The 115,343-nt window shown below is 47.8% G+C and carries 91 protein-coding genes (2 of these 91 cut by a window edge); 36 read left to right on the plus strand and 55 right to left on the minus strand.

Features of this window, described 5'->3' with window-relative positions; all coding sequences use genetic code 11:
- From P0M28_RS07920 to P0M28_RS07940, 5 genes are all read right to left on the minus strand, one after another.
- Positions 1-609 carry the 5' portion of a DUF5712 family protein gene (locus tag P0M28_RS07920; RefSeq protein WP_302209210.1) on the minus strand. The gene continues 387 nt to the left of window position 1, outside the view, so 609 of the gene's 996 nt are visible here — the first part of the coding sequence; it begins with the start codon at positions 607-609; its stop codon lies off the left edge, out of view.
- 4 nt (positions 610-613) lie between these two features.
- On the minus strand, positions 614-1,024 hold the full coding sequence (locus P0M28_RS07925; protein ID WP_302209211.1) for a BfmA/BtgA family mobilization protein: 411 nt from the start codon (positions 1,022-1,024) through the stop codon (positions 614-616).
- A 150-nt stretch (positions 1,025-1,174) separates the two neighbouring features.
- Positions 1,175-1,822: a P-loop NTPase family protein gene (locus P0M28_RS07930; RefSeq protein ID WP_302209212.1), complete on the minus strand. Its 648-nt coding sequence runs from the start codon at positions 1,820-1,822 to the stop codon at positions 1,175-1,177.
- Positions 1,788-2,594, minus strand: a complete 807-nt coding sequence (locus P0M28_RS07935; protein ID WP_302209213.1) for a helix-turn-helix domain-containing protein — start codon at positions 2,592-2,594, stop codon at positions 1,788-1,790. Before P0M28_RS07935 ends, P0M28_RS07930 begins: the two co-directional genes overlap by 35 nt.
- A complete protein-coding gene (locus P0M28_RS07940) occupies positions 2,581-2,880 on the minus strand; it encodes a helix-turn-helix domain-containing protein (protein ID WP_302209215.1) in 300 nt (99 codons plus the stop codon). The genes P0M28_RS07935 and P0M28_RS07940 overlap by 14 nt, the downstream gene beginning before the upstream one ends.
- A 174-nt stretch (positions 2,881-3,054) precedes the next feature.
- On the opposite strand from P0M28_RS07940, the gene P0M28_RS07945 reads away from it, so the two are divergent.
- From P0M28_RS07945 to P0M28_RS07955, 3 genes are all read left to right on the plus strand, one after another.
- Positions 3,055-3,348 (plus strand): helix-turn-helix domain-containing protein, encoded by a 294-nt coding sequence (locus P0M28_RS07945; protein ID WP_302209216.1) that lies wholly within the window; start codon positions 3,055-3,057, stop codon positions 3,346-3,348.
- A gap of 234 nt (positions 3,349-3,582) precedes the next feature.
- Entirely contained in the window at positions 3,583-6,012 is a 2,430-nt protein-coding gene (locus P0M28_RS07950; protein ID WP_302209218.1) for a bifunctional aminotransferase class I/II-fold pyridoxal phosphate-dependent enzyme/GNAT family N-acetyltransferase, read from the plus strand.
- A gap of 33 nt (positions 6,013-6,045) precedes the next feature.
- Positions 6,046-7,560, plus strand: coding sequence for a hypothetical protein (locus P0M28_RS07955; RefSeq protein ID WP_302209219.1), 1,515 nt, complete (start codon positions 6,046-6,048; stop codon positions 7,558-7,560).
- Here the strand turns inward: P0M28_RS07955 and P0M28_RS07960 are convergent.
- Positions 7,557-7,784, minus strand: coding sequence for a hypothetical protein (locus P0M28_RS07960; RefSeq protein WP_302209221.1), 228 nt, complete (start codon positions 7,782-7,784; stop codon positions 7,557-7,559). The two genes, P0M28_RS07955 and P0M28_RS07960, sit on opposite strands and share 4 nt — an antisense overlap.
- 93 nt (positions 7,785-7,877) lie before the next feature.
- On the opposite strand from P0M28_RS07960, the gene P0M28_RS07965 reads away from it, so the two are divergent.
- Complete coding sequence (locus P0M28_RS07965; RefSeq protein WP_302209222.1) at positions 7,878-8,135, plus strand: helix-turn-helix domain-containing protein; 258 nt, start codon at positions 7,878-7,880, stop codon at positions 8,133-8,135.
- A 10-nt stretch (positions 8,136-8,145) separates the two neighbouring features.
- Here the strand turns inward: P0M28_RS07965 and P0M28_RS07970 are convergent, their stop codons facing one another.
- The 9 genes from P0M28_RS07970 to P0M28_RS08010 form a co-directional block, all read right to left on the minus strand.
- Positions 8,146-9,606: a Fic family protein gene (locus tag P0M28_RS07970; protein WP_302209224.1), complete on the minus strand. Its 1,461-nt coding sequence runs from the start codon at positions 9,604-9,606 to the stop codon at positions 8,146-8,148.
- A gap of 133 nt (positions 9,607-9,739) precedes the next feature.
- Positions 9,740-10,372, minus strand: a complete 633-nt coding sequence (locus P0M28_RS07975; RefSeq protein ID WP_302209226.1) for a type IV toxin-antitoxin system AbiEi family antitoxin domain-containing protein — start codon at positions 10,370-10,372, stop codon at positions 9,740-9,742.
- A 52-nt stretch (positions 10,373-10,424) separates the two neighbouring features.
- Positions 10,425-11,399, minus strand: coding sequence for a nucleotidyl transferase AbiEii/AbiGii toxin family protein (locus P0M28_RS07980; protein ID WP_302209228.1), 975 nt, complete (start codon positions 11,397-11,399; stop codon positions 10,425-10,427).
- A gap of 1 nt (position 11,400) precedes the next feature.
- Positions 11,401-12,141: a DUF6088 family protein gene (locus P0M28_RS07985; RefSeq protein WP_302209230.1), complete on the minus strand. Its 741-nt coding sequence runs from the start codon at positions 12,139-12,141 to the stop codon at positions 11,401-11,403.
- Positions 12,142-12,272: 131 nt separating this feature from the next.
- Positions 12,273-13,046, minus strand: a complete 774-nt coding sequence (locus P0M28_RS07990) for a hypothetical protein (protein WP_302209232.1) — start codon at positions 13,044-13,046, stop codon at positions 12,273-12,275.
- A 33-nt stretch (positions 13,047-13,079) separates the two neighbouring features.
- The gene (locus P0M28_RS07995; protein WP_302209234.1) at positions 13,080-13,787 is read right to left on the minus strand and encodes a PD-(D/E)XK nuclease-like domain-containing protein; all 708 of its coding nucleotides are present in this window, start codon (positions 13,785-13,787) and stop codon (positions 13,080-13,082) included.
- Positions 13,788-13,916: 129 nt separating this feature from the next.
- Positions 13,917-14,555: a hypothetical protein gene (locus P0M28_RS08000; protein WP_302209236.1), complete on the minus strand. Its 639-nt coding sequence runs from the start codon at positions 14,553-14,555 to the stop codon at positions 13,917-13,919.
- Positions 14,556-14,633: 78 nt separating this feature from the next.
- Positions 14,634-15,263: a hypothetical protein gene (locus P0M28_RS08005; RefSeq protein WP_302209238.1), complete on the minus strand. Its 630-nt coding sequence runs from the start codon at positions 15,261-15,263 to the stop codon at positions 14,634-14,636.
- A 570-nt stretch (positions 15,264-15,833) separates the two neighbouring features.
- Positions 15,834-16,211 (minus strand): helix-turn-helix domain-containing protein, encoded by a 378-nt coding sequence (locus P0M28_RS08010; RefSeq protein WP_302209239.1) that lies wholly within the window; start codon positions 16,209-16,211, stop codon positions 15,834-15,836.
- A 146-nt stretch (positions 16,212-16,357) separates the two neighbouring features.
- Here P0M28_RS08010 and P0M28_RS08015 point away from each other — a divergent pair, with 146 nt between their 5' ends.
- Positions 16,358-16,591 (plus strand): hypothetical protein, encoded by a 234-nt coding sequence (locus tag P0M28_RS08015; protein ID WP_302209240.1) that lies wholly within the window; start codon positions 16,358-16,360, stop codon positions 16,589-16,591.
- 161 nt (positions 16,592-16,752) lie between these two features.
- Here the strand turns inward: P0M28_RS08015 and P0M28_RS08020 are convergent, their stop codons facing one another.
- The gene (locus tag P0M28_RS08020; protein WP_302209241.1) at positions 16,753-17,556 is read right to left on the minus strand and encodes a DUF3560 domain-containing protein; all 804 of its coding nucleotides are present in this window, start codon (positions 17,554-17,556) and stop codon (positions 16,753-16,755) included.
- A gap of 316 nt (positions 17,557-17,872) precedes the next feature.
- Positions 17,873-18,340: a JAB domain-containing protein gene (locus P0M28_RS08025; protein WP_302209243.1), complete on the minus strand. Its 468-nt coding sequence runs from the start codon at positions 18,338-18,340 to the stop codon at positions 17,873-17,875.
- A gap of 524 nt (positions 18,341-18,864) precedes the next feature.
- Here P0M28_RS08025 and P0M28_RS08030 point away from each other — a divergent pair.
- From P0M28_RS08030 to P0M28_RS08050, 5 genes are read left to right on the plus strand one after another with little or no spacing between them, the layout of a single operon-like run.
- Positions 18,865-20,322: an SAVED domain-containing protein gene (locus P0M28_RS08030; RefSeq protein WP_302209244.1), complete on the plus strand. Its 1,458-nt coding sequence runs from the start codon at positions 18,865-18,867 to the stop codon at positions 20,320-20,322.
- Between the two features lie 11 nt (positions 20,323-20,333).
- Positions 20,334-21,491, plus strand: a complete 1,158-nt coding sequence (locus tag P0M28_RS08035) for an SMODS domain-containing nucleotidyltransferase (protein WP_302209246.1) — start codon at positions 20,334-20,336, stop codon at positions 21,489-21,491.
- An 8-nt stretch (positions 21,492-21,499) separates the two neighbouring features.
- On the plus strand, positions 21,500-23,314 hold the full coding sequence (locus P0M28_RS08040) for a ThiF family adenylyltransferase (RefSeq protein ID WP_302209248.1): 1,815 nt from the start codon (positions 21,500-21,502) through the stop codon (positions 23,312-23,314).
- Complete coding sequence (locus tag P0M28_RS08045) at positions 23,307-23,834, plus strand: Mov34/MPN/PAD-1 family protein (RefSeq protein WP_302209250.1); 528 nt, start codon at positions 23,307-23,309, stop codon at positions 23,832-23,834. The genes P0M28_RS08040 and P0M28_RS08045 overlap by 8 nt, the downstream gene beginning before the upstream one ends.
- Before the next feature lie 18 nt (positions 23,835-23,852).
- A complete protein-coding gene (locus P0M28_RS08050; RefSeq protein WP_302209252.1) occupies positions 23,853-28,112 on the plus strand; it encodes an NACHT domain-containing protein in 4,260 nt (1,419 codons plus the stop codon).
- On the opposite strand, the gene P0M28_RS08055 is transcribed toward P0M28_RS08050, so the two are convergent.
- The 3 genes from P0M28_RS08055 to P0M28_RS08065 all read right to left on the minus strand — a co-directional run bounded on the left by P0M28_RS08055 (position 28,109) and on the right by P0M28_RS08065 (position 30,113).
- Entirely contained in the window at positions 28,109-28,975 is an 867-nt protein-coding gene (locus tag P0M28_RS08055) for a nucleotidyl transferase AbiEii/AbiGii toxin family protein (protein WP_302209254.1), read from the minus strand. The genes P0M28_RS08050 and P0M28_RS08055 overlap by 4 nt on opposite strands.
- Positions 28,976-29,767 carry a type IV toxin-antitoxin system AbiEi family antitoxin domain-containing protein gene (locus P0M28_RS08060; protein ID WP_302209255.1) on the minus strand — a complete coding sequence of 264 codons (792 nt, stop codon included), beginning with the start codon at positions 29,765-29,767 and terminating at the stop codon, positions 28,976-28,978.
- A gap of 172 nt (positions 29,768-29,939) precedes the next feature.
- Positions 29,940-30,113 (minus strand): hypothetical protein, encoded by a 174-nt coding sequence (locus tag P0M28_RS08065; protein WP_302209257.1) that lies wholly within the window; start codon positions 30,111-30,113, stop codon positions 29,940-29,942.
- A 470-nt stretch (positions 30,114-30,583) separates the two neighbouring features.
- Here P0M28_RS08065 and P0M28_RS08070 point away from each other — a divergent pair, with 470 nt between their 5' ends.
- The 14 genes from P0M28_RS08070 to P0M28_RS08135 all read left to right on the plus strand — a co-directional run bounded on the left by P0M28_RS08070 (position 30,584) and on the right by P0M28_RS08135 (position 42,247).
- Positions 30,584-30,856, plus strand: coding sequence for a hypothetical protein (locus tag P0M28_RS08070; RefSeq protein ID WP_302209258.1), 273 nt, complete (start codon positions 30,584-30,586; stop codon positions 30,854-30,856).
- 79 nt (positions 30,857-30,935) lie between these two features.
- A complete protein-coding gene (locus tag P0M28_RS08075; RefSeq protein WP_302209260.1) occupies positions 30,936-31,277 on the plus strand; it encodes a hypothetical protein in 342 nt (113 codons plus the stop codon).
- A 3-nt stretch (positions 31,278-31,280) separates the two neighbouring features.
- Entirely contained in the window at positions 31,281-31,601 is a 321-nt protein-coding gene (locus P0M28_RS08080) for a hypothetical protein (protein ID WP_302209261.1), read from the plus strand.
- 29 nt (positions 31,602-31,630) lie between these two features.
- On the plus strand, positions 31,631-34,288 hold the full coding sequence (locus P0M28_RS08085) for a VirB4 family type IV secretion system protein (protein ID WP_302209262.1): 2,658 nt from the start codon (positions 31,631-31,633) through the stop codon (positions 34,286-34,288).
- Positions 34,281-35,273 carry a TraJ family protein gene (locus tag P0M28_RS08090; protein ID WP_302209264.1) on the plus strand — a complete coding sequence of 331 codons (993 nt, stop codon included), beginning with the start codon at positions 34,281-34,283 and terminating at the stop codon, positions 35,271-35,273. The genes P0M28_RS08085 and P0M28_RS08090 overlap by 8 nt, the downstream gene beginning before the upstream one ends.
- Before the next feature lie 43 nt (positions 35,274-35,316).
- On the plus strand, positions 35,317-35,925 hold the full coding sequence (locus P0M28_RS08095) for a conjugal transfer protein TraK (protein WP_302209265.1): 609 nt from the start codon (positions 35,317-35,319) through the stop codon (positions 35,923-35,925).
- Positions 35,922-36,716 (plus strand): hypothetical protein, encoded by a 795-nt coding sequence (locus tag P0M28_RS08100; protein WP_302209267.1) that lies wholly within the window; start codon positions 35,922-35,924, stop codon positions 36,714-36,716. Before P0M28_RS08095 ends, P0M28_RS08100 begins: the two co-directional genes overlap by 4 nt.
- 82 nt (positions 36,717-36,798) lie before the next feature.
- Positions 36,799-37,803, plus strand: a complete 1,005-nt coding sequence (traM, locus tag P0M28_RS08105) for a conjugative transposon protein TraM (RefSeq protein WP_302209269.1) — start codon at positions 36,799-36,801, stop codon at positions 37,801-37,803.
- A 3-nt stretch (positions 37,804-37,806) separates the two neighbouring features.
- On the plus strand, positions 37,807-38,631 hold the full coding sequence (locus P0M28_RS08110; RefSeq protein WP_302209270.1) for a hypothetical protein: 825 nt from the start codon (positions 37,807-37,809) through the stop codon (positions 38,629-38,631).
- 15 nt (positions 38,632-38,646) lie between these two features.
- A complete protein-coding gene (locus P0M28_RS08115; RefSeq protein ID WP_302209271.1) occupies positions 38,647-39,462 on the plus strand; it encodes a hypothetical protein in 816 nt (271 codons plus the stop codon).
- Between the two features lie 16 nt (positions 39,463-39,478).
- Entirely contained in the window at positions 39,479-40,273 is a 795-nt protein-coding gene (locus P0M28_RS08120; protein ID WP_302209272.1) for a hypothetical protein, read from the plus strand.
- A gap of 10 nt (positions 40,274-40,283) precedes the next feature.
- Positions 40,284-40,817 carry a hypothetical protein gene (locus P0M28_RS08125; protein ID WP_302209273.1) on the plus strand — a complete coding sequence of 178 codons (534 nt, stop codon included), beginning with the start codon at positions 40,284-40,286 and terminating at the stop codon, positions 40,815-40,817.
- 10 nt (positions 40,818-40,827) lie between these two features.
- Positions 40,828-41,229, plus strand: coding sequence for a PH domain-containing protein (locus tag P0M28_RS08130; RefSeq protein ID WP_302209275.1), 402 nt, complete (start codon positions 40,828-40,830; stop codon positions 41,227-41,229).
- Positions 41,230-41,263: 34 nt separating this feature from the next.
- Positions 41,264-42,247: a hypothetical protein gene (locus tag P0M28_RS08135; RefSeq protein ID WP_302209276.1), complete on the plus strand. Its 984-nt coding sequence runs from the start codon at positions 41,264-41,266 to the stop codon at positions 42,245-42,247.
- A 273-nt stretch (positions 42,248-42,520) separates the two neighbouring features.
- Here the strand turns inward: P0M28_RS08135 and P0M28_RS08140 are convergent, their stop codons facing one another.
- From P0M28_RS08140 to P0M28_RS08175, 8 genes are all read right to left on the minus strand, one after another.
- On the minus strand, positions 42,521-45,853 hold the full coding sequence (locus P0M28_RS08140; RefSeq protein WP_302209277.1) for a VCBS repeat-containing protein: 3,333 nt from the start codon (positions 45,851-45,853) through the stop codon (positions 42,521-42,523).
- Positions 45,854-45,855: 2 nt separating this feature from the next.
- A complete protein-coding gene (locus P0M28_RS08145; RefSeq protein WP_302209278.1) occupies positions 45,856-49,389 on the minus strand; it encodes a VCBS repeat-containing protein in 3,534 nt (1,177 codons plus the stop codon).
- A 91-nt stretch (positions 49,390-49,480) separates the two neighbouring features.
- Positions 49,481-50,956, minus strand: a complete 1,476-nt coding sequence (locus tag P0M28_RS08150) for a RagB/SusD family nutrient uptake outer membrane protein (protein WP_302209280.1) — start codon at positions 50,954-50,956, stop codon at positions 49,481-49,483.
- Positions 50,957-50,977: 21 nt separating this feature from the next.
- Positions 50,978-54,472, minus strand: a complete 3,495-nt coding sequence (locus P0M28_RS08155) for a SusC/RagA family TonB-linked outer membrane protein (protein WP_302209281.1) — start codon at positions 54,470-54,472, stop codon at positions 50,978-50,980.
- Between the two features lie 28 nt (positions 54,473-54,500).
- Positions 54,501-55,550, minus strand: a complete 1,050-nt coding sequence (locus P0M28_RS08160; RefSeq protein ID WP_302209282.1) for a FecR family protein — start codon at positions 55,548-55,550, stop codon at positions 54,501-54,503.
- A gap of 123 nt (positions 55,551-55,673) precedes the next feature.
- Positions 55,674-56,276, minus strand: coding sequence for an RNA polymerase sigma factor (locus tag P0M28_RS08165; RefSeq protein ID WP_302209283.1), 603 nt, complete (start codon positions 56,274-56,276; stop codon positions 55,674-55,676).
- A 324-nt stretch (positions 56,277-56,600) separates the two neighbouring features.
- Entirely contained in the window at positions 56,601-57,692 is a 1,092-nt protein-coding gene (locus tag P0M28_RS08170) for a class I mannose-6-phosphate isomerase (RefSeq protein WP_302209285.1), read from the minus strand.
- Complete coding sequence (locus tag P0M28_RS08175; protein WP_302209286.1) at positions 57,692-58,933, minus strand: Nramp family divalent metal transporter; 1,242 nt, start codon at positions 58,931-58,933, stop codon at positions 57,692-57,694. Before P0M28_RS08175 ends, P0M28_RS08170 begins: the two co-directional genes overlap by 1 nt.
- A gap of 194 nt (positions 58,934-59,127) precedes the next feature.
- Between P0M28_RS08175 and P0M28_RS08180 the strand changes: the two genes are divergently transcribed.
- Entirely contained in the window at positions 59,128-59,253 is a 126-nt protein-coding gene (locus P0M28_RS08180; RefSeq protein WP_302209287.1) for a hypothetical protein, read from the plus strand.
- Positions 59,254-59,258: 5 nt separating this feature from the next.
- Here the strand turns inward: P0M28_RS08180 and P0M28_RS08185 are convergent, their stop codons facing one another.
- The 4 genes from P0M28_RS08185 to P0M28_RS08200 all read right to left on the minus strand — a co-directional run bounded on the left by P0M28_RS08185 (position 59,259) and on the right by P0M28_RS08200 (position 63,971).
- Positions 59,259-60,200, minus strand: a complete 942-nt coding sequence (locus P0M28_RS08185) for an NAD(P)-dependent alcohol dehydrogenase (protein WP_302209288.1) — start codon at positions 60,198-60,200, stop codon at positions 59,259-59,261.
- Between the two features lie 54 nt (positions 60,201-60,254).
- Positions 60,255-61,001 carry a helix-turn-helix domain-containing protein gene (locus tag P0M28_RS08190; protein WP_302209289.1) on the minus strand — a complete coding sequence of 249 codons (747 nt, stop codon included), beginning with the start codon at positions 60,999-61,001 and terminating at the stop codon, positions 60,255-60,257.
- Between the two features lie 67 nt (positions 61,002-61,068).
- The gene (locus P0M28_RS08195) at positions 61,069-62,403 is read right to left on the minus strand and encodes an IS5 family transposase (protein WP_302206850.1); all 1,335 of its coding nucleotides are present in this window, start codon (positions 62,401-62,403) and stop codon (positions 61,069-61,071) included.
- A 251-nt stretch (positions 62,404-62,654) separates the two neighbouring features.
- Positions 62,655-63,971 (minus strand): chondroitinase-B domain-containing protein, encoded by a 1,317-nt coding sequence (locus tag P0M28_RS08200; protein WP_302209290.1) that lies wholly within the window; start codon positions 63,969-63,971, stop codon positions 62,655-62,657.
- Between the two features lie 102 nt (positions 63,972-64,073).
- On the opposite strand from P0M28_RS08200, the gene P0M28_RS08205 reads away from it, so the two are divergent.
- Positions 64,074-64,871, plus strand: coding sequence for a hypothetical protein (locus P0M28_RS08205; RefSeq protein WP_302209292.1), 798 nt, complete (start codon positions 64,074-64,076; stop codon positions 64,869-64,871).
- Between the two features lie 204 nt (positions 64,872-65,075).
- Here P0M28_RS08205 and P0M28_RS08210 read toward each other — a convergent pair whose 3' ends face one another.
- The 10 genes from P0M28_RS08210 to P0M28_RS08255 form a co-directional block, all read right to left on the minus strand.
- Positions 65,076-67,367, minus strand: a complete 2,292-nt coding sequence (locus tag P0M28_RS08210) for an RICIN domain-containing protein (RefSeq protein ID WP_302209293.1) — start codon at positions 67,365-67,367, stop codon at positions 65,076-65,078.
- Positions 67,368-67,506: 139 nt separating this feature from the next.
- Positions 67,507-70,461, minus strand: a complete 2,955-nt coding sequence (locus P0M28_RS08215; RefSeq protein WP_302209294.1) for a glycoside hydrolase family 9 protein — start codon at positions 70,459-70,461, stop codon at positions 67,507-67,509.
- 96 nt (positions 70,462-70,557) lie between these two features.
- On the minus strand, positions 70,558-70,695 hold the full coding sequence (locus P0M28_RS08220) for a hypothetical protein (protein WP_302209295.1): 138 nt from the start codon (positions 70,693-70,695) through the stop codon (positions 70,558-70,560).
- Between the two features lie 110 nt (positions 70,696-70,805).
- Positions 70,806-72,764 carry a heparin lyase I family protein gene (locus tag P0M28_RS08225; protein WP_302209296.1) on the minus strand — a complete coding sequence of 653 codons (1,959 nt, stop codon included), beginning with the start codon at positions 72,762-72,764 and terminating at the stop codon, positions 70,806-70,808.
- A gap of 174 nt (positions 72,765-72,938) precedes the next feature.
- Complete coding sequence (locus tag P0M28_RS08230; RefSeq protein WP_302209298.1) at positions 72,939-76,946, minus strand: hybrid sensor histidine kinase/response regulator transcription factor; 4,008 nt, start codon at positions 76,944-76,946, stop codon at positions 72,939-72,941.
- Positions 76,947-77,165: 219 nt separating this feature from the next.
- Entirely contained in the window at positions 77,166-78,779 is a 1,614-nt protein-coding gene (locus P0M28_RS08235) for a chondroitinase-B domain-containing protein (RefSeq protein ID WP_302209300.1), read from the minus strand.
- Between the two features lie 86 nt (positions 78,780-78,865).
- Positions 78,866-82,876 carry a chondroitinase-B domain-containing protein gene (locus tag P0M28_RS08240; protein ID WP_302209302.1) on the minus strand — a complete coding sequence of 1,337 codons (4,011 nt, stop codon included), beginning with the start codon at positions 82,874-82,876 and terminating at the stop codon, positions 78,866-78,868.
- Positions 82,877-82,970: 94 nt separating this feature from the next.
- The gene (locus tag P0M28_RS08245) at positions 82,971-84,506 is read right to left on the minus strand and encodes a RagB/SusD family nutrient uptake outer membrane protein (RefSeq protein WP_302209303.1); all 1,536 of its coding nucleotides are present in this window, start codon (positions 84,504-84,506) and stop codon (positions 82,971-82,973) included.
- A gap of 11 nt (positions 84,507-84,517) precedes the next feature.
- The gene (locus P0M28_RS08250) at positions 84,518-87,961 is read right to left on the minus strand and encodes a SusC/RagA family TonB-linked outer membrane protein (RefSeq protein ID WP_302209304.1); all 3,444 of its coding nucleotides are present in this window, start codon (positions 87,959-87,961) and stop codon (positions 84,518-84,520) included.
- A gap of 36 nt (positions 87,962-87,997) precedes the next feature.
- On the minus strand, positions 87,998-89,050 hold the full coding sequence (locus tag P0M28_RS08255) for a FecR family protein (RefSeq protein WP_302209306.1): 1,053 nt from the start codon (positions 89,048-89,050) through the stop codon (positions 87,998-88,000).
- 190 nt (positions 89,051-89,240) lie between these two features.
- Between P0M28_RS08255 and P0M28_RS08260 the strand changes: the two genes are divergently transcribed.
- Positions 89,241-90,743, plus strand: a complete 1,503-nt coding sequence (locus tag P0M28_RS08260; RefSeq protein ID WP_302209307.1) for a DUF1961 family protein — start codon at positions 89,241-89,243, stop codon at positions 90,741-90,743.
- Positions 90,744-90,764: 21 nt separating this feature from the next.
- Here P0M28_RS08260 and P0M28_RS08265 read toward each other — a convergent pair whose 3' ends face one another.
- Positions 90,765-92,465 (minus strand): alpha-L-fucosidase, encoded by a 1,701-nt coding sequence (locus P0M28_RS08265; protein ID WP_302209308.1) that lies wholly within the window; start codon positions 92,463-92,465, stop codon positions 90,765-90,767.
- Between the two features lie 112 nt (positions 92,466-92,577).
- Positions 92,578-93,225, minus strand: coding sequence for an RNA polymerase sigma factor (locus P0M28_RS08270; protein WP_302209309.1), 648 nt, complete (start codon positions 93,223-93,225; stop codon positions 92,578-92,580).
- Between the two features lie 157 nt (positions 93,226-93,382).
- On the opposite strand from P0M28_RS08270, the gene P0M28_RS31065 reads away from it, so the two are divergent.
- Positions 93,383-93,496 (plus strand): type IV toxin-antitoxin system AbiEi family antitoxin domain-containing protein, encoded by a 114-nt coding sequence (locus tag P0M28_RS31065; protein WP_367281903.1) that lies wholly within the window; start codon positions 93,383-93,385, stop codon positions 93,494-93,496.
- 131 nt (positions 93,497-93,627) lie between these two features.
- Here the strand turns inward: P0M28_RS31065 and P0M28_RS08275 are convergent, their stop codons facing one another.
- The 3 genes from P0M28_RS08275 to P0M28_RS08285 form a co-directional block, all read right to left on the minus strand.
- Positions 93,628-93,780 carry a hypothetical protein gene (locus P0M28_RS08275; RefSeq protein ID WP_302209310.1) on the minus strand — a complete coding sequence of 51 codons (153 nt, stop codon included), beginning with the start codon at positions 93,778-93,780 and terminating at the stop codon, positions 93,628-93,630.
- Between the two features lies 1 nt (position 93,781).
- Positions 93,782-93,961 (minus strand): hypothetical protein, encoded by a 180-nt coding sequence (locus P0M28_RS08280; protein ID WP_302209312.1) that lies wholly within the window; start codon positions 93,959-93,961, stop codon positions 93,782-93,784.
- A gap of 141 nt (positions 93,962-94,102) precedes the next feature.
- A complete protein-coding gene (locus P0M28_RS08285) occupies positions 94,103-95,386 on the minus strand; it encodes a site-specific integrase (protein ID WP_302209313.1) in 1,284 nt (427 codons plus the stop codon).
- Between the two features lie 749 nt (positions 95,387-96,135).
- Between P0M28_RS08285 and P0M28_RS08290 the strand changes: the two genes are divergently transcribed.
- The gene (locus tag P0M28_RS08290) at positions 96,136-98,193 is read left to right on the plus strand and encodes an IPT/TIG domain-containing protein (protein ID WP_302209314.1); all 2,058 of its coding nucleotides are present in this window, start codon (positions 96,136-96,138) and stop codon (positions 98,191-98,193) included.
- Positions 98,194-98,202: 9 nt separating this feature from the next.
- Positions 98,203-99,456: an FG-GAP repeat domain-containing protein gene (locus P0M28_RS08295; RefSeq protein WP_302209315.1), complete on the plus strand. Its 1,254-nt coding sequence runs from the start codon at positions 98,203-98,205 to the stop codon at positions 99,454-99,456.
- On the opposite strand, the gene tnpC is transcribed toward P0M28_RS08295, so the two are convergent.
- Genes tnpC through tnpA form a run of 3 tightly spaced genes read right to left on the minus strand, consistent with a single transcriptional unit; the run spans position 99,436 to position 101,595 of the window.
- Positions 99,436-100,917, minus strand: coding sequence for an IS66 family transposase (gene tnpC, locus P0M28_RS08300; protein WP_302209317.1), 1,482 nt, complete (start codon positions 100,915-100,917; stop codon positions 99,436-99,438). The genes P0M28_RS08295 and tnpC overlap by 21 nt on opposite strands.
- 39 nt (positions 100,918-100,956) lie before the next feature.
- Positions 100,957-101,301, minus strand: a complete 345-nt coding sequence (gene tnpB / locus P0M28_RS08305) for an IS66 family insertion sequence element accessory protein TnpB (RefSeq protein ID WP_302209318.1) — start codon at positions 101,299-101,301, stop codon at positions 100,957-100,959.
- Positions 101,302-101,595 carry an IS66 family insertion sequence element accessory protein TnpA gene (gene tnpA, locus P0M28_RS08310; RefSeq protein WP_302205096.1) on the minus strand — a complete coding sequence of 98 codons (294 nt, stop codon included), beginning with the start codon at positions 101,593-101,595 and terminating at the stop codon, positions 101,302-101,304.
- Between the two features lie 139 nt (positions 101,596-101,734).
- Here tnpA and P0M28_RS08315 point away from each other — a divergent pair, with 139 nt between their 5' ends.
- The gene (locus tag P0M28_RS08315; RefSeq protein WP_302209320.1) at positions 101,735-102,973 is read left to right on the plus strand and encodes an FG-GAP-like repeat-containing protein; all 1,239 of its coding nucleotides are present in this window, start codon (positions 101,735-101,737) and stop codon (positions 102,971-102,973) included.
- Between the two features lie 314 nt (positions 102,974-103,287).
- Here P0M28_RS08315 and P0M28_RS08320 read toward each other — a convergent pair whose 3' ends face one another.
- Both P0M28_RS08320 and P0M28_RS08325 read right to left on the minus strand, forming a co-directional pair.
- Entirely contained in the window at positions 103,288-105,567 is a 2,280-nt protein-coding gene (locus tag P0M28_RS08320) for a hypothetical protein (RefSeq protein ID WP_302209321.1), read from the minus strand.
- A 277-nt stretch (positions 105,568-105,844) separates the two neighbouring features.
- Positions 105,845-107,230 carry an RtcB family protein gene (locus tag P0M28_RS08325; RefSeq protein ID WP_302209323.1) on the minus strand — a complete coding sequence of 462 codons (1,386 nt, stop codon included), beginning with the start codon at positions 107,228-107,230 and terminating at the stop codon, positions 105,845-105,847.
- Positions 107,231-107,325: 95 nt separating this feature from the next.
- Here P0M28_RS08325 and P0M28_RS08330 point away from each other — a divergent pair, with 95 nt between their 5' ends.
- Positions 107,326-107,904, plus strand: coding sequence for a helix-turn-helix transcriptional regulator (locus P0M28_RS08330; protein ID WP_302209324.1), 579 nt, complete (start codon positions 107,326-107,328; stop codon positions 107,902-107,904).
- Here P0M28_RS08330 and P0M28_RS08335 read toward each other — a convergent pair.
- Positions 107,816-108,598 (minus strand): efflux RND transporter permease subunit, encoded by a 783-nt coding sequence (locus P0M28_RS08335; RefSeq protein WP_302209325.1) that lies wholly within the window; start codon positions 108,596-108,598, stop codon positions 107,816-107,818. The genes P0M28_RS08330 and P0M28_RS08335 overlap by 89 nt on opposite strands.
- On the opposite strand from P0M28_RS08335, the gene P0M28_RS08340 reads away from it, so the two are divergent.
- Positions 108,564-109,508: a glycoside hydrolase family 3 C-terminal domain-containing protein gene (locus tag P0M28_RS08340; protein WP_302209326.1), complete on the plus strand. Its 945-nt coding sequence runs from the start codon at positions 108,564-108,566 to the stop codon at positions 109,506-109,508. The genes P0M28_RS08335 and P0M28_RS08340 overlap by 35 nt on opposite strands.
- Before the next feature lie 318 nt (positions 109,509-109,826).
- Here P0M28_RS08340 and P0M28_RS08345 read toward each other — a convergent pair whose 3' ends face one another.
- Both P0M28_RS08345 and P0M28_RS08350 read right to left on the minus strand, forming a co-directional pair.
- The gene (locus P0M28_RS08345; RefSeq protein ID WP_302209328.1) at positions 109,827-110,639 is read right to left on the minus strand and encodes a DUF4249 domain-containing protein; all 813 of its coding nucleotides are present in this window, start codon (positions 110,637-110,639) and stop codon (positions 109,827-109,829) included.
- 4 nt (positions 110,640-110,643) lie between these two features.
- Positions 110,644-112,944, minus strand: a complete 2,301-nt coding sequence (locus tag P0M28_RS08350; protein WP_302209330.1) for a TonB-dependent receptor — start codon at positions 112,942-112,944, stop codon at positions 110,644-110,646.
- Between the two features lie 334 nt (positions 112,945-113,278).
- On the opposite strand from P0M28_RS08350, the gene P0M28_RS08355 reads away from it, so the two are divergent.
- The 3 genes from P0M28_RS08355 to P0M28_RS08365 all read left to right on the plus strand — a co-directional run.
- A complete protein-coding gene (locus tag P0M28_RS08355) occupies positions 113,279-113,836 on the plus strand; it encodes an RNA polymerase sigma-70 factor (RefSeq protein WP_302209332.1) in 558 nt (185 codons plus the stop codon).
- Between the two features lie 162 nt (positions 113,837-113,998).
- Entirely contained in the window at positions 113,999-114,982 is a 984-nt protein-coding gene (locus P0M28_RS08360; protein ID WP_302209334.1) for a FecR family protein, read from the plus strand.
- A gap of 18 nt (positions 114,983-115,000) precedes the next feature.
- Positions 115,001-115,343, plus strand: the 5' end (the start) of a protein-coding gene (locus P0M28_RS08365; protein ID WP_302209335.1) for a SusC/RagA family TonB-linked outer membrane protein. The gene runs 3,134 nt beyond the window's last position; only the first 343 of its 3,477 coding nucleotides appear in the window; the start codon lies at positions 115,001-115,003; its stop codon lies beyond the right edge, outside the window.

The following is a 115,343-nucleotide window of genomic DNA, read 5'->3' on the forward strand; positions in this document are numbered from 1 at the left end:
GATAGTGCCTCGAGTAAACTTCTCGGAAATGGTAGCTTGCTGGTAATCGAATAGTTGCTGAAAGGTCGCTCCGTTCTTCGCTTGCCAGTCTCGAATGAGGAAATGGTTTTTTCTTCCCCGAGGGTTAAGTCGCACTTGCTGGTGCTGATCGTTGGCACTGACCACCACGTGAATGTGCGTATGCCAACCAGTCTTGACAGTACCTTTCTTTCGCTCCTGATGGATGGTCGCAAACCAGACGAAATCATCCGAAGTACGCGCTCGCCCATCCCGGAGATGAAAGTTTGCGGCGTAGTTTTCCATCACCGCTTGGGTGTACGCCCGAAGCTTGGACGGATTACGGCCAATATGTCGAAGCTCTTTGTCGGAAGGGGAAAGTACCAGCGAGTAAAACTTCTCCTGAGTTTTTCGCAAGCCTTTCGTATTATTATCTATCGCAGCCTGTACTTCTTCGGCTGGAACACCTTCTTTGTTTTGATTGAAAAAGGTGCTCTCTCGTCCTTGTTCTTTGGCTTCGTGCCCCAGGTAAGCGATGGTCTTAGCCACCGAGCCTTTATTATCAAAGACGTTCTTTCCATCCCGGTCTGGGTTAATGATTTTGCTGTGCATAGGGTCACTGTTTAGTTTGATAGGATTGGAGAGCGGCAGCTACTTTTTCGGCAAAGTAGCGGTCGTTCTGTTGTTGTAGCTGGGCAAACTCTTCGTCGCCAACTTCGGAGAGCAGTAAGGCGTTGTTAACTGCGATTTCGTTGAGCACCCTTCCCTTTACGACTTCTTCCAGCACGTTTTGCAGCAGGTGCTTTTCCTGAAATACCAAATAGCTGAAGATTCGGTCGACCGCCTTCTGGACAATCATGGCTACATCCTGCACTTGGTTGGGCGTATACTGCCGAGGGTCAATCCGGTTAGCGGAAAAAAATGTAACGGCCGCTTCTACGTAGTCTTTGTGCGATAGTTGCAACCGCTCGGCTTCGTCGCGGATGGTCGTATGCACGGACAATGATATGTTGATTTTTTTTATCATGTTCCTTATAAAAAGTACCCGAACGGGTATTGACAATTAGTTACTTACGATTCTTTGACTCCTTATTCTTTGCTTCCACTTTCGTAATCGCCTAAAAAACAGCGACTTGGGAGGTACTTGTCGTTTCCCTTCTTGCTACTAACTTCTGTTTTACAATCGTCGGTCGGGAGCTCCTTGGGAAAAAGCCACCAGATTAAACATCTCCCGCATCCGCGAGCGCAAACGGTCACCGTAGAGCCGCTCCAGTTCTTCAGCATTGAGGTTGGTCGTCAGATGCGTTTGCATCCCGCGCTGGACAAACTGATCGTAACGATCCAGGAGTACTTCGGCCATCACGTTGCAGTCATTGCCGTAGAGTTTGATATTTTGCTCCACGCCTAGATCATCAAAGCAGTAAGTAATCGGCTGATCGTAGCATAGCGTGGCAGCGTAACCCGTGTGTTTGCGTCCGAAACTCTGGGAGCCGTAGCGATCCAGTACCGGGTAGCCTTCTTTCAAAAACTGACGGGCAATCTCGCGGGCAGTAATCATCCGAAACCGCCGGGCGGCAAACAGTTGCATCAGGGTCGTTTTGCCGCTACCTACCGGCTCCAGTAGCAAAATACCTTTTTGCCGACTAATCTTCATGGCTTGACATTGCGACGGGTGCTGGTGAAAGTAGGCCAGCAAGGCCTGCATCACCGGACGGTTATAGTCGTCCACGGTAAAGTTGGGCAACACGGTCTTGGCCAGTGCTACCCACTGCTCCCAACGAGCCGCAAAATCAAAGGGGGATGCTGTAGTCTTTTTCTCCGCCACTGTGTAGTCGGTTTAGAGGTTCAGATTTAGCGGAAGTCTGCGCGTTTAACTGCCAGTTGTCCATCGCTGCTTGCCAGTTCTGCATCGGATTGCGCCCGACCTTCCAGCCGTTGGACTCGTAGTAGTTGAAGAAGCGCAAGGCCAGCACTCGAGTGGTGAGTACGTCCTCCGCCAACGATTTTTGCTGCCGTAGGTAGTTTTCTAATTCGGCGACCGAAGGCTTGGAAAACGGGGGTGTCTTGCCCCGCTTCGGACGTTGCGATCCGGGCGGTTTTGACTCCGGTTCGGTTGTCATTTTTCCTCCGTTTTCCCGCTTTTTTTCCTCATCATTTTCCAAAAAAATTTTTTCATTGATTGGTCCTACTCGATCAATAGTATCGATCGAATAATTCTCTATAAGGAGTGAAGGCGTTTTGCGATGCGATTTTTCGTAAACCCCCTTTTGATTTTCCGTAAGGGGACTTACGTTTTTCGATAAGGGGGTATACGATTTTTCGCCCCCTTTTTCGGGGTAAATTCGCCGTTGGTTTCCCTGGCTTATTTCATAAGTAATCCGTAGGTAGTTCCGGTTCACAAGCTGACTGAGCCAGCCCGAAATGGTCTTCTTGTTGACTCCATACAGATCGGCAAAGTACTGATTGGTTGCCCAGCAGTAACCGGTCCGGTCGCTGAGCGCCAGCACTTCTCCGTAGAGTAGTTTGGCCGCGGGTTTGAGCTGCTGATCGTATCGGACTGTGGCGGGAACCAACACATCGTAGCTAGGTAGCTTCATGGTGTTCGTCGTTTGCAAGATGATCCGATTTATTTTCGCTCAGTATTCGCTCAATATCTTGGTAGGCGTAGTAGATGGCACCGCCCAGCTTCGAGAAGGGTAGGGTACCGTTCAGGCGCAGCGTCTGCAACGTGCTGGCTGATACTTGCAGCAGTTGCTGTACCTCACTGGACTTGAGCCAGGGCTTAGGCGGAGGATGTGTTTCGGCCAGTAGAGCCCTGAATTCTTCCAGCAGCTCTCGTTTTAGTTGCGCCAAGTCATCTGGGGTAATGATGGTCGTTGCCATGGGTCATGGGTTGGTGAGAAGCAAAGAGAAGTAATTGTTGATTCCCAAAACAGTGGTACCACCTTTGTCCCACTTGATTGCAGTAGACCGCAACGGTTTCTTTGGGGAAATTTCGGCAGGGTTTCTCAGCAGCAAAACCCCGTCAGAAGTCATTACCGATTAAAATAATTCACGATGGAAATTATCGTCTTTGAATCCGATGCCTACCGCCGAATGCAACAAGAGATGCTAGGGCTGATCCGGCAAGCCGTTCGGGAAGCTAAGCAGGAAGCCTTACAGCAAGCAAGCCCTGAAAACGACTGGCTAACGGGGGAAGAAGCCAAGCAACTACTGGGTATCAAGAGTAAGACCAAGCTTCAGGCCCTACGGGATACGGATGCGATTATATTCAGTCAGCACGGTCGTATCATTAAGTACTCCAAAAAGAGTATTCTCGCTTTTCTGAATCGCCATATTCCTAACAGCTAAAAAACGAGCTGACGGTAAAGAGATTTGCCCTGTAATTTACTGCCGAAGGCACCGTTCGGTTGCACTGAGCAGAAAAATTTTATCGGTTTCCATCGAATTTCTGGGGTAGAAACAACTAAAAACCCATCCTGATAGCCTTATTACTATTGTAGGCGAAGGCATTGAAGAACCGGGGCACTACTTTTTACCTGGACTATTGAACTGTATGTTTTTTAAACCTATAACAATATTTTCATGGCTAAAATCCACCATAATAATTACCTGGATACCATTGCTGAAATCTTCGATCACGCTAAAGATCGCGGGCTTATGTTTCTTACTCAGCAAGACGAGAGATTCCGAGGACACCACCTGAATATTAGTCAACGCCCCCTGCTCAACTTCGGCACCTGCGGCTACCTGGGACTGGAACTAGATCAGCGACTGATTGAGGGGACTAAAGACTTCGCTGACCGCTACGGTACGCAATTTTCGGTATCGCGGGCGTACCTCAATGCCGACATCAATTTGGAACTGGAGGCTCTGCTGTCTGAGATGTACCAAGGCTGCCCGGTCATTGTGCAGAGCAGTACCTCTACCTGCCATATTTCGGCTATTCCGTCGCTGGTGCGCGAGCGGGATGCCATTATTCTTGACCAAAGTGTCCACATGAGTGTACAGACTGGCTGCCAGTTGGCCGGGCACCGGGGCGTACCCATTGAAATGATCCGGCATAGCCATCTGGAAATGCTGGAGCGCAAAATCAATGAGTTAGGGCAGGGCTACGAAAAAATCTGGTACATGATTGACGGGGTGTATTCTATGTATGGGGACGTTGCCCCAATGCATGATCTGGTAGAACTACTAACAAAATATCCGCAGCTTCATCTCTACGTGGATGACGCGCATGGCATGGGCTGGTACGGCCCGAACGGTACGGGTTACGTATTCGGTGAAGTGGGAGCGCACGAAAAGATCATCCTAGTCACCACACTCGCCAAAGGTTTTGGGGCGACGGGCGGAGTGATTGTTTTCCCCGATGAAGCTACCTACCGTAAGGTTCGTACCTTCGGTGGCCCCCTTACGTACTCGCACCCGTTAGCTCCGCCCGTGATTGGAGCCGCGACGGCTTCGGCACATATTCATTTGTCGGAGGAAATTGGTGCGCTCCAGCAGGAGCTACGGGATAACGTTGATTACTGTAATGAGCGGCTGGCCGCTACTGACTTACCGGTGCTCTCCGATCCAAAAACGCCGATCTACTTTATCGGAGCGGGTCAACTGCGGGTAGGGCACAACCTGGTCAACCGGATGATTGGGGAAGGTATCTACGTGAACTTAGCATTGTTTCCCGCCGTGCCAGTCAAGTGTACCGGATTACGCTTCACTATCACCCGTCATCAGCGACTCGAGGATATTCGTGCCTTGGTAGCAGCTTTGGCGCATCACTATCCTCTGGCACTGGAAGAAGAACAGGTAAGCCAGGCCAGCATTGCTAAGGCATTTCGTTTGCCGGTTATATCCGCTAAGAAAGCTGAAACAGGAGCAGACAGCAAATACAAGATACAGTATGAAACCACAATTCAAGCGATTGTTCCGTCCCTTTGGAATGAACGATTTTCGGATCAGGGCTCATTTGACTGGAACGGGTTGCGTTCGCTAGAGCAAGCGTTTCAGGGGCACGAAAGAGCGGAGCATAATTGGGGCTTTCACTACTTTATTGTTCGGGATACCTCGGAAAGGGTCGTGCTGATGACGTTTTTTACCTCTACCGTATACAAAGACGATATGCTGGCCCCGGCATCAGTTTCCCGCAGAATAGAAGAAAAGCGAGCCGATGATCCGTACTATCTTACTTCACGGACACTGGCCATGGGCTCAATGCTTACCGAAGGGAATCATCTGTACCTGGACCGGCAGCATCCGGCTTGGCGAGATGCGCTCAAAGCGTTGTTGGAAAAGCTCAGTGAACTACAGGATCAATTGCAAGCCAATACGCTGCTACTGCGGGATTTTGACACGGCTGATACCGAAATAAAAAGCTGCTTATTGAACGAAGGATTCGTCAGCGTGGATATGCCTAACACCAATGTAGTAAGCGATCTAACCTGGGGTAATTCGGAGGAATTTCTTGCCCGGCTTTCTAAAAACAACCGCCGCCACGCCCGAAAGGAGATATTCCGTTTAGAGGAATGTTTTGAGGTGGAAATAAAGGAGCAGGTGACGGATAAAGAGGCTCACTATTTCTATCAGTTGTATCTGGAGGTTAAGCGAAGAAACTACGGCTTTAATTTCTTTGACTATCCCCAGACCGTTGTGCAGTCGCTCTCTGGTCAGCCCGGCTGGGAGTTTCTGGTGCTGCGGCTCAAGCCCGCGTATGATCCCCGTCTGGAACGCTCGCCGGTCTCGGTCTGCTGGTGTTACCGAACTGAGCGTAGCTACTGTCCGATGATACTGGGGATGGACTATAATTTCAACGAAGACTTTAAAGTGTACAAGCAGACGCTCTATCGGGTAGTACAACGCGCCCAGCATCTTGGGATAGACCAAGTGTACCTAGGGTTATCCGCCGATACCGATAAACGAAAGGTGGGAGCCATACAGGTTCCAAAGGTCGCCTACTTACAAACCCGCGATAACTACCACTGGGAGGTCATTGAGTCTATGACCGCCTCTCAAGAATAGAGTTTACTTTTTTACGATAAGCCGCTCAATCCTATGCCATACGAATTGGAAACGTTTCATCAGATTGTCAGTGGGGAGCTACACCCAGCCCGTCAGCCTAAAGAGGCTACCTCAGCCCAATTGACCAGTCTCCGCCAGCACCAAGATCGCCTTACGATACAATACCTCATCCGTTTTACGAAGCCGAAAAATGGTCATTCTTCACTAATTAGCTACCGTCCGTTCGGAGCGTTGATTTCCGAAGCCCATCTTTTTCTTCACTCGCTGTCCGCCGAAGATAACCCTGACCAGCTAAGCAGGCTTCAGAAACTATTTATCCAGGCATCGGGCGTAAGTGAAAGCACCGTGAGTCAGTCAGCGTTGTTTGCGTCGCCTACGCACTACCACCTTTCTATACTCTTATCGAGAGACTTTGCCAGCTTAAGCCCAGAGGAAATCCGGTATTGGTACTACGACCATTTGCTGGCGCAAGAAATTGAGCAGTTCAAACGCTGCTTTCACGAGCGGGTGTTCAGCCTTGAATCCGAAGAGAAGATTCGCTTGTACGTTCAGAATCACCAAAGCCAACTGGAGACCTTTACAGACATAGTATTGGAACAGCTATCCAGGGAGGAACAGAAAAGGGTTCATCAAATCTCGGGCGAGTATACCCTTACGGATGTTTACAAGCTGATCTATCAGCACCTGGAAATTGCGCTAGCTCATATTGAACGCCACTTTATGAAGTACCTGGATTTGACGAATCGAGCCCCCTACCGAAGCAAGATACTCTTTTCCGAAGCCCTCCGCACAAAGGTAGATTTTATTGATGATCGAATTGGAGGAAGTTCCATCAATCCCGCCTTACGGGAAATTCTTACCAAGCCGCTGTCGAAGTTATCTGACATACAAGACGAAGAAGAGTTTACCTACCACGAATTGTTCTACTTTCAAAAGTTCTTGCGGGAGTTTTACCGGGCATTATCACTGGAAAACGAAGAGATTACCGATGGAATCATCACCGAAACGCTCTACCAAACTAATTACAATGCTACTGACTTCGTGAAATACTTATCTGATCAGATTCGTGAAGAAGCAGATCAGCACGAAAGTATGATGGACAAACTGGAAGTACTTTATCGCCACTTGAAAGAATACAATCAGCACCACTGTAAAGTGAACGTCCCCTGCTACGGTCACCGTTCCATTCAAGAACAAATGATAGGCTGGCTGGACGAGGAGATTGGCTACCTAACCAAAGTCATGGAAGCGAAAATCAAGCAAAATGCGGCACGTACTTTCGCCAAGATTGAAACCCCACTGTCGGTGAGTGCAGTGATCTACTTTTTGCGATTACAGAAGAAAGTAGGCATGATCTCCAACCGGCACCATGCGGACGTGATGCGCTGTATGGCCGAGAATGTCTCTACCCAACGCAAGAAAGATATTACCTTACACAGCATCGAAAGGAAATATTACAATGTAGAAGACAGCACTAAACAGAAGTTGCGAGACTACTTACAGCAGATCATCGATCTGATTGATAAATCATTCAAGACCGGTGATTAGCCCTGCCGAAGGAGATGGGCACACTGATGTTCTTGCAGCAATTGGTACAAGCTCAACAGGCAACGATAGCCAAAGCCTTCCTGATCCAGCAACTCGCCGGTTGTATGCCGTAGTAGAGCTTCCAGATCTTCGTAGCCGCTTTGCTGCATAAAAACAATCAGCTCCGGAATGACCGAAAGCTGCTCGGGTGACTGTTGGAGAATGTGAGCTTGTGTCTCAATCATTACCGTAAAGGTACAAACATTATCCTAAATACACTTATTAGTGGGACTTTTTTAGCGGTTACTTTAGCATAGTCTACTCTTTTCCTTTGTGTTATGGCACAAAAGAAAGGCTCAACCGTTGCTAAAGAGCAGAAAGTTAAGTTAACTCAGCTAGGAAAGCGTATTAAACAGTTACGCATCAAGAATGGATATACTAACGCCGAGTATTTTGCCTACGATCACGAAATTGCTCGCACTCAATACGCCCGCTACGAGCAAGGTGAAGATTTACGAGTGAGTACCCTTATCAAAATTGTCAAAGCCTTTGATATGAGCTTAGCCGAATTTTTCAGCGAAGGGTTTGAGGATTGATGTCCTTATTCTACGCTAGAATTTTCAACTTGCCTTCGGTATGCTCCAAAAAGGCATTACTTCTCTCTAGCTGAGTTTGCATGTGATTCACCGTCTCCCCTACAATAGTCGCACTAAATGCGTGGGCTCGACTCAGCATTCGCACGTAGGCCGATGGGTCTCGCCGTCGGGTTAGTCGCCGCAGCGCTCCCATATAATCATCCCGGTAGACGGTAGGGATGATAATTTTCGCTTGTCGAGCTTTCACCAATTCGGCGTTCATCATCACCCGGGCAATGCGACCGTTACCGTCCAGAAACGGATGCACTTCGCTTACCACAAACATTATATAGGCAGCTTTGGCAAACGGATGCGAAAGGGCTTGATAAAAATCATAGCTCTTCATCAGTGTGCCCCGCACCAGTTCGTACTCCACAAATGCCGTTTGCCCCGCAAAGTTATTTTTGTCCTTGAATTCACCCGGTTTGATATCCGGCCGGGCTGCTAACAATATCGCGTGACGAGCCATTAGCAAGTTTATCAATTCCTCCGGTGAGCCAGGAGTACGCTGCATCTCCTCTTGATCGGCAACGATGCGGTAGGTTCCCAGAATATCGTGGGAGTCTTGGTTTCGGGCTGGGATCGGCCGCTGGGTCTCAATGATTTGACGGGCTTCGGCTACTTCAAAGACCGTTCCTTCAATATAGTTAGAAAAGTAACTCTCAAAGAAAGCAAAGCTTTGGAAGGCTGAAAGGCTAAGGTTGGCTTCTTCCCGGTAGCGAAACTCCTGCTGATGCAACTCCCGGAACAGGGTTTCAAAGAGCGCTACCCGGGAAGGGTCATAAGGTACCCCAAAGGCTCGAGCTGCCGCTACCGGTGAGGTGAGTATTTTCGATGGGCGGGTGGATAATAGCGCACTAATCACCCGGTCGAGCTTGGCAAACTCCTTCGGCATAGCCAGTTGCTCGGCAATCTGCCGGGCCCGGTCGCGCACTTCGTTTAGGGCAGCCTCTCCGTTTACCCGAATGATCTGCTCCAATCGCTCTTCAATCTCAGCAAATGATAGGGTTTTACTGTCGGAACCGGACTGGCGTGACGGTTGAAAATTTTCCAAAAATGCCCGCTCCCGCTGGGAAGCGTATAGCTCACCGGCTACGGGATTATCACCCTCCATGGTTCCTTCCCCGGCTAATAAACGAACCGTTACCCCGGGTAGCTCAGCCCGGCGGGTATACTTGTACGTGACAAATAGTTGTCCACTGGCGGTAGGCTGAAACTCCAGGGCCGACCGATGGCTGAGTAGTGCCCCCGGATACAAATGACCCAGAATGGTGAAGAGGTTTCTTCGGACAATGGCTTCCGGCGACTCTTCTAAGTTGGATGTGTAGAGCCGGGGGGCAATTTTCCGGATAGTTCCGGACTTCTCTAGTTTGGTGAGTTGCTTAGAGACCGAAGCTTGAGACGAGCTGAATAGAATTTCCGGTAGGCGCATCTGGAAAATATTTTCTACTAAATTCGCTATTTTGCGATAAACAGGAAAATATTTTCTGTTAAAAAGTTATTATTGGCAAATTTTTTCGTTTAAAATCAATGGTTCAGTATCAGAAGGGGATGCCGCCGCAATGTCAGGAAGGTTCAGCATGGTATAATAAGTCTAAAAAGGTTTCTACTCGCTCCGCTAATTTTTTCTGACCAAACAATAAAAGATAACGGTGCAGCTTTTCGGGATCAATGAGTTCGGCAAGTGCCGCTTGGTTAATCCGTAAGGCAGTGAAGTCATCCGGTTCGCGTAGCTCAGAGCGAAGATACAGGAAATCCAGTATCATCTTTTCGGGTTCGGCCATCCGGATGCGAAACTCCTGCCAGGAAAGCAGCCGGTAACCAAACAGCAGCGAAGGTTTCAGATGACGATAATCAAACGTATCCACCGGAGTTTCGTAATGTTGGGTTTTTAAACTACTGACGGAAGTAATCCGATAAACCGCTTCCGGAATCAGTCCATAATACGACAAAGCTGATTCTAAAGAAACGTAAGAGGGCTGATAAATCCGATTCGCCACGTACCATCGGTAGGATTCGTCAAGGGTGTTTTGGGGATCAGAAAATCGGTACCAACGATTGACAATTTTCTGCAAATAGCCTTTTTGTTGCCATTCTACCAACCGACGAAAATCAAAATCAGGAAAGGCTTTTTTGATGTCCTGCGTAGAAAACAGCGGCCAGTGCTGAAACTGTTGCTGAAAAGTTATGTATTTCATTCTTTTCTATTTGTTGTTAAAAATAACAATTTTTAGAAACAAGATTTACGTTTCAACCGATATTCCAAGCTACTTGTTGAAGGCGTTCTTCCACCATTTTTAGCGTAACGACTAACGCTTCTTCTGGTGGCAACTCGCCAGTCACCAACTCTCGGAAACTGGTATTATAGGTAGTACTGAGTTGCTTCCAGGTATCATTAGGGCGGGCAAATATCATGGCCGCGGCTGGGTGTTCCGGTATCCAATCGTTGTTGTTTTTGTATCCCACCATATCATCACGTCCCACTTTGATAAGCATCTCGTCAAAATCGCTGCTGTTGAAGAAACTCATGACTTCCGCATCCTTCAGCATTTGATGCAAGTCGTATACGTGGCGAATTTTGTTACGCAGGTCGTTGATCGGGTCGGGTGATCTTGAGAAACGAACTAATCCCATCACCTTCTCACAAAATGTCCTGGTTTTGCCCAGTACCTGAATATCGAAGGGAGCCATATTGTACTGCTTGATAAGCTCTTCTTGTCCTTTCGCTTGCATCATTTCACTGATGTAGCAACTCACCGGCATACTGGTATACGGCTCAAAATTACCTAGCCACGTAGCCTCGAGTATCACCTGCTCGCGTACCTGCCCGAAGTTTCCGTCGTAGATTTTGTCATACTGGTGAACCGTCTTTCGGATATTTCCCCGCTTGTTGGTCAAACCTTCTACCGCAATTTCCGGAAGTACCTTCTCGACGACTTTGCTGACGGCTCGTATTTTCTTTTTGAGCTGATTATCGTTTTCGCCGGTGTTTCTTAGCACGACCAAATCAATGTCCTCCGAAAACCGCTCAATAAGTTTGAAGCATTTGGAAAGGGCGGTGCCTCCCTTGAAAACTACTTCGCTGGCTATGTCGGAATGGAATATTTCGTACAAGGCTACGGTCACCCAGTAATCTTTTTCTACGTAGATTTCCCGGATACCAAGCATTTCGGCGGTCGCTTGAATGGCATCCTGAAGGAGTTCCTGGTTGCTGTGAAGATTCATATCAGTCAATATTCCATTGGGTGACCGATGGCAATATCGTACTATCTATTCCGAGTTCGTAGCTGCTCAACGGATTTAGACTTTCCCTGAGCGTAGATGTTTCTTTGCTCTTCTTTAATGCGGTTAGTAGTGCTCCGAGAAGTGCCCGGGTCCGAGGGGGGTACTTACGGGCGTATTTTATCAGTTGTGACCGCTCACTTGCGCTCAGTGTTTTAATCATACGCTTGAGTTGGATAATCGCTGACCTTTTATCTAGATCAGGTATCGTCTTGAAGTCTTTCAGGGCATCCAGTATCTCCAGTAGACGATAGTTTTCGTTGGTTACGTCTACGTAACTTTTTACGGGTTTGACTGACATCTTACCAATCTTGGTCGTTACTCGTTTGGCTCTACTGGCTACCTTTATTGCCTTAGGAATTTGCGTAGTCAATCCCATCCGATTGTAGAGTACGTCTCCGGTAATGTAAGCAATACGCTTCTGCCCCTCAAACAAATAAGGTCGCAGAAGCTCCTCCTCGCGGGGTCGTAGCTCGCCGAAGGCAGTTTGCTTAGGCTTATAAAATACCCCGGTGGATGCTCGTTTAATAATTCCCTGACGAATAAGACGCTCGATGGCCTTCGCGGCCGCGCTGTACTCCGATGGAGCCAGGCCCAGGTTTTGATACTTAAACGTAGTACCTTCTCTTAGTCGGATTACGCTCTTCTGTATTTTCTCGGCTACACTCATCCGTGTCTGATTCATTTTTCTGGTAGACTAAAGCTAAGAAATAAACGTAGTTTTGTCAAGTATTTCGCGCAAAATACTTGACAAGACAATGCTCTAGACTTTGCTTAGAATAGGGCTGCGCCTATCATCAATAGATTGAAGATAACTCAATGGATGGCTTCCGCTCGGTGGTTACTGCGGCGTTTTCTCTCTTGGATGCACCGCTCACAATCCCGCTTGTAGCGGGATAGCTGCTGGTAGGTATCGGCTTTAAATCCGCAAGTAATACACATCCGGTTTTCGGTGACCAGCTTTAGTTCTTCCTGGTGGGTTCGTTGCTGCTTGGTCAGCGTTTGTTGCAATTTCGTTAGTGCTTGCTTACCTTCCGTTAGTTCATCGTTACGTTTGGTAAGCTGCACTTGCAGAGTGGTACGGGCTTCGTTCGCCTGGGTAAGCTCTTGGTTAAGGGTGGCAACTGCTTGTTCAGCCGTTTGTAACCGTTCGTTGTCTTCTTGTTGTCCCTTCAACTCCCGCCACTTCCCGACGAAGAGGTACACGAACAGGTAGTTGATGACGGCAATCAGCAAACTAAATAACTGACTTACGAAGATGTCCTGTCCGGTCTTCTCAAAACTCCAGGCATCGAAGAACAATGTCGTGATGAAGTACCCCGCTACGGCGAACAACACGGGGAATGCTTGGTGGACAAGTTTGCTGTTGGCCGCCGTCGTGAGTATCGTTAAATGGATGGCAACACTCAAAAACCACGCAGCTGCTTCCCGTTGCCAGCCTACGAGCGTCTCCGGCAGTTGGGTAATCAGCAGGGCTTGGCTTTCGTACACTAAGTAAGCGTACATCGCGAACATCCCGATCATAATCGGAGGCAGGGTAAACAGACTTTCGGCAATCTTTTCAAAAAAATTATGGATACGCTTTTCCATGGGTTTAGGTTTTTGAAGAAATGGATGATGGGATTAAGGATGAGCCAAGTAGCAGATGGATGGTTCTTTTAGCTTATTGCGGGTGGGTTGGCGGTTGTTGGAGTAGGTGCCACTTTCATTACCCCGAGCGTAATAGATGGCTTCGTACAAATCTAGTTCTTTCACCTTCCGTAACAGATGATGGTACTTCCGCCTTCCTTCGACGATAAAGGGGCTGGTCGCGCACTTTTGGACAAAGAACAAACGCTTGGCTTTCTTGCTCACCCCGATGAGGCAGATACGCTGCGCGTTGATGCTATCCGCGTAGAATGCCATCTGCCGGTCGTAGTGATACATCCGACAGCAGTTCAGAAATGCCGGTAGGTTCCGAGCGGAGGTCGTCTTAAAATCAACCACTAGCGGAGTGCTATCCTGTCGGTCAACCACCAAGTCCAGTTTACACTTACAAGCGACCCTCGTAGTCGGCTCCTGCCATAGCACGACCTTTTCTTTTTCGCTATCTTCCAATAGATGCTGGCAATACTGATTACCTAATACGGTGCGGTACATCCGATAGAGTAACGGAATATCCAGTCCATCGCAGCTTTCGGTACGGAATTTTTCCGGCTCCAGTAACAGTTCGTGAAACACTCCGCCAAAACGGAAAGCCGTTTCAGGTTTTTCGTAAGGAGTTCCGGTTATGATGTGCATCGCAATGGTCAAATCGCTGTTGCTAATGCGGGGGAGTTGATAGTAATCCATAACTTGGGCTTGGGCTTGGGCTTGGGGCTGGGTGCGGGGAGCTGGGCGGTATTCCGCTTGGAGTAAGGAGTAGAGCAGAAAAATATAATTAAGATTCTCGTACTACTCTCTGCCCCAAGCCCCCGGCTCCTAGTGATAAACAGTTTGCTGCTTTTGGAAGATCATTAGGCCGGGAATATGGCGTTCGCCGGAGCGAATGGCTTGTCGTACCTTTTTCTCATTGAGCATCAGATACTCACGCGGTACGTTCGCCAGATTCTGTGCCTCGAATGTCCAGACCTTGCGGACTCCCTCCGTGCTGTGTTGGGCAATGGCGATCTGCCGTTTGAATTCGCTTTGCTGTCGCAGTGCCTCAACGTCGCCGTCTTCGGCTTGCAGTTGGGCGCGTTCCCCCTCGTCAATCCGGTCGAGTACGGCTTGCTGTTGGGCGGTAACTTTGGCGTTGAACTGCTGAATCAGTTGGTCAGCGTGAGCAATCGCTTTTTCTATTGGGGCAACCAGTTCTTTCTCTTTGGCTATCCACTGTTTGGCCTTTTCTTGTAAAGGGGTGGTGATGGCTTTACGAGCGACACTCACTTGTTTAATTAGTTGTTTGCTCTCCCGAATGACGGAAGAAACAATGGCTTTATCGCTTTCGTCATTGACTACTTCTACGGTGTCTATGACCCGTAACAGGTGCTTGATCTTACGATTGATTTCACTTTCGAGATGGGTAACTACGTGTGTAGCGGGTGATACAGCGCGTGAGGTTTTACGTTGGATAGACATTACTCGATAAATAGAAGGTGATGAAAAAGGGATGAAGAGAAGGAGGGCTTAGCCTCCTTTCCGAAACAAATGATCGTATTATCCGAGCGGATACTCACCATCGTAGATTTTAGGTAAATCACAGGAAGTTTCCCCAACGAGCGTTTCTATCTCGGCGGAGAGTGATTTAGGGGGACTGGCGATTACTGAATAATCGGTATTCAGTCCGTCGCCTTTCTTTTCAATCGTCAGATCGTAGCCGGAAGGATGACCATACTCTTCGCTATCCACGTAGCTTTTTAGGGCTTTCAGGATAGACTTCTGAGTGATTTCCAGCACTTGCAGCCGTTCTTTCTGGTAGTTGTACACCAGTCCGGCCACGAAGTACTTTTGCTTCTCCAGTTCGCCGTCTTTGTTGGTACGGGCATCGCGGTTAATCATTTCCTCTAAGGAAAACTCGCCTTCGCTTTCTCGGCGACGGTAAGGTTTAACGGTTTCGGTTCCGTCCTCTCGTTCAATCTTACCGAAGAAGACAAAGCCTGAAATGGGGTTACCCACGAAGCGAATACGGTTTTTGCCGGACTCAAACTTCATATACTGGTTACGCTTGTCGGGTATTTCGTGCCCTTGCTCAAAGAAGTTGATGTAGTTTTCAGTGTCTACTAATGCAGTAGCTTCGGCTACGGTAGCTTGTCCGTTTTCTGCTTTGATACTCTTTACTTTTGCCATGATTTCTACATTTAAAGGTTAAAAGAAACGTTATTCGGCGGTGCACCTACCTGATTAACTATACTACTAATATACAACTTAAATACGTATATATCTAGCATGTTACTACATTTTATGTATAACAAAACCGTGAATTTTGACCCATTTACGCCTTATTCCTTGTATTATTTAAGGTAAATCTCGCTTTATAAATCGCTGTTTTACGAAAAAAATACGTGCTTTATCATGTTTTGGCATTTCCTTTGCACACCGGGTGTCGCACACCGCAGTTAACCGTACCCCCACGAAAAAATGTATTGCCGGGGGGATGGTCGGACACCGCTGCCAGCCGTCCCCCACGCCAGTGCCGTAACCCGCCGGTTCAAACGGTCAAGGGCGAACGAGGCAAAGGCGGTGCGGCGGGAGTTCGGTGTCCATTCCATGGGGGACCTTCCCTTGAGGGTTTGAGATTAGCCTGTGCGAAGGAAGGCGGGTTAACTTTCTAAGATGGAAGGTGGACGACCATCCTGCGTAGGGATAGGTCAGCCGGTGCGGGCGATTTATCCTTAAAAGACTTCTTACAAAATCGCCTTACTGTTCTTGACACTGAGCGAGTTGCTCGCGTAATTCTTGGTTGTGAGCTTCCAGCATCGTAATCTTCTGCTCTAAGTGCTTGATGTGAATGGTCTGAACGCTGGAGACCGCTTCCGCCGTAAGGGGTACCGGTTCGTCGAACATGGGTACGTCATCTTTGAAGTAATAGTTGACGTTAACCTGAGGGTATATTCGTAGGATTTCCGCGAGCGTTTCAAAGCTGGGTTTGGCTTGTCCCTTCTCTATCTTGTAGTATTTATCGGGTCGGTTAAGTCCGAGCCGTTTACTGATTTGGTAGGCATTGGTGCCCAACGCCTCTAGGACTGCTTTAAACTTTTCGTGGACGCTCTTCGGGTTATCATGGTCTTTGGACATGCGATTACGTACTTTTTTCCACTAATTACTGCTTTCTGTCGATACTTCATATCGTTTTGAGCTTTTTATGCTTTTGTTGGTACGTCGCCTCGGAAAAAAGTAAGGCTTTCTATGGTCTTGATTCTTTCTGATGTTATGCTTGACCTTTGATTTGGGATCAATCAACATTGGTTGAAAATGACCACCACCTTAGCCTGGATTCTATCGGTGCGGAGCCTTCCACCGGAACCATTGAGGGGCAGCGTGGCCATAAAACCCTTCAGAATGACCGGGCTTACGGAGGGCTATGTGTCAGGATCAGCCCGGTGCTCTTGGGGGGGTGGAATGAGGTAGCAAGCGACGGACTGGTTTGGGTGATCATGCGTTGCGAAAGCGAGTAATCATTTGAGGGCTGAGCCCGGCCTTGCCGCGAAATGGGTGCTGGCTTTCGCATCGGGAAAACTACTGCTATCATTTTTAGCTACTCCGCTGAAGGGTGGGTGGGTTCTGGATATCAACTATACCACTTGAACAAAAAAAGGGAGCGTGCGCTCCCTGTTAACTATTCTCCGCCATACTGACCAACGATCTTCTTAGCCTGATACATCGCTGCACTGCTGCGGTGCCGTTGCCAACAGCCTTGTTGCCGCGACCATCGGAAGCCGTGCTGCTTGAGTTGCGCTCTTACTTCGGCGGATGGTTTGTCCGGGAAGAAGATTTGCAAACGGTTGTGTTCTACACTATCAACTATTGTCACTTCACCAATCGTCCGTTCGCTGGTCTGTTCGCCTTCGGCCTTCTCTAGCTGCGCGATGCGTTGCTTAATGCGCCGGATGTTGGCGTTGTTGTTAGACAGTTGCCAGGTCTGAAAGCCTCGCTTCTGGTAGCTATACTGCGGATTCAATAATCCGTGAATGATTGAGGTACTGCATCCATACTGATCTTCCAACTGCTCGGTGATCTGTGCATCGGTAAGCTTCTTGGACCGGCAGAGCCGGTTGATCGTCTTCATCCATGCCTGATGACGTTCTAAATCAGCGAGTCGTTGTTTGAGTTTCTGAATAGCTTCCGGATCGTCACTGTAAATAGTACGATCATTCTCAATGGTCTGGACTTTGTCTTCGTAATAGCGAGCCTTACCGTCATGCTCAATTGACTTTCGCATGTTGTTGTCAATGCGCTTCAGTGCAGCGCGGTGTCCTCGTTCCGAATGGTGACCTACCAAAATAGGTTGTCCCATCGGAATACGGTCGCCAATGCTTCGGGCGGCATCGTAGCGTTCTTCGGACTGCTGCCGGTTTTTGTCCGCTAGTTCTTCGTAGCGTTCCTTGCGAGCCTGACGGCGTTCTTCAAAATTAGATTTCATAATTGAAAAGATTTAAGTGATACCTAGCCACCTTGACCAGGTTTTGCCTACCCCGCACAAAACCGCTAGCCTAAGTCAAGGGCGGAGAACACTTTACGGAACGGCGGAGAAGTGAGAAGGCTAAATTGTTTACCGGCGTAGCTTTACCCTTGACTTTCGCGTAGTCGGGCTTTGTAAATTTGCATGTACCTGTTCACGGTGACGTACCTTCATCTACTCTATTGAGCAAGAGAGCTGTCATTAACAGCCTAGAACCTGCTTAAACCTTGGAGAAGGCATCGTAGTCTTCGGTAGAAAAGTAATTTGAAAGGATACCCTAAAGTATCCCTTCGTCAGCAAACGAGTAGTGGCCTTCGCTGGTAATGATGAGATGATCCATCACCGGTAGATCTAGAAGTTGCCCGGCGTCTTTGAGTTTACGAGTTAGCCGAACGTCAGCCTCGCTGGGAGTTAGGTTGCCCGACGGATGATTGTGCCCCAGGATAATCGAGCTGGCCAAACTTTTTAAGGCGGCTCCGAATATAATCTTAGGATCGGCTACCGTTCCGGCCACGCCCCCGGTAGAAACCGGTATAACCCCCAGCACTTGGTTAGCCCGGTTGAGTGCTAAGACTTTGAACTCTTCCTGCATATCTATCGTGTCGGGGTTCCAGTTGGCCTGGAAGACAAGGTAGGCATCGTCCGAACAGGTGATCTTAGGACGGTAGGCGGATGGAATAGCATTGCGGTAGGTGATCTGTATTTCGGATACTTGGTTGAAAAGCGTAAGTTGTTTGGTAGGCATGTGCTATCGGTTCGGGTGAAACATTTGATATGCTTCCCCCTTCGTGAATAGCATTATGGAGCCCTAGTGCGGTTGTTACCAAAAGGAAGTGGCTTATACTTGCTCGGGATGACGTAATCGCTTTATGACGAACTCTTTTGGTAACAACATTTGCCTGTTCACGACTTTTGCATTATCAAAGGAGTCACCGTACCAGATAACAAATGGCTTCTTTTCTTAATAGAGCGAGAGACAAGAAATCCTAGAGGTTTTTAGGAAGGATCAAGCTATATATCATGCAGAACTAACTCAAAACGTAGACACCTCTACTACTCTTAACTGAAGAGTTGACTATAATTACCTAAGTAGTTGTACTTGAATTAAGAATGTTTTGCTGTGAAAAGGAACAAAATAACTGCTCTCAGTGTAATTGTTTAATAAGATAGTCCGCAAAGTAAGTATCAGTGAGCAGATCAGTTATAGCTAGGCAACAGGGTGATGCCTATCAAGCAAAATTTTTTTGGTTAAAAGCGTGCGACGTCTTAATGGACGGTTCTAACACCATAGAAAAGATTTGTTGGGAAATGGACGGGGCAGGAGGTTTCGATGATATAGTCCTTCTATTTATACAACCTCAATTAGATAAGAGCACCGGCAATAATTACACACGAGAGTATTATCAAATAAAATTTCACGTCAACCACAGCAAAGCGTTCTCTTGTGATGCCTTAGCTGATTCCTCCTTTATTGGCAACAAGTCAGAGTCTTTGCTACAAAGGGTTCAAAATCTTCGGAAATCGCTAGGTAATCATAAGGACGATGCTTTATTTTTTGTTGTCAATACTTGGGGACTGGATAGTAACGATCGAATTGGTGAAATACTCGATAGTGATGGGACTATAATTCTAGATAAGTTGCTCAATCCTGGCCCTAAAAGCAAGCTTGGTAAAGTACGTGAAAAATGGCGAACTCACTTAGGGCTGAAGACTGATGAAGAGTTAAAAGAAGTGCTTTCCCCTCTACGTATTGTGCATAGTTACTCTGGGTTCAATTCCATTGATGACACTTTGAATGACCGTTTACGATCTGCTGGGCTTATCCCCATCTCGGCTCAAGAAAGGACAAACCCTTACGAGCAACTGATACAGAAACTACATGCTGAGGGAAAGAATGAGTTCACGAAACAAGAACTTTTCGAGGTCTGTAAGCAAGAGGGGCTTGTAGCTCCTCCGCCCTCTACAGGAATACATGCAGTGGGAATCAGAAGTTTTGTAAAAGGCGCGGAGAACCTTGAAGAAGAAGTAGATGATGTATTGTGCCTACTAGAGCATTTTGATAATCGTAGGCTTGTCGATGGGGTAACTTGGGAAGGACATATATACCCCTGCTTGTGTGATTTCGCAGATTCCACGTTGGCTCAGCAAAAGCCAATCCAAGTGCATATTGACTCTCATTTAGTTTTAGCTTTTACACTGGGGTACTGCTTAGATCCGAAGTACGGAGCAGATGTGTCTGTCGTTCAAAAAACAAGAAATGGCAAAATCCTGTGGCAACCTAACACAGATGAGCTGGAGTATGATAAGCCTCAGTGGTCTTGGAATGAACATGTGATTGAGAGTGAAAATCTGGCTACTGATATTGCCTTAGCGGTTAGTGTTACGCAAGACGTGTTTCAGGATGTCGAGTACTATGTATCAGAGAACTTGAATTCAGTAAGAAAAATCATTGAAGTATCTATTCTTCCCGAACCCACTAATACGTCTGTTAAGGATGGCACTCATGCCTTAAATTTAGCTCAGAGACTGATATCAGGAGTTAAAAAACGGCGTACTATCTCAGACCGTAGAGGAACGATACATTTGTTTATGGCAGCTCCGGCAGCAGCAGTACTGTTTATGGGGCAGCATGCGAAAACTCTAGGCAGAATCAAAATTTACGAATACGACTTTAGTGGCTCTGAGCCAGGAGCATATACACCAGCACTAAATTTTCCTATCAGTTAATCCTATTTTGTATGTACCTACCGTCTTATTTTAACGATTTCTTGTCAAATATTCGGCTGTCTCCAAATCAGAAAAATGACCTAATTAAAGGCCATAAGACCTTAGTCAAGCGTTTGAAGGAAGATAAAGACCTAGCCCCCTATATAGTAAGTATATTTTTACAGGGAAGCTATCGTAGGTATACTGCTGTTGCTCCGGTCAACGGTAAACGAGCTGATGTTGATGTAATTATTGTAACTAGGTTTGACAAAAATAGCGTAACACCAGAGCAGGCTATAGAGAAGTTTATTCCATTCGTTGAGAAGCACTACAAAGGAAAGTATGAAATTCAAGGAAGGTCAATTGGCATTGAACTCTCGTATGTAGATCTAGATATTGTGGTGACTGCTGCACCCTCTGAAGCAGATGAAGAGCTACTCAGATCAGAGAGCGTAACAACAATGTTGACTCTTGAGGACTCAATTGTTGCTCAAGATTGGAAACTTATTAAATCTTGGTTGGAGCCAGGACACCGATCAGGCGACCTAATTGATATTCAAAAGAGCTACAGTGAACAGGCAGAGTGGAAAACGGAGCCTTTACATATTCCAGATCGAGAAGCAAATTGTTGGATTGATACTCATCCGCTGGAGCAGATCCGCTGGACGCAACAGAAGAACAAAGACACGAATGGACATTATGTCAATGTCGTTAAATCGTTGAAATGGTATCGTAAGATCAATCTTGTGAACTTGAAGTATCCTAAAGGTTATCCCATTGAGCATATGATAGGCGATTGTTGCCCAGACGAAATTTCTTCTGTTGCTGAAGGTATTATGTTAACATTAGAAAACATCGTCAGCAGCTATCAGACTAATTATTTAACTGGACAAGTGCCTACGTTACCGGATCGCGGTGTTCCCGATCACAACGTATGGAAACGTGTTTCTATAGAAGACTTTAAATCCTTCTATGATAGTATTAAAGAAGCGGCAGTCATAGCCAGAAAAGCATACGAAGCTGATACAGTAAAAGAAGCAGTTGCGAACTGGCAGATTCTCTTCGGAAAGAAGTTTCCCGATGCACCTGACGATGGCAATAATGATAGTGGCGACTCAACTACTAATCCGTCAGGCGGGTTTTCTAGCCGAAAGAATCCGACAATTATCGGAGGTGGTAGATTTGCCTGAGAAAAAGTATGGAAGTTACGCAAGAAATTCTTGCTGGCAGACGCAGTCTTGAAAGCGTAGAGGGCTACCGCCTTATTGAAGACGTAGACTGGAATGAGGGTATTCAAAGATGGACAATTCGGTTTTCTCTAGCCCTTGATCTACCCCCAAATGAGTATATAGCAAGCACCACAAACTGGTATCTTGTTCTAGAGTCCTCGTACCCTAAGGGCGCTATTAAAATCTATCCTGATAAAGTAGGTGGTATTACAGCTACGTTTCAGCATCAGAACATCAACATATCTAACTCTAAATACGCTTGGCGAACTGGAGACATATGTGTCAGTACAGGGGTCAAAAGTATAGCGAGAGGATCGTTTGATACTGAGCCCTCTAGCGCAAACGCAAGGTTATCATGGTATGTCAAGCGTTGTAGAGAGTGGATACTTGCCGCTGCTAAGAATAAGCTTTCGCTACCAGATGACCACTTTGAATTGCCTGATTTCTCTGTCGTACGTTCGGTCAGAATCGCTTTTACAAAGGATGTATGTGCGCTTGCCAGTTGGCAAAACGTACCCTCAATATTTGGATTAGCAACATTAAGGCACCTCGGCAGATATCAACTCTACGTGATAGAAGCTTTCTCTTCCAGACAAGATGGTAGATTTCTAGAAGCGTTATGGGGAAGAAATATCAGTCATAGTATCGCTAGTAATAATGGTAGTAGCGAGGTGAAAGGTGCTTGGATATTATTTAATAGCGTTCCAGTCATGGCCCCTTGGAAATCGCCACAGAACTGGAAAGAGTTGGTTTGCGTCGCTAAGAGCCAGGGTATTAGTTTGCTATCTATACTTATAAGCATTTATACTAACCAAAAAATCAGTATTCCCTCATGGCTCCTAATAGGTTTTCCTATACCGGCTACTATTGGAGTACCTCCTAGCCAAATACATTGGCAAGCGTTAGAATTACCGACTCTACCCAAAGTATCTGGATTTCGCCACGCTAGTCCTCAAGCAGTTAAAGCAGCCTTATCCGTACTAATTGGCAGAGAAAAAGAACTAAAGTGGATAGCTACTGAAGACTGGTCACAGGAAAGTATCGCTGCAAGAGGTACTATAGAACCTTCCTTCGCTCAGCAGTCAATACTGCTGATTGGTGTAGGCGCTTTGGGATCAATGCTAGCTGAGGTTTTAGTTCGTTTAGGGTGTATAGACATAACTTTGGTTGATAACGATATAGTCGAGATTGGAAATATGGCCCGCCATGTTCTTAGCACCAACGATGTTGGTCGCTTTAAAGCAGAAGCACTTGCAGAACATTTGAATAGAATAATACCCCATGCGAACGTTAACCATCATAGTCAATCGGTTCAAGATTTATTGCAAAATAATGGGGCTAGACTACAGGAATTTGATACGGTGATAGATGCTACAGCAAGTGATGATGTTATAGAATTTCTCGATGATCACTTAGACAATGAAGACAAATTGTTTGTTTCTGCCTCGCTAGGAATGAGAGCGAAGAGAATATTTTGTTTCACATCTTTTGCTCAAACCGAGATAGCTAAGCAGTTTCACATAAAAGTCTCACCGTGGTTAGACAAAGAGGTTACTGAAAACCAAGGAATAGATTTGCCTAGAGAAGGAATTGGCTGTTGGCATCCACTCTTTCCAGCGCGGTGTGACGATGTGTGGATGCTGGCTAATGCTTGCGTTAAAATTATAGAAAGTAATTTTAAGGGAGCGAGGAAACCTACATCAGAACTAATTATCCTAGAGCAAAAATTAGGTGACTACGGTTTTAGTGGTATAGAAGTGATAAAAGAAAGTGCTGATGAATAATACAGAATTCTGGTCTCCAGACCGTCTGTTCGGACTAGTGATTTCTAATGAACAGGTAGAGAGAATCATTGCAATAGCCAAAAGAGCCGGTAATTGTGAAACAGGCGGCGTACTCATTGGTTGCTATACCGAAACTCTAGATTGTGCTTTACTTACTCAAGTTGTTGGGCCAACCCAAGATTCGACTGCTGGCAGAACTTGGTTTAGAAGAGGCATAAGGGGTTTACAGCCCTTGATTGACTACTACTGGAAAAGCGAGCATAGTTACTACCTTGGCGAGTGGCATTTTCACCCGTTTGCTCCACCGACCCCTAGTTCTCAAGACCTTAGACAAATGAAAGATATTGCATGCTCACGCAGCTACAATTGTCCAGAACCTCTGCTATTGATTATAGGAGGTGATCCTGAAGCAGATTATATTATCAGAGCATTTGTATTTAAACAAAACGATGCTAAGCAACTGTGCTATCATAGTGAATTACATCAGATAATAGCAGGTGACAAAGCTACCCATTGTTGATTCTTGAAATAGACTACTTTGAACATTACTCAACTAAATACCTATAATGCCTCACCCGAAGGAGCTTTTGAGGCTATATGTAACCAACTTTTTGAACGATGGATTCATCGAGAGTACGGAGAACAAGTGGGCGTTTTTTCAGTAGTCAATGGAGCTGGTGGTGACGGTGGAGTGGAAGCATACGCCCGCCTTACGACTAATGACATCATCGGCGTTCAGGCCAAATGGTTTCCTACAGCTATTCAAAGCAGCCAAATCAACCAGATACGAAAATCGATTCGTACTGCACGCTCGAACTATCCCAATATTAAGCGATATATCGTTTGTGTTCCGCGAAATTTTGCGTCTAAGAAAAAGACGAAGTCCGGTAAGGAGGCTCGGGACTATGAAGAAAAGCGAGTAACTGGCCTTATCAGTGAGTTTACCAATAGTAAAGAAGACTTTCTGGTTGAGTTTTGGAACGAGCACAGATTGTTGAGTGAGCTTCAAAGAGCGGAGAACGAAGGTATTCTAAAATTCTGGTTTGAGATGGAGGTACTTTCGTCAACGTTGTTTGAACAACGATTCGAGATCGCAAAGCACGGATGGCTAAGAGAGAAATATATCCCTAAGTTACATTGCGAAGGTCATATCCAAACGGTTGTGGGGGCATCCGTTAGACGTAGGTCGTATCTGTTACGAAAAGCGAATAATGTACGGCAATGCTGTGAAGACATTAATACTACAATCAAACTTATTGACCGCTATTGTGAAGCGCAGGATAATAGTACTCCGTTATTTGCAGATTTGATCCGAATTAAGGAAAACTTACAAGATTTTTATAACATTCTCTCCTCATTATATCCTTCTATTAGTCAGCAGGGGTTCGTTAGGTGGCCGGAACCGCAAATTGAGGAGGTGGACATTTGGCCAACTAGATTGGCTTTGGGCGAAGTTCAACCAGCCCGAGCATTACAACGATTGCATGGTCGCCTAACGGTTCAGCTAGAGAGAATGCATCAGCTCCATCTTAGTCAGCTTGTATCTCACTGTATTCACTTCAATACTCCTTACAACAGTGTCATCTGCGGAGATGCTGGTTCAGGGAAAACGCATGGACTAGCCAAAGCAGTAGAAAGCAGTATAGCTGCTGGGTATCCAGCGTTGATCATAGAGGCAAAAAATACACCCGCCGAAAGCTGGGCATCTATCATGCAAAGTGCCCTAGGTGGTTTTGCTAACTGGAGCGATAATGAGATATTTTCAGGACTCGAAGCCTCAGCCCATAGATGCGATGTAGGTATTGCAAGTGAAAATAAAAACATGGCCAAATCGAACGTCCTAATTTGTGTCGATGGATTAGACGAAGCTAAAGACAAAGCTGCATGGAGGGATCGCATCAACGAAACTAGAGCTTGGATTGACTACTACCCTCGCCTCCGATTTATATTTTCAGTGCGATCTCATACTTTACACTTTACAGCACTGAAATCTATAGATAACGAGGCGGACAGCACAGTTAGAGTCGAGCATCTGCCAATGGAAGGTGATGTTCCGGTAAAAGATCTTGTTCCTAACTATTTTGAACACTACAGAATTACGTACTCATATGTACCTTGGATTGTCAATGCTTTTGACAGCCCTCTAACGCTCCGACTATTCTGCGAAGAATATCAAAATCAGGAACTCACTAACGACAATCTCTCACCAATTATCGGTCTACGCTCCTTAATCAAAAGAAAGTTTAACCGCATCCAGAATGAATTTACTAACAGCCATAGACTCCCTCAAAGCAGTGCCAATCAAGTGTTTTCTAGAGTTATACAATTAATAGTCAGCCTTTTTCATGAGGAACAAACCATAGAACACGACCGTCTTCGCTCCCAGATATTGGATGCAGCAAGCAATTCTATGGGTGCACCAACAGTAGACTGGCTTCTAGATAGCCTCACGGCTCATGGCATTCTTATCGCATCCGTTGACGAATCGCCGGATAGCTTTGATGAAACCGTCACCTACGCTATTACCTATCAATCCTATATTGACTATTACATTGCTATTAAGCTAGTGAATGAAATAGTTGATTCCGGAAACAAGACTATGCCTGACCGACTAAAACAGCGAAATGATTGGAATACAATGAGTTTGGTAGCTACAGGATTGCTATCTGATCATGGTATTCTAGTAGGTGAAAATGACTATTGGGTTCATGATAATTTGTATCCAGGCCATGTTGTTAAACTTCAATACGAAGCACTAAGCCATTGTTCAGGAGAAATAGTAAGAAAGTTCCTTCCTGAAATTAGACAAAAGATACTGGCATCTTACCCAGCTAGTAACCAAGCGATAGAGTGGTTTTTAATACCTAACCTTTACCGAAAAGACTTATCACTCGGATTAACTTTTTTACACCCACTTTTGTCAAGATTTCCCTCTGCATATGAGCGAGATCTGGTCTGGTCAGTAGATACGTATGAGTTTTCGCACGATAACACAATACCGAGCCTACTGGATGGTTATGAGCTAGACGCTACGCAGACCTATGATCAGCTTCCCCTTTTGTTTGCTTGGAGTTTTACGTCGGTTGACAACGTAAATAGAGAGTATTGCCGAGAACAAATGCTGAAGTGGGCCTATCACCGTCCGGAAGAATTCATCAAGCTTCTAGACCTAATGTTTTTTTGTGGCGACCCTCAGGTACAAGAAGACTTCGCTTTGGTAATGTTCGGACTCGCTAGACTTTTTAACAAACCAAATCTAGGTATCGCACCGCTGACCGCCTGGGTGCTGGAAAATATTTTCGATACAGATAAAATAAAGGATATAGAAGATATCGTAGTAAGACACGGAGCGCGAGTAGTCGTTGAGCGGGCTAGCCTACTGGGCGAATGCGATTCAAAACACCTTACTTTAGCTCGTCCACCCTATACGCACGATGACCGATGGTTAGATCTAGATTTTTCAGGTGAAGTTGGTGTTGACGGCGAAAGATATCCTCTTGTGATGGATTTAGCTTGGTATACGATTAAGAAAGCATATGATAAAGTATTAGATGATTCTGATCTCGCAGAGGACTTCCTACGAGAGTATGAGCAAAAGTACGGAAAGGAGCTAACTCCACATGAGTGGGCTATGTCAGCAGCTATTGCTTATATGAAGCAGTTAGGATGGCACCACATTGCGGGGCGCGGGCATGCTGCATATTCCGGTAGCCACGGTTCGCAAGCTGGCGTGTCTTCTATAGAGGAAAAGTATGCTTGGCTAGCTGTAAGGAAATTACAAGGCTTTCTGACAGACCGCTTGCCATATATGTTTGACGACAGAGTTCTGAGACAGATAGACGATTACAGTAGGCTTGCCAATATTGGCTTCCCAGAAATAGGTGACAGAAATTCTGTCAACCAGAATAGGTACGCAAATCCATTACTAGAAAACAGTTCCTTTTACCCGGAAGACATAGCCAGTGAAATCGCTGTTTCTGAATCAGATGTACTAGCTAAGGTGGAGAACTGGGTGCGTACAGAAAATACTCCTGACTTCGGTCGGTGGATAGAAACTGATTTTTCAGACATATTTACTGGAAATCCGCCGATTCAATGGACTAGCTTGTATCAAGATTCTCGTTTTACCGAAGAAAACAATCTTAGCGAAACGCATCTAACATTTGTAGCATTGACAATCCAGCAAAGCCGCTGGGACGATCTGCTCAAAGCGTTTGATGGAGACGATCTTCAACACAACAAAAGTATGCTTGATAGCTCTCGCTCTCTGCTATCTTCACCAGACACTCACACGTATGCATCTGTCAAAGATTGGGTATGGATGCACTGGATTAAAGATACTTACTCGGAAATTGAAATTTTTGGTGGCTTTGAAAGGCTTACACTGCATAAAACGGTATGCGAAGTTGTAGAAAACTCTCAAAACCTCGGTGAGCAGTACTTCTATGTTCCCTCCAGAGCGTTACTTAGCGGTCTCAACGTTTCAGAAACCGACTACGTAAACTTCTGCACTAAAAATGGAGATAAAATAGGTCTCGCTCATAGCGTTAAAAGTGGCAATCCAGATGGCGAGCAAAATTTGCTATTCGTAAAGAGTGACGCTCTTCAGCATTACGTTGAGAGCGTAGACCGAAGAATGTTGTGGTTATGCTTCGAGTCAAGGGGTACTACTGCGTATTTCAGAGAAAATATAAGTAAAGATCGTTGGCCAAGCCGCTGCCGAATATGGCTGGTATGGAAGCAGGATAACGAATTTAAAAGTATCCAGTATCATGAAGGTAGGTTTTTCAATGACTAGGCTGACGTAAAAATCTTTTTTATAAGTGCTGCCAATTCTGTTCTCACTCGACTATACTCCGGCAATTTATCGCCCGGAATCTGATGTGATAGGCTATTCTTCCAAGCGGCTTGTAAACGCTTATCGTTTTCGTCATTGATCATTTGCAATAAGCCGGTAAATATCAGTCCTTTGAACTTCACCTTTTGGTGAAACGCTGTGGTGATAGCGGGCCAATCCAGGTCAGGTACACGATGAGCCAAATACCAAATGTCGTAAAAATCGCGCGGAGCGGTGTAGGAGCGTTGGATCAGGGCGCGTAGCTTCTCAGCTAACACTTCCGATAGCGAGTAGCAAGGCACTCGCTCGGCCGCCGGTGATAACGCATCGGAATAAGCATGATGCACCGGACGCTCTTCGATAGGAAACACCATCGTTTCGTACGAGATGGTCTCTATCTTGATACTGGTTCGCCAGCGATGCGGCGGTGGAGGCGGCTGATTACGCGGATGGTCCGCGCCCCAAAACTTAACCGTAGCGGCAAAACCGGTCGGGCGTTCCTGGTGCCGAAGTACTTTAAGCTGCTGTAGATGAAGCGACATCGCGGTGCGTTCGGTCACTCGGCGCATAATCTCAGTCAGCAGCTTTTCGTCCAGTCGGAAGTCAGCATTGACTGCCGTGAAGTCCAGATCTTCCGAGAAACGGTAGTTTGGAAAGTAGCACTTCTTCAGACAGGTGCCGCCTTTGAACACCAGTTGCTCCCGACAGACAGGAATAGAAAAAATAGCATCCACGAAGTGACCTAACGCCCAGTCTTTGTCTATGGTCGTTTTAGCTACCCCTTGCTGTTCAGCCACTGTCGCAACTTCTTTCTGCCGAATCATTTAATACACTTTATCACAGATAGACAAGATGGCTTCCTCACTCAGGTTCATCCGTAGCCTCCAGTCGGCTACAAAGGCTCCTTCCTCCGTCCCCTGAGGGTCGAAAAGATTGTATTTCAGATTCACCTGCTGTTTAGCGTACCGAATAAACTTCTTCATCCCTTTCTTCTCTAACAACTCCGCCAAATAACCCATCCGTTTGGTAACAGCAATATTCTGCACGGATTGGCAGTACGTAATCATCTTTTCAGCGTCGACTTCTGCTTCGGCAAAGGCCCGCAGCAGTTCGGCGTATCCCCCGGAGTACTGCGGCAAATCAAAACAGTCGACCAGCGTCTTTTCTACATCCGTTATTGAGTAACTCGCACTACCGTACCCCTGAGATTCATATCCTAGTATCTTCCGGGGGTTCACCTTCACAAACTTATAGTCTACCCCGAAGATACGTTTGGCTTTTTTTTCCTGGGAAGTCTGCACGAAGACGGTATTGGCAAATTGTTCGGTGAGTCCGTGTTGATTGAGGGCCGACCAGTAAGCAATACCACCGTCTTTTACAATAAAGCTTCCGATGACCAGTTCATCCCGGAAATTATGGCGGCAGTACTTGCCCCGCTCAATGCGAGAAAGTAAGCCCTTCTGCACTAAATTCTCGACCGTTTCATTGAGTCGATCTACCGGCCCTACGATCTCTTCAATCGTGTCCAACGCAAAGAGTAAGACCTCGTAATCGTCCAGTAGCTTAAGAAATTCCACCTGGTTTTTCGCCAAGTGAGTAGATTGATAGGTTCCCATTCTGATTACTTATCGATAGATTATAACCCTTATAATACGGGTTTATCGCCGAAAGAAAAGTAAATCTACGTATTATCTTGAGAAAAGCCAATTTTTGATTAGGCAGTGAATAGCCTTCTTTGTATCAGGAAAATGTAGGTTTTTAACAAGCTACCCACCAACTCGCATCTTCCTACAGATCGTAGCGTACTGGATCAAAATCCATGGGATAGTCGTCCCTGTCTTCTGCGTAGTCCTCATCATTCTGCTCAATAAGCGTCGCCGCTATTTCGTGAATGGGTTGTCCACAATCCGGACAGAACTTCCAGTCGTATTTCAGGGGCCGCTTACAGTGGGTACATTTCATAGCTTTTACGATTAAGGTGAAACAAATCAGTTTATGATAGCGATCACTCTGGGTTTGGGGGACATTCGTGCCAATGGGGGCTGGCGGGAGGCTAAATAGTGAAACGGTTTACGGTGCGGGCATTGGTTCGATTGGCCACCACTAACCCTACCTTTCGCCTGGCATTGACTGATTGATCCATCCAGACGTATCCTACTACCAACCTGAACTCATCCGCTTCACCTTCCTCTCATCTACTTTTACTTTTGTACTTATCCAACACACAAACTTTTGAAAGGGTAAATATGTAACTATTTTTCTATTAACGCTGATTACTTATTCTTCGAATAATTTGTTATAATTAATTCATAATCAAATACTTAAATAATAGTCAAGCATAAATTTTACATTGATTTACCGCTATTTACTTCACTAAATAAAATTGCACTTTTAAGACCTCAACCAAAATGACACAAAGTCTACCAAGTTTTATGAACGACCCTATCGCCCTGACGGCGATCATTTTGTGGCTGGTACTGCTGTTGCTGACCGTACGTACCCTGAGAAAGTGGAAGAAAGAACATCGTCAGCCAACAATTTTTCAAAAAAATCATCCCAGCATTCCGGTCAAAGTATATAAACTTTCGGAGTTTACCGATGAGCCGGAAACTGTCACCAAGCCCATATCCTCGACTGCTGACACCAAAGCACAAAGGCGAAGCCAGCGGATGGAAGCTTTGCGCCACGCCTGGGATCAAAACTGATACACGCACTTCTTCATTTTTTTACATCTAACCCCTTATTTCCATGAAACCCTTTTTCTGTTTATGCACCACATCTCCGATGAAAACTGCTCTGGTTACCACAGCCAACCGGCGCTGCTATCGCTCTTTGGCTTTGCTGGTCGGGATGCTGCTACTGGTCACCCCTTCCTTTGGGCAAGCATTAGTAGAAAATGCTATGGCTAGTATCCGCACCTGGATTATTGTCATCCTGAACGTGGCCTTTTTAATTGGTATTGCTATCGGCATTTTTAAAGCGGCGATGAAATTCTTTACCGGAGCTCCCGACAAGATTGAGTTTATGATCGGGATGGTAATTGCCATTGCCCTGTTCGGTGGCTTTCAATTTATCGTTGATGACCTGGCTACGTTCTTAGGCGGAGACATTGTTCTGGATCCTTGATGCATGAAAACTTTTAAGACGATTGAAAAAAAAGCCCAACTGCTGGGATTGCCTATGCAGGATCTGTTTGCCTTGCTCTTTGGTCTTTCGCTGGCCATGGTGGCAGGCATCATCCTGAACTTTTTCATCGCCGTCTCCAAGTACTACTTTTTAGCGGTGTTGGTCTCGGTGGTTGGTGCTTTCTTTCTGTTGAAGCGCATCAACCGGCAAAAGCATCCGAGCTTTTTGTTCTCGTACCTTTCCTACCGCCTGTGGCAAGTCCGTAGGCTAGAAGTCTGGGAAAGTCCGCGCATTCGCCGAAAACCTAAGCGTCGTCCATCCTAACCCAGTGATCTAAGCATTTTAAAAGTATCATGTTACTTACGAAAACAGTAAAAAAGTCTCGCAAATCAGCGTACCTACGCCAAAAACTGCCCGTATTCACCCTGGAAGAAAACAAGGTGGTCTTCCGCGACGGACGGGTCGCGGTGGGTTTTCGGGTGTACGGGGCTCCCCTGGAATCCTGGACCGAAAGCGACTATGAGCAGGCCAACGAACTGCTGACCCAGCAGTTGAAGATGCTGCCGGTCGGTACCGTTTTGCAAAAAACGGACATCTACTACGATCATGAGTGGGGCGCCACCCGGTGGTCTCACGATAAGTATCGCCCGGATAATGCCCCTTCAGGCTATTACGAAGGTAAGCTCTACGAACACTTCTTCGCTCGTTTAGCGCTGCTGCACGAAGGCTATTTATTTCTGTCGTTTCCCTCTAAGTCACGGCACCGTTTGAAGCGCACGAATCCGATTACCAGTCTCTTTGCCCAGGAGGCGATAATTAAGAATCCGTTTGAACGGGTGGACGAACTGCTGCAGGAAGCCGAGGCGACCGCCACCGAATTCGTCAGTGGTCTGTACGGATTAAAGCACGTAGCTTTTCAACGCCTGGAAGAGGAAGCATTAAACACCTTATTCGTTCGATACATCAACCTGTCATTTAGCGAAGGGGGCGAGCGGCTGAACCGGGTCGTCTATAACGATCAATCAGCCTTGGTCGTGGGTGAAAAGAAAGCCAATATCATCACGATGACCGGGCAGGGCAGTGAAGTATTTGCCAGTGTCAAAAACCACTATCGGGTGACCAGCCCCTTTAGCTATCCGCTCGCCCAGTATATGCAGTTTCCCCACGTGGTCACCCAGTGTATGCTGGTGGAAGATACCGAACGAGAACTGAAAGCCCTGGACTTTGAGCGCAAACTCAACGATTCGATGGAGTGGCTCACCACCCAGGACCATGAGCTAAAGGCTGAAGAACTGGACGAGTTCACCGCCTACGTTCGTTCGGGCAGCGCCGGGCTGGTGAGCCTGCATCTTTCGGTACTGGTATTTGAAAGTGACGAGCGACTCCGGAAGTCCTACGCCGAACGGAGCGTCGCGGCCCTACGCCAGATGTACGGGGCAGAGACCCTGATTGAGTCCTACGACACGGCCAATATGTTCTTTGCCTCACTACCCGGAAACGGTTTCCAGCACTACCGTTGGCTGACGACTTCTTCCGAAATAGCTTCGTGCTACCTGCACTTTGTGACTTCGTTCACCGGAGACAAACGGGGCGACTATCTCTGTGATCGCTTTCGCAATCTGCTACGGGTCAACCTGTTCAATACGGACCTAGCTAACCAGAACTGCGTGGTGATTGGCCCCTCGGGTTCCGGTAAGTCCTACACAATGGGGAATTTCATTGCCCAGCGATTGGAACGGGGAGCCCGGCAGATCATCATCGATAAGGGTGGCACCTACCGCAATGTGATGTACGCGCTGACGGGTCAAAACTTTACCCAGACCTACTTTGAGTACAGTAGCGAAAAGCCGCTGGCCTTTAATCCGTTTCTGCTAGACAAAGACGAGCAGGGCCACTATCAGCTCACCTCAGCCAAGTCCAACTTTTTGATTGCAGTACTCAGCACTATCTGGAAAGGGGGGCAGGGTGACGATGCGGTCGGCCAAGACTTAACTCCCGCCGAACGAGCGATCTTTAAGCTTATCCTACCTCGTTACTACCAGTATCTAGAGGAAGGTAAAGACACAGTTTTTCCTGGCATACACTCGTTTTATCATTTTCTTCGTCGGTACCAGTCCGAGCATAGCAGTGAAGCTGACTACCAGCAGGAAATCAGGTACTTTAATGTGGAGCAGTTTCTCATTGTGCTCAAACCCTTCGTATCAGGCGAGTACAAGGAAGTGCTCAATGCCGCCTACGAATTAGACATCAGTGAACAACCGCTAGTCTGCTTTGATCTGGATAAAATCAACAGCGATCCGGTGCTGTACCCGGTCGTAACCCTATTGATTACCGAACTGGCCCTGGATCAGATCCGTAAGTTCCCAGATCAAATCAAGTACCTGTACTTAGACGAAGCCTGGGCGATGCTGTCGGGTAAACTCAAGGAGTTCATCGAAGACTTATTTAGAACAATCCGTAAGAATAACGGCTCGGTGAATATTATCACCCAGGGACTGGCGGAGATCAAAAAGTCTAGTGTAGGCGAAGCGGTGCTGGTCAACGCTGATACCAAGATTACTCTCAAGCATCAGGATAAAAGATTGATCCAGGAACTTGCCGCGCACTTAGGTTTCACCGAGCACGAAGTAGATTTGATTCAATCCATGCGGGTAGAACAAGACTATCGGGAGCTGTTCATCAAGCAAAGCGAAGAAGCTCGGGTGTACGTACTGGAAACCTCGCCCCACCTGGATGCAGTCCTTTCATCTAAGCCTGCCGAACGAAATTACTTACGCAAGCTGGTTGAACGCTACCAGGGTAACTTGCCCTACGCGGTGAATCAGTTTGTCGAGAGCAAAGCGCGAGGGGCTGGGGGCGGGGCGCTGGGCGGCACTCCGCAAGGGGTAGCTAGGGATGAGGTAGGAACAGATAGCACTACTGACCAAGCTCACCGAAGGGAAAACGGTAAACAACCCCAAGCTACGCACCCCCAGCACCAACCACCAAGCCCCCCACCCGCTCATGAATAACGTCGCAGTTACCCCGGAGTTTCTGGCGGCGGTCAACGCGCTGTCGGATAAGACGCACGCTATTGGTCTGGCTATGGTGCCAATATTTTTGATGATCGTGCTTTTCAACCAAGTGTTTGCGGCCTTGGTGTTCAGTGCTCGCTTTCGACTGGATGTGCAACCACTTGTACGCGGACTGGTCATCATCATTGCCCTTACCTTTTACGCCGATTTCTTAGGGGTGATTAGTGGTACGATCAAGGCGTTGTCGGACTTCATTGGTCCTGATAAAACCTTTATGCAAAAATTAGCCGACATGTGGAATTTACTACTGCCCGGAACGCAGGACGGCGGACTGCCCAGCAACATGGAAGAACTCTATCAATCATTTACCCGCCTGATGCAGTTTGATATCGTCAACTGGCTACTGGCCCTGCTAGAGGGTTCGTTCGTGCATATTGTCCGCAAGGGTATTGAGATCATTCGCCTGGTACTACTCGCCTTCCTCTACATCGTCGGCCCCCTGGCGATTGGGCTTTCGGTGATACCGAGTTTTAATAGTTTAGCGATGAAGTGGCTCCAAAGTTACCTGACGGTACAGTTTTGGAGTGTCACGCTCATTATTCTGGATACCTTAGTTAGCCAGTTCAACAGCCTGTACTTTAACGGACTACTCTTTACCAACGAGCTGGGAGCCGCCAACTTTGTGCTGGTGAGTCTGGTGATTGTGATTCTTTACTTTTTGGTACCACACTTAACGAGCTACTATTTGGGCCACTCCCACGCGGCCATCTTTCAGAGCCGGGTGTTCAGTACCGCCTTGCTGGGAACCGGTATGGCCTATCAGGGCGGACGCGCAGTCATGATGGGGGGCAGGGCTGCCCTGGGAGCTGGAGGTGCCGCCTTAGGCCGGGGGCAACAAGCCGTGCGCTATGCCTACCGGCGCTATCGCTACCAGCGGCAATTTAGCGGAGGTGTGCAACCAGGGAGAACCTACGATTTATAAGCTCAGCAAGAAGTTATTTATTAGTAAAAATACCATCAAAATTATGTCTAAGGTACGAGACTTTAATAAAACCTTTAAAACCATGCGTCTGCTAGCGGTAATCTGCCTGCTCGGCTTTATGGCAGCTACCGTAGCGTTTGCTTTTCTTTACCAGCGGGTGCAGGAGTACTACCAACACCGGACCTACGTCATTACCAGTTGGGGCACCTTTCCGGCCAGTTACTACGACGGCCGTAAGGTATCGCGTATTGAAGTGCAAAACCATATTGAAACCTTCGTCAAAAATATGTTCGCCCACTCGGCCGAGACCTACTACGAGCATATCAATTTTGCGCTGAACCTCATTGACGAGGAATCCGGTAAACGGATTTATCATGACTTCGAAGAAGGCGATGTGCATAAAAACTACGTTCGCTACGGCTCGCATACCGAGATCAAACTGGATTCGGTGGTCATTGATATGAGGCAGCTACCCATTGCCGCTAAGTTCTACGCCTTGCAGGAAGTACACATTGGCGAAAACGTGCGTACCCTGCCCATTGCCGCCAGCTTTCAGGTGCTCCAAGACTACCGGCACGACAAGAACCCTTATGGCTTGCTGCTTACCAACTTTGATTTTATTGCTTACCCAAGAAAGTCGGAAGAACCATGAAACATCTCGTCATAAGTAGCGTGCTTAGCCTTACTCTTTTTCACCTGGGACAAGCCCAGCGAGCCGTATCCCAGGATACCGTCTATGTATCCGATCAAGCAAAATCGTATCTGCTGTTTGACCATCCGGTGAGTTTGGTAGATGTAGGCAACCCTGCTTGGTACGAAGCCCAGATTGAAGGAAATGCCGTACTAGTCGTAGCCCGAGCGGACAGCGTTCCGGCGACTCCGATCTACGCGGTCGTCAATAACGAACCCTTTACGGGTGTGCTGTCCTTTCAGCCACAGCCAAATTCCTTCTACGATTTCCGAGAGGTAAAGACTCCAGCCAGCCAAGCGATAACGGGCGTTAATCCCAGGGTGCTACAAGAACGCCTACGCTCAATGCAAACCCACCTTGATCTACGCTACGGTCAGCAGCAGGAAGGGGGCATTACGTTTCGACTGGTCGGTGTCATGCACGATCTATCGGCGACCTACCTAAAATTCAAAGTAGAAAATCAATCGTCGGTGGTATACCGAACCGATTTTATCGGCTTTCAGCGGCGGCAACGCTACCGGAAAGGTTTCTTCGCCAAAGAAAAGGAGGTCACGTTTCCGATTGAGCCACTGGTCGCCCAAAATATTCATCCGGTGTTGCCCTACTCGGAAGGCTACTATTACTACGCCTTACCACTCTGGGCCTACGGTGCCAAAGAATCCTTGCTCGCCACACTGCGGGAAGAAAGCGGCAGCCGTACATTAACCCTAAAGATTTCGCCCCGCTTAATCCGACGGGCCGACCTTTTCTAATAGCGTGGAGCTGGGAGCATGGGGCGGAGAGTATGTTCCTCTTACCCCACGCTCCCAGCACCCCGCCCCAAACCTCAAACACATGAAAGACTTTAATGAGAATGTCGATGACGAAAGTATTGAGCGAACCGGGCAAGGGTCTGACCGTTTTGATGAGCCAGAGCCGCCCCGGTCATTTACCCAGAAATTGGGGAAAGGACTCGCCCGCTACAGCTTGCTCATTATTGTGGGCAGCGCGGCGGTATCCATCACCTTTTTACATTTTAAAGGGCGCAGCCTGTGGGAATCATTATCCGGGACCCCGCTTCCTTCCTTCTGGCTGGAGGAAGAAGTGGTTGAAAAGGACGTACCGGACAAGACGCAGGTCTACGATGAAACGCTCTCCCAAGAAAAAGAAGCACAGAAAAAAAGGCAGGCACGACCGGAAAAAATCACCAAGCCCTACTGGGAAGGATACGCTACGTCCGATACCGCTACTATCGATGTAGCTGCTCAGCAAAAGGACACTGTTCCAGTAAACCCTCATCCTCCGAAACGAAGAAGAAGGTTACTCCCGGTAAAGACACCGCCTGCCGTTTCTAGTGTTCCGGATACCGTTTCGGTAGCACCGCTCAGCTTGTTTCAGGTAGTACGTGCAGACCGTGCTTCGCCCGGAACCTTTGTCCGTTGTGTGGTGCACGGCGATCAGGAAATCCGTAGCAACGATCGGATTCGCTTGCGCCTGGAAGAGCCGATTACGCTTAATGGCCAAATTATCCCGGTGAATACTATCGTTTACGGCGACGTGCGCCTTTCGCAGAACCGTCTGCAAATTAGTGTGCAGCGGATTGGCCCTCAGCTTGCTTCGCTATCGGTCCATGACCATACCTATCACGCAGGGATTATGCTGGACGAACGAAACAACGTGGTACAGGAAGCGACTCAGACCACTGCTTTCCGGCAGGGAAATCAATCCGCTAATCGGCTTCCGACTCAGGTCGCTTCTGAGCTAGGCCGCAACCTGTTGCAGCAAAGCCGCCGTCGACAGCAAACCGTATTTCTACCCGATGGCTTTCCGCTCTTTATTCACCACCAAAACCTGCAATAAACCATGAAAAACGCTATTTTATTTGTATCTTTCCTACTGCTAAGTAGTCCTGTAGCACTTATCGCTCAAGGAGTTCCGGTCATGGATATTGCCCATATTGCGATGACGGTCGCCAATGGGCAAACGCTAAACGACCAACTGGATAAGTTGGAAGAGCAAGTCGGTATTTCGTATTTGATTGAACGTAAGGTCTCCGATATCTATGACTTGCAGAAAGACTATCAAGAATTTTTAAAACAGGCGGAAACGACAAGAGAGTTGCGCTGGGCGGATTTGGTTTCCAGTCAAGCCCACGCGCTCTCGCTGGAAACGCACATGGATGCCTACGTTCCCGCCTACGAGAACGTCGGTACGCTAATGCAAGCCTACGCCACGCTGGAAGGGATTAACGGAGCACTGGCCTTGTACCAAGAACTGGATGGCTTTGGAGCGGATACCCCGCTGCCACCCAGTTATGCTGCTTTGCAAGTGATGCTCTCGGATTTGTCGGTCAACCGGGGAGCCTTTGACGAGATGGCCTATAAAAAGAAGTTACAGGTAGCGCTCTCGTACAACGAGGTGGCGGAAGACTTGCTGGAAAAAGCGCAGGAGTTAGGTCAGGCATTGCTGGTAAATGAACGCTTTTCGATGACCGAAGGCGAACGACTGGCGAGTATCAAGCAGGCGCACGATTATATTCTGCAAAGCATGGATTTGAAGCTGCAATCCGATCAGTTGGTGCTGGATGTGATGAGCGAAGCCGAGCAAGGTCAGGCCGGGCTACTGAAGCAGTATGAGCAGCAGTTAGAACGGGAAGTGGTAGCGATCACTCCTTTGTATCAGTATTGATAAACGCTAATGACGATGAAAACGCTTTTAGTTATACTTGGCTTGATAATTAGCACGGCCAACCTTCACGCCCAAAAGGTGATTCCGGTCGTGGACTTAATGCTGAAGGATAGCATCGGTGAAAATGCTACACGCAACGGCAAACAATTTGGGTTACTGGAACTCATCCGAAGACAGACGAAGAACACCCGTGATGAAGTAGCCGACACCCGAACGCTTCAGTACGACTACCAAGCCTTTCTGCGACAAACGACCAGCACGGCTTCGCTGGCGATCTCGGACGCTACCACCGAGCAGGAAGCGACGGGAGAGGTGCTGGGTACGGCGCAGCATCTGGGAGATTATTCCTTTGCCGCGGACCTCTATGCGGTGTATCAGGCAGCGGTAGAACCCATGGATAAAAGTGAGGCCCTGTACGAAATCTTAATTCCTTACGATGAAACGATGGTATTTGGTGCGCTATCCTCGTTGGAAGCCTACCAGAAAGCCCGGCAACAAAACGTGATGGCGCTGGAAGAAATGAATAGGCGGCGTAAGTTACAACAAGCTAAAGCCTATCAGCAACGAGCCCAGAGAAAAATAGAAAAAGCAGCGGAGCTGCGCGCACGACTGACCACAGACCAACGCTTTTCGATGACCGAAAGCGAGCGGTTAGAAACGCTTTCTCAGATGCAAAAGACACTGCAAGAAAGTCAGCATCTGAAAGTGAAGGTGGATCAACTGATGCAACAGGTCACCCAGCCTTCGCTTGCTAAAACCCGGGTGCTACACGCCTACGAAAAACAACAAGAGCGATATGCCATAGGGACAACCCTACTGTATCAGGACTAAATCAATCTCAGTCACGATGAAACTTATCACCTATTTTTTCTTTCTGGGGATACTTCCCACAGTAGTGCAAGCACAGGGGGCTTTGGTCATCGACAAAAAAGCGATTGCCAAAAGCGGCGAGAATGTCGCGATAAACTTGGCGAAAGGACAGCAGTACAAGAAAATCCGAGACTTCACGGAAGACATTCACATGCATTACTTCGCGATAGAAGCCTTGCAACAGCAGGTGCTGAACGACTGGAAACAAGCCGAATCCGTTCGGGATTTACACTGGGCTGATTTATCTCGCTCATTATACCTGGCTACTGAATTGGTGAAGGGGCCCATACAACCCGGATTGGAAGTGGATTTTGTTATTGAGCATCCACTGTTTCAGCGTAGTCCGGATGATATCTATCGCGATTTGTTTATGGCGGGCTCTGTCGATGCACTACCGGCGGACTTGACTTCTTTTCAGCAGGCACGGCAAACCGCCCGGTCGCTCACTGGGAGCTTTCACCAACTTGCGGCCGAGCGGAAAGCCTACGGGGCAGTCGCGTTTCAGTATTTGGCCGAAGACCTGATGATGAAAGCCACCGAAATGAATGAGGTACTCAAGCAGCCCGAACGCTTCGCGATGACTGAAGTCGAACGTATTCGCTTGCAATCCTTTTCGGAAGAATATCTGCAACTGGCGGGTGAGTTACTGGAACGTTCTGATCAACTCCTGCTGGATGTCGCCTACGTCCAACCACTGCGAAAGCAAGCAGACCAAACTCACCACCGCCTGGAACGAGCAGCCGTTGCTACGACTCCTTTGTTCAACTATTAACTCCTTTATCATGAAAAATTATCTCAGACTTCTAATCCTAACTATTTTATTATTTGCTACGAATGCCTGTCAACCGGATGAAGAGATCGCTCGGGACGAAAATCACTTGAAGGTATTCCTTCACCAAAAGCAGTGGCAGGTGACGGCCATGACCGCGGTGCCTTCGGATAGTAGTACTACCCAAGACTGGTACGCCTGGCTCCCGGATTGTGTGCGGGATAACGTGTTCATTACTGAGGCTCCCGGTACTGGGGTAGTGGGCGAGATTCATGCCGAGGAAAACGCGGGGCGATGTGCATCCGGTGACTTATCCTATCGCCCCCATATTGCCGGGTGGAAGCTCAACGACACCCACGATATCTTTTCGGTAGACCTGTTTGATACCGGTCACCGAATGCTCTACGGATACGAACTGGAACCCTCGTATCATACCGAAAACTGGCGGGTAGATATCCTGGATGAGCAAATCTGGCAAGTCCAGGTTCGTAAAATTCGGGACAGTGCTGAATACGATGTGATCCTTCGTTTCCAATCAATTCCTTAACATGAGCACGATGGCAACAACGATCCTTTGGCAAGCGCGTCCCTCACCGCTTCAGTACCTGCCACTCTATGTATCTTGTATACTACTACTACCGTTCCCTTGGGCACTGTGGCGGTACCTACAAACCCAAACCACCCGTTACACCCTGACCGAAGAACGGTTGATCGTGACTAGTGGCATATTTCATCAGCAGCAGGAAGAGCTAGAGTTATACCGGGTGAAGGATTATTCAGTCTCTGCTCCCTTGCTTTTTCGCTGGCTAGGCTTGGCGAATGTCCATTTGCTCACGTCGGACCATACGCATCCTGAGTTAGTACTTAACGGCATTCGGGAGGCCGACCGGGTGAAGGAGCTGATCCGCACCCAAGTAGAAACACTACGAACCCAAAAGGGAGTAAGGGAAATTGATTAACGATTTTTTACGCACCGTCTAACTTTTTATTCTCATGGAGCAAGAAAGAAATAAGGACGCAACTTCTCAGCAGGAATTGCAAGCAGTAGGCAAACAAGCGGCCGATGCCCTGCGGGGTTACGGTTATCCGGATATGGCTCAGGAGTATGAGCGAGCGTTGCACCGCTCGGCGTTGTATCCCAAAGATACGCTGGCGCATAGTCGCATGGCCAATGTCGCCCTCAAAGAACTTAATACCCTTTCGGAAGAGCGACAGGGGCGACATCTGGCCCTGAACCGAAACATTGAGGTTCAAGAGAAATTAGAAAACACGCTGTGGAAAATCCAGCAGAAAGATCAGAGCTATCCTATGCCTACGCTATCGCATCAGGGTAAGGAATACCTAAAAGAAAACAGTCAACCCCTGGTCAATGCTGCTTACGAGGTAGACCGCTACTTGCGGGACAAGCGGATACACAGTCAGCCAGAGGCAAAAATGACTTCGCTGGAACGACGGCTGAGTGAGGGCATAGATAAGCATCAGCAGCATCCTTCTACCACCTCGATGACCGAGTTGGAAAAGAACACCCGAACGGGGCTGAGCGAGATGAAGGTGGACTTTCAGCAAACCAAAGAAGCCTTCCGCCAGGAAAACGAACGCTACATTGCCGAGCGAGATTATCTCTCCGAAGCAGGAAAGAAAACCATTCGGCGGGAAGCCGACCAAGGTATCTTTATGATGCCTAACCAGCAGCGGGGCCATACCGTAATGGATACCATTGGCCGAGTGGATGAACAGCTTAATCAGTTTAGTCAGGCAAAAAAGCAAGCCATAAAAATGGATCAACCTGAGCGTAGCAATTCTATGGCCCGTCCACCAAATCACGAGACTTTGCTACCGGAGCCTGCGCTTGATACTACTGATCGATCCATCCGAAATTCGCATCCTCATTTATCCTCCGAGCAGACAGAAAGGTATCAAGCCCTTCAGGGTAGCCATATACTAAAACCGGGGAAGGATAATGAAATTGAGATGTAAAAAGCTCTTTTCCTCATTACGTGCTGTATCTGAGTGATAGAATCAATCACATCGGCTTTCTTTCAAAAGAAAACATTGCCCTCATGTCTACAGTGTGTTTGTTTTAAGAGTCAAGGGTGGGTATGACCGTAAAGAAATGAGGATTAAACCAATGAGTACTAAATAATTTCACTGAAATCTTCATACATGCCAATAAGCTTGGTCTAAGCTTAAAAAAGCATACAAGTCCCCTTTTACAAGATTACCGGATTGAAGAAGGAGCATAAGACACGATTATCGTACTCTGCCTACAACTACCAGCGTGTCGTCGTTACGGGCTATCAATAATCCGAATTGCTGATTGGCTTGCATAAAGGGTACTATCGCTCGGATTTCGCCTCTGATAGCAATACCGCTTTCAGTAGGTGCAGCTACTGAGAAGTGGCCACTGCCGTTACCGGGCATAAACAGTCCGTAGCTGGCATCATTACGGGGAGTTTCCACTTCGGAGTCGTAGAGGTTTCCTCCCAAGAATAAGTCGAGGTGACCGTCTTCGTTTAAATCTTCCAACACCATCGCATTGACCGAAGAAGCCTGCGCGTAATTGGGTAATGGATGCGCTACAAACTTTCCACTTTCGTTTATGAAGACAGTGTTGGCAAAGGTAGTAGCTTGGTATTGCCTTGCATCACTTAGCTTTTCAGAAGAATAAATATCTCCCAAGTTCGCTTGGGCAAAGGCGGTATAGTTGGGTATTTTTTGTTTGATAGAAGGCATCTGCTGAGAGGAGCACTCTCTACCACGCAATGGATACAATTCTCCGTCTTCGTAGTAGCCCAGTACAATATCCAGGCTGCCGTTCTCATCAAAATCATCTGCGTAGACTTTAAATGGCTCTTCCGCTGATGCTTTGTATTTATAGTTTAACCCTAGGTTACCTACCACTACGTCTAGGTCACCATCTTGGTCAATATCTCCTGTTACCACAGCGTTCCACCAACCTACCTGGTTACCCAGGCCGTAGCGATTGCTTGCGTCGCTAAAGATACCACCATCATTCAGCATAAGGGTTACTGACATCCATTCGCCGACAATCACCAAGTCTGGCCAGCCATTACCATCGATGTCACTCCAGGAGGCGTCAGTCACCATACCTGTTTCCGAAAGTTGGGGGGCAATCTCAGTGGTTACATCGGTAAAGAAAGTTCGCTCAGCATTACTATCGTTCCGTAATAAGTAACTGTCAGTAGGAAGTGGGTATTTACCCGGAACCTGCCGTCCGCCAATAAAAAGATCGGTATCACCATCACTATCGAAGTCTTCCGCCCGAACCTGTGACCCACTGACGTATTGCTCAGGTAGTGCTGCTTCCGCCTTAGAAAATTTTCCTTGCTGATTATTGAGATAAAGCCGGTCTTGGTAAGCATTATCTCCGGCAGGCCTTTCATTTCCACCACTTACTACGTAGAGATCAGGAAATTTGTCGTTGTTAGCATCGAGGAAGACAGCGGACACATCTTCGTGAGCTTTATCCTGCACCCAAGTAGTACTAGAAGCTGCTCGGAAGGCACCATTTTTTCCTTGTAGATAGAGACTGCCCGCTACACCCATTGCTCCACCCACGTAAAAATCGTCGAGACCATCCTGGTTTACATCGGCTACCGCCAGTGCCGGTCCGAACTGTGACATTCGGTGGGGAAGCAAAACTTCTCGCTCGAAATCATTAAATTCATTTTCTCGGTGCCGATAACCAGGAGATAGATCCGGCTCTTTTACGGTGAACAATGGTTGCAATTCCTTTCTTAATTCGGTAGAACTGTTTGCATCGCTTTGGGTCACCGTTACTAACTGGTTAGCTGCTACATCGTGCAAAGTTTGATGACGACCATCTGGCCAAACCACTTGAGCAGAATCGACTTTTTCAGTATCACCTAAACCAAAGTGCAGTACGGGCTCTGCTGATGATTGATAGCCTCGACTCAGGTATAAATCCTGGCACTGAAGATTAGCATCAGCGTAGATGCATACCTGGGTTCCAATACCAAAGGGGTTGCTTCCTTCGCCTTCAAATCGGAATTTCAGGAAATTAGCAGCACTGGAAGGGTCTATCACGTTCTCAAAAATGTGCGCTTGGGCATCCAGATTGTTTACGACCATATCTAAGTCTCCGTCCAAGTCCAGGTCGGCGTAAGCGGCTCCGTTGCTGAATCCTCGATAGTTTAGGCCGTAACTGGGGTTCGGGCTACGAAAGGTAAGGTCACCGTTATTTAGAAAAGCGAAATTTTCTACTGGGTGCACCGGAATCTTCTGAAGCAAGCTGAGATATTGGGAAGGATCTATTTTGTTATAAGCCTGCTGAATCCGAAAATAAGCATTAAAGTCGTTGTCATTTACGTTACGACGCATACCATTCGTGATGAAAACATCTTTATGCCCGTCGTTATTCATATCCATTAGCAAAGCTCCCCAACTCCAATCGGTATACGCAATTCCCGCCAACTCCCCGATGTCCATAAAGCTTTCTAAGCCGGTATTGAGCTGAAGGGTATTCTTCATGTACTGGTGGTGTAGCCCCTGGTCAACCGTAGAGTAGAATAGCTCAGGATTCATCGCCGACATATTCACCTTCTGTTGTTCGTTATTGCTCCCCATCATATCCAACTGTATCAGGTCGGAAAAACCGTCGTTATTGATGTCGGCGGCATCGGTGCCCATCCCGAAATTAGACGTGTGACGCATGTATTTAAGAACTTCATTACTAAATGTCCCGTCTTTCTGATTGATGTACAGATAGTCGGGGGAGTTGAAGTCGTTGGAGACGTAAAGGTCCGGCCAGTGGTCGTTATTGAAATCAGCTACGCTCAGTCCGAGAGTAAGCCCGTAATTCAACAATCCTGCTTCTTGGGTAACATCCACAAAATGATCGCCCTCATTGCGATACAGCCGGTCGGATTCTGAAAGCTCCGGGGTGCTTACCTTCTTGGCGAAGAAAGTGCTGTTTTGGCTAAATCCACCGGGAGGATAATTACCTACGTAAAGATCCAGGTCTCCATCACTGTCGTAGTCAAAAAAGACCGACTGTATGGAATGACCATTATCGGCAATTCCCCACTGCTCAGCCTCTTCCCGGAAGGTGTTGTCTTGATTGTTTATGTACAGTAAATTTCTTCGTCCTTCGCGGGGTCCGGCTACGCTTACGTAAATATCCAAAAAACCGTCGTGATTAATATCGACCATCGTAGCCCCGGTAGTCCATCGGTTGTAGATACCTTCCACCCCGGCTAGCTTACCTATTTCGCGAAATTTGAAGCCCCCCTGATTGAGATAAAGCGCATTATGGCTCATGTTGCTGGTAAAATAGATATCGGGCAAAGTATCATTATTGATGTCGCCGATAGCTACTCCGCCACCAAAGTAGATAAACGGATACAGAAAATAGTTAAAGTTTTCTGTCTCGCGGATGTTGTTAGAGAAGTTGACGTTCGTAGCCGCAGCGGATAATCGTCGGTAGTGCTGTGGAGTCGGTTCGGCAGGATTATTACTGACTTCTTCTGGTTCACTGCTCTTTTCGTTACACGATAGTGCAGCTACTATGAACCAACCGCTAATTAATATTCGGTATGTCATAACTACCTAATCTTTCTGCCTTCTCCCTGCGAATTATGGACGATTATTTCCTGCATATTATCGTATAACACCATTATCCGCGACGATTGTGATAAGTAGGTGCTACCGTAGTAAAATTCCCGTTTTGTCTTCCGCCCATCCGAAAAAGTAATTTCTGCAAAGGTATCCAGCGGGTCTAAACAGATGATTTCAGTAGGTGTTGTCAGACCGGAATAATACTGGTAGGCTCTGAGCGGACCGGAATTCGCTCCGGCAACTACTGTTGGCTGATTGTTGACTAAGATGTTGACCAAACCCTTTTGATCACCATTCAGGAAAAGGCCACTTTCAAACGAAGGGGCTGGAGTAAATTCCCCTTGTCCGTCGCCTATAAGTAGCAACCCATCCGAAGCATCGTAGTTGCCGAATACCGGTTCGGCTGAGTACTGGTTACCCGTTAGAACAATGTCTAAGTTTCCGTCCCCATTAATATCCTGAGAGAGCATACCGTACGCCGGGGCAACCTGAGCCTCTAACGGGAGCGGAGTGATGGCAAACTGGCCATTCCCTAGGTTTTCCAGTAAACTACTAGTCAGCATAGTTGCCTCAAGTACTTTAGTATCTTTGCGGTCACTAGGCCGTAACACATCCGAGAAGCCCGCTTCAGCAAACGCGAGATAATTAGCGAAGCGCTTTTTGTAGCCAATCACTTGATCAATCAGCGCATCCCGAGGGTGTATCGGAAACTCTCGCCGGACTCCCTCATCATCTTCGGTGTAGTACGATAAAATGGGATCGATCTCGCCATCTTCGTTAAAGTCTTCGGCATAGAGCCGTACCGGTTCGTCCGGTGAAGCGGTGATGTAGCTATTGAGACCAAAGTTGCCCAGCACGTAGTCAGTATCACCGTCATTATCGTAGTCGCCGGAGGTGATACTGTTCCACCAACCTGCCGTAAATTCAAGTCCGGTATTCTCAGTGTAGGATTCCAGTGTACCCTTTACGTTCACGAAAAACATAATTTCGGTCCATTCCCCAACGGCAATAAGGTCTAACCAACCGTCGCCATTAAAATCCGTCCATAAGGCATCCGATATCATTCCGGCGTGGCGTAAAGCGGATGGAGTTTTATCAATGAGTTTGCCATTATCGTTCATTAGTAAGCTAGAAGTTGGGGACTCAGGATAGTCATCGGGAGAGATTTTTCCCCCTGCAAAAAGATCAATATCACCATCCCGGTCAAAATCAGCCCCCCGGACAGTGCCATTGCTGTGAATGTCCGCCGGTAAATCACCAGAGCGTACCCACTTGCCGCTGGTGTTAATATACAATCTATCTTCGTAAAACTGGGGTTGATGAGGGTGATCCGTACCTCCGCTGGCTACGTACAAATCTAGGTCCTTATCATTGTCTATATCAAACAACAACACGCCCATATCTTCGTAAGCTGAGTCTTCTTCTAGGATCGGTCTTGTCTCAAATTTGCCCTGTTTTTGAATAAACACCGTAGCCTTCTGATGAGCCGCTCCCCCGATGATAATATCGTCCGCTTGGTCGCCGTTGACATCCCCCACTGCCAAGGCCGGTCCTTCGCGGGAGTACATCTTAAGCAGCAACGGATTGTCCTTGAAATCAGTGAAGCGGTTCTCAACGTGCTGGTAGTTCAAACCCAGCGAATCGGATATCTCACGGAAAGTGTATTGCTGCTTATTTAACTTCTGATAGTTTTTTGAGGAAGGTTGGTACTTAATGAGGACTTTCTGATTGGCGGATAAATTCTTACGCACTTGGTAAGAACCGTCGGGCCAGTGTATCTGTAGGCTATCGATCGTTTTGGTACTTCCTAACCCAAAGTGAATAACCTCACTCATACTGGATAAGTACCCTCTTACCGGTGAGTGATAATAGGTTTGTCCTGAACCAGCGGCGAATAAGGTGAGGCGAGTGCCAACCGCATTGGTATTTTTGCCTGGGCCCTGAAGCGTTACTTTCAAGTAATTATTTCCTTCTTCACTATTTTGAACAGTCAGCGTATTGTTTCGGTACAGAAATGCTTCATGACCAAGGTTGTTAACGATCAAGTCCAGATCACCATCGTTATCTAAATCGGCAAAGGCTGCCCCGTGGGAGAAGGAGGGCTCGGCTACTCCCGATTCAGCCGAGATATCGGTTAGTACCATCTCGCCCGTATTTTCGTATAGAAAATTGCTAGCTTTAATGGTGCGTAGATTCGCTAACGCCTCCATCTGGTAGGCGTAGCTATATTCTTCTGAGCCAAACTTTAAATCCTGCTTGAGTCCGGATGAAAAATCCAAATCGGTGAGATCTTTGTAGTAACCGTTGGTAATAAACAAGTCAAGAGTGCCGCTATTGTTAAAGTCAGCCCAGAGTGGGGCCCAGCTCCAATCGGTGGAGTACATACCCGCCAGCGTCCCAATATCGCTAAAATGGAAGTTACCCGCCTGGTCTGGTCCCCGATTAATTTGCAGGGTATTCTTTACGTGCTGAGGAATGTAACCTAGCTCTTTCCGATACTCGAACAGGTCATAGTTGAGCGGAGCCATCATCAGCTTGCGGCGGCGGTTAGATTGAGGTAGCATATCCATGACCGTAATATCCATGAAGCCATCTTGGTTCACATCGGCAATATCGACACCCATACCGTTCTGACTCGCGTGGCGAAGGTATTCACTCGCCTTCTCCTCAAATCCTCCTTGCTGGTTATTGATGTAAAGTAAGTCGTTGGGAAGAAAATCGTTGGCTACGTAAATATCCGGCCAACCGTCGTTATTAATATCGTTAACCGCCACCCCTAACGAATACCCTTCGTTAGTGATGCCTACTTCTTCCGAGATTTCAGTGAAGGTATTATCACCGTTGTTGCGATAAAATAAATCTTGTGTTTCTCTTTTCTGATTACGGGGCCGGGTTTCGTTACGGTTGTTCATCAGTTGGGAGTTCACCGCTACGAACAGATCCAGATCGTTATCCCGATCGTAATCTAAGAAGGCAGCGTGGGTACTGATTATTTGATCGGCTAGCCCGTACTCGGCGGCCTGCTCCTTGAATACAGATATGCCGTTTTGACCAGTTCCCTGATTGATGTACAGTAGGTTAGGTTCACCTTTGCCTACAGTACATACAAAGATGTCCTGCCAGTTGTCGCCGTTAATATCCACGAAGGTAGCCCCGCTCGTCCAGTAGTCGTTCAACACACCAGCCTGCTCGCTAACATCCTGAAACACCAATTCTCCTTGGTTGAGATACAAGCGAGAAGGCACGTGGTTACCTACCAAATAAATATCTTGCCTTCCGTCACTATTAAAGTCACAGACCGCTACGCCCGCTCCGTTGTAGAAGTAGTAATTATAAGCCAGATTAACACTATCGGTTTCAACAACCTGGTTGGTAAAGCTAAGATGGGAATCGGTTGAATTAATCTGGGTAAAGAGGGAAGTATCCGAAAAATTGCAGCAGGTAAGAAGAGCTGCGCTCACGGTAATACCAATTTGGTATACTGTTTTGGAAAGTACACGACACCAACGTCTCTTATACATAGAACGGTTAAGTGAGGTCAGGGGACTATAACACAATCAGCACAAAAACTTAGTTCCTGTGCTGATTGGCAAGCAAGACTACTTATGGAAATTAATTTTGATCCCAACCGGTCAAATCCAACTCTGACGGGGGGATAGGAAATAAATTGTCACTCAGCTCGTAGCCCTGCGGGCCAAGTATTTCTATCGCCCGGTCGCGGTAAACCAGATCGTAGAAGCGTACTCCCTCAAAGGCCAACTCTATGCGTCGCTCTTGTAAGATGATATCACGTAGCGTATTCTGGTCTAACCCGGGACTATTGGTAGCGTTGATTGGTGCCAACCCTGCCCGAGCGCGAATCTGGTTTAAGGGAGCCAGCGCAGCTTCGGTAGGGCCGTTCAGCTCGTTCTCCGCTTCCGCGCGAAGTAGTAGAATTTCACCGAAGCGAATGACCTTCCAGTTGATATCAAACCCGTTATTATTGGTGCCATCTAAGTTGAGGTTCGTATACTTCTTTAAACCGTACGGCCCGGCGTTGCTTAGGTGACTACCCCGAGCCGGGTCGAAGGTATCCGGACCGTACGGGTCCCCCTCACGATAGATAGTAGCCGGCAGTCGTAAATCACCTTCTTCATAATCTTGTACCAAGTCTTCGGAGGGCGACATAAAGGCCCAGCCGGAGCCGTCAACCTGGGGGGAAGCATACCGAGATAGGCCAAACGAATTCCAGTCACCGGCTTCGTTCCAAACGTTGAGCGAGGTGTTGGTCAGCGTATACTGAATCTCAAAGATAGATTCCGAATTATTATTGCCCGTACCATCGAAGTTACTACCATAGTCTTCCGCTAACTGGTAGTTCGCTTCGCTGTTCTCTACCAAATTGATGAAGGCGAGCACATCGTCCCAGCGCCCCTGTAGGGCCGCAATCCGCGCCAGCATAGCATTAGCTGCGCCGGACGTGGCTCGTCCCTGGTTGGCCGCGTCGTAGGTAGCCGGAAGCATCATTGCGGCGGCCTGAAAGTCGGCAATAATAAAGTCCCAAGTCTCCTCTATTGACGTACGGGGCAGAGGCTCGTCACCGACCGACGGCACTTCTTCGTAGAGTGGCATTCCACCAAAGCCCAGCACGAGATTGTAGTAGTGGATAGCCCGTAGGAAGTGGGCTTCACCCAGGATTCGATCCTTTAGTTCTTGCGAAAAGTCGGAGTCTACCACCATGTCGCCGACGTTAACGAGCACTCCGTTAGCCCGGTTCACTCCACCCCAGGCCGAGCGGTAGAACTCCAGGCTTCGGGTATTCTCCGCTGTTACATTATAGTTACCGAACTCCAGATAGCCGGGGCGGTCGCCAGCTCCGAATCCGCCTTTAATGGCATCAGCTCCCGAGATGTTCAGGATCATGGGGTAGTTAAACCCGAAGTAATCTAGGTGCTGAAACCCATCGTAGGCCGCGTTAATGGCCGCGATAGCATCCTGGGCGTTGTTATAGAAGTCAAGTACCGTTAGCGAGTCCTGAGGTTCCTCCTCCAGAAAGTCATCACAGGCTGCCACCCCAATGATCAAGATAAAGTATAATAGCTTTTTCATTTTATAAGTAGTTTTTGCTAATTAAAATCCAATATTTACTCCGACCGTAACGACGCGGGGAATAGGATAGCGACCGTAGTCAACCCCATTCAGCGTGTTACTCGACTCCCCGGCGTTAGGCTCTACCGAAGAACCGATCTCCGGGTCTAATCCAAACTCGTAGTTGTCAAACGTCAACAGGTTCTGTCCGCCGACGTACACCCGAGCTTTCCGCAAATTAATGTTCTCCAACAGGTCGGCGGGCAATGAATAACCAATCTGTAATGACCGTAGTCGCAGAAACGACCCATCCTGAATATAGTAGGTAGAATTGCGGTAGTTGTCGTTGGCATTGTCCGTAGCAATTCGGGGTACGGAGTTGCTGGTTCCTTCGCCCCGCCACACATTTTCGTACAGGGTGGTAAACTTGTTGTCAGGTTTGGTAAAGTCACCCGCCTGCTGAAAAATTTTGGTAAAGATATCGTTGCCCTGCACCCCCTGGAAGGCAAACGACAGGTCAAACCCCTGGTAATTGGCATTAAAAGAAAATCCGTAAGTGAAATCAGGAATCGGATTACCAATGTACGTTCGGTCGTCTTCATCAACGACTCCGTTGTCATCGAGGTCCTTGAATTTGAAGTCGCCAGGAACGGTACCCGAAGACTGGTAATAAATATTCTCTTCAGGATTGGGGTTAAGGGCTTCTATCTCGGCTTGATTCTGAAAGATTCCTTCCACTACATAACCATAGAACGAGCCAATGGCTTGCCCTACATCCGTTCGGGTTGAGATAGCCTCGTCGATACGAACGATCGGGCCACCCTCACCTAGGCTCAGCACTTCGTTGTCAACCGTTGCCAGGTTCGCATTGGCCGACCACTGAAAATCCCCCTCACTTTCCCGAAAGCCCAAGTCAAACTCAAACCCCCGGTTGCGAATCACCCCGGCGTTCACTACCGGAAACTGGGGTACGCGATTCCTTAGGTAGCCGTAGGCGAAGGGTAACGTGCCTTCCAGCAGAATACCGTCGGTTTCCTTGTTGTAGTAGTCAACCGTTAAGGTTAGACGATCCTCAAAGAACGTCAGGTCAGTTCCTACCCCGATCTGGGTAGAGGTTTCCCAGGTAATATCTTCATTAGCGGGTTGAGCCGCGTAGATGCCCGGTACTACAGTTCCTCCGAATGAATACGAAGCATTGTTCACCAGCAAGGGCAGGTACTGAAACGGGGCGATCTCCTGGTTACCCAACTGCCCCCAGCTTCCTCGGATTTTGACTTGGGAGATAATACTACTATTGAAAAAATCTTCGTCAGAGATCAGCCATCCGGCCGATACAGACGGGAAGGTTCCCCACTGATTTTCTCCTGGCTGAAAGCGAGAGGAGCCGTCGCGGCGCACCGTGGCCGATAAAAAATATCGGTCACGAAAGTTATAGTTCACCCTTCCCAAAAACGAAGCCAATGCCCAGTTTCGTAGCTGGCCTCGTACGTCGGTAATCTCGCTGCCGGCATCCAGGGCAATGAGGTCGTTGGAGGGAAACAATTGCCTTCCGGAGCTATGGAACGAAAAAGTAGACTTCTGTTGCGTGGCCCCTACCAGCAGGTCAAGATTATGTCCGTTGCCGAACTCCCGTTCGTAGGATAAAGTGTTTTCTATAAGCCAAATCCACTCGCGTCGGTCGGTACGGCTACCCGAGGAAATCTGCTCCTGAGTGCCGGGAGGGGCCAACCCTACCTGAAATACGTTACTACCTCCGTACAAGAAGTCCCCTCCTAAATTTAAGCGGTAGGTAAGCCCCTCCGTAATGTCGTATTCGGCAAACACATTGCCTAAAAAGCGAAACTCTTCGTTTTCGCGCGTGTTCAAGTCGGTTTGCACCAGCGGATTAGCCCGAATAAAGCTGATACCCACGTTGCCCGGGGCACCCAGTGTTCCATCGGGCAAACGAGCAGGAATCACCGGAGGATAAATGACCGATAACGGTATGGCCGCATTGAAAACCTGGTTCTCAAATATTTGGTTACCCTCGGTGCGCGAGACAGTAGCATTGTTACCAATACGAAACCGTTCGCCCACATCGTTCGTCGTATTAACTCGTAGCGAAAAGCGGTCGAAGCCCGATCCACGAATGATCCCCTCCTGACCGAAGTAGCCCAGCGAAAGAAGATAAGTAGACGTTTCGCTTCCGCCACTGACACTAACCGTAGCATTCTGCATAGGTGCTGTTCGGAATATTTCATTTTCCCAGTTAGTATTGGCCGGGTTGGTAAAAATATTCTGGTCGTCGTCAGGGTTATCGTTAAGGGCATTAAAGTCGCGGATGAACTCCTGATAGGTAGGACCATCCAGCACATCCAAATTTTTCTCTTTGCTCTGAATACCGTAGTAGTAGTCAACGTCGATCTGCGTTTTGCCCGCATGCCCACGTTTGGTAGTAATGATCACCACTCCGTTAGCGGCCCGTGATCCGTAGATGGCTCCGGAAGCGGCATCCTTTAGTACTTCTATTGACTCGATGTCATTCGGGTTAAGGGTGCTAAGTGTATTACCGAATACCGGTATACCGTCAATGACGTAGAGCGGCTCGCTGTTGCCCGGGGTTCCAATACCGCGTACGCGAAGGGAGATAGACCCGCCCGGAGCTCCTGAGTTTTGTGACACTTGCACTCCAGCCACACGACCGGCCATCGCCTGATCGACACTGGGAACCGCTTGCTGGGTAATTGCTTCGGAAGAGATAGAGCTAATGGCACCGGTTACTTCTCGCTTCTCCTGGGTTCCGTAGCCGATTACGACTACTTCTGACAGCGATTGAATGTCGGGTGCTAAGGTTAGGTTAATAACTGACTGACTACCTATTTCCACCTCTTGGGTGAGGTATCCCACGGAGGAAAAGACCAAGGTAGTTGCGTCGTCGGGAGCCTCTATGCGATAATTGCCCTCTACATCCGTTACGGTTCCGATGGTAGTACCTTGTACTAATACATTGACTCCGGGTAAACCCCCGCCTTCTTCGGCATCGGTGACGGTTCCCGTAATCACCTGTTGAATACGAGATATGGACGAAGCTAGATTCCACGACTGGCTCACAACCGAAGCTAAGGATGAAGAATTTGCATCCGATGAATTGTCCTCCTTAAGCGGCCCAATATTGATTTTCTCCACCGGGCGCACATTCAATCTATCGGCCCGAATGATGTAGACTTCATCTACTTTAGTGAAAGTGAGCTGATGAGGCTGGAGGGTTTTCTTTAGCACTTCCTCGATATCGGCTTCCGGACTACCGCCCCTAAATACTCCGGTTGTTTTGCCTTCTAGCAACTTACGCTCGTAAGCAAAATTCACCTTATACGCTACTTCAAGTTGATCTAACAGTTGTTTTAGCGATTGGGTTGGCTTCTGATAGGTAACGTAGGGCTGGGTAACCTCGGAGTAATTTCGGGCTACCAGTTCTTGGCTAAAAGCCTTACCAAGCAGGCAGCACATCAGTAGCAACATGCCTCCGGATTTTTGAATAAGTGGTACAGTAATTTTCATATAGGTTGGTTTAAATAATGCTGACGGCTCAGCGATCTCGAAAAATAATTTGGTGCTCGGTCTGAATAACTTTTATTCCCAGTGTTTCCTTCAGAATAGCCAGGAGTACGGATAGCTCGGTATTTGGAATGGTAGCGGTGATTTGTCGGCTTTTCAGAGAATCCGACTCAATAGTTACCTGCTTTCCGTAAATATTCTCAATGAGGGTTCTTACATCGGCCAAGGCCATATCTTCAAAGACATAGCGACTTTCTTTCCAAGCCGTATACACCTGTGGGTTCACTTCAGTTTTAGACGCTTGGTGGGTTTGAAAAGAATACTCAACCAATTCTCCGGGAGCCATAGTTAGATCTACCGTCTTAGCTGGATTATGAAGTTGAACTTGACCCTCGGTAAGTACGACCTTTACCGCTGCTTCCTGCTGCTTCACGTTAAATTCCGTACCGAGTACTGATATGGATAGGTCTTGCGTATGCACCGTAAACTTTACCGGTTGATCTCGCGGGTTAATACGCTTGTTCACCTTAAAAAATGCTTCGCCAGTGAGCTTTACCGAACGGTCAGCCACCGAGAACTCGGCCGAATCCTGCCATTGGGCACTATAAGAAAGGGCAGAGTTGGCATTTAAGATAACCTGAGAACCGTCGGGAAGAGTGATATTTTGAGTCTCACCGGCGTTTGTTATAAAAGTTGTCTCGTCAGAAGCTGAAATGATCTTTAGGTAGAAAAAAGTAAAAAATGCTAATCCTGCAATAGCTGCAGCACTAAGCCAGTGACGTAACTTAGGCGAGCGAGCAGTAGAAATTGGCGATGCTTTACTACCTTCGCTAGTAGCTTGTAGATTGTCGTACAGCGTTTCCCATACTGTAATAAAGTCGGCATTATCCTTCGGGTCAGATCGTAAGTTAAGCGTCTGAATGTCCTCCCAGGCTTGGGCAACGGTTGGCAGTTGTTCGGGGTGCTCCCTCAGCCAACGATTCCAAAAAAGATGATGCTCATCCTGAGGGCGAACCACCCACTGCTGAAAATAGGGATCTCTGACAAAATCATCTACCGAGAACCGCTCATAATCGGGCATAATACACAGCTTTTACTCACTAGTGCATTATCCCATTAAAATCTCATCGGTTTCTCGAGTTTTTTTAAGAAACAGACCAACCGGGCAGGTAGAATATACTTGATCGCGGGTACGCGATTTGGATTAGATGTTATTCCAGAAAAGAGCAAGTAATAAAGCGGCCTTATCAATATTTCCTCGAAGCACCTTCAGGGCTTTGGATACAGCATTATATACTGCTTCTCGGGAGATGTGCATCGTAGCAGCAATCTCATCATTACTTAATTCTTGGTAGAACTTAAGCTGTATAGCTTCTTGTTGCCGCGGGGTCAATAGCCGCATTAAGGCCTGGTAAATCTTTTTTCGCCTTTCGTGATGTAGTTCTTCTTTTATCCATTTGCTTTCCTGCGAACTAACAGTGACCTCGACAGCGCGAGTTTCTTTGGGTGGGTTGACTTGCTCCAGCTTTCGGTAGAGTTTGTATTTAAGGGCTGAGGCTAGGTAGCCGCGGACAGATGTGGCGACCGCTAAGTTTGATCGGTTATTCCATAATTCTAAAAACAGGTCTTGGATAGCATCCCTGATAAGTTCACGATCACTAGTAATTTTTCTGCCATAATCTAATAGATAAAAAAAATGTTGCTGGTAGATCGCGGCGTAGGCTTCTTGAGACCCAATTTGGAAATCTTTCCAGAGCGTATCCGAGGAAATGGACGATACGTTTTTGTCAATAGGGTAGGTTACCATGCAAATTATTGCAAAATTGCCATTCTCTTATCTAAAAGAAGCATTGTTTTTTTAATATAAAAAGAAATTTGTTGAAATGGCAAATAAATTGGTAGATAAATAGACATTATCACATGTGAACTCTTATGAAACTTCAAAGAGGCAAAATCCCCTTTTACTAAGAGAGAGAAGGGGAAAGCTGATTAGTAAAACTTGTTTTACAGACCCATTTGTGATAATCATTAATGAAGAAGGTCTTTCGCTTTGGCGAATTATAAAGCTCAGGCTGAGAATGAGTCAATAGCAATTCTTATGAGAAGGCCGGGTAAAGCAAAAGGGAAGCCACTACGAGGACGTAACTCCTGTCCGGGGTGGAAACGCTAGTACTACTTCTAATGGTTCGTCGGCCTGATACGTTACCGTTTCGGTAGCAAAAGGTATCATAAACCGATCTCCCGTTTGCACCGCTAGCTCTTGATCGCCAGCCCGGAGCGTACCGCTTCCGCCCGTCACGATACCCACGTAGAATGAATCCGCTCGCTTCTCGCACGAGCCACTCACCCGCAAGCGGTGCACACGGAAGCAAGCAGTTTGCTCGGTGTCGATAAGTACGTACTCTTCCCCTCCGCGTTGTTGATTCAGCATTCGGGGCGAACAAAAGTAGTGCGCCTTGATCTCTTCTACCGAAGTTTCCTTAAACTCAATCATATCCATTCCGAAGTCAATGCCCCGGTCCATAAACCGGGCCGCTTCCGGCAGCACGTAGCCCCCGCGCTCAAACTCTAGCCGGGCTACAAAGTCGGTCGGCTCCATGATCTCGATCATCAACACTCCGGGACCGATAGCGTGGGGCATGCCGCCTGGCACAATAAATACATCGCCAGGCTGTACCGTAATTTTATCAAAACAACTTTCCAGGGTGGCGATGTCCTGCCCGGCTACCGCTCGTTTAAACTCCTCTCGGGGCCGAGGGTGCTGAAACCCCAGAAAGATGTAAGGTTCTACTTCCGGACGAACAGCTAAGATGACGTAGGCTTCGGTTTTTCCGTGGTTACTGTTAAGGTGCTGCTGAGAAAAAGCCACCGTGGGGTGCGCCTGAATGTGCAGCCGGATTGACGAATCCAGAAACTTCAGCAGAAACTGCGTTTTGGCTCCGTACTGCGCGTAGTGCGCCGGCCCCACCAGCTTGTGAGGATGCGCCGACAGCAGTTCGGTAAGCAAGTGCGGCTCACCATCTACCTCTACCCTAGAAAGCCCCTCTTCGGTATGTTCTTCCCGCCCCTGGTTCACCGCACGGGTGGTGGAGGCAATCCAGTCTTCCGGAAAATGCGAGTCTTGGGGTTCGGCTTTCCCTTCGCGAATATCGAGCATTTTACCACCCAGATAGGTACGCCAAACCCGATTGGGAGTTAAAGAAATAATGGTTGGAATCGTCATTAGATAGATTGTAAGGTGGCAATAATACTGGTGAAGCTAAGGTAACTCATCACCAGCGCAAAAGCGAATACTAACAGCAACACACCGTTGGTAAATAGAGAAAAGCGCCGTTCACCCATCAATGACTCCCGATTTCCCAGCAGCGCAATACACGCCACAGTGGCGGGTAACACTAAGGCTCCGAAGGCCTGGGAGGTAATCATAATAGCAATAGGCTTGGCGTTAAAAATCGGTACGACTAATCCTAAGCCAGACATGACCAGGGCGATGATCCGGTAGCTGGGCCGTTTGAGGTTCGGCTTACGACCGTAGTAGTCGTCCAGCAGCCAAGGCAGCAGGGCCACATTAGGAAATTGTGACGAGACACCCGCCGCTATCAGCCCTACGGTGAAGATGGTGACTGCCAGCGGCCCGGCTAGCGGTTCCAGTAGATTGATCATCTCGGTCACATTAGTGAGGGTAACACCCTGAACGTACAGGGTTCCGGCGGCCGCGGCCATGATAGAGCCGCTCACCACAAACATCAGAAAGCCTGAGAAAAGCGCGTCGCGTTGCTGAATACGCAAATCGGCCATCGTCCAGTTCGCTTCTTTCACCAGAGTGGTTCGCAGAATGAACAAGCCCGAAAACAGTGTAGTACCTACCATAGACGCAACCACCAAAAACGAGTTTTTGTCGGATCCGGCCTCCGGAATATTGGGCACCATACCGTGGGCTATGTCCGCCAACGGCGGGGTAAGTACCAGAAAATTAATCAAAAAACAGATCGCCATGATGCCCACAAACACCGCCAGCACGTTCTGGAATACTTCAGTATTACCTCGCAGGAAGATCAGGTACACCACTGCCACAAAAAACAGAGCAAAATAAAGCGGGTCAATGCCCCCGTCGATCACTCCCTTTGACCATTCGTAACAGACGTTGCCGATAATCCCCATCACGCCGATAATGCTACCACATACGTGAGCCGTTAGCGTAATTACGAAGAACCAGCCCACGGCGGGGTGCAGATGGTTACGGAAAGCCTGGAGGGCGGTCTCGCCCGATACGATGGTAAACTTGCCGAATAAGTTAATCAGAAAATAGGTAATAGCACAGGATAGAAAGATAGCCCACAATAGCCCCATACCATAGTCAGCCCCGGCCTTGGCCATGGCGGTCACGCTACCAGTGCCTACGGTGAATCCAAATAAGAAGATGCCGGGTAATAGCGATTTGAGGAACTTCTGTAACTTACTCATAGGATTAGCACCTCGGGATAAGGCGATGCCTACCGGTTAGTGTTAATTGTTTTAGGAGAAAACATGAAAAGATAAGTAGAATATTCATGATTTCTTGGTTAATTACATAAAACATACAAACGATCTATCCTATTTCCTTCTTTCAACTAGTCACTGGGGGTTGTCAGCCCATCAAAGACGGCTCCCCGCGGAAAGTGTTCAAGAGAAAGGACATCTTTGTCGGTGGATTTAAGATTATTCACCCCGACGACGTGGCCTACGCCATCATAGAGCAGATAAAGCATCCCGTTAACCATAAGATCACGGGGGTGTGGTACTGACCAGCCTAGCCCATATTCACTACCACTTTACCGGTCGTTCCTCCTCTTTCAGCGTATTCATACGCCTGCTGTATATCTTCCAACGGAAACGTCCGATCAATCATTATCTCAAATCCATTCGCCGCGTGCTTCACCAGTTCGCTCAGGCGGTGTTGGTCCGGGCTGCCTAAAATAACCCGGTGCTTCTTACCCCCGAACGTGCTGCCAACCAAGCTTTGGATAATTTGTGGCAACGTTGGCGTAGGATTTAAAAAGATACCCTTAGTATTCAGCAGCCGCTTCGCCTCCTGAAATGATAACCTATCCGCCGTGTCAAATACCACGTCATACGTATCAGTCAGCTCACTGAGCTTCTGCTGACGGTAGTCGATCACCCGTTGGCACCCCAGTTGCTTCGCCAACTCCTGGTGAGCCTTGCTACAGACCCCAGTCACCGATAGTCCATAGCTATTGGCCAGGTAGGTAGCCCACATGCCCATGTTGCCTGTGCATCCATTGATGAGGATGGATTGACCGGCCTTTATCTTCGCCCTAGCGAACAAGCCCAGGTGAGCAGCCGTGCCCACCACTGCCAGGGAGGCAGCCTGCTCAAAGCTGATACTATCAGGCTTTATCGCAATTAGATCCGGAGTCACCACCACCAGCTCCTGCATGGCTCCGCCCTTCTTTTTGTTAACAAACCCCAGCACTTCATCCCCAGGTTTAATATTTTGCACCTTCTGGCCAACTGATTGAACGACGCCCGAAAATTCACCCCCTACGTACTGGGGGAATTTCTTGCCTGACATCATCTTCATTTCCCCTCTTCTGAGCTTTCCGTCAATGGGATTAATGGAGGCAGCTTTAACCGCTACCAGCACTTCGTGATCTTGGTGAGAAGGGGTAGGAACCTCAGCTACTTCTAACTGCTCGGTTCCGCCAAACTGATTATATCGTACTGCTTTCATCCTCTTGTTTTAGTACTGCGCCACGTTGACAGCCCAAAACTAACGAGCGGTTCTTCACCAAACTTGTATCAGTTTACTGTTTTTGCGGAAGACCCGGGGAGGCACCCCGATCATCTGCTGCATGTATTTATTGAAGTTAGAAGCGTCGTAAAATCCGGTTTCCAGGGCGATCTCCGTGATGGTTTTGGTGTCGTCCTCCAGCAGCAACCGTAGAGCTGCCTTCAGTCGGTTCCACAGCAAAAACTGCGAAAGGCTACTTCCTACCTGTTCTTTGAATAGGGCTGATAAACGAGAAGAAGACAAGGCCACCGAATCGGCCAGGGTTGCCGTACTGAGCATCGACCAATCGGGAGACGTTTGTACGATTTGTAAAGCGGCCAGTACCCGTTCGTCCATGATATTGATGACGGTTCGCTGCGCCATCTGCGCCAATAATAGTTCAACCCCGATAACAGACGACTTGCTATCCAACAAACCCATCCACTCGAGCAGGTGGCGACGTTCGCGAAAAACCCTCACGGGCCGCTCCGCCAGCGATTGAAGTAAGTACTGCCCCACTCGGGAATGAGGTTCGGCGTTGATAATGGTAAAAGCTCCAACCACCGAAGTACAGCGGTGGGCTACCTGGGGTCTGATCACGAAGCCGACGATATTTTGGTAAAATGTGCTATCGATCCGTGAGTTGAACGGTTGGTCTTGCGCGTATACCCACTGTAGCGAGGCGTGACGATGAATCTCAACGTCTAAGCTGTGCGTGACAAAAGATATCGTACTGCCTCCGAAGGTTTCTGTTTTTTCCATAACATTCGTTACTTTACAACCAACATTTGGCCATCCAAGGTGGAAAGTTAGCCATAAAACTACCTAGTCAACCCTGAAGAAGTCTCATATTCGCATCTGCTGCATTCATCAGAGTGTAAATCCACCGTTGCAGCCAGTGGACAAAAATGGTGTTTTGCTTTCTGATCCAACTTTTCAGATTGAAGGCCATAGCCGCTAGATTGAGATTGATTTCATCGCCCAAAAAGCTCTTGAGATAGTTTCTTTCTAATCGGAAACCTTGTTTGGTGTGACCAATGACTGGCTCAATAGCCGCTCGGCGACGGAACTTCTTTCTAGTTTTCTGTTTCTGATAATTATTTCTATGTTTTTTAGCTTTGGGAATACTGATCTGCGTGGAGCCGACCCTAGCCTTACCCCGATAGCCTCGGTCGCAAATACCCTCTTTGGGACGTTGCCCAGAAGCGCGTTCGACGGCATTTAGTGTCTCTTCCAGGGTGTGACTGTCATGGGGATTCCCCTTGAAGCTGGCTACCCCGACAATTAAATTACTTTCTTTGGTCAAGGCCAGGGATGCTTTACTGCCAAACTCGTATTTCTTCGCTACTTTGCCTTTGATGATGCAAGCTACATCAGGTTCGTGTAGGCTGTAGATTTTGTTTTTATCTGTGCGCTGTTGTTTAATGACTCGTTCAAAACGCTTCAATACATTCCGATGGTAGGCTAATGAGCCAGTAGGAAGCTTACGGCGCAACTCTCGGATGAGTCGCCCGGCAATGGTTTTCAGGCTACGTAAGGAAGACCTAGCTTTCTTGCGGTTCTTAGGGTGGGTCGCAAAACGTTGATTGAGTAGGTGTGACTTGACCACTCTTCGGTAGGATTGTCGCAGTTGAATACCTTCTTTGGAAGCTATCTTGCGACACTTATCAATCACCCTAACTGCTAACTTGGCATCTGTGGGATACGTAATGTTCTTCTCTTGGACAGTCGTGTCAATGAGCACCTGATCTACTTTTCGCACTGCTTCGGGATGAATATGCAGCGAATAGGACAGTAATTTTTCAGCCCCTTCTTTACCGATACGTTTTCGGAAGTAGACCAGATCAGTAGGATGGCAAGGCGCTTCCCACTGAAAAGTAGCCATGCCACAGAAAAATTGGTAATACGGATTCTCGCACCAACGTTCTACCAAGACTTCATCACTGAGATTTTCTAACTGCTTCAACATCAGCAGCCCGACCATTAATCGTATTGGTTTGGCCGGTTGCCCTAGCTTAGAATAGTAGCCTTCAAAGTCCTTCTCAATAGCAGCCCAAGGTAGTCGCTGAGCTAATTGATACAGGCGATTGTTCGGATTAAGGCAATCAATCAAATCAGTAGTAAACAGTGACGTTTGCTGCTGGTTAGGCGAGTCGCTTTTCATAAATATTGCAAGCTTTTGAAGCAAGGTAAGCAGAAACTGGCAAATTTAATGAGCTTTGTTGCGTCATTTTATGTCGCATTTTATTTGATAATCAATTCTTTAGATACTTCTTCAGGGTTGACTACCTAACCTGCTGTACCGCAAATAATTGAAGGCTTCATAAATTCTTCTGGCCAGACTGTTTGAAGCTCGACTTATGGCCGTAGTAGTAGCCAGTAGTTAAGAAGCTTCTGACTTTTATAATCATCGGATTAGTCTTGTCGGATTGCTTCAGTCGGTGGTAGCCAGGCGGGTCCTACTTCCTGGTATGATAGCGGAGAAGGCCGGGGGGTATTAATTGGCGCTTGGCGTACTCCCGCTTTTATATTGCTTGTGGATAGAGTGGCCTTTCCTTCGCCTACGTTGTCTATCCATTGAATATTTTTCAGGTCGTCAGTATCTTGATAATACATAACTCCATTATTAGTTTGTATTTTGTTATTGCGAATGATAATGTCGTGAATGAACGCTGGACGGTCGCCAATGCGAATGCCCTGTTCCATGGAATTAACAATTGTATTACCCTCTATCACGCAGTCGTAGGTCTCAGCGTACTTATCACCGTCACCGCCTAGCAAGCGAATACCGAGCACATTATTTTGTAGGTAGTTCTCCCGGATGATATGCCCTGTACCGTAGGCCCGAATGCTACCCCGATCCATGTAGTTATATTCCACAATACAGTCGTTACCGCCCCGCAGTACCAGCTCTTTGTCCGGCTCATTACGGATGAAGATATTATACCGAAAAGTATTTCCCTTTGATTTATTAGAGATAAGTTCGCGATCGGCATCGCCGCGCATGTTCTCAATTAAGTTGTATTCTACCAACGTACGATGCTCGTGCTCGTAGTGTTGTTTTCCCTGCCCTACCTGAATGGGTTCCTGCCCGTTGAATAACCCGTCTTCTTGGGTGCCATTGATCCAGTTGTGGTGAATATGATTATCCGTATTACCCGCCCCTCCGTCAATACCAATTCCTTGTCCGACGATGTTTTCCAGATAATTGTGGTGGACTTGGTTGTTAGTGCTACCATTCGTCACCGATATGATATGTATCCATTTATGATGACCGCAGGTAAAAAAGGCGGAGTGGCGAACCTCACAGTAATTAGCACTATCCAGCAGGATAACTTCATTTACTGTATCATTCATCTGAGGTACCTTGGAAAAAGTAAATCCATCCAGGATGATATAATCAGCCGCTATACGAATGCCGGAGTTTCCGGTGAATTTAACTTTGCCTCCTTGCGCAGCCGAGAAAACAATAGGTCGTTGAGTAGCCCCTGCGGTCGTTATGGTAAGCTGAACATTCTCGTATTCACCGTTCTGTAATACTACCGAATCGCCAGGTTGAGCTTGGTTAAGATACTGTTGGGCTTCTGAGCCCGAGCGCGCTTGGTAGGTAGTTCCATGAGCTGATGTTATACAACCAAATGCTGCTATAGCTGCCATTAGCGCAACATAAAACGGTTGGCCTTTCCGGTACACTAGCCGGAAATGAATAAAAGTGTCTGATTTTACACCCATAGAAAAAATGTTAAAGCCCTAGCAATAATGAGAATATAGCCAACTTACACTATTTTTAGCAAGATTTTTAATGAGCTGATTACTGTTTGCCCAATTAAATTTATGAAGTACCTAGTTTTCGTTCTTTGTTGTTGGTGTGTTAGTATTACTCAGACGTGTGCTCAAACACCAGACTCTATTTACCGTTCGCTGGAACAGTTAGCGTGGAAGCCCATATTGGCCGACACGGGGCAAACCGATTGGCAACAGCACTGGTCGGTCGATGGAGACCGGGCTACTCTCAAAGCAACTCCCCAAGGAAGACTTTTTTGCGCGGGCCCAATCGCCTACGACAATGGCTCACACGCCGTGATGTGGACCAAACAAAGCTTTAGCGGCCCTATCAAGGTTGAGTACGACTACGTACGGGCCGACGATATCAGCCGATTTGTGAATATCATTTATGTGCAGGCGACGGGTATTGGCGAGCCACCCTACACCAAGGATATCAGTGAGTGGGATTCGTTGCGAACTATCCCGACCATGAGTAAGTATTTTACGTACATGAACGCCTACCATATTAGCTTTGCCGCCTTCGACATGGACAATGAGGATCCTGATAATGACTATGTACGCGCGCGACGCTATCCGGTAGCTCCCGATGGCAATTTTACTGAAGATACCGCTCTGAAGCCGGACTATACCCAAACCGGGCTGTTTAAGCCGGGAGTACGATACCACATTACGATTATTAAAAATAACAACCATCTGACGATGCACGTAGAGGGGGATGAAAAATCTTCGCTATTCTACTGGGATACTTCCGCTTTCCCTCCTGTAGAAGCTGGTTGGGTAGGATTCCGTCATATGTATACCCGCTGCGCTAAGTACGATAACGTCAGAATTTACGGGTTACCCTGAAGAAAGTAAGCAATACGCTGAATACGATTAAGAAAAGACGAGTTTCAGTCATGAGCAGTAGGTAGAGAGGCTGAAGGAGGTGCAGCTTCTCCACCTACTGCTCATAAAATATAACCACACTTGATAAACCTCTTCTGAGTTCACGGCGTAGCTGACCGCTTCGTTCATCTAGGAATAGATTCGTATTTTTTTGTTTACTAGCCGTTACTCGATCAGCAGTTTCTGGGTCGTGATAACTGCACCCTGCCGTACCAGAACGGTATAGAGTCCTTTAGGTAAGGTTTGAATACCCACCGTCTGGCTTCGGGCGAGCCATTTTTCTAGCACTACCCGACCGGTCAGATCTAATACCCGCAGCTGAGCCGCTGACTGCTCATCGAACAACTGTACCCGCACTTCGCTGTGCGCTGGGTTGGGATAGAGAGTCAACTGTTTGTCTACTCCTGGCACTTCCTCAGCTAAGCCAGTTTTGCCTACGGAGGTTGTCCGACGAGCGTTGGTATCATTTATCCTAACCAGTTGCCACTGTTGATTGGCCTTATCAAAGGAAGTCCACTGCTGCACGTTGGCCCCGTCCTCAGTCGACTCCGTCCATACGTCCAATACTTTACCACTGTGACGGGCCGTGAGTGTATAGTAGCCCTCACCACTGGGCTCAATCTTCCATTGCTGGTTGTCGTTGTCGTTGTAGGCCCACTGCTGTACGTTGCCCCCATTCGCGGTCGACCAACTTCGCACGTCGAGGGCCTTGCCACTGTACTTGGAGACGATCTTATAATAGCCTTCCCCCACCGGGGTAATTTCCCACTGACGGTTTTCAGCGTCGTTGGTGCCGTACTGGAACACGTTTACCCCGTTACTACGGGCGTTGCTGAACCCACCGTTGGTGGCCGGGTTAGTGTCTACCGCCAAGGCCTTATCCGAATGACGGGCTATTAGTTTATAAGTGCCCGCTACCGAACCAGATACATCGGACTGAACTTCGTAGGCCCCAATGTCAGGTGCATTACCTGAGAAGGGAAGACCCACGTCCACTCCGCGGTCGTGGGCAAAGCTGGCATCATCAATCTCAAAGAAGGGATAAGGCTTACTGCCGGAAAGCAACAAACCCGCCCTTTCATTGTAGTTACCCGTGACCCGGCTGTGGTTCATATCCACGTTTTGGTACGTATTGTTAGTTACTTCCAATCCCGGTGCGTTCACGTTATTGGTCTTGAACAAGCGAACCTTTCCCGGCAGGGCGTACTCCAGAATATTATTCTTGATCTGAAAATTAGTCCACTCACCGGGGTCGCCCTCAAACAGAAAGGGTTGGTTGTTGATGTTACCGGAATAGGTAGAGTAGATGGTGTTGTTGAAAAACTTCCAGTCGGTGGCCGGGCCGTTCATTCTACAGAAAGTACGGGGATAATACATGTTGAACACATTGTGGTGATAACTCTGATGAGATTCGTTTTGAGAGCTTCCCGCATTATTAAACACCATGCTGAAGCTTGAGCCGTTGATATAGTTGTGGTCAAACTCTAGGTAAAACTGTCGGGTTTCCATACATGACCACACGAACGAGGCATTGTCATTCATCTCCCAGCGGTTATGGTGCACTCGAATAGCATTCGTGATAGGTTCCGGGGCAAACCTGGGAGCATGCGGCGAACTCAGACTAATCTGCGAATGAATAAAGGTACAGTTACGAATCTCGCTGTTCTTGAGCGTGATATTAAAGTACTCAAGGGAAAACGGAAACTGACCGGGAAATATCTCGAAGGTGCAGTTGTCCACAATCAGGTCTTCTACTAAGTGCGCTGCAATCTCATCCAACCAGTGCCTTCCCCCGTAGAACTGGATACCTACTCCCACCCGTTCCGACGGATTAGATGGATTCGGGTGAACGTCCTGTACAAAACTACTATTAGTGATATAGATGCCTTTGCTACGATTGGCCACGAAAGCCGTACCATAGTCAATTCCTGCTTTGACGAAGTTATAAAAGTCGCACCGATCAACAGTCACGTTGGTAAGTTCTCCCCGTAGCAAAAGGGAGGTGTTGCTGATCCAGTTGAACGCCACATGCTCGACGGTGAAATCCTGGACATCGCGGACGAAGAGACCATTGGATCCCGTTCTTTGGTTGCCATTGATTTCCAAATGGGCGATTCGGTTGCCGTCCAAATCCCGGCCATAGATTAAAGTTTCTGAGGTGAACGATAGCACTGTTCGGCTACTACTGCTCTTGCCATTTCCAATCAGGTCTACCCCTGAAGCCAGGGTCATGGTGGACTCCTTGAAGGTACCGGCTCCGACTCTGATCCGGTCGTTGGGGTTCGTCACTCGGGTGGTCGCGTACTTTACCGTACGCCAGGGCTTGGCTTCGGTGCCGTTGCCCGTGTTGTCGTTGCCGTTGGTCTTTACCCAGTAGTCGGTGGCGTGGACTACGAACCCGCAGAATATCAATACCAGAGTAGCTAACGTACTTATCGTGGTTTGGATGTTTTTCATAGATGTGTTTATTAATTGTTGCTGTCTTAAAATTAGTTTTGTCAGCCTATTATGGGCTGTCGGTTATAAAAATGATGCGGTGTACACCGGCCAAGCGACCCTAGCTTCAGGATGACCTGACCGGTGGTGGTATATACGCCTATTCTATCAATAGCTTTTCCGATGTGGTTACCTTGCCCTGTTGTAGGCGGATGGTGTAGAGTCCTCGGGGGAGGGTTCGGATATTGATCGTTTGACTTCGCTGTACCCGCTCTTCCAACACCACCCGACCAGTCAGATCCAGCACCCGTAGTACGGCGGGCTGCTCCTGATTCGGCAGACGAAGCTGCACTTCCCCCCGAGCCGGGTTTGGATAGAGCGTAAAGTTCTCGCCTTGGTTTGTTTCTTTTTCTCCAGACAAAGAGACTTTGCTCACCTCACTGCTTTGGCGGGCGTTGCTGCCACAGCCAGGGTTACCGTAGTTGTTGTCCCCGTTGGTGAACAAGATTTGCTTATCACCGTTGGTCCAGGTGCTGGTCTGCGTCACCGCACTACTCTCGCTCTGGATGCGACTACCGCATACATCTACGTAGTCTACGTACAGGTTACGATCACAACCGGTGTTGTCATTGTTGGTGAACACTACCTGAATGGTACCCCCACTGTAACCGGAGTAGGTATAGTTGGTGTAGCTGGTGCTCACCGTCTCGCTCAGTACTTCGCTACCGTCTACCCACAGTTGCATCACTTCGCTTCCGCAATTACCCCGCGCCCGTACCACAATGTTGCCCGAACCGCTGCCCCCGCCGTCACCGACGCTGATTGTGCCGAAGTCGATGTGACCCTCGCAAAACATCGTCTGACTGAAGCTGCCCCCGCAGGAGCCGTTCTGCCAGGTGGCCGTGTTCACCTCCTGGGCTTCAGCTTGATAGGTCGTACCTTCCACTTGTAGCCAATCCACTTCCATATCGGTACCGTTGTCGGGAAAGTAGAGTTTCACGTTGCCCCCGCTGCTCACGCTATGGGTATACTCTTGGTAGCTGCTACCGCTTACGGTCCAGGTCTTGACCGTTTGGTCATTGATCCGCAACTGTAGCTGATCCGAGTTGCCATTACGCATCCGCACCCGTACTCGTACATTAGCCGTCGGATTAGGATCGGGATCAGGGCCGCTGGTCACAAATTGGATGGCATCTACGTTGAAAGACCCGTTTAGCATCTCTAACCGAAGAATTTGCTCTCCCCCAGACAAGGTTACCCCCGGAACCGTTACCATACGGAATTCATCGAAGCTATCGGTATTGGTATCCAGTTCGGCAACACCTAATTCCGTAAATGTTTCGTTGCCTACCAGAATGCGCATACGCCGACCATCTTGGGGGCTGGCCATGGGTATCTGCAGGTCGTAGGTACCCGCGGTGGCCGAGATACTGTACTCCAACCATTCGCCGGTTTGTATCCATCCCACGTAGGTGGCACCACCACCAGTGGATCCGATATCTACACCATCGTTACGGTACTGGTTGCCAGCGTTGTTGCTAGGTGTATTGTCGTTGTAGGCTACCCCTTGTCCGCCCCGGTCATAGTTTTCGGCCTGTAAGGTAGTACCGTCGGTCACTGGCCAGGGGGCGCCGTTGTTACCGAAGGGAGATTGGGCTACTGGTTGGGCGGTATCGCCGGTCTCGGTGACCATTAGTACCCCTACCAGTGCCAGAAAGCCGTTGTTGCCCAGGGCAGGTTCGGTAGCAGGTACGTCTGACCGCCGATTGCTGTAGACATCGTCCAGGCGGGGTCCCATTACCAGAGCACCAGTCAGGGTATTAGTATCAAATTCGGGACAGCAGTCGATTTGGCCAGCGGTGGGATCGTGAGCTCCCCGATGGTGCGTCTTTCGTGGCGGGTTGTTGCCATAATCAACCACATAGGATCGATTGGCCGGATTGCTGCCCAGTGCGTAGTTTACCTGACCGAACGCAAAGTCGCGCGCGCTATTGTAGCTGTCGTTGCTACTGCCTACCAGTTCGGCATAACGGTAGGCCAGGGAAGCAGCCGCCAGCGACAGTGGCAGCGCAAAACCGGTACCGGTATTCACTGCGGCGGGCTGCCACATACCGCCGGGTGAACGCTTGCCTTCGCTACCGTTAGAGATGGCCACCACATAACGCTCCACCGCACTCAGGTAACGGCTCTCACCAGTAGCTTTCGCCATTTGGTAGGCTCCTTCGTACTGATGATCGCCCCAACCGGGAGCCCACCCGCCGACGTAGTTACCTATTTGCTGAAACGCAGCTTGGGCCTCATCACGATAGCGCTGTTCCCCGGTCGCCCGGTACAGCCAAGCAGCCCCTACCATGATTTCGTCTTGATACCCGTTGTTGTCCTTGTAAAAAGCAAACTCACCCGTAGGGCGGCTGAGGTAGGGGTTGCCCGGTAGCGGGCCACCATCTACGGTAGACGACTTATTATACGAAGCTTGATAATTGTATCCAAAGTCATACAACTCTCTGGCGTGTTGTAGCAGGGTTGCACTGTAGGTCTCATCTCCCCCCCTAAAAGCCATGCTTAGGGCAGCAAAGGCGGCGGCGTTGGCACAAGCCAGGTTGGTGTTCGGATTGCTCAGATCGGCCATGAAGCTTGTTCGTTCGTAGGTGTTATCTTCAGGCTTTTGCCAAAAGGAGTGGTCGACCGTACCTTCTCCCACCTGTATCACGTACTTATTGGGTTCGGGATGGCATTTTATCATATAGTCGCCGATCCAGCGCAACTGTTTGAGCAATAGATTGCGGTTGCCCGTGGCATCCACCTCATCCCTACGATCTACATAGAGCGTGGCAAGGTTGTAGACCGCCTGAGCCATGGGAAAGTTGAATTTGACATGGTCTCCGGCATCATACCATCCACCGGTAAGGTCGAGGCTAAGGTCTTGTCCATCGGTGGTATGGGAAGGCCCGCGCCAATCGAACGAACTGTAACTGCGGACATCTGGACCAGAGGCCTGTGCCTCAAAGAATAAAATAGATTTTGTGAGTAGGTCGGCGTAATCGCGATCGGCGAGTTGTGCAAAAGAAGCACTGCCTACAGTCAATAAAAGAAAAGTCAGTTGTAATTTTCTCATTTTTTTCGTTTTAGTTTACCCAAACGACCGCTAGAAAACGTATTAGGGGTCGGTAGGGCATTGAAATTAATTAGAAGATTTAAAGCGGTTAAACTGTCATTCTATCAGCAGCTTCTCCGACAGGGTGCCCTGTGCCCTTCCCCTGCGGATGTCTACCGTCCTGGAGTTATGCGGACGAGTGAGCAGAAATAGGCTCACCCCTACGCTCAGGAAAATCAAGTGAACAATAGACATGCTAGCCAGGTACGCCTGTCACTACACAAACAATGCATTGAGAGTGAATTTCATCCAAAAAAGAACAGACCAGCTAGCTGATAGCAGCTAAGCTGGTCGCTGGTGCGATACTACTGCACAATTACTTTTCGTCTGAGCTGGTACCCTTGCTGCCCCTGCATCTTCAGGAAGTAAATACCGGGGCGTAGGTGGCTAATGTCTAACCTAGCCTTTCGCCCTGACTGCCGGTGCTGCATTACCTGCTGGCCGTTCACATCGTGTACTACTACTTGGTACTCATCCTCTCCCTCGATGATTAGCTGGCCGGAAGCCGGGTTAGGGTACACCAACCATTCGCTCTCCAGCGGTGACGTTACTTCCCCGAACAAAGATACTTTGCTCACCTCACTGCTTTGGCGGGCATTGCTACCACAGCCTACATCCCCGAAGTTAAAATCACCATCGGTGAACAGCTTGTCGGGACGGTTCAAACAACAGGTTGCTGTCTCCACCGCATCCGTCTCGGTCTGGTAGCGTACCCCACACACATCAATGTAGTCCACTTCCAGGTTGCGGTCACAAGGACTCACCTCATCGTTGACAAAGGCCACCACTACCTCACCCCCCGAATAACCCGCAAAAGAGTAGTCGGCAAAGCTCGTTGATACATCCCAACGCTCTACTTCCTCTCCGTCTATGCGCAGCACCATCGTCTCACTGCCGCAGTCCCCCTTGGCCCGGATGCTGATCTGTCCTTCGCCTTCATTTCCCCCCTCTTCTGAGCAGCTGCCCTGCACTTCCACCTCCCGTAAGCTGACCCAGCTACCGCTATAGCCTTCCGCCCCACTCACCTCCACACGAAGGTAGCGAGCCGATACCGTTGCAAAGCTGGCACTGGGCTGCGTGGTAGAAGACACCACTCGGGAGGAAGCCGACTTATTCTGCACTTCTGACAGGCTCTGGCTGGCGTAGACCTCGTAGCGGTAGGTGCGGTCCTGGATGGCTTGCAGGCGGACTCCTTCCACGGACTGCTCGCTACCCAGGTCGAGGATCACCCACTGCGGATAGCCGTTGGCCGACCAGCGGTTGGCATCCGTGTCACTGACCCCATCGATGAGCTTATTGGCTTCGTTACCTGCCTGCTGCCCCGATACGCTATGGATGCTACCCCCCCGGGCTAGGTTGTCACCATCGCACGGTTGAGGGTCAGGGTCTGGGTCCGGATCTGGCGGAGTGGTGCCTCCGTAGGGGGTGGCTGACAGGAACTGATTCAGATTCGAGTATCCTTCTCCCGCGTAGAAACCATCGGTGATTACCCGGCGCGTTCCGTGGTTAGGGTCGCCCACATAGGCACCGTACTTCCACTCGCTGTTGCGAGCTCCCGGACGGTTTACACTCTGGTTGCGCGAAAATATCTGGTTACCGTTATGCCACATCTCGATCAGGCCGTTGCCGCCGGAGGGGGCCAGCACCACGTGCCACACGATCGTATGCCATTGGTTGAGACCTGCCGAAAAGTTGATCTTATCACACTCGAACCGGGACTTCCCCCCTGATTCGCCCGTGTAATACTTAATGGTATAGGTGAATTGATTCCCGGCCGGATCGACGGTTAGTTCGGAAGCGGGCGCTCCGCGGGTACAGCCTCCGCTTATCTGACGGTTACACGCAAAGGTCGTCCGGCAATTGCCTTGATCCTGGGTAGCTCCTTGGTAGCTCAATTGGTTCAGGATGGTATAGGTAGGCTCGCCCGGAGTGGCAGTGTGCCATCCAGTAGGAAAGTAGTAGCTTACTACGTACCACCAGTCTTCCCCTGGGACAATAATGCCGTTGTCAATGCCCCGAATCTCAGCCCGCTCATCGCTGTTGGAGATAAAGTGTTCCATCGAACGGTTACTCCCCGGCAGGGTGGAGCTGGTCTTGGATGAGAACGATCCATCGCCGGAACGGGCACCACTGGGGGGAAGTCCGTTTTCGTAGTCGTAGGAAAATTCAATAGATTGAGAATGTGCTTGCGGAAGCATGAAACTCAGTAAGAGAAAACTTCCGATGATAGAAAGGTACAGTCCTCCTTTCGTAAAGTGTCTCATAGCTCATGGTTGTTTTAGGTTGAAATTGTTACAGTCAAGGCTGCTGGCAACTAGCTACTCTGCCACGCATCAGCAATCATTGATTGGCTTAAAGTTACACTTTTGGAATCTTCCGCAGGGTGGAAAATAGTCTCTAGTAGGAAGAATATTATCTCGGAAAGCGTGTAGCCTACCCTATTGGACGAACTGAGAGGGTAGTCGACCGTAAAATTTCTTAAAACATTTACTAAAATACTTGGGATCATTAAACCCTACTTCGTAAGCTATTTCTTTGAGAGAGTCGGGTTGTTGGAGGATTAGCTCAGCCGCTTTTCGCAGCCGAATTCCTTTGATAAACTCGTTAGGGGTTTCATTGAGCAGTGCTCGAAATTTTCTAAAGGCCACGGGCCGACTTACGCCAAGTGTCTTAATCAAATCATCAACACTAAGCGAAGAGTCACTCAAGTTATTACGGACAAACTGCTCGGCTTTGTTCAGAAAGTCTCTGTCTGCTTCGGAAGTAGCTACCTCACTGATCGATTGGTAATGACCCTCTTGGTACTTGTTGATGAGCCGTTGCCGAGTAAGCACGATATTATTTACCTTCATCCGCAGAAAATCCGGACTGAAGGGCTTGCTGATATAGTCATCGGCTCCTCCCTCCAGGCCCTTCCGATGGTGATGGTGGTTGTTGAGAGCGGTGAGTAAAACAACCGGAATATGGTTGGTAACGGGATGGGATTTTAGCTGGCGACACAGCTCAATACCATCGCGCTTTGGCATAAGGACATCACTAACTATAAAATCGGGCACGTGTTGATGCGCTTGGTTCCATCCTTCTTCCCCATCATACGCTCGATAGATCACGTAGTCTTCTTCAAATTCGGTAGCAATAATGCGCGATATGTCAAGATTGTCCTCTACAATGAGCAGACGAGGCTTGATTACCTTTTTTCGAGTGTCAGCCGCCGTACGCACCTCAACCTCTGGTATCCATTGGGGGGTAACATCCTTGGCAACAACTTTAATTTCGTGGGGTTGATAAGCATTTCGCTCAGTGGGTAAGAACAAGTGAACGGTGGTGCCGTGGTTGGGTTTGCTCTCAATGTGGATGACCCCTTGGTGCAAATCAACAAGTTCCCGCACGTGGGCTAAGCCAATACCTGTGCCTTCGTATCTTCTCCGTCTTCCCTCCAAACCACGATAGAAACGATCAAATACAAAGGGGAGGCTATGCTCATCAATGCCGATGCCCGTATCTTGTACGCTGAGATGTATCCAAGCGGTAGAAGTAATCCATTGGTTCCCTGAGCTTGCGACTTCGGGTGGCTGAACATCAAGGCCTACACGTACCGTTCCCCGGGCTTCGGTGAACTTAAAAGCATTAGAAAGTAGGTTGTACAGTACTTTTTCCACAATGTTTTCGTCGAACCAGCCAAAGTGGGAGAACAACGAATGTTCGAGCAACAAATTGATGTTACGCTCTTGGGCCAGTGCCCGAAAGGAGTCTACTACGTCTTGCGCAAGGGTGACCATATCGCCGTAGCCTACTTCAATCCGAAACGTACCTACCTCAATACTTCTAAAGTCAGACAACTGATCGACGAGTTGGTGCAAGTGGTCAGCGTTCTTCTGCATTACCGCCAGCCATTCCGGATCAGCTACGCCGGTTTTTACCATTTTGTCGAGCGGGGTTTTTATGAGTGTGAGCGGAGTTTTAATTTCGTGCGATACATTGGCGATGAAATGTACTTTCATCATATCTAGTTGGAAGAGCTTTTCTTTTTCTTTTTTTTCGTACTGCCACTTCCAATGCAAGCGCATAATCAGATAGAACGCACCTGCCGATAATAGCACATAGGCGACGTTCGCCCACCAGGTTTTCCACCAGGGGGGCAGTATGTAAATACCCAGGGTGGTTACCGAACCCGCTGGTTCGCTGCGATGGTCGCTGCTTTTTACCTTGAATACGTATTGGCCGGGCGGCACGTCGGTGTAAGTAGCCAGCCGTTCACTTCCGGCTTTGTGCCAACGGCGGTCGAAGCCTTCTAGCCGATAAAAATACTCTCGTTCGGCGGCGTAAGCAAAGTCAATGGTACGGTACTCAACGCTGAACATCCGCTGGCGGTGTGTAAGTCTTACTTGGTCTCCTGCTTTTACGGATTGAGTACGTCCGTTGGTTCCGGCAATCGCAGTAGGATGATGGTTTACCTTGAAGGTAGTCAGGATTACCGGTGAGGGATTTACCGCCCGTGACAGATTAGCCGGTTGAAAGACATTGAAGCCGTTGACTCCCCCCATGTAGATCGATGCACCAACACGAAGCGCGGCGGCAGGCAGAAACTGATTACTCTGAAGCCCGTCCTCCCGGTAAAAACGCTGGCTAGGCTGATCAGGATGAAAACGACATAGCCCCTGAGCCGTGCCTAGCCACAGGTAGCCCTCTTCATCTTCTACAATGCTTTTTACGGATTTGTCCGGTAGACCATCAGCTCCTCGGTAGGTAGTGAACGTACTGTCTTCCGGGTAATAACGGTTTAAGCCATCTTCGGTACCAATCCACATCTGTCCCTGACGATCCTGGAATATGGCTCGGATAACGTTGTGGCTAATGGAAGTGCTATCTCTAGGGTGATTTGCAAAGGTGACATGTTGCTGCGGACGATAGATGTCGTTGATCAGGATTAAGCCACTGACGGTGCCGATCCATAAGCGCCCTTCGGCATCACGATAGATGGTTTCTACCCCCTGGTAGTCTATTTCCTTCCCCAGCCATTTCGTGGCACCCGTAGCCTGATTAATCCATCCTACTCCACCTTGATGGAGCCCTACGAACAGCTGACCGGTGTGATCGCTGAATAGGGTCTTTATCGAGTACGGGCGACCCGGATGTTCAACTTCGGGGGGTAGCGTAATTTTTTCCAGCGTTTCTTTTGAGGGGTCATAGACGAACAGACCGTGGCGATGCGTACCAATCCACACCTTTCCCGCAGTATCGGTTTGCAGGGATTTTATATGCTGTATCATGTGAGCCTGTTCGTTGGTTAGTAGTGCAACTATTGATGTTAAACTTTTTTGTTGAGGATCAAACTGGTTGAGTCCGCCCCGCGGGCTGCCTACCCACACCGTACCGTCAGTAGCGATAGCAAAGGCATTTACCGCACGATTATCAGCCCCACCCGCCCCCGGGAGGGTATAATGCTCAAACACCTGTTGGTTTTTTAGCAATAAATTGACTCCCCCGTGATAAGTGCCCACCCAGAGATTATCTTCTCGATCCCGATAGAGTGCCGTAATTGACTGGTCTGACAGACCTTCATTACCTGCGGTGAATTCCCTCTGGTTGCCGGACTGGGTATTGACCTCCACCAATCCTTGGTTACTACCTACCCACAGTGTGCTGTCGTCGGTATATCTCAGGGTACGGACATGCTGGTATTGTTCTGCTAACGGCGTTGAAGACTGCCAAGTGGCTGTTTTCGGGTTAAACGTGGTGTATCCGTAATCTTTAGTTGCTACCCAAAGTTGCCCGTCTTCCCGTTCCAGCAGATAGTTAATATGCATTTCGCTAAGATAGCGCGGTGCGAGTGCCAAAGAGAAGGCTTTCTTAGGATCTAGCATAAGCAATCCCTGTCGGCTTCCTACCCACAAGCGGCCTTGGCGGTTGACCAGCAACGATAATACGTGAAGCTCGTCCTGCGTGTCGGCAATGACTACTACTTGCTGGCTTCGTGGGTCGTAGCGGTATAAGCCTTGGTCTTTGTAACCAACCCACAGCCATCCGTGAGCGTCTTCTGTGATGGCTTTCACCTTGCCCTCGGGCAGAGACTTCACCTGGGTGAAAGAACCTTGTGAACTTGAATATCGGCTCAGGCCACTGGATGTCCCTACCCACAGACTGTCTACCCCACCCATGTACAAGCAAGTGATGTGATCGTCGTGAAGGCTGGTTGTATCCTCATCCTGATACGCAAAAATGACCACTTCGTGACCGTCGTAGCGGTTAAGTCCGTGGTCGGTACCGATCCAAATAAATTCTTCCTCATCCTGAACAATACTACTTACCTTATTGTGCGAAAGGCCGTTTAGTACATTAAGGTGGTTGAAGTGTAGATGCGGCTGAGCTACTGCCCGCTGCGGTTCTGCCCCGAGAAAAAATATATAGAAGGCCAGTAATAGTAATCGCAGGTGTAGTTTCTCCATAAATAGCCGTACTTATTGGTGAACAGGTTTTGACAAGAAAGCGACTTTCCATATGAATAGGGTGATTTTTAGAGCTTTTACCATGATGTCATATGCCTAAAAATCAGTATTTGCGACTACTATGTTCTTATTTTTTTTACTTTACAACCTCGCCTTATTTTTCTGTATGCTTGTCATTATTCTGAAAGTTTACTAATGATCCGGAGCTGTCTGACACGGTTATTGTATAATGATACGGCGGCGTAACTCCGGCTGTTCGTCACTGACCAGTTTGATGATATACATACCAGGGCGCACCTCGCTAACATCCAGGGTAATGTCTCCTTCCACTTCTTTCTGCTGCAATACAGCCCGGCCGCTTAAAGTATACAGCGTGACATCATACTGTCCCACCCCTTCAATCAATAGCGTTTCAGTTGTAGGATTAGGATACGCTCGGAATGCTGAGTTGGCTACTATTGACTCGCTTTCTGGCATCTTTTTGGTCTCGCTTGCGGTTCGGCTACTGGTGTGGAACCAGCGGGGGCCTACTTCGTACCACTCCAGTTTAGCGGCTGCGGGGTTGCTAGTACTGATGTTTGATACCTTCTTTATCTTTCGGGAAGGTATATTTTTTGTCAGCGTAGCATTTCCTGATCCTTCATTCGAGCCGGTAGCCCAATTAATACCCGAACTGTTTGAGTACTCTTGAACGTACATGGTTCCTCCGTTGGTCTTCACCCTATTTTTGTATATAATAATATCGCTTATCCTGTTTCCACCGTCGTTCGCTCCCACGTCTCCGATACGAATCCCCGATCTACTGCTGTTGATGACGAGGTTGTACTCAATAAGACAGTCTCTGGTATCGGAGTAGCCACCCCCATCTCCTCCCGGTAAACGGATACCGTAGCGGGCATTTTTCGAGTAGTTACTGGTAATCTTATGTCCTCTTCCATAAGCGCGAATACCGTCTCCCAACTGGTAGTTGCCCCGCACTTCGCAGTCGTTTCCGCCACGCAGCACAATCCCCATCCGGGGGGAATTGTACAGGGTAGTGTTGTAGCGAATTTTGTTCCCCGAGGTTTTGCTGGAGATCAACTCACTATCGGCCATGTCGGCATCGGTCATGTTCTCAATCCGGTTATACTCTACTTTGGTATTCAAGTAGTTTCCGAACTGATCGGACGACTGACCGATTTGAATAGGCTCCTGTCCGTTAAAATCATTATCGTTTGTCGTACCGTTGATCCGGTTGCGGAAGATGCGGTTGCCCGAGTTGCTAGATTCGCCAATAACCCCGATACCTTGTCCCCGGATGTCCTCTAAATAGTTGTACCGTATCTGGTTGTTCTTGCTACTGTTTCCCATCAGTATGATGTGTCGGCGATAATTGTTTCCACACTTATAAAACGCACAGTCGGTGAGAATAGAATTATCAGATCCATTGAAGTAGACCACTCGGTTGTCACCGTTCATGTTTCGTACATCGTCAAAAACGAAGCCTTCTATTTTGACGCGGTTGCCCGTCACCATAAAGCCCGACTTTCCTTTAAACTTGACTTTGCCATTAGTTTGCGCCTTTATGCCGATGTATTTGGTAGACGTACCACTGCGCGATACCTTTAGGGTAAAATCATAATACGTGCCGTTTTGAATGATAATTCGATCACCCGGCTGAGCGATGTCTAATCTTTCTTGAGCTTTCTTTTGGGAGTTGACCGGATAATCCTTAGCGAGCGCTTCGCTGCAGTTAACCAAGCTAATGATCAGCAAAAGCCTCAAAAAAAGCGAGGTAGCAGTCGGTAGTCGTAACGGCACGATAATACGAGAGAAAATAGGGAAGGATACCATGCTTAGTATGTTTAAGTGGAAAAAAATCGGTACGAACCGCTCTTGCGAATAAATCACTCAACGTACTGTCCGTACCGATGCTATAGTTACTCTATAATCAGTCGCTGACGGAGATCGGGTTGGTTGTCACCGTGCAAGCGGATAATATATACTCCTGATTGCAGGTGCTGTACATCGATACCCGACTTTCCGTGCAAGTCCGAACGTTCTAACACCTGCTGTCCACTCAGATCGTAGACACTCAACGTGTAGGCTTCCGGTCCAAAAATGGTCAGGTGCTCGCTCACCGGATTAGGATACGTCTCGAAGGCGGTGGTTTGTTCGCTCACTTCCCAAGTACGTTCTGCGCTAGTGCCCTTCGTATTCTGATTAGCTATCCGCGCATTATCTGTACCACAACCAACGTTACCGAAGTTGAAGCTACCGTTGCACCATAGCCATTGACTGGGCGGCCCACAACTGCTGCGCACGGCCTCTTCGGCCTCTACGACAGTGCCACACACGGTGATCTTATCGACGATCAAGTTCTTGTCGCAACCGGCGGTAGTACCGTCGTTGGTAAAAAACACCTCGATCGTTCCGCCACTGTAGCCCTCGTAGGTGTAGTTGCTGAAGGTGGTCGACACGTTCATCCACGTCTTCACATCCTGACCGTCTATCTGGAGCACCATCGTTTCCAAACCACAGGTGCCTCGGGCCCGGATGGCTAAGGTTCCACTGTCAGGAGGATTGCCACATCCCACGTCGCCGAAGTCAAAGTTACCATTGCACCATAGCCACTGGCTGGGAGGGCCACAGCTACTACGAATAGCGTTTTCTGCTTCCAGAACAGTTCCGCACACCGTAATTTTGTCGACGATCAGGTTTCGGTCGCAGCCTTTCTTCTTTTTGCCTTTCTTCTTACCCTTTTTCTCATCTACTCCATCGTTGGTAAAACGTACTTTAATCACCCCACCGGAGTAGCCATCGTAGGTATAATTAGTGAAGCTTGTGGCCACGTTAGTCCACGCCTGCACGTCCACCCCGTCAACTTCCAGTACCATCGTTTCTGATCCGCAAGACCCTTTGGCTCGTATGACAATTGATCCAGAGGGGGGCGCTATTTCGCAATCCGCCACTTCGCCTTTTCCTCGGGGAGTATCCCCGTCTTTGGTGAGATAGAGTTTGTCGAGCTGGGATCCGTCTTCCCGATAGGCAATATCAATGGTGTTACTACCGGCGGTTAGATCGTAGTTGGCGTTACGGACCCACGACCATTCGGTAAACACCCCGGTGAACCAGATTTGCCAATCGCCGCCGTTCACCCGCACCCAAAATGAGTCATCGCTGTTGGAAGGGGTTAGCACCCGGCCCCACAGGGCGTACCGGCCAGCTTCCTCTACCTCTACGCTGTAGCTGATGCGATCTTCCGGGGCGGTAGGGGGCTCAGGCTGGCTAGTGTTGCCATCGGCGATCTCTACGTACTCTCCTCCCGAAGCATTGGGGTCTTCCTTCACTTCCCAGGTAGCCCCGATGGTGCCACAGGTTTCGGCCTCTAAAAAGATTCCTGGAGCATCGGAGCCTCCGCCACCATCACTGCCCAGCCAGTCAGGCCCTACCTCATCTTCCGTAAGGGGTACCAGATCAGTGGCTTCATTCACGTCACCTAGCACTACTCCGGAAGTAATGTTATCTGTCTTGAGCGTAGCACTGCCCTCGCCCACGTTGCCCGACCAGTTGATGTTGCCGTTGTTAGGCTCTTGCAAGAAAAACATAGTACCCTGATTGGCCTGCACCTCGTTGTCGCTGATGGTAATATCACTGATAAACGGTCCGCCTAGGTTCGCACCAGTATCACCAATGCGAATGCCTTCCCGCTCGCTGTTAACCACTAAGTTGCCTTCTACCGTGCAGTTGGTCGTCTCTGAGTACGAACCTGTGCTACCGCTGGCATCGCCGCCGGGTAATCGAACCCCGTAGCGAGCGTTCTCGCTATAGTTATTGCGGATGACGTGGCCGCTACCGTAGGCGCGAATGCTATTGCCACTGAGGTAGTTACTTTCTATCACACAATCTTCGCCACCGCGCAGCACTAGCTCCATCCGGGGGGCGTTGTTCCGAGTGGTATTAAAGCGCAGGGTGTTGCCCGCGGTTTTATTAGAGATTAACTCGCTATCGGCTTTGTCCTCGTCGCTCATATTCTCAATGAGATTGAACTCTACTAGCGTGTTCAGATTATTGACGTACTGATCGGATGACTGGCCTAGCTGAATAGGTTCTTGACCGTTGAACTCACCATCATCCTGCGTGCCGTTGATCCAGTTATGGTGAATGAAGTTGCCGGTATTATTGGCCTCCCCGATTACACCAATACCCTGTCCAACAATATTTTCCAGATAGTTGTAGCTTACTTCGTTGTTAGCACTGCCCCCGGCCATCAACACAATGTGCCGGAAGCGGTCGTTACCGCAGGTGTAAAACGCACAATTCGTGAGCCTGGAATTGCTGGCCCCCTCAAAGCGTACCACCCGGCCTTCTTCGGCACTCATGCGGGGTACTTCGTTGAACACGAAGCCATCAATCACCACATAGTCGCCAGTCACAAAGAAACCCGACAAGCCTGTAAAGGTAACCTCACCTCCCGTCTGGGCCCGTAGCAAAATAGCGTTTTCGCTGGTACCGCTGGTCGGGAGCGTAAGCATAAAGTCAGCGTAGTCGCCATTGGCAATGATAATCTCGTCGCCGGGTACGGCAGTATTCAGTATATCTTGGGCCTCGGCGGCACTACTTACGGTAAACGTGCCGGGTTCCCGGTCCTGACCCTCCCGCTGCCAGTCGGGACCCACATCATCCGACGTAAGTGGTACCAGATCAGTGGCGGTGCTGGCATCACCCAGGGCTACGCCCGAGGTAATATTATCCGTTTTAAGAGTAGCACTTCCTTCGCCCACATTGCCCGCCCAATTGATGTTGCCTCCGTTTTCTTCACGCAAAAAGAACATGGTGCCCTGGTCGGTGGTCACCTGATTACCGTCAATGGTTAGATCACGAATAAACGCCCCGCCTAGATTCTCGCCAGTGTCACCAATACGAATGCCCTCGCGTTCACTGCCAATGATGATGTTATTCTCTACTGTACAGTTGAAGGTTTCGGCGTACGAGCCAGTATTTCCTTCCGCGTTACCACCGGGTAGCCGTACTCCGTAGCGGGCTCCTTCGGTGTAGTTGTTGCGGATGACGTGGCCGCTGCCGTAGGCGCGAATACCACTGGACTCCAGGTAATTACTCTCTATGATACAATCTTCTCCACCACGCAGCACCAGCTCCATGCGGGTATCATTGTCCACGCAGGTATTGAAGCGAATGGTATTACCCCTAGTCTTGTTTGACACTAATTCACTATCAGCATCTCCCCGCATATTTTCAATCAGGTTGTACTCAACCAGGGTGCTAAGCAAATTGACGTATTGGTTAGATGACTGCCCCAGTTGGATCGGCTCTTGCCCGTTGAACTCGCCATCATTCTGCGTTCCGTTGATCCGGTTATGGTGAATGTGGTTACCACTATTCTCTTCCTCACCAGTCACCCCAATGCCTTGCCCGACGATGTTCTCTAAGTAATTGTAGCTGATTTCGTTGTTGGCACTACCACCAGACATCAATACAATATGACGGAAGCGGTCGTTACCGCAGGTGTAGAAAGCGCAGTTAGCCAGTTTAGAGTTACTAGAGCCCTCAAAGCGAACTACCCGCCCTTCGCTAGCACTCATCTGGGGGACATTCGTGAAGCGAAACCCATCGATGATAATGTGATCTCCGGTGACAAAGAAACCCGAAGTATCCGTCAGGTTTACGCCCCCACCGGTTTCGGCTCGTAGGGTGATAGGGTTATCACTGGTACCGCTGGTAGATAGGGTGAGCATGAAGCCAGTGTAGTCGCCATCTCCGATAATAATTACATCGCCCGGTACGGCATTATCCAGCAGTTGCTGGGCTTCGGACTGGGAGTTAGTTTGGTAAGTAGCACTGTATCCGGTCAAAAAAGAGAACGACAGCAACAGCGCAAACCAAACGGTTAGCACACGCAATTCTATCGGTCGGGAGTAAGAATTTTGCATAGTTGTTGAATTAAGTGTAATGGATTAAGAATCGTTTAATATTCTCCGGGGGCACCAGTAGGTCACCCCCGAAGAAGCTGGATATTGTTGTGGTTTAATAGCCAAAGTTCTGCGGTCCTAAGTTAGGATTCTGAGTAAGCTCATCGCCCGGAAGAGGCATCAGATAGTCTCGTTCCGGATTAAAGTTATCGTGAGGTTCTAAACCGTCGGCAGCGAATACTTCCGGCCCTATCTGGCGACGTTTGATATCGTACCAGCGCCCAAACTCAAACGACAGTTCGAGTCGGCGTTCCTCCAGCACCAGCTCACGAAACGCATCCTGCGAGATACCGCCTTCTACGTCGAACGGAAACTCGTTCATTCCGGTAGGAGTGTTACGGGCTCGCGCCCGCACTTCGTTCACGTACCCTAAGGCTTCCGCAGTAGGGCCGTTGATTTCGTTGAGTGCTTCGGCTGCCGTAAGTAGCACTTCAGCGTAGCGCATGGCGTGGTAGTTATGATCTGACTGCCCGCAGTTGTTAGTACTATTGCCGCAGAAACGATTGTACTTGGCAATGTGTGGTCGCTTTTCCTGAGGAAAAGAGTCATAGGGCAATATCTCATTCTGCGCAGAAAGCAAAAATGAATCCGACATACTTACTGCCTTCCGGTAGTCGCGCTCGTCCCATTGCTCGAATACATTGAAGTTGGGCACGATCACCCCCCAACCGTTGGGATTACCTCCCCGCACTCCGGTCATCGTACCAAACCAGTCGGTATTGATACCGCTACCACCGAGTACTGCTCCTAAAAAATCAATGTGGAATATTGACTCATTCTGACTAGCACTTACGGTTGCGTCAAACAAAAGCTGGTAATCATCCGATAATCCGTACTCAAAAGCATCACGCTGCTCAATGACCTGACGAGCCGCGGCGTAGGCCTCTTGATAATTACCTAAGGTAAGATGAACCGACGCCAGATAGGATAAGGCAGTTCCTTTGCCCGGACGCGACCGAGCTACCGGTACGTCGGGGAGAGCGGCGGCACCTTCCTCTAGATCGGCGATAATGTTAGCATACACCTCGGCCTGAGGGGTTTTGCCGATGGTAAACGATGCTTCAATCTCTTCCGGCTCATCGAAGTAGTCATCGACGTACGGAATATCTCCGAAGATGCGAACCAGATGGTAATAGGTAAAAGCGCGGATGAACTTCGCTTCCGCTTCTAAAGCGTCGAGTTCCCGAGCTTCTTCTTCCAGTAAGTCAGCTGTGACCCGCACCTGCTGAGCTCCCGCTACCGCAGCATTAGCCGCTCCGATCACCTCATACATTCTGGGCCAAAATGATAAAATCATTCCGTTATTATCGTCCATTGTGAAGTTATTCACGTCGATCCGTCGAGCGGGCGTACCGGGATTACCAATATCGCCCATATCGCCCCGTAAAATCAGGGTTGTCGTCAGCTTTCTACCATAGTACTGCTCGCTGGCAATAAGACCATAGCCACCCAGGACGGCTGTTTCCACGTCGCGCAGTGTTGTAAAGAACGTTGCGGGAGCCAGTTGTCCTACCGGCTCTTCCTCTAGCTCGGTGCAAGAGGCTATCAGCGTGATAGCCACCAGCATGTATACTTTGAAAATCCTGTTCATAGATATTAAAATTAAAAGGTCAGATTAAGTCCTACGGTATATGCTTTTGCGTTAGGATAGCTCCCGTAATCAAGTCCCAGGTTACGGTTGCTGTCTTGGTTGTTCGAGGAACGGTAGTTTACCTCCGGATCGTAGCCTTCGTAGTCGGTGAAGGTTAGGATATTCTGAGCACTTACGTAAAGGCGCAGCCGCTCAATCCGAAAGCGTTCCAGAAAGCTATTAGCGAAGTTATAACCTAGGGCTAGGTTTTTAAGCCGCACGTAGCTACCGTCTCGTATCCACCGGGTAGTGGTACGGGCATCGCGAGGTGCCGCCCGGGGCACGTCGGTATCGGTATTGGTCGGAGTCCAGCGATCCAGTACGGCGGTAGTCGCGTTATTGGTGCCAGCCGCCAAATCCAGCTCCATCAGGGTAAAGCTAAGAATATCGTTTCCTTGTGATGCTTGGAAGAATATATTCAAGTCGAACCCTTTCCACTTAAAGGTGTTGTTCAACCCCCAGATAAAATCAGGATTCGGATCACCAATGATGGTGCGGTCGTCGTTGTTCACTACGCCATCAGGCTGTCCGGTAAGATTACCCTCTTCATCCCGGCCATTGATATCCCGTAATCGCACATCACCCGGTTGGGGCCCTTCGCCTTCTACTAAGCCATCGCTTTCCTGGTACACTCCATCGTCAATCCAACCGTAGAAAGTTCCCACTGGCTGGCCTTCCCGCAGTATGTTGGTAAAGTCAATACCCACCAAGTGACCCGGAGCGGCTCCGTACTGAATATCATTGCCATCGGGCAGTGATACTACTTCGTTACGGTTGCGCGAGAAGTTGATCCCCATATCCCAAGTGAAAGGCCCTGAGATATTGCGGGAATTGAGACTTAACTCTATCCCGCGGTTTTTTACCGTACCTAGGTTGATCAGTTGCGCAGCTACTCCCACTACGCTCGGCAAGTTACGGCTAAACAATAGATCGTTGGTTTCCATCTGGTACCAGTCTACCGTAGCTGTAATTCGGTCCTCCAGAAAGCCGAAATCTGCTCCTACGTTTAGTTGAGTGGTTGTCTCCCAGGTGAGGTCTTCGCTGGCCACTTGGGTAGGAACTACCGAGTTTACCGGCGTACCGTCTATGACGCTGAGTAACGAGCCAAACGACGCTTGGGTCTGATAAGGATTGATTGACTGATTTCCGGTGAGTCCGTAGCTACCCCGTAGCTTCAAGAAGCTCAACCATTCATTATCCTGTAAGAACCTTTCTTCAGTTATGTTCCAGGCAATAGCTCCTGAAGGAAAGAAGCTCCACTTGTTGTCTGCCGATAGACGGGAAGAGCCGTCGTAACGAGCGTTGAACGTAAACAGGTATTTCTCAGCCAAGGTATAATTCACCCGTCCGTAGAACGAAGACAGTTGCCAATCGTTAAAGTTAGATTCAGGCTGTAGCCATACAGAGGCACCATTTAAGTTTTGATATGTGTCAGCATCCGACACGAATCCCTGTCCCCGGGCCCGCCAGTCCTTATACTCGCTACCTTGGTAGGAGTATCCTCCCATTACCGTGAGATCATGTATGGTTCCGAACTGCCGATTATAGGTCAGGTAGTTCTCGGTAAGATAGAGGGTTCGCCTCACGCCTTGTACCTGTCCTTCGCCGCCCACGCCTATACCATCTTGCAGGGTAGTAGGAATGTATTCTCCTATTTGCTCATTTTCTGTACTTGCCCCCCAGGTGGTTCGGAATTTTAACCCTTCTACGATGTCGAATTCAGCGTAAGTGTTTACCTGTAAACGATCTTCTTGAGATTCGTTAATCCGTTCGGTGGCTATGGCAAAGGGGTTGTCGTGGGGTTGGCCCAATTGCGCCAGCGTGAAGCTACCGTCGGGATTATAGATACCTAGGTCGGGGCCAAACTTAAAGGCCGAAGCAATCACTCCGGTACCGGTGGCTCCGCCGGATGATTCTTGCGTACGAACTCCATCGCGGCTCCGGCGGCGGCTCAGTAGGTTCAGCCCAATTTTTACGCGCTCAGACGCTTTAATGTCAACATTACTGGTAATAGAAAGGCGATTGAAGTCGGAGTTGACGATTACTCCCTTCTGGTCAAAGTAGGTTCCTGATACATAGTATTTTACGTTATCATTACCGCCGGAAACTGAGAGCTGGTAGTTTTGAATATTACCCGGCTGGAAGATGACATCTTGCCAATCCGTGCTCGCATCGCCCGGTACGTAGTTGGGATTCACCTCACTTACGTAATTGATATAATCCTCGCGACCCAGTAGGTCAAGGCGGTTGATTTCTTCTTGCGTAGAATACGAGGTGCTGAGGCTAATTTGGGGAGTACCGCTTTTCCCCCGCTTGGTGGTGACCATTATCACTCCGTTGGCTCCCCGTGAACCGTAGATAGCCGTGGCCGAAGCGTCTTTGAGCACCTCAATAGAGGCAATATCCTCCGGTGGAGGTAGTACCCCACCAATAAAGCCATCGATAACGTACAGCGGATCACTACCGGCGTTGATAGAAGTCCCTCCCCGGATTCGCACTTTCGGATTGGCTCCCGGCTCACCGTTGTTCGACTGAATTTGAACCCCCGCAGCCCGACCTTGCAGTGCCTGAACTGCACCTTCAACTGGGTAGGCAGTAATTTCTTCACTCGGTACCGAAACTACCGATCCGGTGAGATCGCTTTTTTTCTGGGTACCATAGCCAATCACCACTACTTCAGACAGCGATTGAATATCAGGTACCATGTCTACATTGATGGTGGTCTGATTACCAATGGCAACCTCCTCGCTAGTATAACCTACCGATGAAAAGATCAATACTTGGGCATCATCGGGTACTGACAAACTATAGTTGCCATCAACATCCGTAACGGTTCCAATAGTAGTATTTTTCGCCAGCACGTTTACCCCGGGTAACGTTTCGCCATTTTCTATATCAGTGACCGTACCGCTAATCGTCTTATCAACCGAACGGCTGTTAGCCGCAGAAGTTGGCTGACTAGGAGTAAGTCGGGTAGGCACTTTGTCGTCTAGAAACATGGTGGGCAGACGAACCGATTGGGAAGATAGTTTGAGCATGGTTGTAGAGCCTTTTTCTTTTAGCTTGATTACGTAATGTCGGTGATCCAGCTTTTTGTATTCCAGTCCAAATGGTGCCAATAGTTGGCTAAGCTGTTGCTCTAACGGTTGTTGAAGGGATACTTTAGAGGTAACTTGTTTACCTTGTATTATCGACTCGTCGTAGCCGAACTTTACTTGGTACTGTTGCTTTATGCGATCCAGGGCTTTCTCTAACGACATACCCTTCTCAATTTGGTCTACGGTAGATATAACTGCCTGATGTGGGGCGTCGGGGGAAGAAACTAATGATAGTGCCTGTCCAGTACCAATAAGAGAGATTGAGAGAGCCAGCACTACTAAGACTAGCGGTACTAAATAAGGTACATTGTTTTTCATAATACGTACTTTAGGATGGTGAATAGTGAGAAGATGTTACTGCTGGGTAGTCGTCTTCTTTTGAATAGTAATGGTGTGTTCATCTTTAGTAATAATTAGATTAAAGGATTCAGATAAAAAATCTAGCAGCAATTCAAGGTTAGCTTCGGTTAGTTCAGCCGTAAATACCCGATCGGCAATAGCAGGCTGCTCAAGTACTACTCGGTAGCCGTAGGTATCCTCAATCATCGTGAATATTTCTGATAGCGACGTTTTGTCAAATACCCACTGGCTGTCAGTCCAAGAGGAATATACCCGGGGATTAACCATCTGGCGAGTGAGTTCATTTCGGTCCTGAGAGTATACTGCCAGTTCGCCCGGCTCAATGGTTGCGGTAGCGGTCGTATCCGAAGTTGCTTTCCTGTTTGCCTCTCCGACGGACCAGTTGAGACGAACACTTCCGCGTTGGAGCATGACGGCGGTTTTGCCCCGGCGGTTGTTTACATTGAATTCGGTACCTAATACCTCAATGGCCAGATCGTTGGCCTGAACAATAAATTTTTGCTGATTTACCTGGTGAGTAACTGAGAAAAAGGCCTCCCCTATCAACTCTACTTGCCGTGGACTGTCTTGATCCCAGGACCTAGAATAGCGAAGTTCTGAGTTGGCGTTGAGTATCACTACCGAACTATCGGGGAGCACAATGCGCTCTGACTCACCGTAGGCTGTTTGGTACGAATGGGTGCCCAAGGCTATGAACCAGTAGATCGATATAAGCAAAATTCCTATTACGCTAGCGGCTGCCCAGTACCACGACTTGAGTCGGTGAACCTTCTGAGAGGAAGAAGGAGCAGAAAGCTGGGTGGAAGATGGCTCAGCGTTCGCTTGAGCAAGGGCCCTCTTCAGGATACCTTCCCGATCAATGGAACTGCTTTTAGGAAAGTTCATGTGCTGTAGAACAGCTCGGGCTTGTTCAATAACTGGTTTCGCTTCAGGGTGCTGAAACAGGTATTGTTCCCAGTAACGATCTAGTTCCGGAGTGGGATTGGTAACCCACGCTCGGAAACGGTCGTCCATCATAAGAGAAGTCAACGAATGCTTATCGTCCATTTTTAGGCGCTGTGGTGATAGTGGTGAGCGTGAAAGTGATATGCTCTTGTTAGTAAAGTGCTCGCTATTCAGACGATTACATCAAACCCGGTGAAAAATTTTTTATTTTTTAATTAATTTCACTAAATACTTGCTTTTACTGCTATTTTTTCAATAATTACCCGCCCTACTTATGCAAATCATCATCAATATGAATTATACTTACTCTCTATTTGCCCACTTTCGTCACCTCTGGCGAGGCATTTTACCGATCTTCACTGGAATAGTTATTTCCCTTACCAATGTTTGTGCTCAGGATGAACCTACCACTTTTCACGCTAGCCTGTGCGATAGTACCCAAGCAACAATTGCCGGGTCGCACCGCTTTGCAACGGTTAAAGGGTGGTGTGGATATCTACCCACGAGTATTCACACGCAAGCAACCGTAGTACCCACCGTCCATCAGCAACCAGCCGGTTCTTTCTCCTTTTGGTTCTCGCCACTAGAAGACCTTGACTTTTATCCGGATAAGCCAATGGGTAGCACCCCACCCCCTCACTATTTTCCCCTACTATCTGACGTACCTCCCACGCAACCACTCGCCGAAGTATCGTATGGTCTTTACTGGACGGCAGGCTATCCCCAGTTTCTAGGCAAGTTTAAGGCTGGCTCGGTCTGGGGTATTATGGACTACGGACTGGCCCCCTTCGTTTACGCCGAGCATTTACCACTTCGGCGAGGGAATTGGTACCATGTAACCCTAACCTGGGATAAGCCGAAGCAGCAGCTCCGGCTCTACGTGAACGGAGTGCGAATGGGGTTTCTGGATCAGGCGGGTAATTTTGACCCAGTTCCGGATACCCTCTTTGTAGGAAACCCAATGATGGTGATGAGGGATCTAACTTTTACCAGCGAGGTACCGACCGAAGACGAAGTACGCGATTTCTATCAGAACAATCGTCCCAAACAGAATGAACTGGCGGACGAAGATATTGCTAAAGCAGTGTTTGTGTACGAAAAACCACCCTTGAACCTTAAGCGGGATAGCAGTTGGCAAGAAACATATACCTGCGATTTTACAAAACCGGAAGATGTTGATACTTGGCTCTTTCAGTCGGGAGACAAATTCCGCGATAAATTTGAATTGCAAACGTCTGACGAAGGACTACTGATCAGGACCCCAGATATCATCGATACCGAATCACGGATGTACTTATGGAGCCCCCGAACCTTCTCCGGTGACTTGTGGTTAGAGTTTGATTTTCAGGTAGTATCGGATCAGGGGTTGGCGTTGGTCGCTATCTGTGCCAGCGGCCCGCGGGGAGAAGATTTTACACAGGACTACGGTATTACTAAGACCGGCAGTATGCAGTTTATGTTAGATGATATCCGAGATTACCACTGGGAGTTCATGCGTCGGGTAGAAGTGATGCGTACCGACGTTGAAACCCAGTACGTGGCCAAGAACCCCTGGCATTGGCGCATGCACTATAGCGTATTTCCTCGCCTGGAGCAAAATCAGTGGCACCGACTGCGCCTAGTAAAAATAGGCAACCGGCTGCACGGGTCAATTAACGGCGAAACGATATTTGACGTAGAGGATGACGCTTCACTTAACAACGGGCCAGTGCTGAGTTTAGGAAGAATCGGTATACGGCAGATGTACAACACAGCCATGCGCTATCGGAATTTGGTCGTCTACAGCAAACCATAAAAAGTTATCACAGAGTTATTGTTACTCACTAAGCGACTCTACCCCGCCCTCTAGCCGAAGGCCATCTTGGTAGAGTACCGCTCGGTATTCTACGCCGCCCTCCAGAAAGGACGGATTTGCTACTTTCGCTGAGCCGGATTCAGTGGTAGGTAACCGGCCAAGTTCGGGGTCGGTGATCTCCAGCTGGTAGGCTCCGGGTTCTTTCACCGGAAACAGGCTGGTCGATTTCCACGAAGGGTCAAAATTCTCGCTCAAAGTACTCTGCTTACGCCGATACTCAAAACCACCCTTAAAGGCTTGTCCACCGCCAACTTCACTAATCTCCAGGGCAAACGTGATCGTGCCGTCAGCATCCACCCGAGCGGGTTCGGTGGCGAAACGAGCTGGACGGAGGGCTGGCTCTACGTTTTCCAGCTTTACCACAATAGGATTAGGCCACTGGTGGTTGTTGTAAATTCGCTGAGCGCGCACTACCGAAACAGTAAGTCCTTCGTCGGTAGCCTCGAAGCGAGCGGTGCCATCTGTATCGGGCTGGTACTCAACAAGGTTTCCGGACTGCCCCAGTACGCTGATTTTGGTGTCGGCGGTGGCCTTGACCGACCGCAGCAGAAACTCCTTGCGGTCACCCCGCGTCCAGTTAGGCTGATTGGTAAGGTACGCGTATACGGTATTATTTTCTCTGTGCCGGGTGAACCAGATATCACCTTCGTGACTTACCGCCCAAGGTCGCACGTCTTGGATTGCCTCCTGGTTTACAAAGTTCCAAGCGGCTATTTCGATCAATCGCCCTTGTTGGCCTTCGTTGAGGTCGCCCCAGGGACCGGGCCCCACGTTGAGTAGGAACGAGCCTCCTCTTGCTCGTGCCTCAATGAGCAGGTTAATCAATAGTGTACCCGATTTGTAGTGTTCATTGGTGGGCTTATAGTTCCACTGCGTACCCATCGTCATACAGCTCTCCCAGGCAGTTTCAATTTCTTCACCAGGCACCGACTGTTCGGGAGTAGGCAGCGCACCACGGGTGATCAGGCAATTAGGCTGGTTCTCCCACACCAACTCTTTCACTTCTTCCAGCATCACTTCACTGTCAATGAAGAAGAGATCAACCTGGCCGTAGTTCTTAGTAAGTTCATTAATCTGCGCTCGGGTATACGCCAGGTATTTGTCGTGAATTTGAGGAGCACTCTTCCAATGGTTAACCCGACGAATGTCTTTTACCCCTTGCTGGTAGTAATACAGAAAATCTTCGGGCGAATAGTAAAATCCTACGGCCAGCCCATGACGACGAAGTGCTTCCACCAGTTCGCCCAGAATATCTTTTTGATACGGCGTATTAGTGACGTTGAAATCGGTAGTTTCGGTATCCCAAAAGCAGAAGCCAGCGTGGTGCTTAGTAGTAAAAACAACGTACTGCATGCCGGCGTTTTCAGCTAACGTAGCAATTTTTTCGGGGTTCCAGTCAACAGGGTTAAAGTTGCGGGGAAGTTGCTCAATATAGCGATCAACGTAGTCTTCGGAGGCTCCGACCAGACTATGACTAATCACCATACCCAGTTGGCTGTCAATACCCCAGTGGATAAACATCCCGAAACCCGCATCCTTCAGCCATTCTTCGCGTTCGGGTTTGTTTTTGTTACTGGCACTGGCCTCCTGAATTTGACCATGAGCAATATGTGTCATTACCAACGCAAAAAACAGTATTAAGTTAAAATAGAGTAGTTTCATAGTGTGATTATCCATTTTGAGTTCAAATGGCAAATTTCACATAATTAACGATTTAAGCAATTAGTACCTTCTGGATGGTCGAGAATTAGGAGTCAGTTTAAGTACTGACAAGTTATACGCTAGGCTCAAGAAGAGCCGTTAGAAAACCACGAAGTGAAGCTAAGGCCCGGTACACCAAGTTGTAAACCGAACGTGTTTCCATCGCCATAATTTCGCCAATTTCCTGATAGCTAAATCCATCGTAAAAATACAAAGTAATGGCCTCCTTCTGCCGGTGAGTTAGCTGATTAATAGCTTGCAGCAATTGCTGTCGCTGTTGTTGAGAAACATGAAGATCAATTAAGTCAAACTCGGAAGATAGTGTAATCTCAAAATTGTACCCTTCCGCTAACCCATCGTCAGATGAAAGAGACTGCTGCTGTACCAGCTTCTTAATTATTTTCCGTTTAAGTGCCTTAAACAGATAGAACTTCACCGCATTGACCTCAGGTAACTGCGCTTGGCGCGTCCATAGTTCGGCAAATAGATCCTGTAAGCAGTCTTCAATAAGAGCAATATCGTCAGTGAGTCGCTCACCGTAGTGGTACAGCCTATCAATGTGGCTGTAATACAATAGTGTAAAAGAATGCTGATCTCCCGCTCTAAAGGCTTCCCACAGGGCACTAGCATCTTCAGCACACCGAATAGAGGCAGTTATAAGCTCTTTATTGAGGTTCTCAGTGAATTTATCAGACGTAATTTGAGAAGAAATAGTGTGCATTCTTGTACAAAGATGCTAAACAGCAGTGTAAAATCGATTAAATTTTGAAAATTTAATAAAAAGAAGCAAAGAAATATTGTTCGTTATAATTATTTTCAGGTTATCAAAGCACCCTCGAGGACTGCGTGACCACTTTGATCCTGATTGCAGAGCGGTAATGGAGTGCCTGTATGTGACACCTAAAGAGCAATCATTACTGGAGTGCTACAAACTGATAGGGAGTTTAAACAATCTACCACCTGTAAAGGTGCAGGCCCTACTTCAAGCCTGAGAAAATAGATGTGGGAAGTGGAAAAAGAAGCTTGGCTAAAAGTGAATCTTATGTAGCCAAATACCAGATTACCGTCCCGAAGTAACTGGGAAATTATGACTAATGAAATGTACCACAGGCAAGTAGCCTTACTACTTAATGTGCTTCCGAAAGTAGCCATTGTATTCAAAACTGAATGACTTTTTACCCTTACCGAAGTGGGCGGAGAGAAGCCCCATTAAAACCGGACCTGCCAGGCCTTTCCAATCAGCGTACACGTAGATATCGAATTTGCCCTTCGCCACACTACAGTAGATTTAAGTCTTGCAATTTTCTGCCGTAAACATCATCTCCAGCGAGTTTTAAGATGTCTTCTTGTAAACTCAGCACCCGCAGTACATTAAAGTAAGAATCCATCGCCACGCTGGGCTCGCTCTGCTCTATTTTATAGAGCGTAGATCGATCAACACCCGCTCGTTCCGCCATCTACTTCGCTCATCATTTTGCGATGGCTAGGCATCAATACGACCTTCTTGGCTTTCAAGTTGTTGCTTGTTTTCAGCAAAAATGCCTGATATGTTGATAATAAACAGCATACTCTGCTCTCAATAGCCAAAAGTTAGCGTACTATTGCAGAATTTGGTCAGCCGCATCATCTAACACTTCCCTATCGAAATCGTCAAAATACGCTTCAGTGGTGTAGTAGTTAGTATGACCAAGCATATCTCCGATCTGCGCTTTAGAAACGCCTTTATGAAGTCCGGCCGTGGCAAACGTGTGGCGTGCCACGTAGGTAGTGAGGTTTTCGCTGATTCCTAATGACTTACCGATGGTAATTAGTCGCCGGTTGTGATTGCATAATCGGTTTTTGTACACCTTGTATATTCGCTCCTCGTCTTCCAGGCTAATGACATCACGCATGATAGGAAAGGCCAACCCCTGGTCACCGCGGGGATCGGCGTAATAATCCAAAATTCGCCGGGCTTCTTCGGTAATTTTTAAGTCAAACGCTTTGACACTACTTCCTCGCTTCGTTTTCCTTCGTTTGTATTTTAATCGGCCATCGCTAGCCGCTGAAGTAGGAAGAAAAGCCAAGTCAATAAAATTCATACCCCGCATGTTAAACATAAACAGGAAGTAATTTCGGTGATGCCATAACGATGATCCTTCGGGATAAGAAAGCTTTCGGATGGCCTCAATTACGTCGAGCTTGACCGCCCGTTTCTTAGCCCGTTCGGTTCGGATAGAATATTTCCCCCGTCCGAAGGGATAATCATCCGCAGATAATTCAGTATCCTTGTCTTTGATCGCCAGGTTGTACACCCTTCTAATGGATCGCAATCGTACTCCCAAACCATTAACTTTATTTCCCTTGCCTAGGTAATCGGCTTCTAGGTCTTCCAGAAATGTTTCATTGATCTCAGAGATGTACAATTCATCATTTCCGTGGAATCGCAAGAAAAGCCCAACAGCATCCTGGATGGCATTAGCCATGCCAAAGCGCTTGGCTTTCTCGTAGCGGGCGGTCACCTTTTCTCCGTAGACCTTCAGTAAGGTTTTGCCCGTATGTTTCTCCAAGACCGGAGCAGGAATAGCTTGTTTAGCCGAGTCATCCAGCCTTTCCTGGATAAGTTCTCCTACTTGGCGAACCGTTAGATTGTATAAGAGTGGTTCCATCTGTAGCAGTACTTCCGAGGCAACGGACATTTTCTTTCTGAGGCGTGTGTTCTCTCGGGTGGCATTGCCAAAAGTGCTCTTAATCACCTTTTTGCTATCATTCCACTCACTCGCTGCCAGTTTGTAGCCCGTGGGTAAATCCTTACGATTACCCTTGTGGGCTACGCGAAGTACCAGCGGAAACCGCTCAGATTTTTTGTTTCTGGTATCTAGAAAAAGAGAAATAGAAGCCATATCTTAAGATTTGTAATTGGAGTCTAAGATACGGATATGGTGGATAAGACAGAAAAATATTTGCCCGTTTTTTGCCCGTTTTTCGTAGTTTTTAATGGATTCAAATGAACTCTATCAGTTTTCAAATTTTCATTATCAATTGATTTTCAGATAATTATGATTTTATACAGGACATAGAAAGCCAAATGTATACTGACTGTTAATCAGTAGGTCCTTGGTTCGAGCCCAAGAGGAGGAGCTTCACACTCAGGCACTTATGAGAGATCGTAAGTGCCTTTCTTTTTTTGGTTTACACAAAATTTACATATTTTGTTAATGCTAAAGCACTAGAAGATTTTTCAAAAGAATTCCAACTTTTTTCGTACCAATAAATATTCGTTCAAATCTGAATGATTTTGGTATTCACCACTATGACTAACCACTTTCACTTATTTAGATAGTAGCCTGAAAAACACCATCGGCCAATAGCATCATTGTAAAAGTAGCAGTGTACCTCGTAGGCTTTGAGTTTATCCGATACCTTGCTACTTAAAATAGTGGTACGGCTCAGTATTATAGATGAAAAATCCGACCTAATCTAGTCCTGTAACGTAAACCAGCTTAAAAAATCCACTGTCTATTCAAAAAGTATTATGCGACTATGGTCTTAAAAGCAGACCTATTAACTATATTTATTTAATATAAATTTGTAATGAAATTTTCATATGTAGGCTATATTTAATTATTTTGCATTTCGTATATAAAATAATATGCCTACTAAAATTATTCTATCATCGCTAATACTGTGTATAATACTTCTTGCAGCCTGTCAGGAAGAAGAAGTTGAGACATCAACCCCGAGTGTTACCGATTCATTGCCTACAGCATCACCTTCCGTGGTTACCTTAGATGCCAAGGTATTTGACGAAGGAGGGGTTGTACTGAGTGGAGAATTGATTACAGACGGGTCTATTAGTGATTATGGTTTTATCTTTTCTGCTGATAGCATATTTGACGAATACAGCGATAATCTGATTTTTCTAGAGGATCCTCCTAAATTGGGTAGGTTTGAAGCGTCTATTTTATCCAGTTTACGAGGCGAAACAACTTATTTTTTTAGAGCCTTTATTAAGTTTGGAGAAGAAACCATATACGGTGAGACTAAGAAGTTTGAGTCTTCGGGAAGCCGATGCCCTATTATCTCTCGTATTGCTCCTGAGCAGGGACATTTAGAAGATACAATTCAACTCTTCGGTAAGTATTTTGGTACTTCTACCTATTCCTCATCTACTCACGTGACGTTTTCCAATCAATACTCGCGTATTATTTCTATTGACGATAGTGTAATTACTTGTGTGGTTCCGGAAACAATTGTAGAACATCAGCATCGGGTAACTGTGACATCAATGGGAAAAAGTGCGGCAATTCCATTTTCGCTTTATTCTCCACTCATAGAACTTATTGAACCTGCTTCAGCCACTTTTGGTGATACACTCAAACTGTTTGGACAACACTTAGATCATGTTGCTGAAAGGAATACGATTATGCTTGGGAATGCTAAAGCGGAAATAGTTACTTCTCAAAGAAACAGCTTAGAATTTATTGTACCAGATGAACTGGCTGAGAACATTCCTTCCTTGCAATTGACTTCCCAATTACAGACAGTAAATGCCCCCGCTAGCTTTAGTATCATTCTTCCAGAAATTGTGAATGCACCCGAATGCAGTAATGCTTACGAAGAAATTACATTGGAAGGTAATTACTTTCATCCTGTGTCTCATCAAAACAGGGTCTTCATTGAGGGAGTAAAAGCGGAAGTTCTTTCTGGTACTACTCAGCAACTAATAGTGCGGGTTCCTTTTGGTCCTTTTCCTAATGGGTCAGGAAGAATAGATATTGGTGTTACGGATACAGTAGTTACGACCGAACAACAAATTTGTATTCAAGACCCTTGGTTAATGATTTCTAATAGTCTTCCATTTAGCTTCTATGGTGATGTAGGAACCTTTACAATAAACAACAGGGTCTTTGTTGTCTCCGATCCTGAAGACTACCAAGATCAAAATCTGTACTTATGGGAATTTGATGAAGAAACTATCTCCTGGACGAAAGAAACTATACCTTTTAATGTGCAACACTCCGGTACCTGCGTTGGAAATGGATCAAAAGGGTACGTATATACTGCTACTTCAACAGATAACTTTTGGGAATATGATCCTGCCACAACAACCTGGACACAAAAACCCGACTTTCCTGGTGCGCGACGCGACAAGCCTACATCGTTTTCTGTAAACGGGAACGTATACGTTGGCCTGGGAACTGACTTTGAGCCCTACTTTGAGGTAGATTACTTTGATTTCTACAAGTTTGATGCTTCGTTAAACCAGTGGATAAAAGTTAGTGACTTTCCCAACGACCCATATACTAGGGGAAGAACAGAGGCTTCTACCTTTGTTATTGATCAGGCTGCTTACGTAGTGGGCGGAGCCCGTACTACAGGCTCTTACAGTGCGTGGAAGTATCAGCCTAGCGAAGATCAGTGGGTAAGTATTGCTGATTTTCCGGATGCCCGTAACTATACTAGTGCATTTAGCCTGGACGGAAAAGGGTACATTGCTAACGGAAGTCCGGTAGGTGGAGGAGAAAGAAAAGAATGTTGGGAATATAATCCGGCATCGAATACGTGGAGTCCATTCTTTGATATAGGACATAAAAGTCGTTTTCGAGGGTTCGCATTTGTGATAAATGGCACTGCTTATGTTGGAGGTGGATCAGGCGGAAGGTATGATGACCTTACTGAATATGAACTTTACAAATTGAGAAAATAGCAGCTGACTATGAGAGTTTATCTACCTACCATAAATATATTACTTGTACTTTTAAGCTATCAGTCTTATTCACAAGAGGATCCGCAACTTAACTGGCAGTTTGGTATGCTTGGCCATGATTTGGGGGAAGGAGGAATCTTAGTATCAGATATTGATGGCGATGGAACTAATGAGATAATTTCTTCTGGGAGATACAGTCGTGATTATTGGGAGCCTTCTGATTTTTTTACTGTAGTATCCTACAACCAGGTGGAACAAAGGTATACAACAGAATGGATTAGTAGTGTCATTGCAGCCAAGATTAGTAGTATGACACTGTATGATTACAATCAGGATGGAAGTAAGGAATTGTATCTTGGGTTAGATGATGGAATAATAGCAATATACGATCTAAAAACATATAAACGAGTTCGAACGCTTGATACTTCCTTTAGAGGTAAAGTTTCGGTTTTTGACCCACCTAATATTATTCGGCATATTGAATTTGGTGATGTAGATAATAATCAATTTATAGATCTGGTAGCTACCAATGGTGATACTACCTACATATTCAATAATGATTACACATTAAAGTTCAAAATACCCAAAGGAGCTCCTCATTTTAAAATTGGGAATATTGACTCTGATAATAAAAATGAGATAATCTACTCTGACGGCGATATCGTTGAGATAGTAGATCAAAATGTTCAGCAGAAGTATACTTTTTTCACTGAAGATGTTGGCCTCGATATTGGGTTAGCTCAAATAGATGATGATGGAATATTGGATGTGGTATATGGGTCAAATAACTCTATATATGCCTATAATTTTAACACTAATCAACTCATTTGGGAAAGTTCTTGGGAATCCCCTGATCAAGAGCACTATGTTACGGGGATATGGTTGGGTGATTACAATGAAGACCAAAAAACTGATGTTTTAGTAGGAGACCAACGAGAAGACCTAATATTCGGAATTAATGGTGAAACTGGGAAAGAGGAATTTACATTAAAAGCAAAAACACATGATCCACCTGTTAATGTAGCAGTAGCTAACCTTGATACGGATGCTGCCTTAGAAATCGTCTGGTCAGTAGGAGCTGCCTGTACGTGCAGTGACCATTTTTTTATAGTTGATTTAGAAACCGAACTCCAGGAGTGGCAAAGCCGCCACTGGTACAGTGATTTCAAGGCCTTCGATGTGGGTGATGTAGATAATGATGGTGATAATGAGATCGTTGTAGCTAAGTATCCCTACGGTGAACTAGACAGCGATGGTGCTTAGCCTCTCTTCTTGCTTGGTTAGCCGGGGTTTCCATCGGTGGGGTAGCAGTTCGTCTATCTGACTGATAGGATGATCAGGCAACCGTTCCAGAATATCTTTCAGATAGCTATAGGGTTCGATGTTGTGAAGCTTACAACTACCCAACAGACTATAGAATACCGCGATACGTTGAGCGGCCGCATGGCTACCGGCGAACAGGTAGTTTTTCCGGCCCAAAGCAATGGGGCGGATAGTGTTTTCTATGAGGTTATTATCGATCTCCAACCGCCCATCGCTGGTATATAACGATAAGGTTTTGATACGACGCAGCGAGTAGGTGGCGGCTTTACCGATCAGGCTTTTAGGCAATACACTGGTTGCTTGTTCCAGTAGCCAGGCGTGTAACTCTTCCAGTACAGGTACAGCCTGCTGTTGGCGTAGTACATAGCGTTGCTGGTCGGACAAGTCGGCTTGCCGGGCATGACGTTCTACGGCATAGAGCTTCTGTATTTGGGATAGGGCATGTCCCGCCCGTTCGGCATCGCTGTCCAGGGCTTTTTCAAAATACCGTCGGGCATGGGCCATACAGTGCAGCAGGGTAATATCATCGCGCTGGGCATTCAACCACTCATAGGCTTCATAACCATCGGTTTGCAAATAGCCTTGAAAGTTTTTCAAGCATTCTTTAGGCCCTTCCCTGCCTCGTCCGGGCTGATAATCAAAGAAGACCAGCCGGTCTTTCACACTATGATACGCCCATTGATACCCCCGGTGGGTTTTCCCTTTCTTTTTCTTGTCCAATACTGGAATTGGCGTCTCGTCCGCTTGTAAGTACGTCTGGCTGAGCACACACTGGCGCAAGGCATCATAGAGGGGGGTAAGTAGCTGGCAGGTACTACTCAACCAGCCACCTAGTGTGCTTTCTGAGAGCTTGATGCCTAACCGCTCGTAGCGCTGTACCTGCCGATAGACGGGAAGATGATCCACGAACTTATCCATCAGGATTTGCGCCAGTAGCCCCGAGCCCGGTATGCCCTTATCAATCGGGCGGTTGGGTAAAGCAGTCATATGAAACGTTTCCTCATTACTCACGTAACGAGGTCGGACGTAACGTCGCACAAACAGTTTAGCTGGTTCATAATCTAGTTCCTCGCTCACTTGTTCTCCGATTTTCTTCATATTGGACGTGTCTTCTTCGGGTTCTAGTACGACTTCTACACGGGGCAGGTGAGCCGGTAGCAGTTTCCGCGATGGGGGCGTAACCGTAGTTGATTTAGGGACTTTTTGTGAGTAGGTCTGTTTTTCAGGGGTTGCTCTTTTTATATCTGGTTCCTCGGCTAGTAAACTGAGTTGCCCTTCCCCAGATGACCCTATGAAGCGTTCGCTACCGAAAACCAGCCGCTTCAGTTCGGCCAACTCTTGGCGTAACACTTCGTTCTGTTCACGCAAAGCTTGGTTCTCAGCCCGTAAAGCAGCATCCATTGGGACAAACTTAAGTGCACGCACTGAAAATCCAAACACTTAAGCCGATAATTTGTAACGTTTGCGCCGCTGTTTTACTTCTACATCCAAGCCTTCTAATAGTGCCCACAGTTCGGCTGAAGATAAGGCTACTGCCGCCTGCTTGCCAGCCGGCAAACGAAACGTTCCGGCTTCTAATCGTTTGTAATACAGCACAAAACCCGATGACTCCCAGATCAACAGCTTCAAGCGGTCTTTCCGGCGACCCACAAACACGTAGGCATCCCCCGACAGTACATCCGCACCCATCTGTTGAGATACGATGCCCGATAGCCCATCAAACCCTTTGCGCATGTCCACGCTGTGCGAATACAAGAATATTCGCTTGGCTAAGCTCATCAACATCTACAGTAACGCTTTCAGATACCCCACCGGTACTACTTGTGCAAAACGCAACACCGCCCCCGAAGGTAAACTCACTTCCAGGGCTGCCGGACCGGATACATCCATACGGACGGGAACAAAACCAACGGACTCATCGCTCTCATCAACGTGGTGATCGCGGTAACGCCGTAGCCAGTAGGCCAACACCGAAACAGAAATATTATGCGCAGCGCAGAACGCTTTTTGCGTTTGTCCACTGCTCTGCCAAGCTTCCACTACAGGAAACATCTTTTGCTCAGTACGAAAATGTGCCATAACCTTTTTTCTTCAAAGATAATGGCGCACTCGGCTGTTTATCAAGTCCGTTTCACCGTAGGGATACGTAGCTAACACCGGTGAATACGCTACCTATTTTGAATATGGCTTTATTTCTGTCTTCGATGCGAAGACTCAAATGCTGGAAAAGCAGAATAATGAAGAAATTTTTAGACTTAGAGATGATTTTACGGCTATTAAAATAGGGGATGTAGACAATGACGGACAAAACGAACTGCTGGTTGGAATAGAAACATCGTACGCTTATAGCGATGTTTATGCCCTTAATGAGAATCAAGAAATCATAAATGAGTACCGGATTTACGGAATGAATATGATCTTGGGTATTGAGATTGCAGATATAGACTTGGATAATGAAAATGAAGTAATAATTACTTCAGGCACCAACGTATCAGGAAGTACAGATCCCGAAAGATATCAAAACTATATATATGTCTTTGATGGAAAGACTGGTGAAGTAGAATGGAAAAGTCCATTGTTAGACGGTATTTCTTCAAAGGTGGGCTCTGTCAAGATTGGAAATATTGATGATGACGAAGCATTAGAAGTACTAGCCTTACAGTATGAATCACGTAAATGGGAAACACAGCTATTGATCTATGATGGTGTCAGTCAAGAATTAACCGCTAAGTTTCTGAGCATTAATGCCTTTGATATATCAGATTTGGATAGTGACGGTATCGATGATATTGTGGTTGGAATGAATTCGGGAAAGATTGGAATACTGGAACGCGATACTTGGGAAATAGCTACCACCTACAGTGGGGGATCCGATAAAATCAATAGTCTAGCAGCAGTGGATTTTAATGGAGATGGTAATCAGGAATTTGTTTATTCTGACGACTATAAACTTTATATATATGACCCGTTGCAGTTATCCATCAAATGGCAAAGTGATACCATCAATTACTATGGGGTTGGCCGCTATAACAGTTTAAAAGTACAGGATTTAGATATGGATGGAGCCATCGATATATTACTTAATACCGGTCATACTCTCTCCAACTATGAGGTTATTGACTATGAATCACTAAAATATGTTGATAGCGGATCACAAGAAATTATTACTGCCCTTCAACCTATTAATCATGAAAAAAATCTATACCCAATGTTATATCCAAATCCTTTTCAGGATAAATTATTTATTAAGCATTTCCCATCTTCAGTAAGCACCTCTTATCAACTATATCTTTATTCTTTACAAGGAGAGAAGATACACTATAGCCAAGGACAACTCATGAACAATAAAAACCTACTCGATGCTGCTTCACTATCTTTAAAAGGTGGCACTTATTTATATCGTTTATATATAGATAATACTCAAGTTTATAGCGGACTACTAATGAAGGGTAATTGATACAGTAAGCTATGGAATTCAAAAAACTACGAATATCTATGCTGATTATGAACAACTTTAAAGTATAATAGAGGTGGGCGATTGATAGTGTGACACACTAAAGTCTACGAACTACTCTTCGGCAGAATAGACTTCTATATCGGGTGCTATTTCCATCCCCACTACCCAAGAGAGCACAATTTGAGAGACGGATGCTGATGTGTTCCATTTCGTTCAAAAGCACAGTACTCCCATTTTAATACTAAATACCCTAACCCTCAGTAAATATCAACCAACTTTGTACAATACTCTTTGTAAATACCGCATATAGCGCACTAATCCAGTAGAAGTTGGCTAACAGCTGCTGTATTCATCGCCCATTGAGCATTATAGACCTCATCAGCCAAGTCGGCTGTATCAACTACCGTCAAATTCTGAGCTTCAGCTTTTAACACTAAAAGATTACCTACGCTCAGCTTGCTATCTAACTTGGCTAGGAGAGCTTTTACTCCTTTTGAGTCCAGGTTATTCACCACTTGTCCCTCAAAAGGCATCTCTAGCCAGATAACTTCTCTTTTTTTTACATCCAATACTCCAAATACCAACCCCTTGGTAATACCCCTCGTTATTCGCACCTGATGTTGCACACAAGATGGATCATAGGCGACTCCGGTCTTCTCAGAAATTTTCATAGGAAACTGGCTACCCATCCAGCCGACAACTAGGTTAGGAGAAAGTCCTCCGGTTGAATAAGCGTTGCAGGTAAAGCTCACATACCGTGCCCCTCGATCTGCTAGCTCTTGTACATCCAGTTCAATATACTCCGCGGTGCCTACCTGATGGGGAATATGCCGAATATCACCACTGTGTTTACAGCCGGGAATAACCAACTGCATATAGGAACAATAGTCAGTTGTATTATCTGAGTAGCCCACCGAACAACTCAAGTCCATGTCCAGATGCTGCGCTTTTAGCCCTTCTCCCCACTGCATAAATAGTCGAACCTTATTTCCTTGAACCGGAAAGCAGGTGCCCATTAGTGCCGATGGTAAATCCTGTACAGTTTCACTACGATCACCAATGGAAAGCGGGATATTGAACAATTGAGGGTCAATGAATATTGCGGATGGCCGCCCCACTTCATTTTGGTTTTCTGCTTTAGCAAAGCAGGATGCTGCCCAGCGTGACTGCATTGCCTCCAAACAAAGGTTCTCTATACTATACTTCATCTCTTGTAAGCTCTGATCATTGTATAACTTCAGCAATGGATGCGAAGCAATACGCTTTCGGGTACTTCCTAGTGGCTGCACACTGCGCATGCTATCCTTTTCAAAATAGTTTGAAGCGTACATGTTCAGGGTTAGTAGCAGACGGGCGGGTAATTGATCCAATACTTCCCGAAAGTGCAAGAGGGTTACTTCCGAGCCAAACCAAAGCATATTAGAGAACAGTAAGCGAGCGAATAGACCTGGGCGTTGCTTCAATAGCGTAAACGTATTATCAGCGTCTGCCTTTAAACGATAGTGATTAACTCTCCCTTGCCATACTGGATACGCTTCATTATAGAAGGTATCCATCAACTGCGCTAAATTCTCAAAACCTTTCCTTTTACTGTATTCGGCTAATCGCAAAGCTCGGATAAAACGCACCCACATGCTTCGCTTTGGATGCATGATTTCGGCCGCTTTCTCGGCATCCATCGATAAGTCATTTAACCACTGGGCTACTCGTCTGCATTCCTTCCGATTATACTTTAACTTTAAGTCTGTCTCAGATTGTATTTTTGCCACGATACTTTCATTGGCTGGTTGGTACCGATGCTGATGATTTCGCGCAATACGGTTCACGATTGTCTTAGGTTCTACGACCTGTAAGAAACCAGTATGCTTAAACCATAAGTAGCGCAGAATATCATGAGGACTGGAAAATGATGTACTACACTCAGTGCTTCGGTCTTGGTCTATGAGTGAGTCTACTACCAACATTAGGGTTTCTTTCATTCCAATCTGCGCTTTTTTAGGCACAGGAAAGTATTTTAATAGTACTTTCAGGCTATCAACCTGCGTAGCATCTATTGGCGTTTTGGATTGTAGTAGATCCGTGAACAATTTCTCTACATCGGCCTCTTTCCAGCAGGATAATACTTTGAGCTTACCTCCTTGACCATAGGTCTCTATTTCACCCAACTTAAAAGGGGTACCACAGAAGGGGCAACCATTGTATCGTTCCAACGGAAAGGTACCATTGGGAATTAGGTGACCGCAGGACAGGCGAGCACCCTTTTTGCTGCCCAATGCATTCGCTACAAAAGTAATAATATGATCTATCACCGACTCGCCGGTTGGAGTGTCCCATCCTTTGACTAGTGGTACCCAGTTTTTCTTAACACCGACAGTTTCTTTAAGTACCTCCAATACGTCTAATTTGGTAGAAGGAGAAACTTTATTAAGTGCCCGTAGTAGTTCTTCCGAAAAGCCAAACCCTAGTTTCGCCGCATTGGCTACGAGCACGGCGGTAGTCTCATTCAATAAGGCACTATCTTCTATGACCAATTCCTTTTCCGATAGGAAGACTGCTTGACTGCGAAGGCTAACTTTGCGTAATTCTTGGTTCATGATTACTACATTTAAAAAGTTAAATACCGGATAATTTTGCGACTGATCTACCCAAAAGATGTTGAAGTAAGTCGCAATTGACCCTAGTATGATAGGTAATTAGCAAACTTCTAAGGGCGGATTCGAACCGCAGTAACCAATTGAAGTAAGCTTGCTTTGACCTTAATTATTGGCGGAGATAATTGAATAAGTAAATTTGGTAACAATCGGAGTAACTTACTCTTGACCTTCCAACTGATAGTAAAGATTAAAAGAAAGTGCGCAGCTATTTTGCGCACTATTGTTTTTTCTTCTTACCTTTCTTTCTTCGTTTCCAAGGGGCATTTTTCTGCCAATCGCCTGCCATAATACTCCCATAAGGAAGCACCTCGTCAATCACATTTCCCAGTCCATAGGTTTGCATTTGCGTTCGTACCGTCTGCGCGTTTTTATACGCTGACGGCAACTCGGAGATGTCTATCTCACCGGAGAAGAAGCGCACATCTAGTCCTTCCGTTTCTTCTCGGAAGATTTGGGTTTCCGTTTGCCCCTGCTTCGCCCGTTTATGCGCACTACGGCTGATATTACGCCCTGCCCCGTGGGGGGCGAACCCTAGGTTACCCTTCGTAGTTGCCCCCTGAACAATCAGTACCGGTTCGGCCATATTCAGTGGAATTAGGCGAGACCCCGTACTATCGGGTAAAAACTTCTCATCCAGTGGAGTTGCCCCTTTGGCATGGTAGAATAGATCCTGATCCTGAAAAACGAAGTTATGCTCATTCCAATAGCGATCATATCCCTGCATTCCTAAACCGTGTAGGGTAGCATCGTGCAAACTGCTATGGTTCAGTTTTGTCCAATCCCGAATAATTTGTAAGGCCTGCCAATACTGCTTGCCTTCTTCCGTATCAAAAGGAATCCAAGCGTTTTGCTTTAGCGTTTCGGGGGAAATTTGCTTTCGGAAGTGCTCCGCAATTTTCATTCCTTGACTATAGAGCATCGCCCCCACGCCCCGTGATCCGTGATGGGTCACCATCATCGTATGCCCGGTCTTAGCTGACCGACCTACAAACAGGAAATGATTACCATCGCCCTGCGTACCCAAATGAGTTTCAGCCATATCTAGCATCTTTTCTTTATTCAGCAGTAGATTATCTTTAAAGCGATGCTTTAGCTGAGTTGGTAGCGAGAACTGCTTATCGTAGATTCGTCCCCCAAACCCAAAGTGCGTTACCCGTTGTGCTTGATCTAGTACCTTTTTGGGATCAATCATGCCCAGATCGGTTAACATCACCGAACAGCAGATGTCAGCCGAATGCATTCCGGGATGAATAGCATTTTTCGCTATGACGACCCCGCCGACCGGAATGGTACCGATAGGCCCAGTAGGGCAAGCATCGGGCATTACTGCTCCTTGCACCATTGTCGGAGTACGCAGTAGTTTTTGCATACTCGCTACTACAGTATCCACATTACTTTGCTCTTGGTCATTTTCCGCGTGAATATTGACCGTTAGATCAGCCGCTTCATCTTGCAAAGGTTGGTAGATCGGCTTAACACTATCTAGATAGCTTATTAGTTGTTCTCCTGCTAGCTGATGCTCATTGGCGTACGCTAAGGCTTCTTTAAACCATTTTCCGGGTTGATAACCTAATGCCACGAATGTCTTTCCAGTGATTTCCATTGCTTTTTTCTTTTGAACAGTACAAAGGAAAGAACAGTGTGCGCAGTGATTTTGCGCACTTTAAATTTTTAGCTACTTTTTGAAAAAAAAGTACGATGGCTTTTAGTAAGAATGCCCTGATTCGCTACAAAACAATTGACAAGTGTTTACAAAATCAGTACCGACAATGGACATTGCCTGACCTAATGGAAGCCTGTTCGGAGGCTTTGTACGAATACGAAGGGCGAGCGGTCAATGTCAGTCGACGTACGATTCAGGCTGACTTACAGATGATGCGCAGTGATAAATTGGGCTATAATGCCCCGATTGAGGTGTATGACAAAAAGTACTATCGGTATGCTGATCCAGCCTATTCTATTACCGATATTCCGCTATCGGATACTGATATGCAGGTATTATCAGAAACGGTAGAAATGCTGAAGCAATTCAAAGACTTTTCTCTTTTCTCGGAGCTAGGGGGTATCATTCAACGACTAGAAGACAAAGTATATACGGAGAAGACCAGCCAGCCCGCTGTTATTCATTTAGATAAAAATGAGAATCTTAAAGGCTTATCTCATCTGGATACACTCTATCAGGCAATTATTAAAGCCGATGCTGAACCTCCTGCGCGACCTCCGCAATCCGGTTCAAATCTTTGCCGCTCACCTGAACGACCACCGACCCGTCCTTAGGTTCTGTGGACTCGAGCAACCGAACGATGGCCGTAGGGCCGCGCAGGGTGGCATTGATTTCTCGCTGTAGATGATCGGCTAACGCTTGGTAGGTGCTAAAGCGCCCGCCCCGCTCCAGATCAAGGCGCATCATAATCTGCGAAAAGTCGGAGGTGGCCACCGCAATAGAAGTAGTGATGTAAAACCGGGGCAGATCGTCGCCGATAGAGGATGTGTAGGAAACGATCTCCGGCTGCTGCGCCAGTATTTTCTCAATGCGTCGGGTGAGCTGATCAGTATCTTTGATGTCCGTCTGGTCGTTGGTGATGTCAACGTAAATGATATTTTTATCAGCGTTAGGAAAAAGTTGAGAAGGCAAAGAATCTGAGGCGATTACCACCACCACGAGTATACCAAACGCTACTGATACTGTGAGCCATCGGTATTGTAAGGCCCGACGTAGGGTAGCCGTGAAGAAGCGGAGTATCAGGTTCCCTTTCTCGGCACTCTTCCGCTGGCTCGGGCGAAACGCCAGCACCGCCACGGCGGGGGTCACCAACAGTGCCACCAAGTAGGAGGCCGTCAGCGACAGAATCACAATCTGAGGAATGGCGATCAGAAATTCTCCCGTGGCCCCAGGCAGGGTCAGCAGGGGCGAAAACGCCGCGGCGGTCGTCAGCGTGACCGTGAGTTTCAACGGTGAGGTCACCGCCATACTCCGAGATCAGCTTGGTTTTACTGGAGCGTATGTAGCCGACTGGAACGTGCTGGAAGCCACTAAAGTGCTGGGTTACCCCGTAGAGAGCACCCGATCGTGGGGGCTAGACGATGCGCTGAGCGTAGCCGACCGAGCCGAGATAGCCATCGAGGCTGGGGTCAACCACTTTGGCGGACAGGAGTGCTATGATGTGATTGTAGACCTGGTAGAAGAAGGGCGGGTAGATGAATCTCTGGTCGACGAATCGGTGCGCAAGCTGCTCCGTACTAAGTTTGAACTCGGGTTGTTTGACAATCCGTTTGTTGACGAATCAATCGTAACATCCGTCGTGGGGAAACCAAGGTTCAAGGAGGCCGGTGGCTTAGCCCAGCGAAAGTCAGTCGTACTACTCAAGAATGATACGATACAGCAAGAAGCGTTTCTTCCGCTGAAAAGACATCATCTCCGAGTTTATGCAGAAAATATAAACCCAGAGGTGCTAAAGAAGTACGCCATCCCGGTAGCCACTCCCGAGGAAGCCGACGTAGCCATCCTGCGGTTGGCCACCCCCTTTCAATCCAGAAAAGGACTGCTAGACGAAATGTTTCACCACGGCGACATAGACTTTAAGGAGCCAGTAAAAACTAATATTTTGAATATAACGACCGTTGTACCTACGGTTATAGACATTTATTTAGACCGAGCGGCAGTGATACCGGAGATCGCCGATGCTTCTAAGAGCTTACTAGGCACTTTTGGGGTACCCGATGAGGCTTTGCTGGATATTGTTTTCGGAGAGCTTGCACCTAGCGGAAAATTACCTATTACTTTACCTTCGTCTATACAGTCTGTTGTAGATCAGTCGCCCGATGTGGCCTACGATGTATCATCTCCTGTTTATCAATTTGGTTTTGGGCTGAGCTACTGATCTAGGTAACTTTAATAGGCTAATCATCGGTTTACAGCTAACATGGGTCTTCAGCACGAAGTATTACTTAAATGGCTTCACTACACTTAGCTCCTCAGCCATTGCAGCAACAGCAAAGTTTTTCCGTAGGATAAGAATACGTAAAAACTCATTCTTAACAGAAAAAGGTCAAGCGCAATTTATTAATGACCAATAGGATGTTTTCGGCTTCGCCCTTAAAGTAAGGATATTTAGCCCTTTGGTGCCCCCACAGACTCCCTTTTCGTCAGTTTTCAGGGGTTCATCGTACTGCCTTTTCTTAATTTTATACGAACATAACTATTGAGGCGGGGCGGGTACTACCACTGTCTGCCGGTCATAGGCCAGGGCTGCTACGATCCCCAATCCTCCCTGCACGTTAGTTACAATCTCACCTGACACAGCAAATGGGTTAAAGTTGGCTGCCTGGGCATTCTGAGCCGAACTTATGAATCGATAGTGAGTCGGCTCCAAATGATATACTGTTCCTACAATCGTATCCCCCTCCGCAAAATTGAACCCTGAACCGAATACGATATTGCCCTGGTCGTTGGCAAAATTATCGTCTAATGTGGTTGACAAAAGACTGGGGGTATAAGCCTGCCCTTCGTTCAACACCAACAGGTAAAAGTTGGTCTGTTCCGGAGGGTCGGCAAATGTGGTGAGGCAAAAAGCTTCCGCTTCTTCATTAAAGGTAGGTGCTAGGCTGGTGATTGGCACTACTGGCATAAAGCGGGTGATAGCCTCTATCCTGCGACCTTGCGGATCAACGGCGGTCAGGGTAAAGTCGCCCTGCGGGTCGCTGGGCAGTGGGCGGTTGCTGCCGTAGTTGTAAGCCCTCCCCGTGATGGGGTCAGTAAAAAGTTCGTTCACCAGGGTGTCGGTTTGCCCGGCGTAAGAAAGTAGTACGCTCGCCCCCGATACCAGGGGGAAAGGGGTGGCATCGGCAAAGAACGAAGCACTTTCGGACAGTATAAGGCGGGGCGGCTGCCCTGCTTCCAGATAGCACTCTACCACAAGCTGGCTTTCGTACGCTGGTAGCACTACATCTGCCTCTTGGGTACAAGCGGCCATAAGTGCAACGCAGCTAGTAATTAACAGTATATTTTTCATAGGGCTAAAATCTAAAGTTATACGTAATAGAGGGCAGAATAGGAAAAAGGGTTGTTGATTGAGCGGTGAAGCCTGTCGGCACGTTTTCGGCGTTGCGTTCGGCCTGAAAGCTGAGCAAATACGGATTGAGCCGGTTGTAGGCGTTGTAGATACCAAACGTCAGGTCGGCCTCGCCGCGACGGGGTCGTAGTTGGTAGACTAACGAAAGATCGAGCCGATGGTAGGCCGGCATCCGGTAGTTGTTGCGAGCCGGATAGTCCGATACAATTACAAAAGGGCGTTCTTCCTCATCAGTAGCCCCCGGAATACCTACCTGGGCAAAGCGTCCCCCCGGCACCGATACGGCGTTGCCGGTGTTGTACACCCACGTAAGGGCCAACTGTACGCGTTGGTTAAGGTCATAAGAAGCCACCACCGATATATCATGACGGCGATCGTAGCGCGGGTAAAAGCGTTCACCTTGGTTGATCTCGTCAAACTGCCGCCAAGTGTAGGCCAGGGTATACCCAATCCAGCCCCGCAGCCGCCCGCTCGTTTTTTCCAGGTAAAACTCATTACCGTAGGCCTGTCCGTTGCCGAACACGAACTCTTCTTCCAGATTGGCATTAACAAAGAGCTGCGCGCCCGGCTTATAGTCCACTACCCGGTTAAGCCACTTGTAGTATACCTCATTGGTCAACAAAAATTGGTCGTTCAGCTTCCAGCTGAGCCCAGTACTGATCTGGTCTGAATACTCCGGGCGAATGCGTTCGGTCGATGGGTACCAGATGTCGGTTGGTAGGGAGGCCCCCGAGCTTACTACCAAATGTCGATACTGTATCATTCGACTGTAGTTGGCCTTGAACGAAAGGTCATCATTCACCAGTAAGCGGGTACCTAGCCGGGGCTCCAGCCCCACATAGCGCGCTTGATCGCTGGCAAATCCACTCAACCGTAGTCCGGCATTCACCTTCAAAGGGCCTAGGTCAAATTCATCGTCGGCATACACACCTCCCTCGTAAGCATTGAGGTTTTCTCCCCGGTTCAAATTCTCGTCGGCCTGGCTGCTGGCGATATTGAAGCGGGAAATACTAAACTGACTTTGCATCACGTCCCAGCCCACCTTTAGGGTATGACGGGGAAATGTCCATCGATACTGATTTTGAAGGCCGTAGTCCCGGATGCCCGACGCAACATTAAATGCAAACCGATCAAACTCAGAGGTGATCGCATAATTGTAATCGGCAAAAATTAAGTTCATCCGCGTAGCCAGTCGGTCAGAAAAGCGATGGTTCAGTCGCAAACTAGCTGCCGAGTTGCCCCAAGAAAAGTCGGTATTAAAGGCACCGGGGTCAATTTGAAAGCGATCACGACCGGTGTATACAGAGGCCGATAGATCGGTGCGGTCTGAGATCAGGTAGTCAAGTCGGCCGTTTAGGTCGTAGAAGAAGTAAGAAGGGATGGGGTTGCGGCTGGTATCTCCGGCGTTGGCATTATTAATTAGGTTAGTAAACACATCGGCGTAGGTACGGCGAGCCGTAACCCGATAGGCGAGTTTATTCTTCACAATAGGCCCCGATACATTCAGCCGGGAAGCCAGTAGCCCGATGCCTCCCCCAACGTGAAACATGGTATCGGAGGCAGACCGGGTACTTACATCCACCACCGAGGACAGTCGGCCACTGTATTCGGCAGGAAAACCGGCTTTGTAAAGGGTAACATCCTTAACCGCATCGATGTTGAAAGTGCTAAAAAAACCAAACAGATGACTGGGATTGTACACTGGGGCACCATCGAGCAGGAAGAGGTTCTGATCGGTACCACCGCCCCGGACACTGATGCCACTGGTGCCTTCGCCCGCGTTCTTCACCCCCGGCTTGAGTTGAAACACCTTGATGACATCCACTTCACCGAAAAGAGCTGGCAGTAGTTTGGCCGTCTGTTGGTTGACCTTGGCAATGCCCATCTGTACGGAAGCCACCTGCTGACGGTCGCTGCTCTCTAACACCACCACCTCATTGAGCATTTGGGTGCCAGGGGCCAATCTTACTATAATATTTTGGGTAGGGTCATCCACCGTAATGGTTTGGGATTGATACCCCTGAAAGCTAATTTGTAGCACGTTGCTGTTGGGAGTCCAAGTAAGGGAAAATCGACCTTGAGCGTCAGTACTGGTTCCTTTAGTGTAGTACAGCACGGTGGCTCCTTCCAACGGACGTTGTGTAGCGGAATCCAGAACGTAGCCGTAAATGGATTGATTTGGGGTTTGAGCAGAGACAACGTAGGCTGAGAACAGCAAGAAAAAGGTGATATAGATTCGCTTCATAGCCAGCAGAGTCAGTGTTTAATCTTCTATCACAAAAGTCACCAATACTGATCAGCAATACCGATATATGCCAGTGAATGGGTAGAAAAGTGGGGTGAAGCGTGAAGATAGGTAGGTGAAGCGATTACCGTATTATGTTACTTACCTCCCCAAGTAATCTAGAATAAGTCCCGCCAGGAATATACTACACTATCGTTATGTTTAGAAGGTGAAAAAGCTTGCTCGACAAACGAATTACGCCCAAATCAGCTTTTAGCCTATGAAAATACATTTTTTGTAAAATTGATCTTGCAATCATCAATTAAATTAACAAGATTGGAAAGTTGACTTAGAGATGATGGCTCAGTCTTTCGTTACAAAGCTAAAAAAAGGAAATCAGATGGCGTTTCGCCAGCTTTACGACCGCTACTACGCTAAAGTCTATCACTACTGCTTTCGCTTTACCCGAAATACGGAAGATGCCGAAGAGCTGGCTCAGCAAGTATTTATTCAGCTGTGGGAACAGCGAAGGTCTATTGACGCTGGCAAGTCGCTAGATGGTTTTTTGTTCACCATAGCCCATCACCGGGCAAGTAACTTTCTGAAACAACAGGCTCGTCGGCGAAACCACGAGCAAGCTTGCAGTTCGATGGCTTCTGTCAGCACAGAAGAAACAGTGCAAATTCACGAACTTTACCAAACGGTAGAACAAACAGTGAAGGCGTTACCCGAAAAACGCCAAATCATCTTTCGAATGCACCACCACGAGTATCTGAGTGAAGAGGAAATTGCCCACGCACTACAACTTTCCGTACACACCATCAAATCACAATTGGCTAAGGCCGCTCAAACCATCCGCCGGGCCATTCATGCCGCAATTAGCGTAGCACTTCTGCTTTTTATCGGGGGATAGCACGAAATAACTGCTACCAATTTTGTAGCAAAGAAATCCTTCTATTGCCATACATTTCATTTCTATTTCTATTTATTAGTTATATCGTAAAATTTACTATTTTTTCTTGCCAGCGTAATTAAATCGGCTTCGGGAGTTGAATACTATATATAACCCCGAACAATGGAAAAGCACCAACTTCTTAAGAAATATCTAGATGGCACCAGCACCCCGGAAGAAGAGCAGCGACTGTTTCGCCTTTTACAGGAAGATGACCGCGATGATTACCGAGAGCTTTCCCGGACACTCTGGCATAAGATTCAGGATCACCCACCCACCCCTTCGGGTTCTCAGGAGGCATCGTATCAGCGCATTGTAGAACGTACTTCCCTATCTCCCCATCGCTATCCGCAACAAATCGTCTGGAAAGTAGCCGCAACCCTTACCGGAGTGCTGCTGGTCACCGCCGCCATCTGGCTGGGCATGAACCCTACTTTGGAAAAAGTCATCACCGCTTACGGCGAAACCCAGACGGTCACCTTACCCGACGGATCCATCGTAAAGCTAAATGCCAACTCAGCACTCCGCTACGCTACCGATTGGGAAACAGCTTCTGAACGAGCCGTGTGGCTTTCGGGCGAGGCCTACTTTCAGGTGACAAAAGTGAAAAGTGCCACCGGCGACCCTGTCAAGTTTACCGTTCATGCCCAAGACCTGACCATTCAGGTAGTGGGCACCGCCTTTAATGTACACAACCGCTCCGAAGAAGTAGAAGTAGTACTAACCGAAGGGCAGGTAGTATTACAGTTGCCCCAGCAAGAACAACCGGTAGTGATGGCACCCGGTGAACGGGTGGAGTATCGGGCCAATGAACTTACGCTCGAGAAGCAAACGGTCGCCACTGAGCCGTACACGGCTTGGAAAGATAATCGCTACGTGTTTGATAACCTGAGCCTCGCTGATATTGCTGAGCTTATCGAGCAAAGCCACGGGTTTTCGGTTCACTTTGCTTCCGACACGCTAGCCGAGACCCGGATGAGTGCTAACATTCCCAGTACTGAACTGGCCGTGGTGCTGGAAATTATTGAGCAGACCCTGGGAGTCAACATCACGCAATCAGATCGCGCTATTTACATCAGTTCATCTAATGCTAATACAAATCCTTAATTTTTAAACCCTTAATTTATGAGAAATCTATTTACGTATTTACGGTGCGGAATATGGCTAGGCGTAGGCTGGCTTACACTCTGCACTACATACGCGCAGTCAGCTCCTTCAGCATCAGACAAGAAATTGCTCTCGTGGGCTGATCCGGCAGTGGCTAGCAGCTTGTCGCTTCAGCAAACAGTATCACTCAAGCAGTTTTTAGGGCAGCTAGAACAGCAGCACGCTATTCACTTCTCCTACCCCGAAGAGCTAGTAGCTAATAAAATGGTTCGCCCGTCAGCAAAGAATTCGGTGGGGGAAATTGAACTGGTACTACGCCAAACACTCAATCCCTTGGCAATCACGTTTGTCAAGGTGAAAG

Source organism: Tunicatimonas pelagia (genome assembly GCF_030506325.1).
GTDB lineage: Bacteria > Bacteroidota > Bacteroidia > Cytophagales > Cyclobacteriaceae > Tunicatimonas > Tunicatimonas pelagia.

What these genes read in the sequence shown, in the direction of transcription:
- P0M28_RS07925 (WP_302209211.1), bottom strand. Translation starts at nt 1,024, where the DNA reads ATGATAAAAAAAATCAACATATCATTGTCCGTGCATACGACCATCCGC.
- P0M28_RS07935 (WP_302209213.1), bottom strand. Translation starts at nt 2,594, where the DNA reads ATGAAGCTACCTAGCTACGATGTGTTGGTTCCCGCCACAGTCCGATAC.
- P0M28_RS07940 (WP_302209215.1), bottom strand. Translation starts at nt 2,880, where the DNA reads ATGGCAACGACCATCATTACCCCAGATGACTTGGCGCAACTAAAACGA.
- P0M28_RS07945 (WP_302209216.1), top strand. Translation starts at nt 3,055, where the DNA reads ATGGAAATTATCGTCTTTGAATCCGATGCCTACCGCCGAATGCAACAA.
- P0M28_RS07950 (WP_302209218.1), top strand. Translation starts at nt 3,583, where the DNA reads ATGGCTAAAATCCACCATAATAATTACCTGGATACCATTGCTGAAATC.
- P0M28_RS07955 (WP_302209219.1), top strand. Translation starts at nt 6,046, where the DNA reads ATGCCATACGAATTGGAAACGTTTCATCAGATTGTCAGTGGGGAGCTA.
- P0M28_RS07960 (WP_302209221.1), bottom strand. Translation starts at nt 7,784, where the DNA reads ATGATTGAGACACAAGCTCACATTCTCCAACAGTCACCCGAGCAGCTT.
- P0M28_RS07965 (WP_302209222.1), top strand. Translation starts at nt 7,878, where the DNA reads ATGGCACAAAAGAAAGGCTCAACCGTTGCTAAAGAGCAGAAAGTTAAG.
- P0M28_RS07970 (WP_302209224.1), bottom strand. Translation starts at nt 9,606, where the DNA reads ATGCGCCTACCGGAAATTCTATTCAGCTCGTCTCAAGCTTCGGTCTCT.
- P0M28_RS07975 (WP_302209226.1), bottom strand. Translation starts at nt 10,372, where the DNA reads ATGAAATACATAACTTTTCAGCAACAGTTTCAGCACTGGCCGCTGTTT.
- P0M28_RS07980 (WP_302209228.1), bottom strand. Translation starts at nt 11,399, where the DNA reads ATGAATCTTCACAGCAACCAGGAACTCCTTCAGGATGCCATTCAAGCG.
- P0M28_RS07985 (WP_302209230.1), bottom strand. Translation starts at nt 12,141, where the DNA reads ATGAATCAGACACGGATGAGTGTAGCCGAGAAAATACAGAAGAGCGTA.
- P0M28_RS07990 (WP_302209232.1), bottom strand. Translation starts at nt 13,046, where the DNA reads ATGGAAAAGCGTATCCATAATTTTTTTGAAAAGATTGCCGAAAGTCTG.
- P0M28_RS07995 (WP_302209234.1), bottom strand. Translation starts at nt 13,787, where the DNA reads ATGGATTACTATCAACTCCCCCGCATTAGCAACAGCGATTTGACCATT.
- P0M28_RS08000 (WP_302209236.1), bottom strand. Translation starts at nt 14,555, where the DNA reads ATGTCTATCCAACGTAAAACCTCACGCGCTGTATCACCCGCTACACAC.
- P0M28_RS08005 (WP_302209238.1), bottom strand. Translation starts at nt 15,263, where the DNA reads ATGGCAAAAGTAAAGAGTATCAAAGCAGAAAACGGACAAGCTACCGTA.
- P0M28_RS08010 (WP_302209239.1), bottom strand. Translation starts at nt 16,211, where the DNA reads ATGTCCAAAGACCATGATAACCCGAAGAGCGTCCACGAAAAGTTTAAA.
- P0M28_RS08020 (WP_302209241.1), bottom strand. Translation starts at nt 17,556, where the DNA reads ATGAAATCTAATTTTGAAGAACGCCGTCAGGCTCGCAAGGAACGCTAC.
- P0M28_RS08025 (WP_302209243.1), bottom strand. Translation starts at nt 18,340, where the DNA reads ATGCCTACCAAACAACTTACGCTTTTCAACCAAGTATCCGAAATACAG.
- P0M28_RS08030 (WP_302209244.1), top strand. Translation starts at nt 18,865, where the DNA reads ATGGACGGTTCTAACACCATAGAAAAGATTTGTTGGGAAATGGACGGG.
- P0M28_RS08035 (WP_302209246.1), top strand. Translation starts at nt 20,334, where the DNA reads ATGTACCTACCGTCTTATTTTAACGATTTCTTGTCAAATATTCGGCTG.
- P0M28_RS08040 (WP_302209248.1), top strand. Translation starts at nt 21,500, where the DNA reads ATGGAAGTTACGCAAGAAATTCTTGCTGGCAGACGCAGTCTTGAAAGC.
- P0M28_RS08045 (WP_302209250.1), top strand. Translation starts at nt 23,307, where the DNA reads ATGAATAATACAGAATTCTGGTCTCCAGACCGTCTGTTCGGACTAGTG.
- P0M28_RS08055 (WP_302209254.1), bottom strand. Translation starts at nt 28,975, where the DNA reads ATGATTCGGCAGAAAGAAGTTGCGACAGTGGCTGAACAGCAAGGGGTA.
- P0M28_RS08060 (WP_302209255.1), bottom strand. Translation starts at nt 29,767, where the DNA reads ATGGGAACCTATCAATCTACTCACTTGGCGAAAAACCAGGTGGAATTT.
- P0M28_RS08065 (WP_302209257.1), bottom strand. Translation starts at nt 30,113, where the DNA reads ATGAAATGTACCCACTGTAAGCGGCCCCTGAAATACGACTGGAAGTTC.
- P0M28_RS08070 (WP_302209258.1), top strand. Translation starts at nt 30,584, where the DNA reads ATGAACGACCCTATCGCCCTGACGGCGATCATTTTGTGGCTGGTACTG.
- P0M28_RS08075 (WP_302209260.1), top strand. Translation starts at nt 30,936, where the DNA reads ATGAAAACTGCTCTGGTTACCACAGCCAACCGGCGCTGCTATCGCTCT.
- P0M28_RS08080 (WP_302209261.1), top strand. Translation starts at nt 31,281, where the DNA reads ATGAAAACTTTTAAGACGATTGAAAAAAAAGCCCAACTGCTGGGATTG.
- P0M28_RS08085 (WP_302209262.1), top strand. Translation starts at nt 31,631, where the DNA reads ATGTTACTTACGAAAACAGTAAAAAAGTCTCGCAAATCAGCGTACCTA.
- P0M28_RS08090 (WP_302209264.1), top strand. Translation starts at nt 34,281, where the DNA reads ATGAATAACGTCGCAGTTACCCCGGAGTTTCTGGCGGCGGTCAACGCG.
- P0M28_RS08095 (WP_302209265.1), top strand. Translation starts at nt 35,317, where the DNA reads ATGTCTAAGGTACGAGACTTTAATAAAACCTTTAAAACCATGCGTCTG.
- P0M28_RS08100 (WP_302209267.1), top strand. Translation starts at nt 35,922, where the DNA reads ATGAAACATCTCGTCATAAGTAGCGTGCTTAGCCTTACTCTTTTTCAC.
- traM (WP_302209269.1), top strand. Translation starts at nt 36,799, where the DNA reads ATGAAAGACTTTAATGAGAATGTCGATGACGAAAGTATTGAGCGAACC.
- P0M28_RS08110 (WP_302209270.1), top strand. Translation starts at nt 37,807, where the DNA reads ATGAAAAACGCTATTTTATTTGTATCTTTCCTACTGCTAAGTAGTCCT.
- P0M28_RS08115 (WP_302209271.1), top strand. Translation starts at nt 38,647, where the DNA reads ATGAAAACGCTTTTAGTTATACTTGGCTTGATAATTAGCACGGCCAAC.
- P0M28_RS08120 (WP_302209272.1), top strand. Translation starts at nt 39,479, where the DNA reads ATGAAACTTATCACCTATTTTTTCTTTCTGGGGATACTTCCCACAGTA.
- P0M28_RS08125 (WP_302209273.1), top strand. Translation starts at nt 40,284, where the DNA reads ATGAAAAATTATCTCAGACTTCTAATCCTAACTATTTTATTATTTGCT.
- P0M28_RS08130 (WP_302209275.1), top strand. Translation starts at nt 40,828, where the DNA reads ATGGCAACAACGATCCTTTGGCAAGCGCGTCCCTCACCGCTTCAGTAC.
- P0M28_RS08135 (WP_302209276.1), top strand. Translation starts at nt 41,264, where the DNA reads ATGGAGCAAGAAAGAAATAAGGACGCAACTTCTCAGCAGGAATTGCAA.
- P0M28_RS08140 (WP_302209277.1), bottom strand. Translation starts at nt 45,853, where the DNA reads ATGACATACCGAATATTAATTAGCGGTTGGTTCATAGTAGCTGCACTA.
- P0M28_RS08145 (WP_302209278.1), bottom strand. Translation starts at nt 49,389, where the DNA reads ATGTATAAGAGACGTTGGTGTCGTGTACTTTCCAAAACAGTATACCAA.
- P0M28_RS08150 (WP_302209280.1), bottom strand. Translation starts at nt 50,956, where the DNA reads ATGAAAAAGCTATTATACTTTATCTTGATCATTGGGGTGGCAGCCTGT.
- P0M28_RS08155 (WP_302209281.1), bottom strand. Translation starts at nt 54,472, where the DNA reads ATGAAAATTACTGTACCACTTATTCAAAAATCCGGAGGCATGTTGCTA.
- P0M28_RS08160 (WP_302209282.1), bottom strand. Translation starts at nt 55,550, where the DNA reads ATGCCCGATTATGAGCGGTTCTCGGTAGATGATTTTGTCAGAGATCCC.
- P0M28_RS08165 (WP_302209283.1), bottom strand. Translation starts at nt 56,276, where the DNA reads ATGGTAACCTACCCTATTGACAAAAACGTATCGTCCATTTCCTCGGAT.
- P0M28_RS08170 (WP_302209285.1), bottom strand. Translation starts at nt 57,692, where the DNA reads ATGACGATTCCAACCATTATTTCTTTAACTCCCAATCGGGTTTGGCGT.
- P0M28_RS08175 (WP_302209286.1), bottom strand. Translation starts at nt 58,933, where the DNA reads ATGAGTAAGTTACAGAAGTTCCTCAAATCGCTATTACCCGGCATCTTC.
- P0M28_RS08185 (WP_302209288.1), bottom strand. Translation starts at nt 60,200, where the DNA reads ATGAAAGCAGTACGATATAATCAGTTTGGCGGAACCGAGCAGTTAGAA.
- P0M28_RS08190 (WP_302209289.1), bottom strand. Translation starts at nt 61,001, where the DNA reads ATGGAAAAAACAGAAACCTTCGGAGGCAGTACGATATCTTTTGTCACG.
- P0M28_RS08195 (WP_302206850.1), bottom strand. Translation starts at nt 62,403, where the DNA reads ATGAAAAGCGACTCGCCTAACCAGCAGCAAACGTCACTGTTTACTACT.
- P0M28_RS08200 (WP_302209290.1), bottom strand. Translation starts at nt 63,971, where the DNA reads ATGGGTGTAAAATCAGACACTTTTATTCATTTCCGGCTAGTGTACCGG.
- P0M28_RS08205 (WP_302209292.1), top strand. Translation starts at nt 64,074, where the DNA reads ATGAAGTACCTAGTTTTCGTTCTTTGTTGTTGGTGTGTTAGTATTACT.
- P0M28_RS08210 (WP_302209293.1), bottom strand. Translation starts at nt 67,367, where the DNA reads ATGAAAAACATCCAAACCACGATAAGTACGTTAGCTACTCTGGTATTG.
- P0M28_RS08215 (WP_302209294.1), bottom strand. Translation starts at nt 70,461, where the DNA reads ATGAGAAAATTACAACTGACTTTTCTTTTATTGACTGTAGGCAGTGCT.
- P0M28_RS08220 (WP_302209295.1), bottom strand. Translation starts at nt 70,695, where the DNA reads ATGTCTATTGTTCACTTGATTTTCCTGAGCGTAGGGGTGAGCCTATTT.
- P0M28_RS08225 (WP_302209296.1), bottom strand. Translation starts at nt 72,764, where the DNA reads ATGAGACACTTTACGAAAGGAGGACTGTACCTTTCTATCATCGGAAGT.
- P0M28_RS08230 (WP_302209298.1), bottom strand. Translation starts at nt 76,946, where the DNA reads ATGGAGAAACTACACCTGCGATTACTATTACTGGCCTTCTATATATTT.
- P0M28_RS08235 (WP_302209300.1), bottom strand. Translation starts at nt 78,779, where the DNA reads ATGGTATCCTTCCCTATTTTCTCTCGTATTATCGTGCCGTTACGACTA.
- P0M28_RS08240 (WP_302209302.1), bottom strand. Translation starts at nt 82,876, where the DNA reads ATGCAAAATTCTTACTCCCGACCGATAGAATTGCGTGTGCTAACCGTT.
- P0M28_RS08245 (WP_302209303.1), bottom strand. Translation starts at nt 84,506, where the DNA reads ATGAACAGGATTTTCAAAGTATACATGCTGGTGGCTATCACGCTGATA.
- P0M28_RS08250 (WP_302209304.1), bottom strand. Translation starts at nt 87,961, where the DNA reads ATGAAAAACAATGTACCTTATTTAGTACCGCTAGTCTTAGTAGTGCTG.
- P0M28_RS08255 (WP_302209306.1), bottom strand. Translation starts at nt 89,050, where the DNA reads ATGGACGATAAGCATTCGTTGACTTCTCTTATGATGGACGACCGTTTC.
- P0M28_RS08260 (WP_302209307.1), top strand. Translation starts at nt 89,241, where the DNA reads ATGAATTATACTTACTCTCTATTTGCCCACTTTCGTCACCTCTGGCGA.
- P0M28_RS08265 (WP_302209308.1), bottom strand. Translation starts at nt 92,465, where the DNA reads ATGAAACTACTCTATTTTAACTTAATACTGTTTTTTGCGTTGGTAATG.
- P0M28_RS08270 (WP_302209309.1), bottom strand. Translation starts at nt 93,225, where the DNA reads ATGCACACTATTTCTTCTCAAATTACGTCTGATAAATTCACTGAGAAC.
- P0M28_RS31065 (WP_367281903.1), top strand. Translation starts at nt 93,383, where the DNA reads ATGGAGTGCCTGTATGTGACACCTAAAGAGCAATCATTACTGGAGTGC.
- P0M28_RS08280 (WP_302209312.1), bottom strand. Translation starts at nt 93,961, where the DNA reads ATGGCGGAACGAGCGGGTGTTGATCGATCTACGCTCTATAAAATAGAG.
- P0M28_RS08285 (WP_302209313.1), bottom strand. Translation starts at nt 95,386, where the DNA reads ATGGCTTCTATTTCTCTTTTTCTAGATACCAGAAACAAAAAATCTGAG.
- P0M28_RS08290 (WP_302209314.1), top strand. Translation starts at nt 96,136, where the DNA reads ATGCCTACTAAAATTATTCTATCATCGCTAATACTGTGTATAATACTT.
- P0M28_RS08295 (WP_302209315.1), top strand. Translation starts at nt 98,203, where the DNA reads ATGAGAGTTTATCTACCTACCATAAATATATTACTTGTACTTTTAAGC.
- tnpC (WP_302209317.1), bottom strand. Translation starts at nt 100,917, where the DNA reads ATGGATGCTGCTTTACGGGCTGAGAACCAAGCTTTGCGTGAACAGAAC.
- tnpB (WP_302209318.1), bottom strand. Translation starts at nt 101,301, where the DNA reads ATGTTGATGAGCTTAGCCAAGCGAATATTCTTGTATTCGCACAGCGTG.
- tnpA (WP_302205096.1), bottom strand. Translation starts at nt 101,595, where the DNA reads ATGGCACATTTTCGTACTGAGCAAAAGATGTTTCCTGTAGTGGAAGCT.
- P0M28_RS08315 (WP_302209320.1), top strand. Translation starts at nt 101,735, where the DNA reads ATGCTGGAAAAGCAGAATAATGAAGAAATTTTTAGACTTAGAGATGAT.
- P0M28_RS08320 (WP_302209321.1), bottom strand. Translation starts at nt 105,567, where the DNA reads ATGAACCAAGAATTACGCAAAGTTAGCCTTCGCAGTCAAGCAGTCTTC.
- P0M28_RS08325 (WP_302209323.1), bottom strand. Translation starts at nt 107,230, where the DNA reads ATGGAAATCACTGGAAAGACATTCGTGGCATTAGGTTATCAACCCGGA.
- P0M28_RS08330 (WP_302209324.1), top strand. Translation starts at nt 107,326, where the DNA reads ATGGCTTTTAGTAAGAATGCCCTGATTCGCTACAAAACAATTGACAAG.
- P0M28_RS08335 (WP_302209325.1), bottom strand. Translation starts at nt 108,598, where the DNA reads ATGGCGGTGACCTCACCGTTGAAACTCACGGTCACGCTGACGACCGCC.
- P0M28_RS08345 (WP_302209328.1), bottom strand. Translation starts at nt 110,639, where the DNA reads ATGAAAAATATACTGTTAATTACTAGCTGCGTTGCACTTATGGCCGCT.
- P0M28_RS08350 (WP_302209330.1), bottom strand. Translation starts at nt 112,944, where the DNA reads ATGAAGCGAATCTATATCACCTTTTTCTTGCTGTTCTCAGCCTACGTT.
- P0M28_RS08355 (WP_302209332.1), top strand. Translation starts at nt 113,279, where the DNA reads ATGATGGCTCAGTCTTTCGTTACAAAGCTAAAAAAAGGAAATCAGATG.
- P0M28_RS08360 (WP_302209334.1), top strand. Translation starts at nt 113,999, where the DNA reads ATGGAAAAGCACCAACTTCTTAAGAAATATCTAGATGGCACCAGCACC.